Source organism: Archangium sp., assembly GCF_057119385.1.
Genome location: NZ_DBNGVP010000104.1, coordinates 1 through 87,374, shown reverse-complemented (window position 1 = coordinate 87,374; position 87,374 = coordinate 1). Strand labels below are relative to the sequence as shown.

Sequence of the window (87,374 nt, the reverse complement as noted above, 5' to 3'; positions counted from 1 at the left end):
AGGACTTCCCCGGGCGACGTACAGGTGAGGAAGGGCGCCAGCAGTTCGTCACGGCTGGAGGAGAAGTCGGGCCAGCCCGGGGGCACGGCCTGCCCTCCGCACGAGGGCGGCTCCTGCGGGGAAGGCCCCGCGCTGGCCACCTCGGACGCGGGCGCCTCGCCCACGCTCACCAGGGCCGCGTCCGGGCCCAGTCCACGGGCGCTGCGGCGGCGGTGCAGCCGCTCCTGCGCGCCCGGCTCGGCGGAGAGGGCGTGCTTGCCCAGCTCGGTAGACGCAAGAGGGGAGGGGGCCTCGAGCGGGGACGCAGTCGCCGCCGTCTCTCGCAACGCGGAGAAGGCGCGGGAGCCCTCCGAGGTGCTGCCGCCCTGTCTCGGCGCCAGCGTGACGCAGCCGGTGGAGAGCAGCACAGCCCCCAGCAGCGCCGCCCACCTGGACGCCCACGCCTCAGCGCGCATGGTCCACCCCCAGGCCCAGCGAGGCGAAGGCACCCGGGCCCGATGCCCCATCAGTTACCTGGGCGTAGCGCTCCACTCCCCCCACATCGCCGCCTGGCAGCAGCGCCAGCCCGGTGGCCTCCAGGCGCGCCAGGTAGCGCCACGTGGCGTAGGCAGCTGGCAGGGGAGACTCGCTGTCGGGCGAGGGAGAATCCATTGCCCCGTCCAGCGCTGGACAGAGGCACAGCGGCAGCACGGCCCACGGGTGAGTCCTCATCGTGCGCGCCCTCCGGAAACACCCCAAGCGGCGGCGTCCAAGCAAGCAATACCCGCTCACTCCGGCAGGACGACTATCACACACGGCAATCACCTGCCTTCTTTCCGGGCAGGCCAGGCACGCGCCATCTTCTTGGGCGGTTGTGCTTCCAAGGGGCCCCGGGAGGGACTGAGGCCACGCGCTCGTCATACGAGAGGCGCTTGTCACGAAGTGAGGCGCCACGCCCGGGAGTGAGTCCCGGCCCTCCTGCCCGGCTGCTGGGGGGCTGGGAGGCGAGGCGCATGCCTCTCGGCCGTCCGGTTGCGGCCCTGGACTTTCCCGGGGGGCGACGGGGGTTGGGAGTGCGCGATTTCGTAACCGGAGGATGTACGGAGTGCCCAAGGCAATCGTCTTCGAGGTGGATGGGACGCTGGTGGACACCCACGTGCTGCGCGCGCGGGCCTGGCAGGAGGCCCTGGCGCGCTACGGCCGTCAGGTGCGCCTGCCCCGGGTGCTCGCGCAGATGGCGCGCATGGGGGACCGGTTCCTCTCCGTATTCCTCCCCGAGGACGAGTACCTGCGCTACGCCGACGAGCTGGCGAGCTTCTACCGGGCGCTCTTCCACGAGGAGTACCTGCACAAGGTGCGGCCCTTCCTCGGGGCTCCCGAGCTGCTGAGGCACCTGCGCGAGGACGGCTGGCGCATCGCCCTGGCCTCCACCGCGGACCCGGACGAGCTGGAGCACTACATCGAGCTGCTCGGGGTGGAGGCGCTCATCGACGCGCGCACCACGGACGCGGAGGTGGACCGCAACCGGTTGCACGAGGAGATTCCCGCGGAGGCCGTCCGGCTGCTGGGGCTCGATGGGACCGACGACGTGCTGGCCATCGCGGCGCTGCCCTGCGATGTCGAGGGCGCCGTGCGGCTGGGGATGCGGTGCGTGGGGCTGGTGTGCGGCGGCTTCACGGACGAGGAGCTCCGGTCCGCGGGGGCCATTGGCGTGTTCGGCACGCCGAGGGATCTGCTCACGCGCTACGCCGAGTCGCCCCTGGCGGCGGTGGGTTGAGCCGGGCCCCTCGCGGGCACCCGGCTCCCGTTCTGCTCAGGCGGCCTTGGCGGAGTCCTCGGCCTGCACCGTGCCGTCTCCCGAGCCGCCCGTGCGCGTCATTCGGCTGTAGAGCGACAGGGAGGGGTCGAAGAGGAACTTGAGCCACAGCGCCGTCCACGACGTGTGGTAGTGCAGCGAGTCGTAGAACTCGGGGGCGAGCTTGCGCACCTGGGGCAGCCGCGTCCAGGGCACGCGCATCACGTCGTGGTGCTCGTTGTGGTAGCCCACGTTGAAGGCCACCCAGTTGAGCGGCCCGTAGTACGAGTACGTCTCCTGGGGCGCCTTGACGAGGAAGTGCTCCTGGATCCACCGCGCGCCCAGTGGATGCAGGCCGATGGCGAAGATGGACGCCAGGAACATGTAGACGAGCGCGCGAGGCCCCAGCAGCGCCCAGACGCCCGCGATGAAGGCGATCTGGATGGCGAAGTTGGCGATGTACCAGCCATCGACGAGCGGGATGCGCTTGAGCCGCGACACGCGCATGGCCTGGAAGGCCCAGAAGTTGAGCTCCCAGAAGGCCTTGCCCCAGAACGAGTTGCCGATCAGCTTCGCCTCGAAGGGCGTGGCCAGGTCCGCGTCCAGCTCCGGGTCCCCCTGGAAGCGGTGGTGGATGAGGTGGTACTTGCGGAAGGACGCCGCCGCCGGGAAGAGGATGGGCAGGTTGGTGAAGAGCTGCAGCACGGCGTTGAGGCGCGGGCTGCGGAACACGAGGTTGTGGGTGCACTCGTGGATGAGCACCCACAGGCCGTGGTCGATGAAGGCGCCCACCAGCCACGCCGTGGCCAGCAGCGCCCACCACGGCGAGTCACGCAGGGCCCAGGCGATGGCCACCTGTCCCCCCACCAGCAGCAGCACGAAGAGGGCCGTGATGGGCGTGGGGCCGCACAGGTCCTTGATCTCGGGATGGGCACGCAGGATGGCGCGGGCCCGCTCCAGGTGGGGCTCCTTCTCCGTGCTACGGGCAAACTCCAGGGGGCGCGACGGACTCAAGACGCTTCCTTTCGGTCGTACGAGCGGGGGGCGGCGCAGCTTGGCACAGCCCTCCCGCTCGACGCCACGCGTCATATCACCGGCCCTCACTCCAGTGTGAAGCTCTGGGCCTTGGCCTGGGTCTGCACCGAGTCGAGGATGGCCTTGTCGAGCGTGTTCTTCCCCTCGGCGGCCAGCTCCTTCTGCTTGCCGGCCAGGTACTGCTGCCGCTCCTGGCTCAGCTTCTGGATGCGGGCCTGCAGCTCCGCGCGCTCCTTCTCCTTGGCCTCGAGCACGGCCTTGCGCTCCTCGGCGCTCTTGCCGCGCAGCTCCTCGGTCAGCTCCTCGTCCTTGAGCGCCTCCAGCTTCACCTTGCCCTGCTTGGTGCCGTCCACCAGGTCCCAGCTCGAGTTGTCGTAGAGCCGCGAGGCCTTGGACATGGCGCGCGTGGTGGCGCTGACGGCGTTGCCGCTGGCGTTGACGTCCTGGGCTTCCTGGCGCTTCTTGGACTCCGCGCCCGCGCGCCCGTAGCTCAGGTACGTCTTGTTCAGCTCCACGCCCAGCTTCGCGATCTCCTCGTCCTGGGGCGCGGCGATCATCGCGACGGCCTGGTTCTGGTCGATGTTGAAGGGCTGCCCGCCCGCGAAGCGCGCCGCCTCGGCCCAGCCGCTGTTCGCGCCGACCTCCGGGGGGCCGCAGTGGATGGTGTTCACCATGATGCCGTGCTCCTTCGCCGCGGAGATGGCCGTGCGGAACGCCACCGGCCCCTGGCTGAAGGGCTCGTTGCCCGCGATGTAGATGAGCTTCAGGTCCTTCTTGGACTTGCTCCACTCGAGCTGCTGCGTGGCCTTCTGGATGGCCTGGCCGCAGAACTCGCTGCCGCCGTTCGTCTTCAGGGCGAAGAGGTGCTCGGACACCCGGTCCAGGTCCGTGGTGAGCGGGACCACCTGGCGGATGTAGCCGCTCTCGGCGGAGAGCGTGTCGTTGCCGTACTCGTAGAGGGCGATCTCCAGCCGGGCCTGCTGGCCGTCCCGCTGGGCCTTCGCGAAGGCATTCACCACCGTCCACAGCTGGCGCTTGGTCTGCTCGATGAGGCCGTCCATGCTGCTGCTGGTGTCCAGGAGCAGGGCGATCTGCACCCTGGGCGCGGAGCTGGCCGCCTCGAGCGCCCCGGGCGTCACGGCGGGGCGGTTCTGCTGAGGGGCGGATTTGGTGGCGGGGGGAGACTCCGCGAAAGCGGAACCGGGCAGTGCCATCAGGCCGAGACACAGGAGCGAGTGCTTGATCATGGACGCTTCCACGAACGGCCCCGGAAAAGGTTTTATACCACCTGGACCTGGAGTTCGGCCCGGGGGAGGGGCTGGTGCTCCATCCCCATTTCTACCCGTACGTGGGTGACGGTGGCCGTGCGCTGACGGAGTCCACGCATCCCCTTCCGGGATGTGAGTGATGTCTCCTCTCCGTCCTATACTTTTCAGCATCCAAGACCTAGCGTCAAAGGTTTACAATGGAGGGAATGGATGCGAAATCGACGAAGTATTTCCGCCTGGGGCGCTGTCGCGCTGGGCCTGTTGCTCGTCAGCTCCGCGTCGGCGGCTCCCGCGTGGAACTACGGTGTCTTCGATGACGCCTGGCACTACGCCTGCGTCACGGGGAACTACGAAGTCCTGACCAAGGCCCAGGCCGGCTACTACGGCGACTCCTCGACTCCCAAGGTGGGCGACGTCTACTACGTCACCGCACGCCTGGCGGTGATTGGGAACGCCTGTTCCGGAGGTGCCCAGGTCTCTCCCGAGTTGCTTCTGCCGCCTCAGACGGTGCTCGCGATCAGCACGCAGAATCCCGTGCGCTGCGTCTACACCGAGATCTCGACTGGTGCGCAGTCCGAGCTCCCTCGCTCCGAGTGCCCGCAGACGCCGTACCTCGGGCCGAATGGGGGCCACGTCTTCTACCAGCCCCAGAACACGACCTTCCCCGTTCCCTACGGGAAGATGTTCGAGCTCTGGGTCCCCTTGCTGTCGAAGAAGACGCTGAGTGGCTCTTCCACCAACGAGTACTTCCGGGCCGCGATCAAGGTCATCACCGACTCGACGTATACCCAGTTCCCCCGGATCGGGGTGTTCGTCTTCCCGAACCCGCCGGCGATCTCCTACCCGAGCCCCTCCACCCTCACCCTCGGTGACACGACGGCCAGGACGGCTGGGAGACTTTGGAACCACTATACCCAGGGCAACGCCTACGCCGACCTGGGCACGAGCACCTCCTACGGACTCCCCGGGAAGGGCCCGTTCGCGATCGGTGACCATGACTGGGCCGATATCAACATCGACTGGTCCGGCCTCTCGCCCGGCACGACCTACCAATGGCGCCTGCGCTTCGTCTCCTCGACCGGGGTGACCACCTTCGGGGCGAACCAGACGTTCACCACCACTGGGAGCGCGACCGCCAGCTACCCGCTCGCGATCTCCGTCACCTCCGGCGGCTCGGTCAACGTGTCACCCAACCTCGCCAGCTACCCGGCCGGGAGCACGATCACCCTCACCGCGATCCCAGACACCGGCTCTCGCTTCAGCGCCTGGACGGTCGATGGAGTCCCCGCGGGTTCAGGCAACCCGCTCGTTCACACGGTCACCCAAGCCCACTTGATCAAGGCGACGTTCTCGACCGTTCCCCCAGGGACGGATGGAGGAACCGGCCCCGCTCCGGATGGAGGAACCGGCCCCGCTCCAGATGGAGGAACCGGCCCCGCTCCGGATGGAGGCTCGGGCTCGCCGCGTGATGGTGGCACGGGTGGCGGAGGCGGAGTTGCTCCCGACGAGGGCACGGGCGGCTGCGGCTGTGGCAGCTCGCCGGGCTCGGGCGCTGTCCTCGCGCTCATTCTCCTTGGAGGGCTGTTCCGCGGTAGCCGCCGCGAGACGTGAGCACGTCCCTCCCACCCGAGAGGTGGGTGGATCCTCCACCCAGCCTCCCGGTTCCCCGGTCAGGGACTCCCCCTCACCCGTCAACCGCTACTGACAGGCGATTCCCGGCAGGCCCCGGTACGCGCCCTGCGAGGTCCACCGCGTGTAGGGCGTGCCGCACGAGCCCGCCTACGGGTCATCGATGCCGTAGTTGGGCACCCAGTTCTCGAAGTGCGCGTGCTGGTCCCCGTGGGCGTGATGCGCCCGAGCGTGCAGGAATGAGTGCCCCGATGAGTGCCCCGGCCTCCGCGCTCCGCCTCAGGAGAGCCCCAGGTGCTTCATCCGCGCGTAGAGCAGCGCCCGCCGGATGCCGAGCAGCCGCGCCGCCTGCGCACGGTTGCCCTTGGCGCTCTCCAGCGCCCGCTCGAGCAGCCGCCGCTCCAGGCGCTCGAGGTTGCGCGTGAGATCCAGGTCGGAATCCTCGGGCAGCGGCTCCTGCGACGCCGCGCCCCTCGGTTCGAAGTCCGCCACGTCGAGCACCTCGGCGGTGGACATGACGCAGGCGTTCTCCACCGCGTGGAGCAACTGGCGGACATTGCCGGGCCAGTCGTAGCTCACCAGGTGCCGCATCGCCGCCTCGGACACCGCGCGCCGCTGGGCGCTCGCCCGGCGCAGGAAGGCGTCCACCAGCAGCGGAATGTCCTGCCGCCGCTTGCGCAAGGGCGGCACCTCGATACGCACCACGCCCATGCGGTAGTAGAGGTCATCGCGCAGCGAGGCCTGGGGCGCCCCCGGCGTCACCGGACGCGAGGTCGCCGCCAGGATGCGCGCCTGGGAGACGAGCGGCTCGGTACCTCCCACGCGCTCGAAGCGCCCATCCTCGAGCACGCGCAGCAGCTTGCTCTGCAGCGCCAGGTCCATCTCCCCCATCTCGTCCAGGAAGAGGGTGCCCCTGGCGGCCAGCTCGAAGCGGCCCTCGCGCCGGAGCGTGGCCCCGGTGAAGGCGCCCTTCTCGTGTCCGAACAGCTCGCTCTCGATGAGGGAGGGGGACAGCGCGGCGATGTTGACCGCCACGAACGGCTCCGCCCGCCTCGCCGAGTGCGCGTGAATGGCCTGGGCGACGAGCTCCTTGCCCACGCCGCTCTCGCCCGTGATGAGGACCGGCACGTCGCTCGCCGCCGCCCGGCCAATGGCCTTCCAGACCTCCAGCATCGCGGGGCTCGAGCCGATGAAGGTCCCCTCCGAGTGCCGCTCCACCCGGGCCACCGGAGGCGTGCGCACGGCGCGGGCCACGCTCGCCAGCAACACCTCGAGGTTGAACGGCTTGGTCACGTAGTCGAAGGCCCCCTCCTTCATGGCGCGGATGGTGCGCTCGCTGTCTCCGTACGCGGTGGCCATGATGACGGGGACCCCGGGCTTCATCCGCCGCAGCTCCGCGAGCAGCGCCAGCCCGTCTCCGTCCTTGAGGCGGATGTCCAGCAGCACCGCGTCCGTTCTTCCCTCCTGCAACAGGCGCAGCCCCGCCTTCACCCCGTCCGTCGCGCGCACGGCATACCCCGCCTCCTCGAGTGTCGAGGCGAGCGCCTCCCGAATGGTCCGGTCATCGTCGATGACGAGGATGCAGGGCACGTCAGGCATCTGAACCTTCCATGGGGAGGGTGACGACGAAGCGCGTCTCACCCGGCTCCCGGTGATAGGCGAGGCTCCCCCCGTGGGCCTCCACCAGGCTGCGAGACAGGAAGAGGCCCAGTCCGGTCCCCTCCGGCTTGAGGGTGAAGAAGGGCTCGAAGAGCTCGCCCTCGCGCTGGAGGGGAACGCCTTCGCCCCGGTCGACGACGATGAGGCGCACCTGCTGCTCCGAGCGCTCGAGGTGGATGCGCACCTCGGCTTCCCGCGGGCTGGCTTCAATGGCGTTGCGAACGAGGTTGTCGAGCACCCGGATCATCTGCTCGCGGTTGGCCATGCAGAGGGCGGAACCCTGGCGCACCAGCCTCACGCGCCGCTCCCGCGCCAGGGATTCGGCCGCACGCAGCCGCTCGTCGGCCAGCGCCCCGAGGTCCACCAGCGCCTTGGTGGGCGCCACCTTGCGCGCCACGAGCAGCAGCGAGCCGACCACCTGATCCAACCGCTCTATCTCCTGGAGGCAGGTGGCGATGTCTCCCTTCGAGCGCTCATCGAGCCGGCGGCGGAGCATGGTGTCCAGCAGCAGCTTCATCCCCGTGAGGGGGTTGCGCACCTCGTGGGCCACGCCCGCGATGACCCGTCCGAGCGACACCAGGCGCTGCTCCTGTCCGAGACGGCGCTCCAGCAACCGCTCCCGCTCCTGCGCCGCGATGAGTCTGTGCGCCATCGTCCGCAGCCCCTCCGCCAGGCGCGCGAACTCCTCCGCCCGAGGCCGTGGCACCTCGGTGTGGAGATTCTGGGCGAGCCGCTCCTGGGCCTGCAGCAACTGCGCGGCCCCCCGCCGCAGCAGCCACAGCGCCTCCGCGGTGAGTCCGACGAGCGCCAGGGTGAGGACACCGATGAGGCCGACGTGGACCGCCCACCCGGCCCCCGTGCCCTCCCGAGCACGGTTGGGCAGCCGCACGAGCGCCCAGGCCGCCACCGGGCGCGCGGTCCCCAGGACGGAGATGAAGAGGACGTCCTTGGGGGCGGTGAAGCGCCCGTGTTCCAGGTGCCCGGCTCGCTGGGCGCGGCACGCCTCCTCCACGGCATGCTGGTCCAGAGGGAGCAACCGGTGGGGGCGGTTGAAGACATGCGCATGCGGCCCATTCGCGAGCCTGGGGTCCGGCTCGGAGATGGGCGGCGCCACGGTCTCGGTGAGCAGCAGCGTGCCATCACTCGCGCAGTAACCCGCGCTCGCATCCACGAGCGGGGCCAGGAGCGAGGCGACGAAGCTCCGCAACCGCGCCTGCTCCGCCGGAGCGCTGGCCGCCAGCTCGAGCGACGGGTTGGCCTCGAGCTGACCCGACAGGGCCTCCACCACGGTATCGGCCTGGGCGAACGCGGCCTTCGCCCTCTCCGTGGCGCTCTGCGCACGCAGTTGCAGCACCGCGAGCGCCGCCGCGCCGAGCGCGATGACGGCGAGTCCGAGCACCAGAATGAAGCGACGGCGAAGCGACATCTGACCTGGAGCACCATAGCCCGCGGGCCCCCGTGTCCAAAAGCGTACGCTCCGGGTACACCTGCACGGCCTGGGTACAACGGCGGATGCCCTAAAGGGTTGAAACCATTGGAAGTCCAGGTGGCATGGAACCTGCGAAGGGCTGGCTCGCGCCCCCAGGAGGCGCCCCCTCCCTCAGGAGTCCCAAGTGAGCCGTCCCTTCGCATCCAGGTTGCTGCTATCGGCGTCGGTTGCCGCGTTGTACGCGTGTGGTGGGTCCACCCCCTCGACGCCCATCTCCGTCCCCGCGCCGCCCGAGGGAGACAACACCTACAAGTGCGTCACCGCCGCCCAGAAGTTCCTGGAGAGCCTGGACGGCACCCAGAAGAGCGAGGTCCGCTTCGACTACGACGACTCGGCCCAGCGCACCCGCTGGTCGAACCTGCCGACCGGCGGCTTCCAGCGCAAGGGCGTGAAGCTGGGCAGCATGACGCAAACGCAGCAGCAGGCCACCTTCGAGCTGCTCGCCACCCTCCTCAGCGCCAAGGGCTACCAGCAGGTGGTGGACGCCGTGAACGCCGACGAGGTGCTCAAGAGCACCACCACCGGGGGGCCGTTCACCTTCGGCAGGGCGGAGTACTACATCTCCATCCTCGGGACTCCATCGGCCACCAGTCCGTGGAGGGTGCAGTTCGGCGGGCATCACATGGCGCTCAACGCCACCATCGTGGGCGCCGACATCACGCTCGCCCCCAGCCTCACCGGGGCGCAGCCGGCCATCTACACGGCCAACGGCGTGACGATCCGCCCGCAGGGGGGCGAGGTGGACAAGTCCTTCGAGCTGATCAACGCCCTCGGCCCGGAGCAGCAGCAGAAGGCCATTCTCGGTGCCAGCCCCATCGACCTGGTGCTCGGGCCCGGCAAGGACGGCAAGACGCTCACCTCCGAGGGCATCAACGCGAGCGAGCTCACGGCCGGGCAGCAGGCGCTGCTGCTCGCGCTCATCCAGGAGCGGGTTGGCCTCCTCAATGACGAGGACACCGCGGTGCGGATGGCGGACATCCAGTCGCACCTGGCCGAGACATACCTCGCCTGGTACGGCCCGGTCACCCCGGGCAGCGCGGCCTACTTCCGGGTGACGGGACCGACCCTGTTCATCGAATACTCGCCCCAGCAGATGGGCGGCTCGGCGGTCAATCACACGCACGCGATGTACCGCGACTTCGCCAACGACTACGGCGCCGGGTACCTCGAGTGAGCGCCCGGCTCGCCATGAGGTGGGAGGACCGGCTGCCGGGGAGCCTGCTGTTCGCCCTGGTGCTGCTCCTGACCGCGCCGGCCGCCGCGCACCCACAGCACCATGGGCAATCCGCCTACCTCACCCTGGGCCGCGACCAGGTGAAGCTGGAGCTCGACATGAGCCCCGGCACCCTCGTGGCCGGCCAGGTCGCGCGGTTCATCGACGCGGACGGAGATCAACACCTCTCCGAGGTGGAGCAGCGCGCCTATATCGATGCGCTGCTCGAGGACCTCTCCCTCTCCGTGGATGGCCAGGCCTTGACCCTCGTCCTGGCGGATGCCCGGTTCCCATCCGCCAGCGTCCTGGCGGCGGGCGAGGCCCAGATGAACTTCACCTTCACCGCGCGGCTGCCTGCCCTGGAGACCGGCCAGCACCGCATGGTTTTCCGCAACGATCACCAGTTCGTCGAGAGCTCGTACCTCGCGCACGTCTTCTCCAACGAGGAGGCACTCGTCATCCACGAGCAGACGCGCGACGCGCTCTACCAGCAGCTCTCCCTCGAGTATGAGCTCGAGCCCCCCGTGCCCGGCACCTTGCCGGCAGCGCCCTACGCACGGGCGGGTGCCATCCTGCTCGGCCTGGTCCTGCTCGCCGCGCTGGGCGGTCTCGTGGAACGGATGAGTGCGAGGGCCCGGCGCTCGAGCTCCAGCGCCTGAGATGGCCGCTCCCGGACGTCCATTTCAATGTTTTCCCACCCCCCTGGTCCCGCCTCCGCGTGACCATTTCCCAAGAAGAGAGAACACGAACATGCTCACCTCCTCCCTGAAAACCCTGTCGGGCGCTCCGGCCATGCTGTGCGCCTTCGTCCTGGCTTCCTCCACCCCGGCGCTCGCGCAGGATTGGTCCTATACCTATGCCCCGACGACCCAGGCGCAGGTCACCAATCCCTACTGGGGCCCGCAGGCGATGAACAGCGGCATCAACTTCTACCCCAATATCTGGGGTCCCAAGAACACCGCGCGTTCCACGAGCGATCTCGGCACACCGCTGCGGATGTCCTTCCAGATCCAGAGCCGGGCCACGGCTTCCTGGAGCGTCGATTTCCAGGCCAACGGCCGGCTGTCGTCCTCGAGCCCGGCGGCCTTCTTCGATGCCAACGGCAATTACATCAACCCCAGCTACATCAAGGCCTATCCGCACAACAAGTCCACGCATGGCATCTACGTCTGGGAGGGTGGAACCAAGAATTTCCGCTCCACCTGGGATCACGGCATGAGCTCGACCAACTGGTCCGCCGCCTCCTACAACGTGATGTGGGAGCTGCGGCTGAGCGACATGAACAACGCCAACCCCTACATCGTGCAGATCGAGATCCTGCGTTCCAACCATGGCAATGACGGCACGCCGGATACGCTGATCGATGGCCGCTATTGGAAGAAGGGCTCCTTCACCACCTACGGCTCCACTCCGGTGTATACCTTCACCATGCAGAACTCGGAGATCTCCGCCAACACGCGGCGCACCGTGGCGGTGAACTTCATGCCCTTCCTGCAACACCTCACGAACATCGGGACGCCGCGCACGACCTGGAATCACAAGGTGGACGATGTGAACGCCGGTATCGAGGTGATCCGCGGCGAGCCCGGTACGAAGTTCACCACCTACAGCTACGGCATCGGCATCTGGGACAAGTAGTCCCGCTACATCCGCGGAAGCAGCGCGGGCGGGGCCGTCGCGGATTGCGCACCCCCGCCCGCCGTGAGCGCACCCGGCTCCAGCGCTTCCCTCGGAGCGGAGACGCTCATTCGAGCAACAGCTGCAGCGGCCACGCTGCCCCCATCTCTGGCCGCGTCTGGCTCAGGGCACGGCCCTGGGCAGGGGATTGGCTGCCTTGAACGTGCTGTAGCTGGTGATCAGGTTGCGGTAGTCGGGGATGTGGTTCGAGAACAGCGCGCCCAGACCCTCGACGTCACGGCGCCAGTCGCGGTGCAGCTCGCAGGCAACGGCGAACCACGTCATCAGCTGCGCGCCCGCCGCGGACATCCGGTCCCAGGAGGAGTGGCGGGTGATCTCGTTGAACGTGCCCGAGGCATCCGTCACGACGAACACCTCGAAGTCCTCGGCGAGGGCCGACAGCGCCGGGAAGGCCACGCAGACCTCCGTCACGACGCCCGCGATGATGAGCTGCGTGCGCCCGGTGGCCTTCACCGCCTTGACGAAGTCCTCGTTGTCCCAGGCGTTGATCTGCCCGGGGCGGGGGATGAACGGCGCATCCGGGAACTTCTCCTTCAGCTCCGGAATGAGCGGGCCGTTGGGGCCCTGCTCGAAGCTGGTCGTCAGGATGGTCGGGAGCTTGAAGTAGGCCGCGAGGTCCGCCAGGGCGAGCACGTTGTTCTTGAACTGGTCCGGGTTGAAATCGCGGACCAGTGACAGCAGACCGGCCTGGTGGTCCACCAGCAACACCACTGCGTTGTCCCTGTCCAGACGGCTGTAGGGCTTGCTCATTTTTTCTCTCCTCGGGGTTGTGGGTTCGCCGCCGTGGCGGCGTGTCGTGATGAGAGGAGTATGCGGCGGCGCCGGTCAGCCCGTTAGCCACTGAAGGCGGTAAGGACTGTTCCACCCATTGGACAGTGTGGTTGTTTCCTGGCCGCTGCCTCGAGCGCCATGCTTGCCTGCTCCTCTCCTGCTGGGAGGACCAGGAGTGGGGGACGGGACGCTTCGTCGCCGAGCGCTTCGCGCAGTCCCGCTCCGTCATGCTGGGCGTGCGCTGATGCCGGCAACCCGCCTCCTTGACCCCTCTGTACGAGGCGCCTTTACTGGGGGCCCTCACAGCGCGGGCGGATCCTCCATGAAGAAGCTCCGCATCATCCATTTCGATGTCTCCCAGGGCGAGTCCACGCTCATCAGCCTCCTCGCTCCGGGCAGCGACACCCACGTGCTCATCGACGGGGGCAGGAAGTGCCGGGGCCAATATGTCGTCCGGTGCCTCGAGCGGCTCGGCGTGACGAGACTGCACTTCGCGGTATGCACCCACCTCGACAATGACCATCACGAGGGGCTCGTTCCGGTCATCAGGTCCGGCACCATCACCGTGAGCAAGCTCCTGGTCCCCAAGTTTGGCTACAACAAGGAGAAGTTCGCCGGACTGAATCAGGCCTGCGAGGATTCCGGTGTCGATTGGGAGGTGGCCACAACGGATGAGCTGCTGATCGATGATGATGAGTGCGAGCTGAAAATCATCCACGTCGGCACTCCCGAGCTCAAGGACGACAATGTCGCCAGCATCGCCTGCCTGCTGCGGATGAACTCATTCGTCTACTACACCGCGGGAGACCTCACCTCCGGGATTGAAGACAAGCTGGATGACCTCTCCAAGCACGTCTGTGCCTTCAAGTGTGGCCACCATGGAGCGGAGACGAGCACCTCCGAGGACCTCGTCGACAACATCAAACCGACGGCGGCCTTCATCTCCGCGGGGCGCCACGTCCATGGCCACCCCCGCCAGGAGATCATCAAGAACCTCTGTGACTCGAATTCGCTCCAGCGCTTCTACTCGACCAATTGCGTGAATCCCCGGAAGGGCTTCATCGGTGGAGCCACTGGCTCGTTCGAGTCAAAGGGAATGGTGTGCAGCAACCGCAACCAGGGCGTCCTGGGCCACATGGTCCTCTACACGGATGACAAGCTCAGCAAGAACCACGACGGCGCCAAGGTGAACTTCTTCGTCCTCCGCCCACCGTCCAGCGAGATCGGAACCACCTGGCTCGCCTACAAGCATGTCTGCGGTAACGCGAAGCACCGGCCCAAGGAGGTGCTGCCCGGCGGAATCGTTCACCTCGGCGCCTCACAGCTTCCGGAGTTCCGCCTTTCGGCGTTGTCTCCGAGCCTCAACACCAAGAAGCTGAAGCTGGGGACCGCCTTTGATTTCAACACCTTCTACGACGACTATGCGGTGAACAAGGATCCGGAGCTGGCCCCGTCGAGCCCCATTCACAACTTCGTCGAGGACCCGGTCAACTTCAGTGTGACCGAGAACAAGAAGAACAAAGGCTCGAATCCGACAGTGACGGGCACCACCGTCAGCAAGAAGAGGAAGCTGCACGAGATGCAGCATGCGAGCAAGCTGAAGCGCACGTCCGAGTGCATTGGCTGTGCGCAGAGCCCGAAGCAGGTGGATGGCGATTTGATCAAGTGCGAGCACGGAGAGGAGTGGTTCCTCTGCGAGGACTGCGAGGACATGTTCTCTCCGGGCTTTGACTGTACGCGGCTCTGAATCGCTTGCATCGAGGCCGAGGCCCGGTCTCTGAAACCACCCCTTCTAGAACCGCCAGCCCGCGCCGAGCAGCAGTCCCAGCGCCTCGAACTTCTGGGGGGCGTCGGGGCTGGTGGTGGTGGGGACATACAGCGGCGAGCTCGCACGGCCTCCGTCCAGATAGAGCCTCGGACGCAGGCTGATCTCCAGGTGCTCGGCGGCCACCACCATCACCGAGCCCTCCAGGGCGAAGCGCACCGCCACCCATTTGCTCGTGTCTGGAATGTAGGAGGCCTCGGTGAGCAGGCCCAGGCCCGCCTCGAACCGGATGGGCGGCGGGCCGAAGCCGAACGCTCCACTGACGTAGGCCGCCGTGTCGAAGTCCGGAGGGCTCACGCCGCCGGAGAACCGCACCGACTCTCCGTAGGACACCCGCACGCCCGAGCGCAGCCGCAGCTCCTTCTCCTTCCAGTGCATCAGCGACGGAGACACCGCGAGCTCCAGGCCCCCCGAGGTGATGCCCACCAGCGAGTAGAACGGAACCGGCTGGTAGGCGATGGCACTGTCCAGGGCGAGCTTGGTGGCCATCCCGAAGCCCAACTGCTGCGAGCGCGGCTGCTGGTGCGTCAGCTCGGTCACCGCGTCCCCGAAGACCTGACGGAACTTGCCCTGGAGCGCCGAGGCCGTCTGCCCCTTCAGCAACCCCGAGCGGAACACATACCCGCGCGTCGCGAGCGCCTCCGTGAAGCGCTCGAAGTTGTTGCTCAGCGACAGCGTCGGGTCCTTCCGCATCTTCCGCGAGACGGCCATGAGCGAGAGGACATTCTGGCTCTCCTCCGTCTGGAGCTGGCTGCACGCGGGCAGCGTGGCCGGCTCGTCGGCGACGGACTGCTCGAAGGCGAGGAAGCACGCGAAGAGGGGCGAGTCCACCCCCACCGTCGTGGGCGGCGCCTCGGGGTTCGCGTGGGCCAGCTCCTGGAAGAGGATGCGGGTGTCCGACTCCTTCGACACGAAGTGCCACGCATCCACCATGCCCCGGTGGAAGTCGAAGGTGCGGAAGTCCTCGTCCAGGAAGGCGCTCATGGCCAGCAGGTACTCACCCGCCAGCGGCGCATGGCGCACCGGCACGTCGATGCGCTCGCGGATGTCCGGCTCCGTCTCCAGCGTGTCCATCAGCTGCGCGCTCATCGCCGTCCCGGCGAAGCCCGCCAGCAGGTCCTCGTAGGTGGCCAGCAACCCGGGGCCCTCGAAGGGCTGCGTCTGCTCGGGCGCCCACTTCCAATCCACGGCGTTGGGATCGAAGTAGAGGATGCGGTGGCTTCCCCGGAGCGCGGGCGTCTCCCACTGCGACATCCGCAGCGCCAGATCCAGCGGGTTGTTGTTGTAGATGCCGCCATCCGCGAACCGGGCCGTGTTGTCCTCCACCCACTTGCCCGTGCGGGTGTCGAAGTAGCGGTGGGCGATGACGCGCGGCTCGAAGGCGGTGGGGAACGCGCCCGAGGCCGCCACCATGTTGAAGACGTTGTCCACGGGAATGGGCCCCCCCTCCGGCTGGGCCAGCCGGGGATAGAACGTGGAGTAGGGCGCCTGGGCGTCACACCCCGGGAAGGGGCAGAACTCGGGGGCCCGCTGGGCGTCTCCCTGCGCGGTGAGCAGGAACTTCTCCGTGAACCGCGCCAGCCGGAGCTGCTCTCCCGAACGGCTGCGGATGGTGCCGGACTGGGCGAGGTCGATCTCCCGGCCCTGGAGGCGCGTGGTCGTCGCGCCCAGGGAGAACCGGCACTTCCGCCAGCCGTCAGGGTCCAACGTCTTGAGCCGCTCGATGGCGTCCATGACGGGCTTGGACGAGAAGGTGTGGTCGGTGCCCACGCTCCCCGGCTGCAGCAGCGTCTCCAGCGCGAGCGTGTTCCACGTCTGGAAGAAGAGGCTCTTGCTGGGAATCCGCTCCGGCGCGCGGCAGCCCGCGTACGCCGAGAGCAGGGCATTCACCGAGCCCGCCGACGCGCCCGTGACGATGGTGAAGCCGCCCGGCGGATCATCCGGCAGCTCGACGCCGAGCGAGCGCAGCGAGTCCCGGTTCTCGGAGGGAATCGCGCGCAGCACCCCGGCGCGGTCATGGAGGAACAGCGTGTAGTAATAGAGGAAGCCGGCCTGGTACGAGCCCAGGCTCACGCCGCCGGAGACGACGAGGGCGGGAGGCGCGCCGACCCGCTGGCCGAACCGGTGGATTCCCTGGAGCAGCTGCTCGTTCAGGAGCTTGGAGAGTCCCGGTCCCTGCTTCGGGAGCGCACCTGGCGACGGCTGCTCGAGCGTCCGAAGCGTTCCGAGGAGCTCCTCGAAGAGGTGCGGGTTGTCGCGGATGAGGTCCGGGAGCTCGGCCTGGAGCGCCCGGGCTTCCGTGGCGAGCGCGTCTCCTCGGAGCGAGGGGCCCACGAGGCCCTCCATCCGGGCCCCGTGTTTCTCGACGGCCTGGTGGGCGGCCTTCAGCTCCGCCTCCAGGTGGGTGGCGATCCGCGAAGGATCCAGAGGTGCCGGCGGTGCGGCGGGCGCCGCGAACGCTGGGAAGATGGCGAGCAACGCCACGGCGCAGCCCACCCGAGAGAAGATGGAATTCATGAGCCCTCGCAGCCTAGCAGCGAGTGCCCACGGGAGGCGGCCTGGCCGGAGGGCGTGCAGGCGCCTCGCCCTTGACGCGATGCGGCTCTCCAGCGGCGCCAGCGCGGCGGGTCCGGTCGATGATAGTTTCACGGGCGCAGCCGGTTCTTCTCGGGGACTCGTGAGGCGGCGGTGAACGGGGCCGCGCCCGTGCGGCGGCCAGGGGGAGGGTATGACACAGCAGCCGCCACCTTCCGGGAACCTGCCCACGGCAAGGGACCTGGAGCTGTACGCCGCGGGGGCGCCCCCCGTGCCGAGGTTGTTGCTGCCCGCCGGCAGCGAGGCCCTGGCCATGCTCGTGCGCCGGGGCTTCCAGCCCTCCGTGGCCCCGTTGGATCTGCCCTTTCCGGCGGACCTCGAGGGCGAGGCGGCCGAGAAGCTGGCGGAACAGCTCGGCCACTACTCCTTCCGCCTCTTCCTCCGGGGCGCCATCCTGCGGCGCGGCAGCTTCCTGCCCACCGAGGCCACGCGCTACGTGGGGGCCGCGCAGGCGGCGAAGACGGCCGAGACGCTGGTGGAGCTCGGGCTCGCCGAGCGCGAGGAGGGCGGGCGCTACCGCCTGCGCCACCCGGCCCACAACTTCGGCGGCACGCTGGAGTGGTACGTGGCGCGAGAGCTGCGCGGGCGGCTCGGCTTCGACGTGGCCGTGGGGGTGAAGTTCCACGCGCCCGAGGTGGGGGGCGATCTGGACGTGGTGGCCGCGGCGGAGGGCCGGCTGCTCTACCTGGAGATGAAGTCCTCGCCGCCCAAGCACCTGGCGTCCGACGAGGTGGGCGCCTTCTTCCGGCGCGTGCGCGCGCTGCGCCCCCACCTGGCCATCTTCGTCATGGACACCGCGCTGCGCCTGTCCGACAAGGTGCTGCCCCTGCTCCAGGCCGAGCTGAGCACCCAGCCGCCCCCACCGCCCCGGCGCGTGGTGCGCGAGGTGTGGGCGCTGACTCCGCATCTCTACGTCGTCAACGCTCGGCAGGATTTGATGGGCAACATCGCCACCGCCATCGCCGAGGGGCTGCGGGCGCTTTCGCCACCCGCTCCCTGAGACCCTCACCCCGACCCTCTGCCAGAGGGAGAGGGAGTCAGCGCTCCGCCGCGGCCTGCTGCTGGTGGCTCACCACGCGCTCGGCCTGCTTGCCCACCAGCTCCGAGTAGTGGTCATGCCGCGTGACGAAGCTGCCCAGGCCGGAGGAGGCCGAGCGCAGCTCCACGATGAAGCCCTGCATCTCCGCCTGCGGCACGTAGGCGGTGAGCACCTCCCAGCCCGGTATCTCCGGGTGCGTGTCGAAGCCGAGAATCTGTCCCCGGCGGCTGGTGACGAGCCGCTGCGCCCGGGGAATGGCCTCGTTGGGCACGTGGATCTCCACCTGGAGGATGGGCTCGAGCAGCACCGGCTCCAGCTTGGGGAGGACCTCCACCATGGCCAGGCGCCCGGTGGTGCGGAAGGCCTGATCCGAGCTGTCCACCGAGTGGTAGGTGCCGCCGGTGAGGGTGACCTCCACGTCCACCACGGGGAAGCCGAGCGGCCCGCGTCTCAGGCCGTCCTTCACGCCTTCCTCCACCGCGGGGATGTACTGCTTGGGCACGGCGCCCCCCACCACGGCCGAGGTGAAGCGGAAGCCCTCTCCGTGTGGCAGCGGCTTCACGTCCACCACGACGTCGCCGAACTGCCCGTGTCCACCGGACTGCCGCTTGAAGCGCGCATGGTGCGAGCCCGTCTTGCGGATCGTCTCCCGGTAGGGGATGGGCAGCGGCTTCGTCACCACGGGGACGCGCATGCGCGCGCGCAGGTGCTCGAGGGCCTGACGCAGGTGCAGCTCGCCCTGTCCGCCGAGCAGCAGCATCTGCGTGTCCGCTTCCTGGTCCACCGACAGGGAAGGGTCCTCCTCCACCAGCCGGGACAGGGCGCTCGTCAGCTTCACGTCATCCGTGCGCTTCTCGGCGACGATGGCGAGCTGGTGCACCGGCGGCGCGGCCAGGGGCCAGCCCTTCGGCGTGAGCGTGCCCTGGGCATCGGCGAGGTCTCCCGTGCGCAAGGCATCCACGCGGGACACCGTCACCACCTCGCCCTCGCGGGCCGTCCCGGCGGCCGTCTGCTTCGTCCCGTGCACCCGCTGCACGCCGCCCACCCGGCTGTTGGCCAGCGTGTCTCCCTCCTGCAGCCCGCCCCGCCAGACGCGCACCATGGTCAGCTTGCCCACGTGCGGCTGGTGCTGGGTCTTGAAGGACTGCACCAGCATGGGCATCTCGCTGGGAATGCCCAGGCGCTCGCGCGTTTCCTGCACCGTGGGGGCCTCGTGCCGCAGGCCCTTGAGCAGCCGCTCCAGGCCCAGGCCCCGCTCCGCCGAGCCCAGGAAGACGGGCACCAGCCGGTCCTCGCGCAGCGCCCGCTCCAGCTGCCCGTAGAGGGCTTGCGGCGGGGGAATCACGTCCTCGAGGAGCTGGGCGAGCAGGGCGTCATCCAGGTCCGCCAGCCGTTCAATGAGCTCGCGCCGTGCCGTCTCCTCGCGCGGCTTGTCCGAGTCCGGAAGGGAGACGAGCGCGGGCTTGCCTTCCTGGCCCTGGCCCCAGGCGCGCTCGCTCACCAGGTCCACCACGCCCACCAGGTGCCCGCCCTCGCGCAGCGGTATCTCCCGCATCACCAGCGGCCGGGAGGAGACGGCCTGGAGGGCCTCGAGCACCTCGCGCACCGGCGAGCCACCCTCCTCGAGCACGTTGAGGAAGAGCAGGTGGGGGATGCGCCGTGCATCCAGGAAGGTGAAGAGGGGCGCGAGGGCCGCGGCGCGCTCGGGCGAGGCGTCGCACACCACCACGGCCGCGTCGCTCACCATGAGGGCGTGGCGCGCCTCCTGGGTGAACTCGGGCGCGCCCGGGGTGTCGATGAAGGTCCACTCCTCTCCGAGGAAGCGCGTGTGGGCCACGGACAGCTCGAGCGTCATGCTCCGTCCGGTGGCCGCACCGCCGCTTCCCGGTGTGCGTATTTCCTCCGCCCCCGTGGACCTCAACAGCGACTCGAACAGGGTCGTCTTTCCCACGCCCTGGGGTCCTACGAGGGTGACGACTCTCGGCGACGCGGGATGTTTCATCACCTGGCCCTCCTGCAGGCACGTCTGCTCCGCGGGACAAGGTGGGTCCCGTCCCCATGCACGGGAAGCACCGTCCCCAGCGTGGGCGAGGGCCTTCCTCCATGCTCGCTCGTGACGTCCGGTGGGCGACGCCGGTCTCGTCCTCGCGGGAGTGACGGGCGGGCACGTCCGCCGGGCCCGGGCCCGGGCTAACGGGTGAGGCGCGGATCCACGCTGGCTCCCTCATCCGTGCGCATCGGAATCCACCAGCGCTCGCCACCGGAGAGCCCCTCGCGCGAGCTGTAGAGCACCGCCATCACGCGGCCCAGCAGGTTCTCGCGCGGCAGCAGTCCCCAGACGCGGCTGTCCGCCGAGTTGCCCCGGTGGTCCCCCAGCACCAGGTAGTGCCGCGGCGGAATCACCACCTCGTCCATCCCCGGCCCCTGGTACGGCTCGGGGTGCAGCGCGTGCTTCGCGCCCGGAAGCAGCTCGAGCCGCGCGCCGTCCCCGGTCTGCTCCTGGGCCACCGGCTGGCCGTTGAGCACGAGCGCCTCACCATCGAAGGCGATGCGGTCCCCCGGCAGCCCCACCAGCCGCTTCACCATCACCTTGCCGTCAATGGGCGAGTCGAAGACGACGACGTCCCCCCGTTGGGGCTCCGACTCGGTGAGCCACGTGTGGGTGAGGGGGATGCGCAGCCCGTAGGCCCGCTTGTCCACCGCCAGGTGGTCCTTGATGGCGAGCGTCGGCTCCATGGAGCCGGAGGGCACGTGGTAGTGGTCCGCGAAGCTGGCACGCCCCACGAACAGCACGCCCAGCGCGACGACATCCAACAGGTACAGCTTCCATCTGGGGCGGCTCGGCTTCGTCTCCTCGGGGGAGCCCATGGCGTTCTCCTCTGCGGGGCTTTCATTGTACGCCCGGCGGGACCGGTCATTGCTTCGATGGGGCAGCGGGCCCCCTACTGCAGCCCCAACTCCTGGTCCCAATCATAGAGCTTCTCGAGCAGCTCCGACGTGCACGCACCGGACACGCGCTCGAAGGAGGCCGTGTCGAGCCTGGTCAGGCGCTCACGCTGGAAGACGGGGTCGGCCAACACCTGCCGGTGCTTCAGGTCACGCCCGGCGGCAAGGGCCCGGGGCATCTGCCGGAGAATGGCCTCCAGGCAGTCTTCCCGCGTTGCCCGCGCCATGCGCTCCGCCGCACCTTCCAGACGTGCACGTACCGGGCCTTCCCGCTCCGGGCACCACGCGTCCATGGCCCAGCCACAGGCGTCCACCATCAGCTCCTCCAGGGTCTGGGCCGCACCCGGTTTCTTGAAAAGATAGCGCGCGCAATCGAGGGGGTCCCAGAAGCGCAACACCGCCTCCAGGCGCCGCGCCGTGCGCTCCGCGCTCACCGGGCCCATCCGCGCGAGTGTGAAGAACAGCGCACCCCAGGCGGTCTCCAGAAAGGATGCTTCATAGGCATCTCTCACGGCCGATGAGTCCTCCCACTGCAGCGCTTCCCACACCTCTCGCAAGACATCGGACACCCTGTACAGGCGCCAGGCCGGGTGTTCATGCTGGAAGTCCACCACCCCCTGCGCCACCACCACTTCACCCAGGGGCACTTCCAGCAGCTGCCGGGGCGCGGGGAAGGCTCCTTCCTTCCGATACTGCTCGGCGCACCGTAGCCCCTCCCGCTTCACCTTCTGCTGGACCGAGCGGGAGGTGCCATGCAGGAAGGCGGGGAGTTGCAATGAAGCGGTTTCTCCGGGCGACATGGGACCGTCCTAACAAACCGGATCCTCAGTGAGAAAGGGGCATGTTCGCGGCCGCGGGCACCTGGGCCGGCGGTGCGGCGGGGGCGGGTCGTGCTGGAAAGGGGATGACCTGACCACCCCCCTGGGCGGGCGGTTGCCGCGCTCCGGTAGTCGAGCCCATCCGGCCCATGATTGCCCCCCAGAGCACCACCCTCGCGGCCTCGCCGACGAGGTCGATGACAAGGCCTACGGCCCCGCTGACGGTGGCGAGCTTCTCGCGCCGGCTGATCATGTCCTCCACTGCTTTTTCCACCCATCCGCCATACTGTCGCAACTCCTCCACCGAGAGGTCCGTCCACTGCCCGGCCTCGTACGCCGCCGCCTCGGATTCGAAGCGTTGCTGGCTACGCGTCCATCGGTAGAGGACGACTCCCGGTTCGGACGTCCGCCACTCCAGCCGCCAGATGTATTGGCCCCGCGCGAAGCGAACCAGGATTTCGCCGTGGAAGTCCGTGCCACCCGTGAAGTGCCTGCCGACCAGGATGGTCCGGTTCAGTGCTGTCAGGTAGGTGCGCGCCTCCTCGCGGCCTTCCAGGAGACCTTGCTCGTGCCAGGGTTTGATCTCGAAGAGAACCCGGCGTGTGATGTCCGTGATGTCCGGACACAATTTGCGCTCGTCTGATCGCAGGAGGGATGCCCTTCCACTGCCTGTGTCGCCAATGATGGCGGCGATGGGCTCCTTGTTGTAGTAGGCCCGCGTATCCGGGTGATTGACGCCGTACATATGTGCAATCAACCGGTGGGACGCACCGCCGAGGAAGAGTTGCCAGGGCATGCGCGAGTCCGGATTGCGTCCGGGGACATTGTAGCCCTGAACCGTCGACCCGCAGGCCTGCCCACCCGCTGCGGACCCGGTGGTTTCTTCCACCACCGCCGGCCCCCCGCTCATCGCCGCGAAGGTTCGCGGTGAGGACGCGGGAATCAAGGGCGAGCGAAAGCGTGATACCTCCGGCTTCCACATGGGCGGCGGTCCACCGGAGGTGGTGGTGCACCCGGTCAGCAGCGTGACGAACACCAGGAGGGCCCCATGCCTCGTGGCCTGGGACATGGACCGACACCAGACAGCGGCATTCATGGGCAACACTCCCCGTGCTCCACCTCGCGGAGCCAGGGAGAAGGAGAACCCGGAAAACGGAGCATGACCATGGCCGCTCCGGTGTGGTTCTCCGAGCCCTCCCGCCCGCTGCGGTCGGTCTCATGACAGCAGCGATAGCGCTGTGCTCTTGGTACGGTGCTTCGCGTGGAGCGGTGGTGTAGCCCGCTCCCGCTGCCTGGCCATACCTCCCGAGGTGTAGTGAGGGAGGGCGGGTGGACGGCCTACCTTCCGGGGCGTTGCAGTCCGGAGAAAGGCCACTGCCATGTCCAGGGAGTCCCGAAGTCCAGGGGAGGGGGTCGGTACGCCAGGTGAAACGCAACGCATGTGCTCATGGGAGGTGCCGCAGTGGGGGGCCGCCGGGATGCTGGCGGTGCTGGTGCTCCTGATGCAGGCCGGGTGTGCGACGGGCTACCCGTTGGGTGGAGGCCTGGCGGGGAGTCATCGCTACCGGCCGTTGAAGCCCTCGGAGAGCCCGGAGGCCAGGGAGCGAATGGACCCTGCCCGCTCCAAGGCCGAGACCCTCACGGGTTTGCTCGTGCGAGCCGGAGTGCCCTCCACCTCGCTGCCCGGGGACGGACGCACCCTGTCTCCCGCGCAAGCGCTGGAGGTGCTCCCCTCCCTGCTGTCCACGCCGGTGACGCCGGGCCACTTCGCTCCCAGGCGCATGGCGGCACACCTCCTGCTGGAGGTGGCGGCGGGCTCATCCCCGGTGTCGCTCGACGAGCTGCATGCGCGCATGCGCCGCTTCGGCCAACTGCTGGTGCTCCGTCCGGATGGCTACCTGGTGAAGCCCGACACGGGGGGGGCCGTGCAGAAGGCGGGCGAGGTGGCCCTGGCGGACGACGGCACGCTGCGCGCGGGCCCCTTCGAGGTGGGCCCCTTCTACGCGATCGAAAGCGGGCGGCTCTTCCCGGTGGATGGACGCCTCGAGGTGCCGCATGGGGTCCGCCCCGCCGGTCTCTACGTGCCGGATGACGGAGTCACTCCTCGAGGCGCGGACAGCACGCGGAAGCAGGCCGGTCAGCAGGCGGGCAGGGTGGGCTGGTTTCGTGTCCGCTGGCACGTGGCGGACTCCCGGAGGGTGGCCATCCTCGAAAAACTGTTCCAGGAGAACCACATCGAGGACATCGAGATCGTCTACACGCCGCCGCGGCCTTGAGCCTGGGCCTTCTCGAGAGCCAGGCTGCGCGGATCCGGGGCCTGTGGCATACAGGGGGGGCCATGTCCGACCCCCTCCACGTCCGGCTCGAACAGCTCAAGGCCCTCGGACCTACCGCCGAGGCCCTCGCCACCGGTGAGGCCCTGGCCACCGAGCTGGCCATGCAGGGCCAGCCGCTGCGCTCCATCGCCGTGTGCCGGGTCCTCCTCCAGCTCGAGCCGGCCCACACGCGCACCCCCCAGCTGCTCGCGGACCTCTACGCGAAGCCCTCCGCCTCGCGCCCCGCCGCTCCCACCCCGGGGGCCAGTGCCCTGCCGCGCGTGCCCCTCTTCTCGGAGCTCGCCCGCGAGCCCTTCATGTCCCTCATCAGCGTACTGGAGCTCCGCTCCTTCGCTCCCGGACAGCACCTCATCACCGAGGGCGAGATGGGCCGCTCCTCCTTCGTCCTCGTCGAGGGCAAGGTGGACGTGGTGCGCAAGATGGACGCGGGCGAGCTGCGCACCCTGTCCTCGCTGAAAGAGGGCGAGTTCTTCGGGGAGATCGCCCTCGTCTCCGAGAGCCCCCGGCTCGCCAGCGTGGTGGCCGCCCAGCACGTCCTGGCGCTCGAGCTCCACCGCACGCGCATGGATCGCATCGCCTTCAAGTACGCCGCCGTCGGCAACATCGTGCAGGCCTTCTACCGGGAGCGGCTGCTGGCCAACGTCCTGCGCAGCCATCCCGTCTTCTCCGCGCTGGCCCCCGCGCAGCGCGAGTCACTGGCCCACATCTTCGAGCTGCAGACGGTGGAGGCCGGGCGCGTCCTCATCGAGCAGGGACAGCGGGGCGATGCCCTCTACCTCCTGCTCAGTGGCCAGTGCACGCCGCTGTTCCGCCGCCCCGATGGGCAGGAGACCGCCTTCCCCCCGCTGCGCGAGGGCGATGTCTTCGGTGAAATCTCCCTGCTGCTCGGCCAGCCCGCCACCGCCACGGTGCGCGCGCAGACGCCCTGCCACGTGCTCCGGCTGGGGCGCGAGCCCTTCGAGCGGTACCTCTCCAGCCAGCCCGGCATCCGCGCCGCCCTCATGCGCCTGGGCACGGAGCGGCTCCTGCACATCTCCAAGCTGCTCGCGGGCGGCCGGGCCGTGCACGAGGGCGACTCGCGCGTCTGATTCTCAGCTCCCGCCGCGCGCTTCCAGCCACTGCCGCACCAGCGCGGGCACTCCCTCGCGGATGGTGGGGTAGCGGAACTGGAAGCCCGTGCCGTGCAGGCGCGCGTTGGACAGCCGCGCCTCGCTCGTCAGCGAGTCCGTCACCACCGGCCCCAGCAACAGCCGGCACACCCACCGGGGCAGGAACACCTTGCGGTACGAGACGCCCAGCGTCTCGGCCGCCACCCGCGTCAGGTCCCCGAAGGTCACCGGCTGATCATCCACCACGAAGTAGCGCCGGCCCACCTCGCCGTGCTCCAGCAGGTGCAGCAGCGCCCGGGCACAGTCGTCCACGTGGATGGGGGACATCTGGTGCGTGAGCGTCTCCTTCAGCCCGAAGAGCCGCCGGCCCGCCTTCAACGGCACCAGCGCGTACTCCACGAACCAGGAGCCCAGCCCGTACACCGAGCCGGGATAGGCCTCCACCATCGGCAGCCCGCGCTCCAGGTACCGGGGCAGGGACTCGATGGCGGGCGCGATGTACGGGCCCCACCCCGTGGGCCTCGGCGTGGCGTCCTCCGTCACCAGGTGGGGGCCCTGGTCTCCGTAGTAGCTGGTTCCCCCCACGTAGAGCACCCGCTTCAACGTGCCCGGCTTCAGCGAGTCCAGCAGCAGCGAGTCCATGCGCAGCCGCTGCTCCCGGTAGGCCTCGGCCCGCTGGTGCGTCACCCGGGCCCCGAAGGTGAGCGGCTGCGCCAGGTGCACCACCTCGTCGCTCGCCGCCGCCTCCTCCTGCCACGGTCCCGGGGTGAGCAGATCTCCCAACACCACCGAGACTCCCTCGTGCCTCCACCGCTCGGCGGCCCGCGCATTCCGGGTGAGCACCCGCACCCGGTAGCCCGCCTCCAACGCCAGCGAGACGAACCGCGTGCCGATGAACCCCGTGCCACCCGTGACGAACAGACGCTTCACCGTGAGTCCCTCCACTCCCTGTCCCCCTCGGCTCAACGCTTAGCGCACCCGGGCACATGGCGGAAGGCTCACCCGGCCTCTCAGCGGGCGACGGTGCAGACTCCCCCTCCGTTGAGGTGCGCCTGATCCACGACGCTCTGGGTGACGAACTCCTGGAGCGTCCGCACCGTGTAGGCGCCCGGCTCGTAGACGACCGGCTTGCCCGCGCTGTCCTTCAGCTCGCCCCCGTCCAGGCCCCGCAGGTCCAACAGCCGCTGTCCGGCCAATCCCTCGGGGGTGATGACCCGCGCCGCGTCCGCCGTGGCCGCGAAGGCGTCGAAGCGCAGCTCCACCCCCCGGTGTGTCCCGAGCCGGTCATAGAACATGTGCTCGGCGTGGATGGTGACCTCGGCCTCCGCCACCGAGCCCTCCGGCACCACGATTCCCAGCGTCCCGTCCACCCCGTTCACGCAGTCCACCATCCGCGCGTCCACCGGGAAGCCCATGCGGAACGTGTACACGCCCACGCCTCCCTTCACCGCCACCCCCTCCACCCAGTAGCTGTAGCCACGCTCGCGCATCATCGCCAGGTCCTCCGCCGAGACGCCGCCGTCCGGCAGCCGCGTGTCCTCCCTCGGCGGGCTCACCCGGAAGCCCACGCTCCAGCGCCCCGCCGTCAGCCCCTTCAGCTCCGTGAGCGGAATGTCCCCCTTCTGCACGTCCACCAGCACGTGCTCGCCCGTGGCTCGCCTCTCCCCCGCGGCCGAGGTGAGCGTGAAGTCCCCCAGTGACACCAGGTACTTCGTGAACTGCACCGACCAGCCGTCCTGGAAGAGGTGGCTCGGATAGCCCCGCTGGGTTCCGTCTCCTCCGCTCATCGTCACGCGGACGTCGCCTTCGGCCGCTGGTTCGCATGACGCACCCGCCAGCGCAAACCCGACGAGCACCGCGCGCCACGGCATCCTGGACTTTGATTCATGGAAACGCATGTATCTGGGAGTTAAATGTAACCCGGTTGCAAGTCAAGCCGGGGGTGGTGTATCCCTCCGGCCCTCCCCGAACGAGGTCTTCCCCCTTGATGTGGATTTCCAGTCTGGTGCTCCTCCTGCTGAGCGCCACGGCCGAAGCCCCCGTGTCTCCCCCCGTCCCCGTGGAGACCGCTCCCGCCGTCATGCCCGCGGACGCGCCTCCCCTGGACGCCCCCGTCACCGTGCTGCTGCGCCTCACCATCGACGAGGCCGGCGAGGTGTCCCGCGTGGACGTGCGCGAGTCGGCTGGGAGTGTGTTCGATCGGGCGGCGATGGAGGCCGCGCTGCGCTGGAGGTTCCAGCCCGCACGGCGTGGGGATGCGCCCATCGAGGTCCAGGCGGATGTTCCCGTCACGTTCACGCCGGCGGTAGACCCTCACCCCAGCCCTCTCCCAGAGGGAGAGGGGGCGACGACGGGCACGACCCAGGGGACGGATACCCTCACCCCGACCCTCTCCCGGGGGGAGAGGGAGAGGAGTGCCAGCGAGGCGGCCTCGGGGGAGGGGACTTCCAGCGAGAAGTCTCCTGCGAAGGAGCCTCCTTCGTTCGCGACCACCGTTCGGGGTCAGGCGGCTCCGCCTCCTCCCGCCGCCGTCGGGGATTTTCACATCCCCATCGGCCAGCTCGCCGATGTGCCTCGCAACTCCGCTTCGGACCTCATGTTGCTCGCCCCGGGCGTCATGCTCGCCAACCACGGCGGCGAGGGCCACGCCGACACCATCTTCATCCGCGGCTTCGACGCCGGTGAGGGCAAGGACGTCGAGTTCCGCCTCAATGGTGTCCCCCTCAACGAGGTCTCCCATGCCCACGGCCATGGCTACGCCGACACCTACTTCATCATCCCCGAGCTCGTGGACTCGCTGCGCATCACCGAGGGCCCCTATGACCCCGCCCAGGGGGACTTCGGCGTCGCCGGCTCCGTCGAGTACCAGCTCGGCCTGAAGCGCCGGGGCCTCACCGCTTCCGCCAGCTACGGCAGCTTCGCCTCGCGCCGGCTCTCCCTGGTGTGGGGCCCTCCCGAGTCCAGTGAGGCCAACTTCGTGGGCCTCCTGCTGCGCCAGGGCCATGGTTTCGGCCCCAACCGCGCCTACGCCAACGCGGGCGCCATGGCCCAGGTGGAATTCCGCGTCGGCGAGGACACGCGCCTGCGCCTCTTCGGCACCAGCTACGCGGCTCGCTTCTCCTCGGCGGGCGTCGTCCGCGAGACGGATGTGGTGGACGGCCGCATGCCCTGCGCGCCCGGCGCGGACTCCCAGTTCTTCTGCCTCCATGATCCCAACCAGGGTGGGGCAGGGCAGCGCCACATCCTCTCCGCCGAGCTCCAGTCCCGGCTTCGCCGCGGCGGACGCTTCGTCCAGCAGGGCTTCGTCGTGCTGCGCCAGATGCGCATCCGCGACAACTTCACCGGCTTCCTCAACGACGTGCCTCCCGTGGGCGAGCTCCCGCGCGGCGACAACACCGAGCAGTCCTACCGCGGCACCACCGTGGGCCTGCGCGGGCGCTACTCGCCGGGCCTCACCTTTCTCGGCCAGCCGCAGCCCCTGGAGCTGGGCTACCTCGCGCGCTTCGATGATGTGCTCACCCGCGCCCGCCGCCTGCGCGACAACGGCGGCGCCCCCTACGCCACCCTCTTCGACAACCAGGTGCGCACCACCAACCTGGGCGCCTATGCCTCCCTGCGCCTGGCTCCGCTCTCGTGGCTCACCCTGCGCGGCGGCCTGCGCCTGGACACCTTCCTCTTCGGCGTCGAGGACCAGAACCGCCCCGCCTCCGATCGCCAGGGAGAGCGCATCCCCGAGGAGTCCATCGAGGCCTACGGCTTCTTCGCCAGCCCCCGCCTCACCGCCGAGGTGCGGCTGACGCCCCGGCTCACCTGGCTCACCAGCGCGGGCCTGGGCGCGCGCTCCAGTGACGCGGCCGCGCTGTCCGACGCGGAGCTCGCCCCCTATGCCCGGGTCTCCGCGGCCGAGACGGGCCTGGGCTGGCGCCTCGCGGGGGACGGGCACGCGTATGACCTGGAGGTGCGCGGAGCCTTCTTCGCCACCCGCGTCTCCCAGGACCTCGTCTTCGACGAGACGACGGGCCGCAACCAGCCCGTGGGCCCCTCGCAGCGCCTGGGCGCCTTCGCCACCGCGCGCTTCACCCTGGAGCAGCGCGTGGACGTCCAGGCCAGCGCCGCCTGGGCCCACGCCACGCTCCCCATCCCCGGGGCCCCCCAGTGGAAGCTGTGGGAGGGCACCGTCATGCCGTACATCCCCCACCTCCTCGGCCGGTTGGATGCCTCCGTGCGCGGTGACATCACCGTGTCCGGCCAGCCGGTGGGGTGGAACCTCGCCCTGGGGCACAGCGCCATCGGCCCCAAGCCCCTGCCGCTCGACCGCTACAGCGAGCCCATCTTCCTCTTCGACGCCGCGGCCCGCGCCCGGTGGAAGTGGATGGAGCTGGGCCTGTCCGTGGAGAACCTGCTCGACGCGCGCTGGCGCGAGGCCGAGTTCAACTACGTGTCCAACTTCCGCGGCCCCGACGCGCCCGCCTCGCTGCTGGCCACGCGCCACTTCGCCGCGGGAGCCCCCCGCACCTTCCGCGCCACCTTCACCCTCTACCTGGACCTCCAGGACGAGGAGACTCCATGAGCCCTCTCTTCCGCACCACCCGCCGCGCCTTCACCACCCTGCTCGGTACCGCGCTGCTCGGCGGTGGCTCCGCCTGCGGGCTGTCCGGCACGGGCGGCCGCGCCATCGTCTTCCGCATGGGCCTGCGCACCGCCCTCGCCCCCGGCGAAACGCAGCCGGGCCACTTCACCACCGACACCGGCTGGCGCGTGGCCCTCACCTCCGCGCGCATGGTGCTCGGCCCCATCTACCTCTTCGAGAATCCCTCGCCCCTTCAGGCCGGCTCCACAACACGGTGGTGGCGCCGCGTGAGCGACGTCCTCGTGCCCACCGCCCACGCGCATGACTCCTTCTTCGCGGGCGGCCGGGTGCTGGGCGAGTGGGACCGTGAGGTGGTGTTCGATCTGCTGGGCGAGGGGGGCGAGACGCGGGTGCTCGGACGCTCACCGGGCATCGCCGGCATGGCGCGCTCCTTCTCGCTGCTGCTCCAGCCTCCGTCCCGTGCGCTGGGCGCGGAGGCGGCGCCGCTCGAGGGACGCTCGGTGGTGCTGGAGGGTACGGCCTCGCGCGACGGGCGCACCCTGGCCTTCCGCGCCGCCCTGGACTTCCCCCCACCGGTGGAGCTGCAGCGCGTGGAGTTCGTCCCCATCGAGGTGGAGCTGGACGACGAGGGCCTGTTCGTCGTGGAGCTCCAGCCACACCGCTGGTTCGAGGGCACGCTCTTCGAGCGCCTGGAGGTGCCACCCGGAGGCGCGGCGGTGGCGGTGCCCCCGGAGAGCCAGGTGCACCGCGCGCTGCTCGTCAACGTGCGGCGGCACACCGCCTTCACCGCCGCCTGGGAGTGAGCGCTACTTCGCGTAGCGCTCGAGGATGAACTCGAGCGCCGCGCTGGAGGTGGCGCCGAAGCGCAGGTAGTAGAACCGGTCTCCCTGCGTGACGGTGAAGCGGGCCTGGTGGGTGATGCCGGGGCACACCGCGGCGGTGGGGCTCACCTCCACGGGCACGTCCACCGCGTCCAGCTCGTCCCAGACGCCCACCGGGACATCCTGGTTCAGGAACAGCACGATGCGCTCGTCCTGGTCCGGCTTGGAGACGAGCTCCGTGTAGCCCACGTGGGAGCCCGCGTCCGCCTCGGGGAGCGTCAACCGGTAGCGCGTGTGGCCCACGTCCGTCGGCGGCGGGAAGCCGAACGGCGGCATCTTGGCCGCGGCCGCGAGGGACTCCGCGGTGCTCACGAGCGAGTGGGCGCAGGCGTGCTCGAGGTCGCCGTTGCGCTTGCCCGTGGTGAAGTCCAGCTTGCCGTCACCCAGGAAGGTGCTGGCCTCCAGCCGGTTGCCGGCGGCGGCGCTCCGCAGCGCGCTCAGGTCCAGCGCGTACGTGGACTCCTCCTCCAGCGGAGGCCCCCCTTCCTCGGGCGCCGTGAGGGTGAGCGTGAGCGTGAGGCCGTCCGGCGACCACTGGCCCGTCAGCGGGCGCGGCGCGAGCGTGGTGTCGGTGCGGTTCACCAGCGTCACCTGGTTGAAGGCCGGCTCCATGGCCTCGGTGAACGTCACGGAGAGCACCTTGCGGAAGTACGCGCCCGGGCGGCTCGCCTCGGCGTCGTAGTACATCTCCACCGGGTAGACGCCCTGGGCGCCCTCGGCCACGCTGGCCGACGCGACGGCCGCGCGGGGCCGGTCCGAGCCGGTGTGGAAGTCCAGCTTGCCGTCGCCCAGCAGCGCCGTGCCGTCCAGCGCGTTGCCGGCCACGTCCTGGAAGCCCTTCAACTCCAGCGAGTGCGCATCGTCATGGCCGAGCCCGGTGACGGGCACCTTCAGCGTGTTGCCCGTCCAGGTGGGGGCGCCGAGCTTCAGCCCGCTCGAGGGCACCAGCGTCCCGGTGTCCGGCTTCATGGGCTCGCTGAAGGTGATGGACACCTCGGTGGTGGCGCCGGGGAGCACGGCCTCCGCGCGCTCGGCGGGGGAGGTGGCCGTCACCGTGGGGGCCCGGGTGTCCGCTCCCGGAGCGGGCGGCGGGGGGGGCTCGTCGTTGCAGGCCGTCAGGGCCAGGGCGCAGGCGGTGAGCAGGGCGGTGCCAGGGATGGGTCGCATCGTTCGGGGTTCCTCTCGCGTGGGGGTGGACATGGCACCGGGGCGGCCCCGGAGAGGGGACCGCCCCGGCTCACGGGCTCACGCCCGCTTCGGTCGGCAGGGGACTAGTTCGTCAGCGAGCCGTTGCAGTTCTCGTCCACGCTGTTGCCGAGGATCTCCGTGGCCGAGGGGTTGATGCTGGCGTTGGCGTCGTTGCAGTCGAAACGCTGGGTGATGTAGCCGGACGGCGGCACGCACGCGGTGAGCACGGAGACGCTGCTGTTGCCCCAGGCGTCGTTGTCCGCGTCCTGGTAGTAGCGGATCCGGTAGTCCTCGACGCGCTCGGCCAGCACGCCCACCAGGTTGCCCGAGGCCGTGCCCAGGTCCACCTGGTAGTCCGTGGTGGTGCTGGCCAGGTCATACACGTCCACCGTCACCAGCCCGCAGCCCGAGACGGACACGCTGTGGGTGAGCGCCGGGCTCAGCGGGGTGGCGCCATTCTTCACGGTGAGGGTGTTGCCCTGCGTCCGGTAGAAGGCCCAGGAGCCCGCGGTGGCCGGACGGAACTTCACCGTGCCCGTGGCGCCGGCCGGCAGCGTCACGTTGTACTGCTTGTGCGCGGTGTTGATGCTGGGGGTGCTCGCGGTGAGGCCGCTCGTCGCCGTCACCGCGATGTGGTCCGCCGCGTTGTTCGAGTGCGTGCAGGAGTGCGAGGTGATGCTGGAGCCCAGCGCCGTGCAGCCGGCCTCCAGCGGGGCCTCCTGCTCCGAGGGGAGCTGCTCCTCCTCGAGCGCCGGGCCACAGGCCGCCAGCGACAGGCCCACGAGCGCACCACAGACGTTCCGCATCGTCATCTTCATGGTTGAACCCTTTCCGTGTGAACCGGGAGCGGCGCGGCGCCATGCGCCAGCACCACGTGCTCCCCGGCACCCGCACTGATGACGTAAACGCAACTATGTTGCAACTGTTGTCGCGGTGTTTTTACGGCAGGTGCTCGATGACGAGGCCCAGCTCGGGCAGGGGCGTGGGGCCGAACGTGACGGTGTACTGGACCTTGTCCGTCAGCTCGTAGCCCACCATGTGCACCAGGCCTCCCTGGCACACGCCGTCGCGCAGCGCCTCGGGGATGGGGGAGGTGGCGGCCACCTCGAGCACCTTCGTGCCCTCGCGCACGGCCAGGGGGACGCTCGCGTCGCTCAGGTAGGCGATGAAGTCACCGGTGGCGTAGGCCTTGAAGGTGAAGGTGCCCACGTACTGCCCGCCCTCGGGGCGCAGCTTCACCGTGTAGTGCGTGTGGAAGGAGTCCACGCGGGGCAGCCGGTCCACCGCCGCCGTCACCGTGGCGAAGGGGCCATTGCCGACGTGCCAGCACGCATGCTCTCCGTTGTCGCCGAAGTCGAAGCCGTCCCTCGGCACGTAGTCGGGGTCCGGCAGGCACGACAGGTCCTGCTCGGACGCCATGTGGCCGCGGTCGCAATGGCACCAGTCCCCCGTGGGCTCCCGGTGGATGTGGCCGTTGGGCGCGCACGGGTCCGTCTGCTCCTGGGGCTGCTCGTCGGGAGTCCCGGGGTCCGGCTCGGGGGGACGGCCGCAGGCGGCGAGCACCGCCGCGCTGGCGGCCAGGGCGAGGAATCGGCGGAGAGGACGCATGCCGATTCCTTGCCGTATCCCGGTGGAAAATGCAACAGGGATACATCAGCACGGACGCGGGGGGTTATTCCGCGTCCTCGTGCGCCGCTTCCTCGATGACGAGGGTGAACTGGGAGTTGCGCTCCGCGCGGGCCTTGAACTCCAGGCGGTACTCCACACCGGCCTCGAGCTCCGCCACGACGGCGGTGCGCAGGCTGCCGCACGCCTCCTCGGGCACCTGGACGCGGCACTCCCGCGCCACCTCGGTGGTGCCGTTGAAGATGCGCAGGCCGCGCTGGCGCGACAGGAGGAAGGCATACTCGCCGGACTCCTCGGGCAGGAAGGTGACCGCGCCGCCCCAGCCACCGGCGGAGGCGTTGGCCGGCAGGGTGATGGTGTAGGCGATGTGCGGCACGCTGACGTCCACGAACGGATAGGTGCCCAGCGGCGCGGCGGACACGGCCTGGAAGGGCCCGAAGTCCCCGTGCACGCACGCGTGCTCGGCGACTTCAATCAGCTCCGTGGCCTCGGGCTCCGGACAGGCCGCGAGCAGCGTGTCCTGCCGCTCCTCCAGCGAGGACGGCTGGGGCTCGGCCTCGGTGGTGTTGCCGCAGCCGGTGAGCAGCAGCGCGAGGCCGGAGGCCAGCAGGCTCTTCTGGAACAGGTTCTTCATGGTGGGACTCCTCTTGGGGGAATGGGGATTGCCGTGGGTAGACAGGCGGCGGCTACTGCACGTGCGCGTCGTGGGCCAGCTCCTCGATGACGAGGGTGCCCTGGGCGTAGTGCGCCTTGTGGGTCGTGAACTCCAGGCGGTACTCCACGCCGGCCTCGAGCGCGGCCACGGCGGCGACGCGCAGGCTGGAGCACACCGTCTGGGGAACCGCCATGGCGCACTCGACCGGCACCTCGGTGGTGCCGTTGAAGATGCGCAGGTGGGGCGCGGTCGACCCCAGGAAGACGAACTCGCCCGTCTCCTCGGGCATGAAGTTGACGGCGCCGCCCCAGCCACCCACGGAGGCGTTGGCCGGCAGGGTGATGTTGTAGGCGATGTGCGGCACGCTCACGTCCACGAACGGGTAGGTGCCCAGCGGAGCGGCCGTCACGGCCTCGAAGGGACCGAAGTCACCGTGCACGCACGCGTGCCCGGCCACCTCGAGGATCTCCTTGGCCTCGGGCTCCGCGCAGACGGCCAGGGACTGCTGGCGCTCCTCCAGGGACGGCTGGGGCTCGGCCTCGGTGGTGCTGCCGCAGCCGGTGAGCAGCAGCGCGACGCCGGAGGCCAGCAGGCTCTTGTGGAACAGGTTCTTCATGGTGTGACTCCTCTTGGGGGTAGGGGACTGCTGGGTTGACACTGGGGGAAGGCGGCTTCAGGGGCGCGCCGGGGAGAGCACCGCCCAGGACACGACGACCTCGCCGGAAGGCAGGTGCTCGGGAGGCAGTTGCAGGTGCCGCCCCACGTCCCCGAGCTTCAGGCCGGGCACCCGCTGCCGCGCCTCCTCATGGGAGGCCGCGTCCGGGAAGGTGACGCGCGCCACGCAGCCGGCGGCGTAGCAGCGTGGCGGCTCGGCCTGTACGGGCAGCACGTTCGCTTCAATGGTGGTGCGCCAGGTGTCCAGCGCCACGCGGGCCCCGCGAGTCCACGGCTCCTGGCTCTCCCCGGACGCGTGGAGCTCGGCGAGCACCGCGTCCCGGCGCGCCAGGGGCGTGGCGTAGCCGGCGCGCAGCGCACGCACGACGCGCAGGTGCTGCTCCGGCAGCGTGCGGTGGGCGCGCGGGGACACGGGCCAGGGCCTCGGAGCCGCGCCGGGCACCACCGGGGCGGACTGGCTGGGCGCGAGTGCGGACACCCCCGTGGGAGGCGCGAGCGGCTCGGCGGCGGCCGCTGGGACGGCCTCGGGCGCCGGCGCGGGGGACGGGGCTCGTGCGCCGAGCGCCTCCGCGCCGGCCAGCGGGGGGCTGGCCCGGGGCAGCTCCACCGGGCGGCTCAGCCAGGCCGCCGCGAGCAGCGCCAGCACCAGCCCTCCGATTCCCATGCTCCACACCGTTCGCGCCACCGCGAGTCTCCCGCATGCGCCATCCGTGAGGCGCCAGTGCTTCCGGGCTTTCCCGTCAAAGCGGTATCAATGTGCATCTGCGGGCAGAAGTAATCAAGTTGCATTTGTACTCCGGACACACGTTTCCCGTCCGGGTCCTCGCCCGGGGTGCGTGCGCGGAGGTGGGGGGGGAAGCCGGCCCGGCTCAGTGCTCGTTGAGCACGAGCTTGCGCGCGGCCTGGACGGTGGGCGCGCGGCTACCGCGCCTAGCGGCCCTGCACGTTCCAGGACTCGCGCAGCGTGCTGGGGATGCGGAAGGGGGGCCGTCCGGCGCCGCGGTTCATCCACACCATGCCTTCCACCAGCTTGCGGCCGAACACCTCCGACAGCCGCGCCACCACCCGCGAGTGGTCTCCCAGCTCGTCCGAGGCCCTGCCCAGCATGGCCAGCGGGCCAATCAGGTAGCGGGTCCAGTCCGCGGGCGGCACCTTCAGCATGTCGGCGACCTCCTCGCCGAGGATGTGGCGGATGAGCGAGGCCGCCATCCCATCGAAGAGGTTGCCCGGCGTGACGTGCTCGGCCATCTGGATGAGCGCGCGCGTCATCTCCTGCCCCTCGGGGCTGGCGCGGAAGTGACGCCGCTGGACGGCCTCGGCGAGCGCCGCGCAGTCCTCGATGTCCTCCGGCAGCGCGACCGTCTCCAACCCCATCAGGTGCCCCACCACCTTCCAGCAGTGGAGGTAGGCGTTCTGCTCCTCCCGGGACAGCGTGCAGCCCAGCTTCTCGAGGCCCACGATGACGGCGTACGAGAAATCGACGAGGGTGCCCGCCATGTCCTCCTGGTTGATGGGGTAGCCCCACGCGGGGTTCCACTGCCCGCTCTCCAGGAGGAGGTGGCGCACCGCCGCGTGCATCAGGCGCACCTTCTGGGCGCTGCGGATGCCGCTGCCGCCCGGGGCCAGCCCGTCCGGCGCCAGCACGTCGATCAGCATCTGCGCCGTCTCCATGATGCGGCGGAAGGGATCCGTCACCAGCCGGGCGGTGAGGTGGATGACCTGGACGCCCTTGGCCGCCGCGTAGCTGGCCGGCAGGGCCCCGCAGAAGAGGGAGACGACGGCCTGCGGCCCGTACCGGCCGAACAGCGCCTCGCCGTGACGCACCAGCGCCGGGTCCGCCCAGTCCGGCAGTTGCTCCGTGCGCAGCAGGTACTCGCGGAGCATCTCCGGGAGCTCGCCGGGGACGAGCTGATCATTGCGGATGAGCTGCTTGAGCAGGGCGTTGGCGGTCTCCACCTGTCCTTGCTGGAACAGGTTCTTCACGGTCTCGTCGGCGAGCGGGTCTCCCCGCGTGCGGAAGCCGTCGAGGAGGTCATCGGTCCATCGATTGGCGCGCATGGGCCCGGGCATTCTATCCGGGTGCTCTCGTTTGGCTCGAAATGTGCCGGGGAGCCGGGCGGGCGGGCGTCTGGCTTCCTTCATGGAGGGGGCGTTGCCGCTCCGGCCAGCGGAGCCCCAGCTTTCCTGGAGGCTCCAGCCGCCAGGGAGGGTTGAACGTGGAAACAGAGAGGCCCATCCGTCCACCCGTCGAGCCCGTGAACGACCGGGAGCCGGTGGTGGTGCCTCGCTCGCAGGTGACGGTGAAGACGGTGCTCACCATCTGCGGCACCGTGGTGGGGGTGCTGGCCGCCCTCTACCTGTTCATCCACGGCATCGTCACCCTCACGCTCACCGTGACGGCCATGCTCCTGGCGGTGGCCTTCAACCATGGGGTGCATGGGTTGCAGCAGTGGGGTCTGAAGCGGCCCCTGGCCATCGCCATGGTGATGCTGCTCGTGCTCGGCACGCTCGTGGGGGTGGGGTTCCTCATCATCCCCGCCACCGTGGCGCAGGTGCGGGAGTTGATAGAGCGCCTGCCGGAGCTCAACGAGCGCATGCACCAGACGCGGGTCTTCCAGTGGCTCGACGCGCGGATGGGGCTGGAGCAGCGGCTGGGGGCGCTCGGCGGAAGCGACTCCGGGCTCGTCCAGCGGGCCGTGGACCCGGCGCTGCGCGTGCTTCGAGGGCTGATGGCCGGCGTGGGCGCCTTCGTCACCGTGCTCTTCCTCGTCGTCTTCATGCTGCTCTACGGCGGCCGGGTGGTGCGCGGCGTGCTCGCCGAGTCCCTCCCGGCCCACCGCCAGCGCTACGAGCGGGTGCTGGACAAGGTGTACCAGGCCGTGGGGGGCTACCTGAGCGGGCTGGCCCTCATCGGCGGGGTGAACGCCGTCTGCGCCACCCTCTTCCTGGCCGTCCTCGGCGTGCCCTTCTTCCTGCCGCTCGGAATCCTCTCCGGCCTGGGCAGCCTCATCCCCCTGCTGGGCGCCACCGCCGCCGGCATCGTGCTCGCGCTGGTGGCGTACGCCTCGGGCGGGTTCTGGGACTTCCTGGCGGTGGGCATCTACGTCGTCCTCTACCAGCAGTTCGAGAACCACGTGCTGGCGCCCGTCATCTACAAGCGCACCGTGGAGCTCAACCCCCTGGTGACGCTGCTCGGCATCATCCTCTTCGCCGAGCTGGCCGGGGTGCTCGGCACCTTCCTGGCGGTCCCCATCGTGGGCACCTGTCAGATCGTCATCCGCGAGCTGCTCCTCCTGCGGCGCGAGCGCCTCGGGCTGCCCCTGAAGGGAGACGTGGCGGAGCAGCTCGAGAAGCGCGCCCCCTGGCGCCCGCCCTTCTGGCGCCGGCCCCGCCACGTGTGAGGCGCCCGGTCAGCGCTCCGGCCGGTACATGGCGGCGGTGCGCTGGGCCAGGAAGCCGCGCGGGAGCAGCCTCGCGGCCAGCGTCAGCGTCTGGTTGAGCAGCCCGGGGACGTAGAGCTCCTTGCGGTGGATGAAGGACCGCACCGCGTGCGCGGCACAGTCCGCGGCGCTCATCATCCCCAGGTCGCCCGACTTGAAGCGGTTGGACAGCCCCGTCCTGTCGAGCATCTCCGTGGAGATGCCGCCGGGAGCGAAGACGGTGACGGACACGCCCTGGGGCCGCAGCTCCTGCGTCAGCGCCTGGCCATAGCTGGTGATGAAGGCCTTGGTGCCGCTGTAGGCCGCCTGGTACGGCACCGGGATGAAGCCCGCCACGCTGGAGACGAACATCATCCCGCCCTGGATTCCCCGCTCGACGAGGTAGCGCGCGAAGAGGGTGGAGAGGCGCACCACGCTGGTGACGTTGGTGTTCAGCATGGACTGGAACTCGCTCCACTCCAGCTTCAGCGCATCTCCCCAGTACGCCACGCCGGCGTTGAGGATGACGCCGTGGATGTCCCGCTCGCGCGTGGCCTCGGTGAAGACGCGCTCCACGTCCTCGGGCCGGCACAGGTCGGCCACGATGAAGGTGGCCTGCACGCCGTAGCGCGAGCGCAGCTCCTCGCACAGCGCCTCCAGCCGCTCGCGCCGCCGCGCCACCACCACCACGTTGCCGCCCTGATCCCTCGCGATGGAACGGGCCATCTCCTCGCCCAGTCCGGAAGAGGCACCGGTGACGAGGGTCCAGCGCGTCCGAAGCTCCAGCATCCGATTCATGCCGCGCACCCTAACCCGTCACCGCCGGGAGCGCATGGTCCACGCGCGGGGCAGGGGAGGCGGGGCCTCCACCCGGCCCCCTCCCGGTGGGGAGAGGGCGGGGAGGCCAGGCGGGGAGGGGACTCCCCGCCCGGGGACTTCCGGGGGACTACGGAGCGGCCGGGTCGATCAGGGACATGAGCCAGCCCGCGCGCTCGTGGCCCGACTTGTTCCACTCGGGGTTCTTGCCGCCCACCACCTGCGCGTCGGTGAACGTCGGGGCGCTCGTGGTCGAGCCCGTGCTCATCGTGCCGCCGTAGAAGGTCGGGTGCGTGTTGTCCGACTGGATGTAGTCGTAGCTGGTGCTCGAGCTCACGAAGTGCGTGTTGGCGTCGCGCAGCGTGCCGGCCAGCGTGCCGGTGATGCGGGCCACGTAGGCGGCCTCGCTCTCGCCCTGGACGTAGCGCAGGGCGTCGCGGTCGATCTGCCCGTCACCGTTGGAGTCGTAGTCCGCGCCCATGTAATCGGCGAACGCGTCCGCGCACTGGAAGCCGTACTGGGCCGCCAGGTTGCAGGTGCGCCAGTTGCTCTTGGCCAGGTAGGGCAGGAACTTGGCGCGCTTGTTGATGCGGGTGCCGGTGGCGGAGTCCGTGCAGTTGGTGAGCACGTTGTCCGCGTCGTAGCCCGGATAGTAGATGTTCATGACAATCTTGGCCTTGGCCGCCGTCGCGTACGTGTTGATGGCCTGCATGGCCCTCTCCGTGTACGTGGTGCAGTTGGCCAGCGCCGTGTCCAGGCCGGCGTAGCTGCAGGTGCCCGTCTGGTCCGTGAAGGCAGAGCGCGCCTGCAGGTAGTCGTTGCCGCACATCTCGAACATCACCACGCGGGTGTTGCTCGTCTGCATGTACGAGCGCTCGGCGACGATCTTGTTGTTGTAGATGTCGTCGGCCCTGGCGCCGGACTTGGTGCGGCGGACCACCTCGATGTTGGAGCCGAAGCTCTGCGCCAGGTACTCGCCCTCGACGGCGGGCGCCGCGCGCTTGGCCACGCTGAAGAGGCCACCGTTGTAGCCGGCGAAGATGGAGTCACCGTAGGCCACGACGCGGTACGTCGAGGCAGCGCCACGGTTGATGGTCCACGACGTGTTCTGGTTGATGGTGCTGGCGAGCGCGTCGCCGCCCAGCACGAGGCTGGCCGTGAGCGTCACGGCGAGGGACACACCCTGCCCGTTGAGACGAGAGAACATGCAGACTCCAGGAATCGTGAATTGGGGGTGAAACAGGAGCACGGCTTATTGGCCGGCATCACGGATATAACAGAAAGTGTGTCTGATTCGAACTGCTGGAGACGAATTCGCGCGGGGGCGCTGTATTGCCTGAGGCGTCAATCAATGACAGCCCGCGTCATCCTCTGCGTGACGCGTTGTGCCGCGGCCAGACTGTCATCCATTCACCACTGGACGCCGCGTCCACCCCGCTACTGCCAGGAGATGGCGTACACCACGCGGCCCTGCTTCAGGTCGAGGTGGAGGATGTCCACCTGGCCCTGTTTGGAGACGCGCCGCAGGTACATGTCGAACGTCCCCAGGAGCGCCTGCACGAAGGTGCCCGATTGCAGCAGCGCGGGGGGAAAGCCCTCCAGCACCATCTCGGCGCTGCCGTCGTTCACCGCCTCGCGGCGCGGCTGGTACACGAGCCTCCCGCAGTCACGGAAGGCCTGCTCCCAGGCATAGGCGGTCCACTTCAGCATCGACTGGGGCGTCATCCCGAAGAGCCGCACCGCCCCGTCGAAGAAGGACTGCAGCAGCGGGTAGGTCATCATGCGGTCCGCGAGGCCCGCGAAGAAATGACGGTAGCCCGGGTCTCCCAGCACCTGGTGGAGGGCATCCGACAACCGCATGTTCTGCTCGAGGGGAACCCAGCCCAGCCGCGGGGTGGACTCGATGAGGGGGAGCAACGCCTCCGGGACGAGCGACAACACCTTGCGTTGCTTCTCGGCCGGCAGGTCCCTGGTTACGTCGAGGATCATCCTGGCCATGAAGCCGCGAATGGCGGGCTGAGCGGTCATGACCCGTCCATTCTGGCACACGAGGCGGGGTGCTAGCGCACGAGCCGCAGCGTGCGGTAGCCCGGGATTTCCGCCGCGCGGGCGCGGACCTCGAACCAGTTGTCGCGGTACGGGTGGCCGCCACGCGCGAGCTGCCAGAGCGAGGCGAGCCCGTAGAGGGGCAGGAACAGCGGACCGAGGACGAGGGTCTGCATGACGTGCGCGCGCTCGTGGCGCACCAGGCGGATCTGCCGGGGGCCGTCCGCGCCGGAATAGGTGACCACGGCGCCGAGGGTGAAGGCGGCGATGTGGAAGCGGCGCATGGACCAGTCGAGCGGCCCGCCCGGTTGGACGACGAAGTGGAGGATGCCCTCCTCGTCCACCGACTCGAGGCGGGTGAAGAGCATGGCGAGCATCAGGCCCAGTATCGTCACTGGGAGTGCCCAGACGTAACCGGCGAACCAGAGCACCTTCCTCATGTGTCTCATGATGCCAGCACGCCGGGGGAAACAGGCTGTCCACCAGAGGTGAGCTGGCGGCTTCCGGACAAGCTGGCCCCGGAAGTGACTCGAATCAGGAAGGAGCCCGTGAGAAAGACGGCCTCCCATGGCCGCTAGCGAACAGACTCCCTTCTCGCAGCCTGCCGTACCTCGTCCGGCCGCCGGAGCACGGGGTGCTGGAGGAGGAGCCGGAGGAGCCGGAGGTGGCCCGGACGCCCGCTCCCCCGGCGGTGGTCCGGCGAGCGCGAGGAAGGGGCGTTATAGATTCACCCCGAATGACCGCCCCCCTGGAACAACCGTCTCCCGCCACCGGGGACCTGGACGCCCTGGCCACGCTGCTGCGGGGCCGCCGGCTCGTGGTGCTCACCGGTGCCGGGTGCAGCACCGAGTCGGGCATCCCGGACTACCGGGGGCCCGGCACACGCGCCCGGGCCCGCAACCCCATCCAACATCGCGAGTTCCTCACCAAACCCGAGGTGCGCACGCGCTACTGGGCCCGGAGCCTGCTCGGCTGGCCGCGCTTCTCGTCGGCCCGGCCCAACGCGGCGCACCAGGCACTCGCCGCCCTGGAGCGGGACGGCCATGTGCTGGGCCTCATCACCCAGAACGTGGACCGGCTGCACCATGTGGCGGGCAGCCAGCGCGTCATCGAGCTCCACGGGGCGCTCGCGCGGGTGCGGTGTCTGGACTGTGAGGCCCTCGAGCCCCGGGTGGAGTTGCAGGAGCGTCTGCTGGCCCTCAACCCCGGCTTCGCGGAGCGGACCGCCGAGCTGCGGCCGGACGGAGACGCCGAGCTGCCCGTCGAGGCGGTGCGGGACTTCCAGGTGGCCGTGTGCACCCGGTGCGGCGGGACGCTGAAGCCGGACGTGGTCTTCTTCGGGGACAACGTCCCTCCGCCCACCGTGGAGTCGGCGTTCGCGCTGCTCGAGGAGGGGGACGCGCTGTTGGTGGTGGGCTCCTCCCTGGCCATCTACTCGGGTTTCCGCTTCCTCCAGCGCGCCGCGGATCGCCACATGCCCATGGGCCTCATCAACATGGGCGAGTGCCGCGGGGGGGAGTTGGTGGACGTGCGGGTGGAGGCCCGGGCGGGCGAGGTGCTCCCCTGGCTCGCGGCGGCGCTCGCCACCGGTTGAGCCCGAGTCCTGTTGTGTGACACGGCGCTCCGGTCCAATCTCCCGGGGCCCCGCAACCCGAGAGGACCCGATGCCCGCAGTCATCCGCCCCGCGACTCCAGAGGACCTTCCGGCACTGGCCGCCGCGCTGGCGCCGCTTCCCCTCTTCAAGGCCTATGGCCTGGAGGCGCCGGCCCTGGCGGCCCGCTTCCGGGGCGCGCTGGAGCGGGGCGAGGGCCTGCTCATGGCCACCGACGAGAGCGGCCCGGTGGGGGTCTGCTGGTTCCTCACCCGGGGCACCTTCGGGACGGGGGCCTACCTGCGGACGCTCGCCATCCGGGAGGATCGGCATGGCTCGGGCCTCGGCGCGCAACTGCTCGCCGCGTACGAGGCCGGGTGTGGAGAGCCGTCCGGGGGCTACTTCCTGCTCACCTCGGACTTCAACGAGGGCGCGCAGCGCTTCTACCAGCGGCACGGGTACCGTCAGGTGGGCCAGCTCCCGGGCTTCGCCGTCCCGGGCGTCACCGAGCTCGTCTTCTGGAAGCCACGCGTCAGGGGATGACTTCCGCCACCGCGGGAGGCAGCTCGGGCTGCTCGGTGGGCTGGCACGTGGGCCACGTGTGGTCCTCGAGCAGCGTGCCCACGGTGACGAGCTCGAAGCCCCGCTTGCGCAGCCCCTTGATGATGTCCGGCAGCGCCGTGGCGGTGGCGAAGCGCTTGTGGTTCATGTGCAGCACCACGATGCCGCCAGGGCTCGCCTTGCGCACCACCCAGTCCGTCAGCCGCTTCGCGGTGATGGTGGTGTCCGGATCTCCCGAGGGCAGATCGTAGTTGAGGGTGACGAGCGACGCCTGGGACGCGAGCCAGGCGACCCGCCGGTCCACCTCGCCGAAGGGCGGACGGAAGTACTTGGGGATGCGGCCCGTCAGGTCATAGACGACCTGCTGCGTGCGCTGCAGCTCCTCCAGCACCTTCTGGTCCTCCTTCACCTCGGGCATGTGCGGATGGGAGAAGGTGTGGTTGCCGAACTCGAAGCCCGGGTACTGCGCGAGCTCCTCGAGGCGCCGCGGGTTGGCCAGGGCCCACCCGCCGCCGATGAAGAGGGTGGCCGGCGTTCCCGTCTCCAACAGGGTGCGGATGACGCGCTCGTCATACTCGTTGTGGCGCGTGGAGCAGGCGTCGAAGGTGAGCGCCACCCGCATCCGGTTGCGGCTCCCGTTCGTCACGATGGGCGCCGTCATGCAGGCCGTGGGCTCCGGCGGGGCGGGCACCTTCTTCTGCTGAGGAGGCGCCTCGGGCTCCTCGGGAGGAGTCCAGACACAGGCACTGGTGGCGAGCACCACCAGCGTCAGCAGGGACTGCACGGAAGACCAACGGGCCATGAGTTGCGACGCGCTCCTGTCACCCGCCCGCGGGCGGAGGGAACGGCGCAGGTATAGCGCGGATGGCTCCCGGCTTGCTGGGTATGCAACGAGCAGTGCACCCATGTGACGGGCCGTGTGGCACCCGGAACGGAGGTTTACGGAGTCCTCGAATTCGGGTGCCTCCAGCGGACCTGTGGGCCCCCTTGACTCGCGGGCCGGAGCACGCTCGACGGGGGCTCAGGGCCGCCCGTTGGCGAACAGCGTCAGGCTGAGCGACAAGTCCTGGTGCACGTTGCCCAGGCCCGGGATGTAGCCCTGCTCGCCGAAGGTGCACAGGCCCAGCAGGGGAACGCCCGGCAGCAGCCGCGAGAACGTCCGCAGGCCTTCGTCCACGCGCGGCCCCAGGGCACCCGCGCACCCGGCGCAGAAGATGAGCGCCGCGCCCTTCACGTCCCGCGTCGTCAGGCCGCCTTGGGCCAGCGCCTGGTCGATGAGGTGGGCCACCTCGTTCACCAGGCCCTCGGCGGTCCCGGTCATCAGACACACCTCGTCCCGGGGCTCGATGCGGGCGAAGACGTCCACCGTGCCCCGGTCCGCGTGGACGTGGGCCGGGTGCACCGTCACGTAGTGGTCCCGCTGGCTCACTTGGCGGCGGACGGCGATGGGCCGCAGCGCCGTCTGGGCCAGGATGTTGCCGCCCGAGCGCACCTGGTCATCGATGGCGCCTTCCATCCAGCGCCCCAGCACCTGGGCGGCGGGCTGGCCATCCAGCGTCAGCAGGGTGCGGCCCTCGGCTCCCGTGGCCCGGGCCACGGCGCCCGTGGGGGTATAGGGCGTGCACAGCGCCGTCCCCACCCGCACCTCGCCGAAGAGGCCCAGCAGCGACACCCCCGTGGGGACCGGGCCCGCGTGCGTGAAGACGCTCCACTGTCCGGCGATGGCATGATCCGCGGCGCTGCCTCCCTGGCACGGCACGTCCGGGCACACGCTCGCGATGCCCTCCAGCATCGCCTCCTCCCCACCGGGCGAGGCGTTGAAGAGGATCATCCTCGGTATCCTGCCTCCCGCCTTGCGCACCAGCTCCCGCGCCGCGGCCTCTCCGGCCCGCCGCCCGTCCGCCTCCGTGGAGGAAGCCACGAAGGCCGTTCCCGGTTCGCCGCCCACCAGCATCACCGCCACCGCGCCGTGGCCCTCGTTGCGGACACCGGTGGGCGTGAGCACGCCCAGCGACGTGGTCACCCCATGCAGCGGGACTCCGGACAGCGCCTCCCGGAAGGCGGTGTGGACGCGTGCGGCCTCGTAGTCCACCGTCGCGGTGATGTAGGCCGCCTGGGCGGTGGCGCCTCCGAGCTGGGCGCGCGCCTGCTCCACCGCGGCCTGGACGGCCTTCTCCGCATCCACGGCATCTCCGATTCCGACTCCGATTGAGACCGTCATCTTCATGCCTCCGAGAGGAGCTGCTGGAGCTCGCTCAGCTCCTGGGCCGACAGCAATTGGGGCAGTGCCTGCTCCAGCCGCCGCAGGGCGTCCGGTGGGTCCGGATCATTCGGACCGATGCTGCGGACGTTTACCCCGCTCATCATGATGAGGCGCGCGACGCCGAAGCCGAGCTTGCGCTTTTCAACGTAGGAGGTGATCCGGCTGATCCTGTTGGCCATGGGCTTCGCGGGCGCTCACCGGGAGCGGACGGCAATCTCCGTGAGCTCCTCGTCCGTGAGGGGCAGGGGGTTGGCCTTCATGCTGCTGGCGGCCTTGGCCCGGGTGACGAGCCGTGGCACGTCGGCCTCCGTGAGACCATAGCGCCCGAGGCCCGGCACGCCCAGGGCCTGGCACAGCTCCTTCACCCAGGAGATGCCCTCCTCGGCCCGGGCCTCCGCACGCCCGGTGAGGAGCACCGCGACCTCCTGGAAACGCGGAAGCGCCGGGTGTGACGGAGCGCGGGAGCGCAGTGCGCGCAGGTTCACCTCCAGCGTGGCGGGGAGCAGCGCCGCGCACACCGCGCCATGGGGCGCCTCGTACATTCCCCCCACGGGGGCGGCGAAGCCATGCACCGCGCCCAGGCCCGCGTTGGCCAGGCACAGGCCGCCGAAGAGGCTCGCGAGCGCCAGGTCCTCCCGTGCCGCCGCGTCGGGGCCCTCCAACACCGCGCGGCGCAGCGAGCGCGCCGAGCGGACCATGCCCTCGCGTGCCAGGGCGTCGGTGAGCGGGTTGGACCGGGCCGAGAGGAAGGGCTCGAGGAGCTGGGAGAGCGCGTCCAGGCCGCTGGAGGCGAGGACGGCGGGAGGCGCGCCCGTCAGCAGCTCCGGATCCACGAGCGCCAGGCGGGGCAGCATGAGGGGACTGCGGAGGCTCGCCTTCACCTGGGCGTCCTTCACACCCAGCACCGCGTTGCGCGTCACCTCGGAGCCGGTGCCCGCGGTGGTGGGAATGGCCACCAGGGGTAGGGAGGGCTTCGTCAGCGCCTGTCCCCGGCCCACCACTTCCAGATAGTCGAGCGGGTCTCCCCCGTTGGCGGCCAGCGCGGCGATGGCCTTGCCCGCGTCCAGGGCGCTGCCTCCGCCAAAAGCCACCACCGCGTCGCACCGCGCGGCGAGCGCGGTGGCGGTTCCCTCGCGTACCCGCTCCACGGTGGGCTCGCCCTCCACCGTGAATGTCTCACTGGAGAGGCCGAGCCGGCTCAGCCCCTCGCGCAGCGGCCCGGCGCGCGCGGGATTCCTGCCCGTGACGAGCAGCACCTTGTGCCCGCCCAGGGCCTTCACCGCCTCGGGAAGCTCGGCCAGGCGGCCCGCTCCGAAGACGATGCGCGTGGCGGTGGCGAACTCGAAGCCCGTCATCGCCATCTCACCACCCCGCGTCCTCGGGGAAGCAGTTGACGTACTTCCGGGAGGTGCGCGGCTCGGCCATCATGGGCGCCACGGTGTCCCGCCACTTCAGGTAGTGGGCCGTCTCCTTGTGGGCGGCGGGCGCCTGGGGCGTCTTGTAGGCCTCGACCAGGACGAACCGCGTCGGGTCCTCGGTGTCCTGGACGACGTCGAAGCGGGCGATGCCGGGCTCCTTCACGCTCTCCCGCGCATTGGCCAGCGTGGCCGCGCGGAAGGCGTCGACCGACTCGGGCTTGACGTGGACGTGCACATGGACGACCAGCAGGCTGTTGGGCATGGGCCAAGGATAACCGGGAGACTCCCTCGTGAGTGGGATTCCCCCGGCGAGGTGTCGAACCTTAGGCGTTCGATTCGCCCACCGTCGTACATGGGGCGGCCGTGCCGCTCAGCCCACCGCGCGCACGGGCGGCATGAGGCCATCCAGGAGCGCTTCCATGAGCCGCTCCACCTCCTCCAGCGGCACGCCCTGGATGGTGAGGAAGGTCTTGCCCCCCTTGACGTTCGTCTTGAACTGCACGCGGGCGCTCTGGGCGAAATGCCGCGAGAGGCTCTCGCGCATGAACTCGACGCGGGCCGCGTCCGTGGCGGGCATGGTGGCCCGGGACGGCTGGCGCTTGCCCTTCACGGCCAGCTTCAGGTCCTCCATGGTGCAGTCCGAGAAAGGCTTCCGCACCACGCGCCCGTCTTCCCGCGGGACGTCGATGGGCGTGGCCCCCGGGTCGCCACTCGTGGGCTGGATGTTGGCCACCTTCGCGTAGGTGAGCAGGGTGGTCAGGTTCATCACGCCGTACTTCTTGCACGCCTCCTCGGTGAACTCGCGCGCGATGGCGCCATACCGGCTCAGCGTGGCCTGCGAGAGCGCCTTGATGTGCTGGCTGAAGAAGCTCTGGGCGTTCTCGTACTTGTTCTTCTCCGCGAGCTTGTTGTCCACGGTGTAGTTGTAGAGCTGGCCGATATTGTAGTGACCGGCGTTCCCCTGCTCCAGATAGCTGAGGATGGAGTCCCGCACCTGATCGAGCGTCAGCTCGGGCAGGGTATTGCTTCCGTTCGTCTGTGCCATGATTGCTCCCCCCAATGAGGTGGAACCGCGAGAGTGCGGCTGCGCGGTATCAAGCAACCAGAGGGCCAAGGAGCCGTGCCTGTGTATTCGCGCGCTTACGTGCCAGGGGAGTCCCGGCTCCCGGAGGGCGCGTCCGAGATAGGAGACCCTCGAGATTCCACTTCTCGTCGGCGAGAAGTGAAACGAGGCGGATGCATTCCGCTTCTCGTCGGCGAGAAGTGGAATGGGGCAGGGTAGAGCCAGCGCTTCAGTCCTGCCCGGGATCGATAGCGCGGATCGGCGTCTCCTCGTCAGCGGGTGGCTGAGCGCCGGGGTGGCCGGTGAAGACGAGCGGCGCGGTGAGCGCCTCCTGGTACTCCGTCTCCGTGAGGTCGCCTCCCTCGTACAGCACCGCCAGCAACTCGTTCACGTGCTTCGTCCAGATGTCGGAGAGGGTGCCTCGGCTGCAATACACGTGGTAGCGCACCGGGTTGGGGATGATGGTGGCCAGGAAGGCCGCCTCGCGAATGCTCAGCTCTCGCGCGTCCTTGCCGAAGTAGTGCCGTGCCGCTTCACCAATGCCGTAGAGACCGGGCCCCCACTCGATGATGTTGAGATACACCTCGAGCAGCCGCTCCTTGGGCACCGAGGCCTCCAGTCCCAGCGTGAGGAACGCTTCCTTCACCTTGCGCGCGTAGGTCTTCTCCCGGGACAGGAAGAGGTTCTTGGCGAGTTGCTGGGTGAGGGTGGAGCCGCCGCGCACCTTGTCATCCGCGGGGGCCAGCAGGATGTCGCGCAGCGAGTCGAAGTCGAATCCCCGGTGTGTCCAGAAGGCCGCGTCCTCGCTGCGCAACACCGCGCGCACCAGGACACGAGGAATCTCGGCCCATGGCAGGTAGTCGGGGTTGCTCGGGCCGATGTGCAGCGCCCGCCCGCGGCCCTCGGCCGTCAGGGGCTGGTAGTCGAAGGGCTCGCGCAGCCAGCTGAGGGGCCCCTTTCGGGCCGACTGCTTCAGCTCCGACAGATCCAGCTTCGCCTTCACCTCCCAGTCCCGGCGCTGGAGAATGGGCCCCGAGAGCGCCAGGGAGGCCTGGAACTGGCCCTCCAACCGCGCCAGCTCGGTGCCGGGTACCAGGGCCGCGGGCAGGGCGGCCATGGCCTGTTCGAAGGTGACGGGTTGCAGCTCCGCTTGCACCGAGAAATGGGGCTCTCCGCTCCAGGTGGCCTCACCCCGCACCTCGGCACGTGCTTCGCGCCGCTCGCCCACGGCCAGCCGCAGGGACTCGAGCTCCACGTGCTTCTTTCGCGGCTCCCAGCGCACGCGGCCCTCGGTCGAAAAGGAGAGGGGCCCCACCGGCTCGGGAGCGAGCTGGGGACTGCTCACGGTGAGTCCCGTCATCGCCCCGGAGAAGGTGGTGCCTTGGGTGTCCACCCTCACTTCTCCTTCCAGCGTGCCCCCCTCCATGCGCCAGGGAAGTTCCGCGAGCGACAGCAACGGGCCCGCCGGAATACTCCGTGCCCGCAGCGTCCCCGACACGCCGGACTCCCCGTTCTGGACGGACACCACCGCGGTGCCACCGCCGGGCAGCTCGGCCGTTGCCTCCCATCGGGATGCCTCCGCCTCGCCCGTCCTCCTCACCCGGGCCGAGAGCGGACCCCATTCCACGCGGCCATGGCGCTCGAAGGCCAGGCGCACGTCCTTCATCTCCAGCTCGGGCAGCTCACGGGGAGCGCTCTCCTCCGAGGCAGGGGATGGACGCCGGCTCTGACGCAGCTCGCGCACCCGCTCGACGAGGGCCCGCACCTCCTGCCCCTGTGGCCCGGCCTCCACCTGGACGCCCGCGAGCACCACGCGGCTCGCCTCGACGTGGCCCGACAGCAGGGCCCACCGTCGAAGGTGCACGGTGACACGCGAGACGCGTACCACGGGAGGGCCTTCCGGCCGCGTGCCTGGAATCTCCACCGGCCCCATCGTCACCGTGCCGGTCCACCCGATGTGGAAGTCCTCACCGATGCGCACCGGGCCCAGCCGGGACTCCAACGCGGGCTTCACCCGGGCCAGCACCCGGCTGCGTGCCGCCTCTCCGCGCAACCATGCCCGGCCCATCCCCACGCCCGTGGCGAGCAGGAGGGCGATCAACATCAGGAGGACACGGCCTCGCTTCAAGGGGCGGCGCGGGAGGGACATGAGGCTCGCGCCTCCCTATCGGCAGGAGGCGCGAGGTTCAAGCGCTGGCTCTACCGGGTCGCGCAATAGCCGAAGCTGGTGCTCTCCCCGGGGGCCAGCTCGTCGTTCCAATCCAGACCGCTGAAGGTGGTCTGGGAGCCCGAGTGGGTGTAGAGGGCGCTCCAGGCGTGGTTGAACCTGCCCGCGATCTCGATCGTCACTCGCCAGACGAGCGGGGCCGACCCGGAGTTCGTCACCCTGACGTTGTGGCAGTAACCGCTCCCCCAGTCGTCCTGGACGGACACGGAGACCTGGGCATTGCCAGAAGTGGAGGGCGTGCCGCCACCGCTACCGCCACCCCCGCCACTCCCGCCGCCCGTCCCCGGGGTGGCCGGGCCCGTGGACTCGCCCACGCGCTGGGTGAAGCGCGGCAGCTGCGTCAGGGAGATGAGCAGCTCCGGGATGCTCAGCTGCTGCTTGCGGAAGCTCTCCGTGAGCTGGCCGGCGGCGCAGGAGTCGTTCTCCCCCGAGACGCCATAGCCGAAGCGCAGCCACTGCAGCGAGAAGCAGGCGTGCACGTCCGGGCTGTCCGCCAGCTTCTGCTGGAGCCCGTCCACGCCGGTGAAGGTGCCGTTGGTGGCCGTCGAGGAGAGCACCTCACCGCTCGCATCCACCGGCTGCCCGCTCGGCAGCTGGGGCGCGAAACGGCCGACGCTGTCGAACTGCTCGAAGCCGAAGCCGATGGGGTCCATCAGCTGGTGGCAGGACGAGCAGGCCGCGCTGGTGGAGTGCTCCTGGAAGCGCTGCCGGTTGGGAAGCCCGTCGCTCACCGGAGACAGCTGCACGCTGAGGCCCGGGGGCGGGGGAGGCAGTGGCTGGCACAGCAGGCGCTCGCGGACGAGCTTGCCGCGGCGGATGGGCGAGGAGGTCTGCGGCGTGGCCTGGCTGGCCAGGATGCTGCCGTGGGTGAGGATGCCGCTGCGGCCCGAGCTCTTCAGCTCCCACATGCGCAGGCCGCTGGCGGGCGCCGACGAGGTGGTCACCGGGCCCGACGGCAGGCGGTAGAAGGAGGCGAGCGCGTCCGTGGCGAACGTGTAGTCCGAGGTGAAGAGCTCGGGGAGCCGGCCGCTGCTGTCGTGGACGACATAGTCGAACAGCTCCGTCGTCTCGGCCTTCATGGCGGCGCGGATGGTCGGGCTGAAGTCCGTGAAGGTGGTGTCCTTCTGCACCTGGTGGATGTGTCCCAGGTCCAGCCACTGGCTCACGAAGTGATCGAGCATGGGCCGGCTCCGCGCGGACGCCAGCATCCGGCGTGCCTCGGAGGGGAGCAGCTCCGGCTTGCTGCTCAGGATGCCTGCCTTCGCCTTGGCGAACAGCTCCGCATCCGGCATGGAGCCCCAGAAGAGGTAGGACAGCTCCGAGGCCACCTCGTAGTCGTTCAGCTTGTACTTCCCGTCGCCGATGTGCTCGCCCAGCTCCGTGCGGTAGAGGAAGTGGGGGGACTGGAGCATGGCGGTGATGATGGCCTTGATGCCCTCGGTGTACCCGTTCGTCCCTTCCTCCGCCGCCACGGCCGTGTAGAGCGACTGGTAGCGGAGCTTCTCCGCGTCCGTCAGCGGGCGGCGGAAGGCCCGCAGGCCGAAGTCCTGGATGAACTGCTTCGCGCACGCCTCTCCCGGAGCGCACGAGACGTGGCGGGACAGATTCGTCATGGCCTGCGCGGCGGCCTCCTCGGCGGCGGCGAGCAGCTTGTCCGTCAGCAGCTGGCCCACCGTGCGCTCGTCCGCGCTGTTGTCGAAGCCGTGCACCACCTCTTCCGCGGGCAGGGACTGGCCCCACTGCGAGTCGAGGTAGAGCAGGTCGCGCAGCGTGTTGTCGTACTCGAAGCGGGTGAGCATGCGCAGCCGGCGCCGGGCGTTGGGGTCCGCCTTGCCCGGCTCACACGCCATCACCGCGGAGGCCTCGCAGGCCCCGGCAACGCCATTGACGCGGTCCGCGAGCTGCTGGAGGTTCTCGTAGCGCGTGGTGCCCTGCTCCACGACGGTGCCGCCCCCGTGCCCATTCGGGTGCATGCCCGAGGGCTTGAGCAGGAGCAGGGATTGGCCGTTGACCTTCTCGCGCGCCAGCCCGCGCACCGTCATGAAGTTGGCCTCCACCGCCCCCGGCGCTCCCGGAGGCAGCAGCACCAGGCGGGTGCCCGCCGCCATGCCATCGGACTTGTGGCAGGCCACGCACTGCACGGACATCACCGGCTCCCACACGCGGGTGCGGAAGAACTCCAGGTCATCCGGGCAGCCGGAGTCGGTCGTGCAGGCGGAGAGAAGGGTCGCGGAGAAAAAGAGGGCGCCAAGGGCAGAAAGCTGCCGGGAGGGAAGCACGGGTCTGCCTCCTGATTGCGGGGGGGACTGTCAGAGGGGGAGGGACGCTGTCAGACGAGCCCGTCGAGCGGGCCGTTGGAGCGGTTGGCATCACCGAAGGTGTCGAGCGGAGCGCCCATGGCGTGACAGACCGAGGTGAGCAGCTTCTGGTGCGGGACGCCGCTGAAGCGCAGGTAGCGTCCGAAGCGGAAGGGGCTCTGCGAACCTCCAGCGACGAGGAAGGGCACCGAGCGGCAGTCGTGCATGCGGCTGTCGCCGAGCTCCTTGGCCCACACCACCAGGGTGGAGTCGAGCATGCTGCCCCCGCCCTCCAGGTCCGGGCGGTCCTTGAGGGACTGCAGGAGGTAGGCGAACTGCTCGGCGAACCAGCGCTCGCACTTCACGAGCGCCGCCAGCCCCGCGGTGTTGGAGTCGTCCTTGTGCGACAGCTCGTGGTGGGCCTCGCCCACGCCCAACCAGGTGAACACCTGGGGCGCGACGGTGTGGGACCACTGGAGCGAGGCCACGCGCGTCATGCCGCAGGTGAGCGCGCTCACCATCAGGTCCATCTGCGCCTTGCCCACCGCGGGGAAGTTGGCGTTGGCCATGGCGTCCATGGAGAGGGGGGCGGTGGCGGAGGGGCACCCGGGCAGGGCCACGGGCTCGGTCAGCCCCTTCTCCGTCTGGCGCAGCGCCTCCAGGTGCTGCTCCAGCTTGCGCTTCTCCTCCGCGCCCACGCGCTGCGACAGGTCATTCAGCTCGCCGCGCACCAGGTCCAGCATGCTCTTGCGGCGCCGCAACAGCTTGTCGGCGGTGCCCGTGTCACCTCCGAGCGCGCCAAAGAGGCGCTGGAAGGCGCTGCGCGGGTTGTCCTCGGGGGAGACGAAGACGCCGGGGGCCGAGTAGGACATGCGCGTGGAGCGCGCCGCGCCCCACAGGCTCGTCTGCACCCCGAACTCCAGGGAGCGGAAGCGCGAGCCCTCGCCAATCCTGCTCGCCACGTACTGGTCCACGGACAGGCCCCCGGAGGTGCTCTGCGCCGTGCCTCCACCGGTGAGCATGTTGGCCATGCCCGCCTCGTGGTTGTCCACGTCCACGAAGTTGAGGCCCTCGCACACCAGCAGGTTGGCCAGGTGCGCGTTGAGCGGCTCCAGCATGCTGCCCGCGGGGAAGGAGAAGGCCGTCTCCGTCCCGCTCGGCCGCCAGAAGCGGTGCACCGTGCCATTGGGGGTGAAGAAGACGATGAGCCTCTTGGCCGTCGGCGTCGCCGCGTGGGCCTTCCCACTGAGGAGATTCAGCAGGGGGGACGCCAGCAGCGAGGCACCCAACCCGGCTGTGAACTGCCTTCGCCCGATCCGAATCATGCTCGTCGACTCCGTTCCCGTGGTCCGACTCGGTGGTCCGCGCGAGGCGGGCCGGTGGCAATGACTGTCTGTGACTTCGCGCTGAGACTGTGCGTGTTGTTGCTTGGCCCGGCAATGACAAATCGACCCGCGCTCCCCGGCTTCGGTCACTATCTGAATTCTGTCTGATTCGAGGGGCGTGGGGTAAACACTTACGCGACCGCGTCTACGCGGCAATCCTCAATTACCTGGAGGGCACCGGAAAAGTCGAGGCTTTGTCGGAGGGGGCCCCGTACTTTTCACGGAAAGGCTTGCAAGATTTCATTGAGCGGCGAAATGCGTTTCGCGTGGATGCCAAATTCCTGTCTGGATTCAAAGCGAGTCCCCGCGCGGAGCACACTGTGGGGGAGCCGGGCGTGTGTAAGGCTTTGGCTCTCCACACGCGCAGGTGTGCCGGGGGGTGTGCTCGGGTGCGGCTTCCGCCGCCGGCCTGCTCCCCTCCTTGCCCGGGGGGCCGGCGCCGTCCCGGAAGCCGTGGGACGCGCTTGGTCCTCGCCTTGACATACGCTGAAGGTGCATGATTTGCGTGGAGTCCGAACCCGAAGGGGGAGTCATGCCCAGGCAGGGGTCTCGCTGCTTCCTCGTCGTGAGGGCGCAGGAGTGGATGTGCGCGCTGCCGCTCGAGGACGTCGAGGAGACGATGAGGCCGCTGCCGGTAGCCCCGGTGTCCGCGGCCCCGGCCTTCGTGCGGGGTGTGTCCCTGGTGCGTGGCGCGCCGGCTCCCGTGGTGAGCCTGGCGGCGTTGCTGGGCGGGGCCCTGTCCGAGGGCGGCGAGGGCCGCCGGTTCGTCTCGCTGCGGGTGCCCGAGGGGCGCATGGCGCTCGAGGTGGATGAGGTGCGGGGCCTGCGCTGGATGGAGGAGGAGGGCCTGGACTCGGTGCCTCCGCTGCTGCGCGCCACCGCCAGTGGCCACCTCCAACACCTGGGCTCGTTCGACGGGCGCCTGCTGGCGCTGCTGGGGACGTCCCGCCTGCTGCCCGAGGAGTTCTGGCGCCGCCTGGAGACCGCCTCCGGCCAGGGGGGCGCGTGATCGCCGCGCCCTCCCGCCCGCCGCTCGTCCGCTTCGTCGCGCTGGTGGAGCAGCGCCTGGGCCTTCACTATGAGGAGGGCCAGTGGGGCGAGCTGGTGCCGCTGCTCGCGGAGCGCTCCGCCGCGTGTGGCGTGGAGCGTTACCTGGAGCAGCTGGCCTCTTCGTCCTCACAGGCGGAGTGGAAGGCGCTGGCCGAGCGGCTCACCGTGGGGGAGACGTACTTCCTGCGCCATCCCACCCAGCTGGAGACGCTGGTGGAGCAGGTGCTGCCCTCCTTCCTGCGCCAGACGTCCACCGTCCGCGTGCTGTGCGCCGGCTGCTCCACCGGGGAGGAGCCCTACTCGGTGGCCCTGCTCGCCCGCGAGCGCGGCCGCGTGGACTCCTCCCGGCTGCGGATTCTCGGCATCGACGTCAACCCGCGTGCCATCGCGCACGCCCGCCGCGCCTGCTACTCCCCCTGGTCGCTGCGCGCCGTGCCCAGCACCATGCGCCAGCAGTGGTTCCAGCGCACCCCCGAGGGTTTCGCCCTCCAGCCCCAGGTGCGTGACCAGGTCATCTTCGAGGAGCGCAACCTCCTGGAGGAGGCCTCCGCCTTCTGGGCGCCCAACTCCTTCCACGCCATCCTCTGCCGCAACGTCGTCCTCTATTTCCCCCAGGACGTCATCCGCAAAATCATCGCCCGCATGGCCCAGGCCCTGGTTCCCGGTGGCTACCTCTTCATGGGGCCCAGCGAGACGTTGCGAGGCATCTCCGAGGAGTTCGAGCTGCTGCGCGGCGGCGACGCCTTCTATTACCGCCTGAAGCCTCCCGCGCCGCCTGGTGTCTCCGTGCCCCAGGGCGTGCCCGCGGCCACGCCCCCGGCCATGGTGGCCCAGCGGGTGGTTTCACCAGCGCCAGCGCCCACGCCGCCGCCAGCGCCGGACGGACTGGAGGGGGTGCTGCAGCTGCTCGAGGCGGAGCGCTACACCGAGGCCTGGGCGCTGCTGGAGTCCATGCCCGAGAACTCGAGCCCCAGGGCGCTGCTGCTGCGCGCGGTGCTGCACCTGCACGCCGGACGCCTGTCCCAGGCCGAGCAGCTGGGCCGGCAGCTCGTCGCGTCGAGCTCCACCGAGGCCCCGGCGTACTACCTGCTGGGGCTGTGTCTGGAGCAGGGCGGGGACGAGGCCGGTGCCCGCGGCCGCTACGCCGCGTCCGTGCGCGCGGAGCCCACCTTCGCGCTGGCCCACCTGCGCGCGGGCTCGCTGGCGCGCCGGGCTGGTGACATGGTGGAGGCCCGCGTGGCCCTGCGCATGGCCGTGTCGTTGTTGCCGCAGGAGAAGCCCCTGCACCTGTCGCTCTTCGGCGGAGGCTTTGGCCGCCACGGATTGATGCAAGTGGGTCTGCAGGAGCTGCAGGCCTGTACGGAGATCTCATGAGTCTGCCTCGCTCCCGGACGGCACTGCGGCTGGACGAGCTGCGCGAAGGCTTCGATGCCTCCTTCTCCCGTCCGCCCCCTCCCCGGCAGGAGCCCGGTGAGGCGCTGCTGCGGCTGCGCGTGGGGGGTGCTTCCCTGGCCGTGCGGCTGGGCCACCTCTCCGGCCTCCACCTCATGCCCCGGCTGGTGCGCCTGCCGGGTGCTCCGGCGTCCCTGTTGGGGCTGGCGGGGCTCCGGGGCCAGCTCATCGCCGTGCATGACCTGTCGGCGCTGTTGGGCCTGCAGTCCGGGGAGCCTCCTCGCTGGTTGTTGCTGGCCGGTGGGAGCCGGCGCGTGGGGCTGGCCGCGGCCGGCTTCGAGGGGCAGCTGCGCGCCACCCCGGAGCAGCTGCGCTCCGGTGGGGGCGCCTCCGCCACCCATCCCCTGCTCAACAGCAACGTCGTCCTGCCGGACGCCCCGCCGCTGCCCGTGCTCGACGTGGACTCGCTCGTGAGAAAGTTGCTGGAGGACGCCTCCGGTCCTCAGCAGGGACGATGATGAAGATGGTCACCCAATGGACGTTGCGCCTGCAGTTCACCGCCGCCGTCGTCATGGTGTCGGTGCTCATCTGTCTCTTCGTCTTCCAGGCCATCCGGAGCACCCGGCAGTTCACGGGAACCGCTGTCGCCGTGGAGCACTCGCACGAGGTCATCAACGGCCTGGAGCGCGTCCTCTCCAGCGCCAAGGACGCGGAGACGGGGCAGCGCGGCTACGTGCTCACCGGTGACGACTCCTACCTCGAGCCCTACCGCGACGCGCAGGGCCGCATCGACGCGGAGCTCTCGCGCGTGCGCGGCCTGCTCGCCGACAACCCCGCGCAGCTCCGGCAGCTGGAGGCCTTGAAGTTCCTCCTCACGCAGAAGCTGGCCAGCCTGCGCAACAACATCGAGCTGCGCCGCACCCGGGGCTTCGAGGCCGCCCTGGCCGTCATCAACACCGGTGAGGGCAAGGCGCTGATGGACGACCTCCGCCGTGTGGTGGCGGAGATGCACGAGCACGAGCTGCGGCTGCTCCAGGAGCGGGATGAGCTGCTGCGGCGGGACTCGGCGTCCTTCGAGCGGCTGTTCATGTGGGGCGGCGGCGTCGCCGTCCTCCTGGTGATGGCGGCGGCCACCCTGGTGGGCCTCAGCTTGCAGCAGAAGATCGGCTCGGCCATCTCGCAGGTGCGGGACTCCTCGGCCGAGCTCCAGTCGGCGGCCTCGCAGCAGGCCTCGGGCGCGCGGGAGCAGGCCTCGTCCACCACGGAAATTTCCACCACCGTCAAGGAGCTGTTGGCCACCTCGCGGCAGATCGCCCTCAGCGCGCAGCAGGTGTCCCGTGTGGCGGACGAGACGGCCGGGGCCGCGCGTCACGGAAATGACACGGTGTTGCACGCCCAGGAGGCCATCGACGTGGTGCGCCGCCAGGTGGACGCCATCGTCAATCACATGCTGGAGCTGGGCAAGCGCTCGCAGGAGATTGGCGGTATCGTGGACATCATCAACGACCTGGCCGAGCAGACGAACATCCTCGCCATCAACGCCACCATCGAGAGCGCCGGAGCGGGCGAGCACGGCAAGCGCTTCGCCGTGGTGGCCGATGAGATCCGCAAGCTGGCGGACCGGGTGGGTGGAGCCACCAAGGACATCCGCGTGCTCATCGATGAGATTCGCGCCGCCTCCAACACCACCATCATGGCCACCGAGGACGGCTCCAAGGCGGTGCAGAGCAGCACGAAGCAGTTCACCGACGTGGCCGGCAACTTCCGGCGCATCGCCGACCTGGTGCGCGCCAACCTGGACGTGGCGCGGGAGATCGAGCTGAGCACCCAGCAGCAGACGACGGCGGTGGAGCAGGTGAACACCGCCATCCTCGAGGTGGCGCAGACGGCCCGTCAGGCGGAGTCCACCTCCGCGCAGACGCTGCAGACGGCCACCCGGCTCATCCAGCTTTCCAAGCAGCTCCATGCCATCATCGACTCGCGCGCCTCCGCATGAGCCTGGACAACGACCCCTACCGCTATTTCCGTATCGAGGCCCGGGAGCTCATCGAGCAGCTCACCCAGGGTCTGTTCACCCTGGCCGACGGTGAGGGCGGTGCCCAGATCATGCCGGAGCTGTTCCGCTATGCGCACACCCTGAAGGGGGCGGCGCGCGTGGTGGGGCAGGTGCCGCTGGCGGAGATGGCGCACGCGGTGGAGGACGCGCTGTCGCCCTACCGCAACAGCGGCCAGGCGCTGCCCGTGGACAGCGTGCACGAGTTCCTGCGCCTGGTGGGGCAGATGGCCGAGGCGCTGGACGCGCTGGATGCACCGCCGCCGCCGGCGCCCGCCGCGGAGATGACCGCGTCCGAGGCGGCGGTGGCGGCCGTGGCCGCGGCGGTGGCGGCCCCCGAGGCCCCCACGTCCGAGGTGGTGCGCGTGGAGCTGGCGCGGCTGGACACGCTGCTGGAGGGCCTGTCCGAGGCCGTGGTGCAGCTGGGCGGCCTGCGCGGGGTGGTGGAGGCGCTGGCGCAGGCGCAGCACGGGGCCGACACCCTCGTCGAGCAGCTCACCGCGCCGGTGGCCTCCAACGGCTCGCCCGCGGAGCGCGCCCGGTGGATGTCGCGCGTGCTGTCCGTGACGGAGGGCCTGCGCTCCTCGCTGGTGAAGGCGGGGCGGCAGCTGGGCGGCGGCCTGGGGCAGGTGGAGTCGGAGCTGGGGCGGCTGCGGGACGGGGCCAACACCCTGCGGCTCGTCCCGACGCAGACGCTCTTTGGCCCCTTGGAGCTGGCCGCGCGCGACGCGGCCGCCTCGCTGGGGCGCCAGGTGGAGGTGCGCACCGCGGGCGGTGACATCCAGATTGACGGGCACGTGCTGGCGGCGGTGCGCCAGGCGCTGGTGCACGTGGTGCGCAACGCGGTGGACCACGGGCTGGAGACGCCCGACGAGCGGCGGGCGGTGGGCAAGCCCCCCACGGGCGTCTTCTCGCTGAAGGTGCAGCGGCGCGGTGGGCGCGTCTCCTTCGTGTGCGAGGACGACGGGCGTGGCGTGGACCTGGGGCGGGTGCGTCAGGTGGCGCTGGAGCGCGGCGTGGTCACCCCCGCCGAGGCGGATGCCCTGGACGAGCAGGGGCTGCTGGACTTGCTCTTCCAGTCCGGTTTCAGCACGGCGCGCACCGTCACCGAGGTGTCCGGCCGCGGCGTGGGGTTGGACGTGGTGCGCGACATGGTGCGCCGCTTCAAGGGCGACGTGAGCATCACCTCGCGGCCGGGATTGGGCACCTGCATCACGCTCGAGGTGCCCCTCACGCTGGCCTCGCTGGAGGTGCTGGGGGTGGAGGCGGGTGGACAGCGCATGCTCGTCCCCCTGGAGTCGCTCAGCGGCGCCCTCCACCTGCCCGCGGAGGCCGTCACCTGGACGGGCTCGCGTGCCTCCATCTCCTTCGGGGGCGAGGTGCTGCCCTTCCTCCCGCTGCTGGACGCGATGGGGAACCCGGGCGCGCAGCGTCCCCGCGCCTGGTCCGTGCTGGTGCTCAACGCGGGCTCGGCGGGCCGGGCCGCGGTGGGCGTGGAGCGGCTGCTGGGCATCTCCCGCCGGGTGAGCCGCCCGCTGCCCTCCAGTGTGCCCCCCCTGCCGCTGGTGGCCGGAGCGAGCTTCGACGAGCAGGGCGTGCCCCTGCTGCTGCTGGACGCGGCCGGCCTGGTGCGCCTGGTGCACGCGGGCTCCTCGGGCGGCGTCCCCAAGGCGCGCACCACGCAGAAGCACCTCATCCTCGTGGTGGACGACTCCGTCACCACCCGAATGCTGGAGAAGAGCATCCTCGAGGCCGCCGGCTACCAGGTGGAGCTGGCCGCCTCCGGTGAGGAGGGCATCGAGAAGATTCAACGCGGCGGCCACGCCCTGCTCATCGTCGACGTGGAGATGCCGGGCATGACGGGCCTGGACGTCACCCGGCGCATCCGCTCCATGCCCGCCCTGCAGGGGCTGCCCATCCTCATGGTGTCCTCGCTGGCCACGGACGAGGACAAGCGGCGCGGCCGCGACGCGGGGGTGTCCGCCTACATCGTCAAGGGCGAGTTCCAGCAGCACAGCTACCTGGACACCGTGGCCCGGTTGATTGCCTCCGGACGGAGGCCGGCATGAGCCGCCTGCGGGTGCTCGTCGTCGACGACTCGCTCACGGTGCGCCGCCGGCTGGCGGATGGCTTCGCGCTCGACACCTCGTGCGAGGTGGTGGGCGAGGCGGCCGACGGCCAGCAGGCCTTCGAGCAGTGCCAGCGCCTGCGCCCGGACGTGGTGACCATGGACCTGGTGATGCCCAGGGTGGACGGGCTGCGGGCCACCGAGCTCATCATGGCCCACTGTCCCACCCCCATCGTCGTTCTCTCGGCGGCTGAGAATCGCACCGAGGGCCTGCGCACCATGGATGCGCTGGCGGCGGGGGCGGTGGACGCGGTGGACAAGCCCTCGGGCCTTTTGGACTCCAAGTGGATGGAGATGCTGCTGTCGCGGGTGCGGGTGGCCTCGCGCGTGCGCGTCATCACCCATGTCCGGGCCCGGCTGGAGACGCCCCATGCACCGCCCCGGGTGACGGCGCCCGCCGTGCCGCCGCGCCTGCTGGTGATGGGTGCCTCGACGGGAGGACCGGCGGCCGTGCGCCACATCCTCCGCTCGCTGTCGGCGGGTTTCCCCCTCCCGGTGCTGCTGGTGTTGCATATTACAGAACACTTCGACACCGCGATGGCCGAGTGGCTGGAGGCGCAGAGTGGCCTGGTGGTGCGCAATGCGGTGGATGGGGAGGCACTGCCGATGCCGGGACGGGTGACGGTACGGATGGCGCCGGGCAACCGGCACCTGGTGGTGCGCAGCGGCCGGCTGCGGCTGGTGGACGGGCCGGAGCGGCACTCGTGCCGGCCCTCGGTGGACGAGCTTTTCGAGTCCGTGGCCCGGGAGTTGGGGGCGGCCGCCATCGGCTGCCTGCTGACGGGCATGGGACGGGACGGGGCGGAGGGGTTGGCGGCGCTCAAACGCGCGGGGGCCGCCACGGTGGTGGAGGATGAATCCTCGTGCGTGGTATTCGGCATGCCGCGCGAGGCCATTCGCTTGGGGGCCGCTCAGCATGTGACGGCGCTGACGGAGATTCCCCCCCTGCTGACGGCGCTCGCCCGAGCAGGAGCCAGGGAAGGAACGGCATGAAGGCACGTGTGCTCATCGTGGATGACAGCGCGACGGTCCGGGCGGACATGCGCGGAGTGTTGAGCGCCGCTGGCTTTGGCACCACGCTGTGCGAGAGCCTCGCGGCGGCCCGCAAGGCGTTGAGCGAGGGTGAGTTCGATCTGCTCATCCTGGACATGGTGCTGCCGGATGGCGAGGGCGTGGAGCTGCTGGAGGAACTGCGCCGCGCGCCCCGCACCTCGCACCTGCCCGTGTTGATGCTGTCCACCGAGGCCGCGGTGGTGCAGCGGCTCAAGGGCCTGTCTCACGGCGCCAATGACTACGTGGGCAAGCCGTATGATCCGGCGTACGTGGTGCGTCGGGCCCACGAGCTGACGCAGGTGCCCGAGCAGGATGGCACGCCGCGGCTGGTGTCGGCCGGCAGGCGCCGGCGGGTGATGGTGGTGGATGGCCGCATCGACTTCCGCCACCGCGCCTCGGATGCGCTGCGCAAGGACGGCCACGACGTCATCATCGCCGAGTCCGGTGAGGACGCCATGCGGCTGCTGGAGGCCCAGCCGGTGGACTGCATCCTGTTGGATCTGGAGATGCCGGGGCTGGAGGGGCCGGAGTGGGTGCGCGCCGTGAGGACGCTGCCAGGCACGGCCCAGGTGGCCGTGGTGGGACTGACGGCCGGCTTCGACGCCAAGCTCATCTCCGAGGCCCTGGCGGTGAAGGTGGATGCCTTCTGCTCCAAGACGGAGGACATCGAGGTGCTGCGCGCGCAGGTGCGCACCGAGCTGCGGCGCCGGGCCGAGTCCGAGCAGCAGGCCCAGCCTCCCATGCCGCGCACTCCGTCCGGCTCGTTCCCCGCGCTGCCCCGGACCCCGTCGGGTGCCCATCATCCCGCGATTCCGGCCTCGCACGCGGCTCCGGCGTCGGTGCCGGCCGCCGCTCCCTCGCCGTCCACCGGGGCCATGCCGGGTGCCCTCTTCGAGGCGCTGGTGGCGCGCTGTGGCCTCTCTCCCGTCATCGCCGCGTCCACCATGACGCGCGCGTGCCGCAAGGCCGGAGTGGATCCGCAGCTGCTCACCGCCGCGTCGCTGACGCGGGCGCTGCCGACCATCCGGGACATGCTGCACATCTTCCTGGATGCCCAGGAGGCGGAGCGGCGCATCCAGTCCATCCAGGCGCTGACCAAATCAGACGCGGGCGCCCAGGCGCGCTCGCGCTCCTGAAGTCCGAAGTCTCTGCCCGTCCGCGCGCAGCCGGGCGCGGGCGTGGCTCAGTCCCACCGCGTAGAGCACGGCGAGCGCCGCCAGGCAGGCCAGTCCCAGCCAGGTGTAGCGCCGGATGAGCTCGGACTCGCTCCAGCCATGGACGTCCACGAGCTTGGAGGCGTCGCTCAGCCCCACGCCCTCGATGTGGCCGAAGGGAATCCGTTCAGGGTCGCTCCGGGCGGCCCACCACTGCGAGAAGGCATCCATGAAGGCCGCCGCGCCGATGGCCAGGTAGCCCCAGTGCAGCGAGCCCTGGCGCAGCTTGGAGTGCCGGTGGGCGTAGAGGGTCGTCATGAGGAGGCTGCCGAGCACGAGGCACCCGGCATCGCCTCCAAACGAGATGAGCATCCGGGCCTTGCCGGGCGATAGCACCCCGGTGCCCACGAATTGGAGGACGAGCGCCGTGGCGCCCGCGATCATCAGCAGCCGGCTGCGCGTGAGGTAGCCGCGGAGGCCCGTCGCCGCGAACAGGGTGGCCAGCAGCAGGAAGAGGAAGGTGGAGCGCTCTTCGTCGGTGTGGGTGACCCAGGGGCCGGGGAAGGAGGGAAAGCCGCAGAACCAGGCGGTGACGGCGTGGCCCAGCTCGTGGATCCACATGGAGAGGAAGATGCGCATCAGCCTGCCCCACAGGGGGGATTGCACGAGCAGCCAGGCCACGGCCAGCGCCACGGGGAGGGCGAACAGGCGCAGCCGCAGCTCGCTCCGCGCTTCCTCCTCCTCGCCATGCCAGGACATGCCCGCGGGAGTGAGCGGCACCTGGGGCTCGGCTGGAGCCGGGGGCGCGGGCCGCGAGGCGAGCTGCGCGGCACGGGCCTCCGCCCTGGCATAGAGGACGCCGCACCTCGGGCACTCCGGCGCGAGGATGCGGGGCTCACCACAGCGGGGGCAGACCCTGGGCAGCGGGTTCTCCATCCGCGGGAGTGTACATGGCCCACGCCCGGTGCTCACCGGGCGGGTGGGGGCGTGGGCGGCGCTGTCCCGTCCACGCCATCCCTCCCTCAGTGCAGGGTCTTCTTGAGGCGGCTCAGCCGCTCGTGGGTGCGCTTCTGCGAGGGCAGCAGCTCCATGCGGACGAAGCGGCGGGCCTCGCCGTGCGTCTTGTCCATGTCGCGCTGGTAGTCCGCGAGGCCGTGGTCCTCACCCTCCTCGAGCGCCTGGATGGCGCTCTTCTCACCGAGGAGATCCGCGCCTCCCTGCACCAGCTTCGCGAAGGTTCCCCAGATGCCGGAGCCCTCCACCGGCTTGCCTCCGAGCTTCTCGACGCGCTCGCGGAGGGCTTCCACGCGGTGCTCGTGGTCGTGCATGCAGTCCTCGAGCTGGCTGCGGAGCCGCTCGTCCGACACGTGGCCGATGGCCTGCCGGTAGGTCTCCACCGCCGAGATTTCACCGCGAAGGAATGAGTTGAGCGTCTCCACATCGGTGGTGTTCGCCATGCGCTTGCCTCCTGCAGGAGATGACTCGCGCAAAGGTGATGCTCCCTCGCGGAGCGGCAACGAGCGCTCCCCGGCATTGCCCCGCTCCAGGAGGGCGGAGCAGGGGTTGCCTGCCCGGCAGGGGGCGACGAGGGGATGACACCGCCGTGCACGGGCGCACGGTACGGGGAGGCAGACGCCCCTCCCCGTGGACTCCGTGTCCTCAGCCGCCCTGCGTGGCCGTGGCCGGTGCGCCGCCCTGCTGGGCCTTGGCCCAGAGCGAGAGCAGCTCCGCCTCGCGCTCCGGAGGCAGCCCTCCGCGCAGCTTGCTGCGGCGCTCCTCGGGCTGGCTGTTGAACCACTCGAGCGTGTCCCGGGTGGTGACGACCGGCGAGCGGAACTTCAGCCCGGCCTGCACGGCCCGCGCGTTGCTGCGCCGGTGCATGCCCGCGTAGGACCCGAAGGCCGGCGCCCAGATGGGGAGCGCGCCCTCTCCGTCCTCGCCGTTCTTCTGGAGGAACTCCCCGGACACCCAGGTGAGCTTCGTGTCCTTGCCGGTGATCTCCTTACAGGCCGCGAACATCTCCCCCACGCTCCAGGGCTTCTCCGGCCCCACGGCGTTGAAGACGCCCGTGGTGTTGCGCTCCACCAGCAGCACGAGCCACTCGGCCAGGTCGCGCACGTCGATGATCTGCAGCGGATCCGACGGGCTGCCCGGGGCGAGCATCTCCCCACCCTGCGCGTAGCGCACGGGGAAGTACGTGAAGCGATCCGTGCGATCCTCCGGGCCCACGATGTAACCGGGGCGGACGAGGGTGGTGCGGCCCGGAAGGGCCTTCTCCACGGCCTCCTCGCACGCGCGCTTCAGCCCGCCATAGTTCTCGAAATTCTTGCCCATCGTCTCGACGGTCGGGTCGGCGAGCGTGGCGGTCGCGGCGGTCTCGTCCGCTCCCGGCGTGTCGTTCTTCGCGTAGGCCGAGCCGCTGGAGATGAAGATGTACTGACTGACGTTGGGCGCCAGCAGCGCCGCCGAGGCTCCGACGATGCGCGGGTAGTAGCCCGAGGTGTCGATGACGGCGTCGAACGAGCGGCCCTCGAGCGCCTTGAGGCCCTCGCCCTTGTTCGGGTCTCTATCACCCTGCAGCTTCTCCACGTCCGGGAAGAGCTCCGGCCGGGTCTTGCCGCGGTTGAAGAGCGTCAGCGTGTGTCCGCGCGCCTGGGCCGCGTTGACGATGGCCGGGCCGAGGAAGCCCGTGCCACCGAGGATGAGGATCTTCTTCTTGGTCGCGGCGCGGCCATCTCCGGACGCGGCGCGCATGCCCGGGGCGCAGGCCGTCATCGCGGCCGCGGCCAGGGTGAACTGGAGGAACTGCCTTCGGGACGTGGTCATGGTTGGGTATCGGGGAAGCTGGCCCGGGAAGAGCGGCCGGGCACATCATGGCCCGGTTCCCTGGCGGCTGCCCACGACACCCGGCCGTTTTTTCTATTCCCGGCCGGCCCTCACCCCAGGGGGGAGGGGAACCTGGGAATCGCCGCGTCCACCAGCTCGCCCGCGACGAGGGCCGCGCCCTGGCCCTCGCAGGACTCCCACATGCGCAGGAAGGCCTCGGCCGAGGAGAAGAGGGGATCCATCTGCGCGTCCGTCATGCCCACGTGGACGAGGTCCCGGATGAAGTCCGGCAGCAGGCCGACATGGGCCAGTCCATCCGTGTTGAAGTCGAACTCGCGCGAGCCGGCGCGCGCTTTCGCGAAAGGTACATCCGTGCGGTACAGGGTGCCCGAGTAGGGCAGGGGCGGCTTGTTGCGCTGCAGCATCTGCTGCACGGGCCGCCGCTTCTCGCGCAGCGTGTCGTCCTTCAGCCCGGCGGCGGCGTGGGGCCCGTAGCGGGGCCCCGGCTGCTGGTTGAGGCCGTTGAAGTCGGTGCCCATCGCCACGCCGCCGGAGCCCACCTCGCGCAGCAGCGAGAGGGCGTACTGGTAGGACTGGGCCCACGTCTTGGACGAGCGCGCGCAGTCGTTGTCCACCGTGCCGCCGGGGAAGTCCTTCAGCTCGTGCTGGTTGGTGATGGGGCCCAGCAGCCCGCCCAGCTGGAGGATGCGCCGCGCCTGGTCGCGCGTCTTCATGTACTCGCTGGCGCGCTTGGCCTTGCGGCTCGTCTCGTGGGGCTCGAGGCCCTGCTCGCGGAAGGCGCAGTGCGAGGCGACGACGGGGTAGCGCGACTGCTCGGCCAGGGAGAGCACGTCGTTGGTGCAGCGCTCGGACATGTGCTCCACGTCGAGGATGAAGCCCTGGCGCATGGCCTCGCGCAGGAAGGCCTGTCCCGTGGAGGTGAGCCCGAGCTGGTTGACGTGGCCCTGGCCGGGGGCGTTGAGGGCGTAGCCCTTCGGGTAGTGCGCCCGGCGTGTCAGCTCGTAGAGCATGACGGCCGCCTTCGTCTGCGTCTCCATGTCCTGCCCGAGCCGGAAGCCCACGTCGGAGGCGCCCTGCACGTCGAAGAAGTGCCCGCGCAGGAAGTGGTTGAGCAGGTTGAACTTGTCGTCGTAGACGGCCGCGCCGCCGAAGCTGTTGTTGGCCAGGTGCAGCGGGGTGATCATCCGGAAGCCCAGCTCCTTGAGCCAGCGCAGGATGCGGGGCAGCTGCTCCAGGGACAGGGGCTGCTCGTTGAGGGCCTCGCGGTCCCCCAGGAGGCTGTCCAGCGAGTCCACCTCCACGCCGGCCACCACGGCGAGCTTGCCGGCGGTGATGAGCTGGCGGGCCTGCGAGGCGCTCAGGGCCAGCCCCATCCAGTCCGCGTGCCGCTCGGTGAAGCGGCGCAGCTCGCGCATCTGCTTCTCGATGGAGGACTCGTCCTTGTCGGGGTGGTGGCACTCCTCGGCCAGCAGCTCGTTGTTGACGGCCACGCTGCACAGCAGCCGCAGCCCCCCGTCATGGGCCCGCCGCAGCCAGTCCACGAACATCTGCTGGTGGATGAGGGTGTTGAAGGTGGGCCAGTCCGCATAGGTGCCGTGGCCACAGGGACCATGGCCCAGGCCGCCCTCGATGAAGGCCTGCACCAGCGGCCAGTCCTTGCCGAAGTTGCCGATGCCCCATTTGCCGTGGAGGTGGATGTCACAGCGGGCGAGCGCCTGCTCGATGTCGCCATCCGGGCGCCCGGCGAGCAGGTGCCCGCCAAAGCCCAGGTGCGCCATCAGGTGGCAGTGCAGATCGGCGAATCCGAACACGGGGGACGCCATGGTGAGCCTCCGGGAGTCAGTGCGTTGCGGGGCCGATCAGCCAGCGGGCGCGGGCCCGGGCCACCACCTCGCCGGCCTCGTCGGTGAGGTCGGCCTGGACGTCGTACTCGTGCCGCTCGCCCGCGGCGGCGACGGGGGCGCGGCACTCGGCGGTGATGGGGCCCCGGGCCTTGCGCAGGTAGTCCATCTCCAGGTGGGTGATGATGCCGCGCATGCCCTCGGGGAGGGCGGACATCATCGCCACCCCGGTGGCCACCTCACCCAGGTTCATCAGCGCGATGGCGTGCACCGAGCGCAGGTGGTTGCGCACGGCGCGCCGGTCCCGCATCCGCACCCGGGCATAGCCCTCCTCCAGGGTGAGCACCTCCGGGCGGATGGTGCCCGTATAGGGCGCGAGGTTGCCGAGGAGCTGCCCCATGACGATGCCCCCGCCGGGGGCATGGCGCAGCAGGCTCCATGCGCGGCGCAGGGTCTCGGACGAGGCGAGGTTGCTGAGGGACCGGGTCAGGCTGGAGAGAGGGGACATGGGGCGAGGACATAGCATCCCCGTGCCCTTCGGGAAGGCGCTTCGGTGGCCATCCGTCCTAGAGGATGTAATTGGCGGTACCGCCGTCCACGCGCAGCGCGGAGCCGGTGGTGGCCGAGGCGCGGGGGCTGCAGAGGTAGACGGCCAGGTGGGCCACCTCCTCGGGCGTGGCGAAGCGGCGCAGCAGCGAGGTGGGGCGCTCGTTCTTGAAGAAGTCCGCCTCCGTCTGCTGGAGCGTCCGGCCGCTGCCGGTGGCGAGGTTCTGCACGAAGTCCTGCACGCCCTCCGTCCTGGTGGGGCCGGGCAGCACGGAATTCACCGTCACCCCGGTGCCCGCCAGCTCGATGGCCAGTCCGCGCGACACGCTGAGCTGGGCCGTCTTCGTCATCCCGTAGTGGATCATCTCCTTGGGGATGTTGAGGGCGGACTCGCTGGAGATGAAGAGGATGCGGCCCCAGAGGCGCTCGCGCATGCCGGGCGCGTAGTGGCGCGAGAAGCGCACCCCGCTGAGCACGTTCACCTCGAAGAAGCGCGTCCAGTCGGAGTCCGGAATCTCGAAGAAGGGCTTGGGCTCGAAGATGCCCAGGTTGTTCACCAGGATGTCCACGCTGGGGACGCGGGAGAACACCCGCTGGGCGCCCTCGGCGGTGCCGGCATCGGCGACCACGCCCTCCACGTGGGCGCTGGGAACCTCGTGGCGGATGCGGGCGAGGGCGTTCTCGACCGACTCGGCCTTGCGGCCGTTGATCACCACGCTGGCGCCCTCGGCGGCCAGGCCCCGCGCGATGGCGAAGCCGATGCCGAAGGTGGAGCCGGTGACGAGGGCACGGCGGTCGCGAAGTTCGAAGTCCATGGGGCCTCCTCGGAGGGTAGGGAAGCGAGGAGATTAGGGGGGTGGGGGTGCACGCCCAAGCACCATGTTCGAATGGAAAGCAGTAGGCTGCCGGGTATGCCCACGCGTTCGCTGACCGAGGTCGCGTCTATGCCGCGGCCTACGAGGCGGCCACCGAGGGAACGGGCTCCGGGGAGGCCCTTCCTTCCTCTCCACGCTGAGGCGCTCGCGGCGGTCCGGGTGCCTGCTGGCCGGACGGCCGTGAGGGGCCGAGAGGCACCCCTGGCCATGCCTTCCACGGTGCCTACTTTCGAGAGAACGACCTGAACGCGTTTTCAGATGACGCGGTCCGGACGGCTTCCACGAGAGGACTTCAGCGATGGCACGTGCACGCAAGCAGACCCGGAGCAGCAGCGGACGCGAGGCGCTCCGGAAGAACGGGATGATGGCGCACCTGCTGGACTCGCTCGACGCGGGTCAGGACATCGGCCACTACGGCCGGCTCGTCTTCGCCATGGTGGCGCGGCACTTCATGGACGACGCGGAGCTGCGGGACACGCTCCTGCAGGACCCCGCCTTCGACGAGCGGCAGGCGCTCGCGCTCATCGAGCAGGTGAAGGCGCGGGACTACAGCCCGCCCCGGCGCGAGAAGGTGCTCCAGTTCCAGGCGCAGCAGGAGTTCCCCATCTGCCCCAACGCGGAGGATCCGGACGCCTGCAACGTCTACAAGGACCTGCAGTTCCCGGAGAGTGTCTACGAGCACATCACCGAGTACCGGGAGCAGAAGGCGCACACGCACGAGGAGGACTCCGCGGCGGCCAGGGGTCCCTGAGGACAACCCGGACCAGGGGCTCAGGACCTGGCTGCCAGCCGCTTCTTCACCCGCTCACGGCTCAGCAGCCGGGTCATGTTGCCGCCGTAGATGTCCTGCCGCTCGGCTTCGGTGAGCTTCAGCGCCGCGACCGTTCGATCCGTCTCCGGCGTGAAGATCTCCCCGGAGCGCGAGTCCATGGGCGAGTCGCTGCCGAACAGGACCCGCTCCACGCCGAAGAAGTCACAGGCGAGCTGGATGGTCGCGGGCTCGAAGCCGAGCGAGGCCGTGTCGCAGTAGAACTTCTTGAAGTGCTCGATGTACGGCTGCTCGATGGGCGTCTGGAGATCCACGCCACTGCACTGCTCGAAGGACTCGTAGCAGGCCTGCATGCGCTTGGCGAAGGTGGGGATGAGCGCGCCGTGGTGGTGGGTGATGAGCTTGAGGTCGGGGTAGCGTTGGAAGACGCCGCTGAACACCAGCCGCGCCATGGCCACGCTGCTGTCGGAGACCCAGCCCAGCGTCTGCCAGATGAGGTACTTGGAGAACTTCTCCTCCGGGTAGTCCGCGTGCGACCCGGGCCGGCAGGGATGCAGCCAGAGGGGAACGTCGAGCTGCTCGGCCTTCTGGTAGAGCGGCTCGTAGTCGGGGTGATCCGGAGGCTTGACGGTGGGGCCGACGAAGAGCACCCCTCCCAGCAGTCCCAGCTCCTCCACGGCGCGCTCCAGCTCGGAGACCAGCTCCCGGGGTCCCGCCGCCGAGGGCAGCAGCGCCACCCCATGCAAGCGCCCGGGATGGGCCCGGGCCACGGCGTGCAGTCCGTCGTTGCACAGCCGGGCGGCCTTCACCGACAGCGAGGGATCGTCCTGTACCCCCCGGAGCCCCTCGAGCCAGGGCAGCGGCACCACCACGTTCGACTCGATGCCGTACCTGTCCATCTGCCGCAGGCGCCGGTCCGTGTCCACCAGCGTGGGCGTGTTGGAGAAGAGCTTGCGGAAGACGTGCGGTCCGCCGCTCACGCCCTCCAGGAAGTCGAGGAACCCCGGGGGGCTCAGGTGGGTATAGGCGTCGATCTTCCGGCTCATCGCGAGGTGCTCTCCCGGTGGCGGGTGGGGCGGTGTCTGGCGATGAGCCGCGCCGCCGCGCCGCCGCTGTAGCGCTCGCTGTGGACCAGCTCCGCGCCACACCGGGACATCAGCTCCGAGAACTCGGGGATGCTCAGTTGATGGATGATGCTCTCGGCCAGGTAGCGGTAGGGGGCGGTGTCCTCGACGAAGGGGCTGACGACGTGGGGCATCACCCGCCGCATCCAGGCCGTGTACACGGCGCGCCACACCTCGGAGTCGCGAGGGTAGAAGTGATCGAGGATGATCAGCCGTCCGCCTGGAGCCAGCACCCGCAGCATCTCGCGCATGGCGAGCTCGGCGTCCGGGAAGTTGCGGTACGTGAACGCCGTGAGCACCACGTCATACGTGGCGTCGGGCCGGTCGATGGCGCACACGTCGCCCTCGAAATACGTGCCCTGGGAGTCATGCTTCCGGGCGACGCTCAGCATGCCGGGGGACAGATCCATCCCCTCGATGCGAACGCCCGGGTACTGGCGGCGCAGGAAGCGGGTCGACTCGCCGGTACCACAGCCCACGTCCAGCACGCGCTCTCCCGCGCGCAGGCCCAGGTCCCGGAGTGCCCGCCGGTACCACAGGCTGGTATGGCCGGCGAACACCAGCAGCCGCAGGAAGTCGTAGCGGGGAGAGATGGTGTCGAAGAGCGCGCGGACGTACTCGCGCCGCGGCTCTCCCTGGAGCCGTGCGGCCTGAGCCTCCAACGTCCTGGTCTGTCCTCGCATCGAATGACTCCTCAGCTCGAATGCCGTCCTTCCTCATGAGGCCCAAGTCGACGCACGAATGCAACCGGGCATCATCCGGCGTTGGCTCGTGGGGCCGCTTCGCCGCTCAGGCTCGGGAGAGCGGAGGCAGGTGCTCCAGCAGGCGGCCCAGGTCCGGCTGGAGCTCGTCCGGTGCGGCGGTGGAGAGCGTCCCGGCGTCATGGTTGCCCCAGGTGACGGCGTAGGTGCGCAGTCCCGCCGCCTTCCCGGCCTGGATGTCATGGGTGGTATCGCCCACCATCCACAGACCCTCGGCCGTGCCCAGCGCGGCCAGGGCCCGGTGGATGACGTCCGGGGCGGGCTTGTGCGGGAAGCCGTCGGTGCCCTGCACGTAGTCCAGGGCGGGCGTCAGCCCGAGCGCCTCGACGAAGCGCCGGGCCATGTCCGTGCGCTTGGTGGTGGCGATGGCCAGCCGGTAGCCCCGCGCGCGGAGCGTCCGCAGCAGCTCGACGACGCCGGGGTAGGGGCGCGAGCGGTTGACGAAGTTGCGGGCGTAGTGCTCGCGGTAGACGGTGCACAGCGTGGCCGCGTGCGCGGGCGCGAAGTGCGCGTACATGGCCTCCAGCGGATGGCCGATGAGCGGGCGTACCTCCGCGTCGGTGGGCGCGGGCAGCCCCATGCTCGTGAAGCCGTACTGGAAGCTGGAGATGATGTCCGGCAGCGAGTCCACCAGCGTGCCGTCGAGGTCGAAGACGATCGTCTTGTGCGGGTGCGTCATGGGGGCCAGTGCCATTCTGTGCTATTCGCGGCGGCGATGGCGCGCAAACGCATCCTGGCCCTCGTCACCCTGCTCCTCGCCCTGCTGGCCGCCACCTGGCAGCGCGCCCGGGCCATCGAGCTGCTGCCCCCGGACTTCGACGAGGGCATCTACCTCCCCCTGGCGTACCGCTACGCGGAGATGGTGGCCGGAGGCCGCTGGGGCGAGCTCGTGGCGTACCAGGAGAACTTCGAGCACCCACCCCTGGTGAAGCTCCTGTACGCCTCGGAGTTGATGGTGTCCGGGACGCCCGAGCCGGAGTGGAAGATGGTGCGCGTGGGCCGCCCCATTCCCGAGCCCGCCGTGCCCGTCTTCCGGCAGACGCGCTGGCTGTCCGGGGTGACGGGCATCCTCCAGGTGGCCCTCACCGGCCTGGTCCACCCGGTGGGCGCGCTCCTGCTCGCGTTCGACTCCTACCACGTGAAGTACACCTCGCAGGCCTATCTGGAGGCCGTCCCCGGCCTCTTCGCCATCCTCGCCGTGCTCGCCTTCGAGCGCGCCCGCCGGAGTGCCCGTGAGGCGGGGCAGGGGGCTCCCTTCCAGCTCGTGCCGCTGGCGCTCTCCGGGGCGCTGTTGGGCTTCACGGCCGCGGGCAAGTACCCGTACGCGATGGTGGTCGGGCTGGCCTTCCTGCCGTTCCTGGTGGGTCATGCCCGGGCCCGGTGGCGTGTGTGGGCCGCCTTCGTCCTCCCGGCGATGGCCGTGTTCGTGCTCGCGGATCCGGCGCTGTGGCCGGATCCCCTGGGGCGCCTGTGGGCGTCCATCACGTTCCACTGGAACTACTCGCACAGCGAGCACGTGGTGCGCTCGGCGTTGCCCTGGTACCAGCCGCTCTACCACCTGACACACGCGACCCCCACCCAGTGGCACAAGGGCGTCTTCGCCACCGGCGCCACCGTCTGGGTGCTGCTGCCCCTGGCCGCCATCGGGTTGCCGGCCACGTGGCGCCAGCGCCCCGTGTGGGCCGCCTGGGCCGTGGTGGGCCTCGTGTTCCTGGTGCTCTGGTCCACCAAGTGGGCCCAGTACCTGCTGCTCGTCCTGCCGCCGCTCTCCGTCTGCGCCGGCATGGGGGCGAGCACGCTTTACGGGCTCGCGGCCTCCGTGTGGCAGCGGCGCGCGGCGGGCGGCGAGCAGCCGAGCCGGGGCTGAGGGCCGTTCCCGGGGACGACGCCGGCCGGGCATCCGGGCGGGCACCCGTACCCCTCTTCGGAGAGCATTCGTTTGCATCCAGGCGTTCTCAGGGGTTAGGGGAGGGATGGGTACCCCCATGGCCACACAGACTCGCTACGTGCATCCCTTCCTCCCCGTCTCCCGTGCCGACATGCAGGCCCGGGGTTGGGAGCAGCTCGACATCATCATCGTCTCCGGCGACGCGTACGTGGACCATCCCGCGTTCGGCCCCGTCCTCATCGCGCGCTTCCTCGAGGGCCGTGGCTTCAAGGTGGGCATCATCGCCCAGCCGGACTGGCACTCGGCCGAGCCCTTCAAGGCCCTGGGCAAGCCCCGGCTCTTCTTCGGGGTGGCCGCCGGCAACCTCGACTCGATGCTCAACCGGCTCACCGCGCAGAAGAAGAACCGCTCCGAGGACCAGTACAGCCCGGGCGGGCGCACCAACTGCCGGCCGGATCGCGCCACCATCGTCTACGCCCAGCGCTGCCGCGAGGCCTTCCCGGACGTGCCCATCGTCCTCGGTGGCATCGAGGCCTCGCTGCGCCGCATCGCCCACTACGACTACTGGAGCGACAAGGTGCGCCGCTCCATCCTCATGGACGCCAAGGCGGACCTGCTCATCTTCGGCATGGGCGAGCGCCCCGTCTGGGAGGTGGCCGATCGCATGCGCCGGGGCGAGAAGATGGAAGACATCCGCGACGTGCGCGGCACCGCGTACATCATCAACGACGCGGAGATGAAGGCCCACGAGGCGGACCCGGCCAGGCGCGCCGCGGACCAGAAGGTGGTGGTGCTGCCCTCCTACGAGGAGGCGGTGGCGGACAAGCTGGCCTTCGCCCGCATGTCGCGCGACTTCCAGCTGGAGACCAACCCCGGCAACGGGCGGGCCCTGGCGCAGCGGCACGGCAACCGCGCCGTCTACTTCAACCCTCCGGCGCGGCCGCTGGAGGACGGGGAGGGCAAGGGCGACAGCGCGTCGGTGGCCATGGACGAGCTGTATGACCTGAGCTTCAACCGCGTCCCGCACCCCATGTACAAGGAGCGCATCCCCGCCTACGAGACGGTGAAGCACTCCATCGTGCTGATGCGCGGTTGCTTCGGCGGGTGCACCTTCTGCTCCATCACCGAGCACGAGGGCCGTGTCATCCAGAGCCGCAGCGCCGAGAGCGTGCTGCGCGAGGTGCGGGCCCTGCGGCGCATGGGGGACTTCCGCGGCACCATCACGGACCTGGGTGGCCCCACGGCCAACATGTACAAGCTCAAGTGCAAGAGCGAGGACATCGAGCGGCGCTGCCGCAAGCTGTCCTGCGTGCACCCCGGCGTCTGCGAGAACCTCCAGACGGACCACGGCCCGCTCATCGACGTGATGAAGCAGGTGCGCGCGGAGCCGGGCGTCAAGCACGTCTTCATCGCCAGCGGCGTGCGCTACGACCTGGCCGAGCGCTCCCCCGAGTACGTGAAGGAGCTCGCCGCGCACCACGTGGGCGGCCAGCTCTCGGTGGCGCCCGAGCACGTGTCGCCCCGCGTGCTGGAGAAGATGAAGAAGCCCGGCATCGAGAGCTTCGAGCGCTTCCAGCACATGTTCGCCTGCGCCAGCGAGGAGGCCGGCAAGGAGCAGTACGACATCCCCTACTTCATCAGCGGCCACCCGGGCTCGGCGCTGGAGGACATGGTGGAGCTGGCGCTGTGGCTGAAGCAGAACGGCAAGCGCCCCCGCCAGGTGCAGGACTTCATCCCCACGCCCATGTCCGTGGCCACGGCCATGTACTACACGGGGATGGATCCGTTGAAGATGGAGCCCGTCTACACGGCGAAGGGACTGCGGGAGAAGCGGCTGCAGAAGGCGCTGCTGCTCTTCTGGAACCCCGAGCACTGGCCCCTGGCCCGCGAGGCGCTGCAGCAGGCCGGCCGGGAGGATCTCATCGGCCGGGGGCCGCACGCGCTGGTGCCTCCGGAGACCGCCGCCGAGGCCTCGCGCCGCAAGCAGGCCGAGGCCCGTGAGCGGCAGGAGCGGCGGGCTCGCTGAGCAGCGCCTGGTTGCCCGCCCCCCTGGACTTCAGTCGGGGGGGCCGTGGGCCCAGGGCACCTGCCCGGGGCCGTTGCCACCTTTGGCGGCATGACGGACCTGTTCCAGCTCTTCGCCGTATCCGCGGTGGTGATGGGCATTGCCCAGACCCTCACCAAGGAGCGCATCTTCGCGCCCCTGCGCGAGAGGCTCGGTGGCAAGGAGACCTGGTGCGGCTACCTGGTGTCCTGCCCCTATTGTGCCTCGCACTACGTGGCCTTCGCGCTGGTGCCGCTCACGGGCACCTATCCCATCCAGGTGGTGGTGGGCGGCTGGCCAGGCACGGTGCTGAGCTGGTTCCTCTCCTCCATCCTCGTCACCGTCATCGCCGCCTTCTACCGGGTGCTCTTCTGGTTCGTGGATGAGGCACAGGGCCTGGTGCGCCGGCGCCAGCGGACCGAGGAGGAGGAGATCGCCACCAAGCGGGTGGTGCGCAAGAAGGTGGAGCAGGAGCTCTCCCCCGAGGAGCCTGACGAGCCGCTGCCCCCCGCCCCCCACTGACGGCTCAGGCGCGGCGGCGGTAGAGGCGCTCCTGCACATCCACCTCGTCGTACTCGTTCTCGATGACGGTGTGGCGCAGCGTCTCGCCGCGTCCCAGCGCGAGCACGCCGAAGCGCCGCAGCGACTGGTTGAGCAGCCGGTACACCCGCGACTGCAGCTCCGTGCCGAAGTAGATGAGCACGTTGCGGCAGAGGATGACGTTGAACTCGTTGAAGGTGCCGTCGCTCACCAGGTTGTGCTGGGCGAAGACGATGTTCTTGCGCAGCGAGGCCTTGAAGATGGCGTGGTCGTAGTTGGCCGTGTAGTAGTCGCTGAAGGCGGAGGTACCTCCGGCGCGCAGGTAGTTGGCCGTGTACTCCCGCATGTGCTCCATGGGGAAGATGCCGGACTTGGCCCGCTCCACCACGGCCGCGTTCATGTCCGTGGCGTAGATGCGGCTGCGCTCGTACAGGCCCGCCTCCGTGAGGAGGATGGCCAGCGAGTACACCTCCTCCCCCGTGGAGCACCCCGCGTGCCAGATGCGCACGAAGGGGGCGGAGAAGAGGTGGGGCACCACCTTCTCCCGGAACGCCGAGAAGAAGCTCGGGTCCCGGAACATGGTGGTGGTGTTGACGGACAGGTGCTGCAGCAGCTCCTCCATGGCGGAGGGGTCGTGCAGCACCCGGGCCTGGAGCGCGGAGAGCGTCCCCAGCTTCTGGGCGTGGACCATGTTCCACACCCGCCGCCGCAGCGACATACGGGCGTAGCCCCGGAAGTCCAGGCCGTAGCGCCGCATGATGCCCTCGAGGAGCAGGTCCAGCTCGATGTCCTCGAGGGCATCCTCGCCCTCGACCGCTTCACGCACCAGCGCTTCCTTCATCACCCTGTACCCGCTGCCCGCTCAATCGAGACGGAGGTTACCCGTTGTTGTTGCCGCCACCAGGGTGTGCACGCTCGGCGTTCTTGAACAGCCACACACGCAACAAACTGAGCAGCTGATCCGTCTCCACCGGCTTGGTGATGTAGTCGCTGGCGCCCGCGTCGATGCACTTCTCGCGGTCTCCCTTCATGGCCTTGGCGGTGAGCGCGATGATGGGGAGCGTCTTCAGCTCGTTGACCTGGCGGATGGCGCGCATGGTCTCGTAGCCGTCCATCTCCGGCATCATCACGTCCATGAGGACGACGTTGAGGTCCGGCGTGGCGCGGATGATGTCGATGCCCTTGCGGCCGTTCTCCGCGTAGAGCACCTGCATCTTGTGCTTCTCCAGCACGCTGGTGAGGGCGAAGATGTTGCGCACATCGTCGTCCACCACGAGCACCTTCTTGCCGGCCAGCACCGGATCGCTCTGGTGCACCTGCTTGATCATCGCCCGCTTGTTCTCGGGCAGGTTGGCCTCCACGCGGTGCAGGAAGAGCGCCGTCTCGTCCAGGAGCTGCTCGGGGGACTTGACGCTCTTGATGATGATGGCGTCGGTGACGCGCTTGAGGACCGTCTCCTCCTCCTCGGACAGCTCCTTGCCGGTGTAGACGATGATGGGCGGGGTGTGGCCCTTCATCTTCATGGCCTCGATGAGCTGCAGGCCCGTCATGTCCGGCAGGCCCAGGTCCAGCACCACGCAGTCGAAGTAGCGCTCCTGCATGGCGTTGAGGGCTTCCTGGCCGCTGCCCACCGCGGTCGTCTTCACGTCGCCGTTGCCAATGAGGGTGACGATGCTGTCGCGCTGGCGCTGATCGTCCTCCACCACCAGCAGGTTCTTCACCGGCCGCTCGATGAAGCCCTTGACGCGGGCCAGGGCATCGCCCAGGGCCTCGCGGTTGGCCGGCTTCTGGAGCACCGCCAGCGCGCCCAGCCGCAGGCCGCGGCTGCGCTGCTCCTCGCTCGCGGAGATGATGTGCACCGGGATGTGGCGGGTGCGGCTGTCGTGCTTGAGCCGGTCCAACAGGTTCCACCCGTCGATGACGGGCAGGCCGATGTCCAGGGTGATGGCATCCGGCCGGTACTGGCGCGCCATGGCCAGGCCCGTGTCTCCGCGCAGCGCCACCAGGCCCTTGAAGCCCTTCTCGCGGGCCAGGGTCAGCACGATGCGGGCGAAGACGATGTCATCCTCGATGATGAGCAGCGTGCGGTCTCCCGGCTGGATGTTGCGCCGGTCGTCCTCGACCTCCTCCTCACGGGCCAGCTCCGCGTCCTGCACCGCGGTCTCCACCTCCGCGCGCAGCGCGTTGAGCCGCGCCTCGGTGGTGGCCCGCTCGGACGGCGTGGGGGTGCCGTTGCCGTTGCTCAGCTGCTGCGAGCGGAGCGCGCTGGTGACGGGCACGTACGTCTGCGGCACGAAGAGGGTGAAGGTGCTGCCCTTGCCCGGGGCGCTGGACACCTTGATTTCTCCACCCAGCAGCTTGGCGATCTCGCGGCTGATGGACAGACCCAGGCCGGTGCCGCCGTACTTGCGGCTGGTGGTGCCATCCGCCTGCTGGAAGGCCTCGAAGATGATGCGCTGCTTGTTCTCCGGGATGCCGATGCCCGTGTCGATGACGGAGAAGGCGAGCACCGCGCCGCCCTGGTTGAGCACGGGGTGATCGATGCTCCAGCCGCTGCGGGCCGGACGCACGTCCAGGGTGACCTGGCCTTCCTCGGTGAACTTGAAGGCGTTGGCCAGCAGGTTCTTGAGCACCTGCTGCAGCCGGCGCCCGTCGGTGAGGATGTGCGAGGGCAGGGCCTGGGCGAACTCCAGCTTGAAGCCCAGCTTCCGGTCCACGGCCACCTGGCGGAAGGTGCGCTCCACGAAGTCCTTCAGGCTGTTGAGCGACACCTCGTCCACATCCACGCTCATCGTTCCGGACTCGATCTTCGACAGGTCCAGGATGTCGTTGATGAGGCTGAGCAGATCGCTGCCGGCGCCGTGGATGGTTTGAGCGAACTCCACCTGACGGCCGCTGAGGTTGCCCTCGGAGTTCTCCGCCAGCAGCTTGGAGAGGATGAGGAGGCTGTTGAGCGGCGTGCGCAGCTCGTGGCTCATGTTGGCCAGGAACTCGCTCTTGTACTTCGAGGAGAGGGCGAGCTGCTGGGCGCGCTCCTCGAGGGCCACCTTGGCCTGCTCGATTTCGCGGTTCTTGCGCTCGACCTCCATGTTCTGGACCTGGAGGAGGCGGCTGCGCTCCTCGAGCTCCTCGTTGGTCTGCTGCAGCTCCTCCTGCTGCTGCTTGAGGCGCTCCTCGGAGGCCTGGAGGCTCTTGGCCTGCTGCTCCAGGCGGCGGTTGGTCTCGGTGAGCTCCTGTTGCTGGCTGCGCAGCTCGTCGGCGAGGCTCTGGGACTGCTTGAGCAGCTCCTCCGTCCGCATGCCGGCGGCGATCGTGTTGAGCACGATGCCGATGGACTCGGTGAGCTGATCCAGGAAGGACAGGTGCGTCTCGCTGAACCGGTAGAAGCTGGCCAGCTCGATGACGGCCTTGACCTGGCCCTCGAAGATGACGGGGAGGACGACGATGTTGAGGGGCTTGGCCTCACCCAGTCCGCTGTTGATGCGGATGTAGTCGTCCGGCACGTCCGTGAGGAGGATGCGGTCCTTCTCCAGGGCGCACTGGCCCACCAGGCCCTCGCCCAGCTTGAAGGAGTTGGCGAGGCTCTTGCGCTCCTTGTAGGCGTAGGCGGACAGCAGACGCAGCGCCTGCTGCTTGTCGTTGCCATCCATCAGGTAGAAGACGCCGTGCTGCGCCTGCACCAGCGGCGCCAGCTCCTTGAGGATGAGCTTGGAGACGGTCTCCAGCTCGCGCTGGCCCTGCAGCAGGCGGGTGAAGCGCGCGAGGTTCGTCTTCAGCCAGTCCTGCTCGGTGTTCTTCTGCGTGGTGTCACGCAGGTTGGCGATCATCTGGTTGATGTTGTCCTTCAGGGCGGCCATCTCGCCCTGGGCCTCCACCGAGATGCTCCGGGTCAGGTCGCCCTTGGCCACCGCGGTGGCGACCTCGGCGAGCGAGCGCACCTGGGTGGTGAGCGAGCCGGCCATGGAGTTCACGTTGTCCGTGAGGTCCTTCCACGTACCGGCGGCGCCGGGCACCTTGGCCTGGCCACCCAGCTTGCCCTCGATACCCACCTCGCGGGCCACCGTGGTCACCTGGTCGGCGAACGTGGCCAGCGTGTCGATCATGCCGTTGATGGTGTCGGCGAGGGCGGCGATCTCGCCCTTGGCGACGAGGGCCAGCTTGCGCTTCAGGTCACCGGCGGCCACCGCGGTCACGACCGTGGCGATGCCGCGCACCTGGGCGGTCAGGTTGCTGGCCATGCTGTTCACGTTGTCCGTGAGGTCCTTCCAGATGCCGGCGACGCCCTGCACCTGCGCCTGGCCACCCAGCTTGCCCTCGGTACCCACCTCGCGAGCGACGCGGGTCACTTCGGAGGCGAAGGACGAGAGCTGATCCACCATCGTGTTGATGGTCTGCTTCAGCTCCAGAATCTCGCCCTTCACGTCCACGGTGATCTTCTTGGAGAGATCACCCATGGCGACGGCGGTGGTCACCTTGGCGATGTCGCGCACCTGAGCGGTCAGGTTGCTCGCCATGCTGTTCACGTTGTCGGTCAGGTCCTTCCAGGTGCCGCTGACGCCCTTCACCTGGGCCTGGCCGCCCAGCTTTCCTTCCGTACCCACTTCCTTCGCGACGCGGGTCACTTCGGAGGCGAACGAGGAGAGCTGATCCACCATCGTGTTGATGGTGTTCTTGAGCTCGAGGATTTCCCCCTTCACGTCCACGGTGATCTTCTTGGACAGGTCACCGCGGGCCACGGCGGTGGTCACCTCGGCGATGTTGCGCACCTGGTCGGTCAGGTTGCTCGCCATGGAGTTCACGTTGTCCGTGAGGTCCTTCCACGTGCCGGACACGCCCTTCACCTGGGCCTGGCCGCCGAGCTTTCCTTCCGTACCCACCTCGCGGGCAACGCGGGTCACCTCGCCAGAGAAGGTGTTGAGGTTGTCCACCATCGTGTTGATGGTGTTCTTCAGCTCGAGAATCTCACCGCGCACATCCACGGTGATCTTCTGGCCGAGGTCACCGTTGGCAACGGCGGTGGCGACCTTGGCGATGTCACGCACCTGGGCGGTGAGGCCGCTGGCCATGCTGTTCACGCTGTCGGTGAGGTCCTTCCACGTACCGGCGACCCCACGCACGACGGCCTGTCCCCCCAGCTTTCCTTCCGTACCCACCTCGCGGGCGACGCGGGTCACTTCCGAGGCGAACGACGAGAGCTGGTCGACCATCGTGTTGATGGTGTTCTTCAGCTCCAGGATTTCGCCCTTCACGTCCACGGTGACCTTCTTGGAGAGGTCGCCGTTGGCCACGGCCGCCGTCACCTTGGCGATGTCGCGCACCTGGGCGGTGAGGTTGCCGGCCATGGAGTTCACGTTGTCCGTGAGGTCCTTCCACGTGCCGCTGACGCCTTCCACCTGTGCCTGGCCGCCCAGCTTGCCCTCGGTGCCCACTTCCTTGGCGACGCGGGTCACTTCCGAGGCGAAGGACGAGAGCTGATCCACCATCGTGTTGATGGTGTTCTTCAGGGCCAGAATCTCGCCCTTCACGTCCACGGTGATCTTCTTGGAGAGATCGCCGCGGGCCACGGCGGTGGTCACCTCGGCGATGTTGCGGACCTGGCCCGTGAGGTTCGAGGCCATCTGGTTCACGTTGTCCGTGAGGTCCTTCCACGTGCCGGCGACGTCCTTCACCTGCGCCTGGCCGCCGAGCTTGCCCTCCGTACCCACCTCGCGGGCGACGCGCGTCACCTCGACGGAGAAGGTGTTGAGGTTGTCCACCATCTTGTTGATGGTGTTCTTCAGCTCGAGGATTTCCCCGCGCACGTCCACGGTGATCTTCTGGCCGAGGTCGCCGTTGGCCACCGCGGTGGCGACCTTCGCGATGTCGCGCACCTGGGCGGTGAGGCCGCTGGCCATGCTGTTCACGCTGTCCGTCAGGTCCTTCCAGGTGCCGCTGACGCCCTGCACCTGCGCCTGACCGCCCAGCTTTCCTTCGGTACCCACCTCGCGGGCCACGCGGGTCACTTCGGAAGCGAAGGAGGAGAGCTGATCCACCATCGTGTTGATGGTGTTCTTGAGGGCGAGGATTTCGCCCTTCACGTCCACGGTGACCTTCTTGGACAGGTCGCCGCGGGCCACCGCCGTGGTGACATCCGCGATGTCACGCACCTGGGCGGTGAGGTTGGAGGCCATCTGGTTCACGCTGTCCGTGAGGTCCTTCCAGGTACCGGACACGCCCTCGACCTTGGCCTGGCCGCCGAGCTTTCCTTCGGTACCCACCTCGCGGGCAACGCGGGTCACCTCGCCCGAGAAGGTGTTGAGGTTGTCCACCATCTTGTTGATGGTGTTCTTGAGCTCGAGGATTTCGCCCTTCACGTCCACGGTGACCTTCTGGCCGAGGTCACCGTTGGCGACGGCGGTGGCGACCTTGGCGATGTCACGCACCTGGGCGGTGAGGCCGCTGGCCATGGAGTTCACGTTGTCCGTGAGGTCCTTCCACGTACCGGACACGCCCTTCACCTGCGCCTGGCCACCCAGCTTACCCTCGGTACCCACTTCGCGGGCCACGCGGGTCACTTCGCCGGAGAAGGTGTTGAGGTTGTCCACCATCGTGTTGATGGTCTGCTTCAGCTCGGCGATCTCACCGCGCACGTCCACGGTGATCTTCTTGGACAGGTCGCCGTTGGCCACGGCGGTCGTCACGTCGGCGATGTTACGCACCTGGGCGGTGAGGTTGCTCGCCATCAGGTTCACGCTGTCGGTGAGCTCCTTCCAGGTGCCGGACACGCCGCGCAGCACGGCCTGGCCGCCCAGCTTTCCTTCGGTCCCCACCTCGCGGGCCACGCGGGTCACTTCCGAGGCGAAGGAGGACAGCTGGGCCACGGTGCTGTTGACGACCTGGGCGGTGCGGAGGAACTCGCCCTTGAGGGGCCGGTCCTCGAACTCCAGGGCCATGGTCTGGGTGAGGTCACCCTTGGCCACGGCGCCGATGACGCGGGCCACCTCGGTGGTGGGCTGTGCCAGGTCGGCGATGAGCGAGTTCACCGCCTCCACGGCCGCCTGGTAGCTGCCCACGGCGCCATTGAGCGTGGCGCGCTGGGTGATGCGGCCCTCGCGGCCCACCACGGTGCTGACGCGCTCCAGCTCGTGCACGAGCGCCTGGTTGAGGGTGATGACCTCGTTGAAGGTGTCGTAGATCTTCCCCGTGGTGCCTGTGCGGTCCTCGGGCATGCGGGCGCTGAAGTCACCCTTGCGGAGCGACTGGAGCGTCTTGAGGAGGAGCTTCGGATCGAGCGCGTTGTCGGCGGGCGCCTTATCGGACTGCGTTGCCATGGTGTGGGGCTTCTCCTGTGCTGCTTGTCCGGCGAAGCGGCACCCGTGGGGCGCGCCGTCCACCGTTCACCTGGGGGAAGGGGAGGGGCGGTTTCAGGCCGCCGTACAGAGCTTCTTCAAGACTTGAGACAGGTCGTCGGAGGACACGGGCTTGACGAGGTGGGCGTCGAAGCCCGCCTCGAGCGCGCGCTTGCGGTCCTCGGGGTGGCCGTAGCCGGTGAGGGCCACGAGCCGCGTGTCGGCGCCACCGGCGGAGGCGCGGACGAGCTCCGCCACCTTGTAGCCGTCCAGCTCGGGAAGGCCGATGTCCACCAGGGCCACCTGGGGCCGCTCGGAGAGCACCAGGTCCACGGCGGAGCGGCCGTCGCTGGCCTCCTGGACGCGGTGGCCGTGGAGCTCCAGCAGATCCTTCAGCGTCTCGCGGATGTCCGGGTTGTCCTCCACGAGGAGGATGTGGAGGGGCTGGAGCTTCTGGGAGGCGGAGGCGGCGGCCTTCAACATGCCGGGCAGCGAGAGCGCCGCGGGGGCCTCGGCGGGCAGGGGGAGGCGGACGGTGAACTCGCTGCCCTGGGAGATGCCGTCGCTGCGCGCGGACACGCTGCCGCCGTGCATCTCCACCAGGCTGCGCACCAGGGTGAGGCCCAGGCCGAGCCCGCCCTGCGCGCGGTCGCTGCCGGGGTCCACCTGCACGAAGAGATCGAAGACGCGGTGGAGCATCTCCGGCCGCAGGCCGATGCCGTTGTCGCGCACGCTCAGCACCAGCTCGTCGCCCTGGCGCCCGGCCTCGAGGTGGATGCGGCCGCCGGAGGGCGTGTACTTGGCCGCGTTGTGCAGCAGGTTGGCCACCACCTGCGTCATGCGGGTGGGGTCCACGTTGAGCATCACCACCTCGGAGGGCAGCGACACGGTCAGCTCGTGGCGGCGCTGGGAGACGATGGGCTCGCAGGCCTGCACCGCGCCCTCCACCACGTCCGAGAGCGCGACGAGGACGGGCTTGAGCTCCACCTTGCCGCGGGTGATGCGGCTGACGTCCAGCAGGTCATCCACCAGCCGCGTCATGTGGGCCACCTGGCGGTCCGCGCTGGCGATGGTGCGCTGGATGATGTCGTCCTGCCACATGCGCATGCGGAAGACCTCGAGCGCGTGGCGGACGGGGGCCAGGGGGTTGCGCAGCTCGTGGGCGAGCATGGCGAGGAACTCGTCCTTGCGCCGGTCCGCCTCGCGCAGGGCGCCGATGAGGCGCTCGCGCTCGAGGGCCACGGCGACCTGATCGCACACGCCCTGCATGAGGGACAGCTCGTCGGCGGAGAAGGCGCGCAGGGTGCGCGTGCCGAAGGCCAGTGTACCCAGGACGCGGCCCTGGCTAAGGAGCGGGTAGCAGGCGAGGGCGGCCAGTCCCAGCTCCGGCGCGGCATCCGGGACGGGCCCGTTGGCGGCGGCACCGGCGTCGAGCACCCAGCGCTTGTTCTCGGCGGCCACGCGTCCCGCGACTCCCTGTCCGGGCGTCAGCAGCTCCAGCCGGGGCACCAGGGCCTCGGGGATGCCGGCGTGGGCCGCGAGCTGCAGGGCGCCATGGCCCTCCTGGAAGAGGTAGCCCAGGCAGACCTCGAGGCCCAGGTGCTCGATGATCTGATGGTGGACGCTGTTGAGGAGGGTGCGCCCATCGGGGCCCTTGAGCAGGCGGCTGGCCACGTCCGCGAGCAGCCGCAGCCGGGCGTTGCTCTCGTGGAGGGCGGACTGGGCCTGCTCCTTCTCGTTGACGAGCCGCACCAGCTCCTGGGCGCGCTGCTCGCGGGCCTCGGACACCTTGCGCTCGCGCTCCATCTCCTGCTCCAGCAGGGAGCGCTCGTAGTGGGCGCGGGCCTCGGCCAGCTTGCGCTCGTGCTCGCGGCTCTCCGCCTGCCGCAGCAGCTCCGCCTGCCGGCGCACCTCCTCCGTCTTGCGGTGCAGGTCCAGGAAGACCGTCACCTTCGTGCGGAAGATCTCCGGGACGATGGGCTTGAAGAGGTAGTCCACCGCGCCCAGCTCGTAGCCGCGCGTGACGTTCACCTCGCTGCGGTTGTAGGCGGTGATGAAGATGATGGGGATGTGGCGCGTGCGCTCGCGCATGCGGATGAGGCTCGCCGTCTCGTAGCCATCCATCCCCGGCATCTGCACGTCCAGGAGGATGAGCGCGAAGTCGCGGTCCAGCAGCAGGCGCAGTGCCTCGTCACCCGAGGAGGCGGTGACGATGTTGGCCCCCATGTCGGCCATGAGCACCTCCAGGGAACGGAGGTTGGCCGGGGTGTCATCAACGGTCAGGACGTCTACACGCGAGAGCGCGGGGGGCGAGGACATGGTGGGCGAAGCGGGGTGCGCGCGGGCCGTCCGGGGATCAGACACCCTGCTTCTTTACCGTCTCTCTTCACTGCAACCCAGATCCAACGTGGAGCGCGCTGTCGGCTGACTGACGCCCAGGCAGACAAGCGAGCCGAAAACTGTCTGCCGGAGAACATCTGGAGAGGGGAGACCTGGAGCAGTGACCGGTGGCGGACGGTTGGATGCTCCCCGCCGGGAGGTGGGTGTCCGGGACAACACGGTGGCTGGGTTGGCGGACGATGAAGCCGCCCTTCTTCATAAGGTGAGCATCCGGAAGAACTCGCCCGCCATGCGCCGGCCGTGCCGCGCGAGGTTCGATGCCGTCCCGGAGAGCACGTGGTCGTGTCAGTAGACGATGCAGTCGAACTGCTCGATGACGGCCCTGAGTTTTTCCGGGGTGGTTTCGAGCTTCTTCGCGACGGCGGGAGCGTACTTCGTCAGCGCCACCGTGGACGGCGGCTGGTCGTGGAGTTCGTCCACGACGACACTGCCAAACATACCGGGCCACTTGCCGCGACGTAGCTCTGGAGCCCGTCCGATGGGGTCCAGGAAGGTGAAACAAGGCCATTTGGGAAACCGCAGGGTCTGGGGGTCACACCCCATGAAGCGGCAGCCGTCCAGACGCGCCTCGGAGAAGTCGCAGTCCTCAATGGAGCCCAACTGGTACTCCGGCTCCTTGCCGTACTCGGGCCAGTGCCCGAAGTCACACCCGGACAGCCGCCCCTTGAACCGGCACCCCTTGAGTGAGGCGCGTATCCACTGCTGATGGTTCTTCAGTTCCTGCTTCACCTCGAAGATGCAGTCGGTGAAGCGCACGTCACGAATGAACAGGTTGCTGGCAGCCACCTTCAGCACCAGCGTGCAGTTCTTCAGCGTCAAATTGCGGCCCAGGAAGTAGAGGGTACCTTTGTCCGTCAGCTCCAGCCGCTCGTGTTCCAACTGCTTGTTCTCGTAGAAAACCTTCTTGGCAATCATCCGCCGCCCTTTCAGAAGGTGAGCATCCGGAAGAACTCGCCCGCCATGCGCCGGCCATGGTGCGCGAGGTTCGACGCCGTTGCGGAGAGAATCTCGTCTGCCTCAATACACAATGCAGTCGAACTTCTCGACAACGGCCCTGAGCGCTTCGGGGGTGGTCTCGAACCGCCTGGCAATGGAGGGGGCGTGATAGGTGATGGCCCTGGTGGACGGAGGTCGCGTGTGCAGATCTTCTATGACGACAAGGCCGAAGCGGCCCGGCCACTCGATGCTATTCAACTGACGGCTGTGGCCAATCGGGTCCAGGATGGTGAAGCAAGGCCACTTGGGAAAACGGAGGGTGCGGGGGTCACTTCCCATGATGCGGCAGCCGTCCAGGCGGGCCTCGGAGAAGTCGCAGTCCTCGATGGAGCCCAACTGGTACTCCGGCCCCTTGCCGTACTCGGGCCAGTGCCCGAAGTCACACCCCGACAGCCGCCCCTTGAACCGGCAGCCCTTGAGGGAGGCACATATCCAGTCCTGGTGGTTCGTCAGTTCCTGCTTCACCTCGAAGGTGCAGTTGATGAACCGTGCGCCGAGGATGCGCAGGCGTCTGGCGGGCACTTTCAGGACAACAGTACAGTTGCGCAGCATCAGGTTGGGTCCAAGGAAGTAGAGCGAATCCTTGTCTGTTAATTCCAACCGCTCATTTTCAAACGTCTTGTTTTCGATGAGAACGTTGGTGAGCCACCCCATGGCCGCCCCTTCAGAAGGTGAGCA

The 87,374-nt window shown here is 69.6% G+C and carries 73 protein-coding genes and 1 pseudogene; 26 read left to right on the top strand and 48 right to left on the bottom strand.

What is annotated here, in order from left to right:
* Positions 1–455, bottom strand: a pseudogene (locus AC16DP_RS25780) (hypothetical protein); the annotation flags it as partial.
* Positions 445–651, bottom strand: a complete 207-nt coding sequence (locus AC16DP_RS25775; protein WP_329730341.1) for a hypothetical protein — start codon at positions 649–651, stop codon at positions 445–447. The pseudogene AC16DP_RS25780 and the gene AC16DP_RS25775, both read right to left, overlap by 11 nt.
* 433 nt (positions 652–1,084) lie before the next feature.
* Here AC16DP_RS25775 and AC16DP_RS25770 point away from each other — a divergent pair, with 433 nt between their 5' ends.
* On the top strand, positions 1,085–1,756 hold the full coding sequence (locus AC16DP_RS25770) for an HAD family hydrolase (protein WP_329730340.1): 672 nt from the start codon (positions 1,085–1,087) through the stop codon (positions 1,754–1,756).
* A 36-nt stretch (positions 1,757–1,792) separates the two neighbouring features.
* On the opposite strand, the gene AC16DP_RS25765 is transcribed toward AC16DP_RS25770, so the two are convergent.
* Both AC16DP_RS25765 and AC16DP_RS25760 read right to left on the bottom strand, forming a co-directional pair.
* Positions 1,793–2,788 carry a fatty acid desaturase gene (locus tag AC16DP_RS25765; RefSeq protein WP_329730339.1) on the bottom strand — a complete coding sequence of 332 codons (996 nt, stop codon included), beginning with the start codon at positions 2,786–2,788 and terminating at the stop codon, positions 1,793–1,795.
* 86 nt (positions 2,789–2,874) lie between these two features.
* Positions 2,875–4,056, bottom strand: coding sequence for a vWA domain-containing protein (locus AC16DP_RS25760; protein ID WP_329730338.1), 1,182 nt, complete (start codon positions 4,054–4,056; stop codon positions 2,875–2,877).
* A gap of 231 nt (positions 4,057–4,287) precedes the next feature.
* Between AC16DP_RS25760 and AC16DP_RS25755 the strand changes: the two genes are divergently transcribed.
* Positions 4,288–5,688: an InlB B-repeat-containing protein gene (locus tag AC16DP_RS25755; protein WP_329730337.1), complete on the top strand. Its 1,401-nt coding sequence runs from the start codon at positions 4,288–4,290 to the stop codon at positions 5,686–5,688.
* A gap of 297 nt (positions 5,689–5,985) precedes the next feature.
* Here the strand turns inward: AC16DP_RS25755 and AC16DP_RS25750 are convergent, their stop codons facing one another.
* Together AC16DP_RS25750 and AC16DP_RS25745 are read right to left on the bottom strand one after the other, a co-directional pair.
* Positions 5,986–7,305: a sigma-54-dependent transcriptional regulator gene (locus AC16DP_RS25750; RefSeq protein WP_329730336.1), complete on the bottom strand. Its 1,320-nt coding sequence runs from the start codon at positions 7,303–7,305 to the stop codon at positions 5,986–5,988.
* Complete coding sequence (locus tag AC16DP_RS25745; protein WP_329730335.1) at positions 7,298–8,791, bottom strand: HAMP domain-containing sensor histidine kinase; 1,494 nt, start codon at positions 8,789–8,791, stop codon at positions 7,298–7,300. Before AC16DP_RS25745 ends, AC16DP_RS25750 begins: the two co-directional genes overlap by 8 nt.
* Before the next feature lie 187 nt (positions 8,792–8,978).
* On the opposite strand from AC16DP_RS25745, the gene AC16DP_RS25740 reads away from it, so the two are divergent.
* The 3 genes from AC16DP_RS25740 (at position 8,979) to AC16DP_RS25730 (ending at position 11,705) form a co-directional block, all read left to right on the top strand.
* On the top strand, positions 8,979–10,028 hold the full coding sequence (locus tag AC16DP_RS25740; RefSeq protein WP_329730334.1) for a DUF3500 domain-containing protein: 1,050 nt from the start codon (positions 8,979–8,981) through the stop codon (positions 10,026–10,028).
* A 14-nt stretch (positions 10,029–10,042) separates the two neighbouring features.
* A complete protein-coding gene (locus AC16DP_RS25735; RefSeq protein ID WP_329730333.1) occupies positions 10,043–10,726 on the top strand; it encodes a hypothetical protein in 684 nt (227 codons plus the stop codon).
* A 91-nt stretch (positions 10,727–10,817) separates the two neighbouring features.
* Positions 10,818–11,705, top strand: a complete 888-nt coding sequence (locus tag AC16DP_RS25730; protein ID WP_329730332.1) for a hypothetical protein — start codon at positions 10,818–10,820, stop codon at positions 11,703–11,705.
* A gap of 162 nt (positions 11,706–11,867) precedes the next feature.
* Here the strand turns inward: AC16DP_RS25730 and ycaC are convergent, their stop codons facing one another.
* The gene (gene ycaC, locus AC16DP_RS25725) at positions 11,868–12,515 is read right to left on the bottom strand and encodes an isochorismate family cysteine hydrolase YcaC (protein ID WP_329730331.1); all 648 of its coding nucleotides are present in this window, start codon (positions 12,513–12,515) and stop codon (positions 11,868–11,870) included.
* A gap of 131 nt (positions 12,516–12,646) precedes the next feature.
* On the opposite strand from ycaC, the gene AC16DP_RS25720 reads away from it, so the two are divergent.
* Together AC16DP_RS25720 and AC16DP_RS25715 are read left to right on the top strand one after the other, a co-directional pair.
* On the top strand, positions 12,647–12,781 hold the full coding sequence (locus AC16DP_RS25720) for a hypothetical protein (protein ID WP_329730330.1): 135 nt from the start codon (positions 12,647–12,649) through the stop codon (positions 12,779–12,781).
* Positions 12,782–12,858: 77 nt separating this feature from the next.
* Positions 12,859–14,283, top strand: a complete 1,425-nt coding sequence (locus AC16DP_RS25715) for a ComEC/Rec2 family competence protein (protein ID WP_329730329.1) — start codon at positions 12,859–12,861, stop codon at positions 14,281–14,283.
* 45 nt (positions 14,284–14,328) lie between these two features.
* On the opposite strand, the gene AC16DP_RS25710 is transcribed toward AC16DP_RS25715, so the two are convergent.
* Entirely contained in the window at positions 14,329–16,878 is a 2,550-nt protein-coding gene (locus tag AC16DP_RS25710; RefSeq protein ID WP_329730328.1) for a patatin-like phospholipase family protein, read from the bottom strand.
* A 211-nt stretch (positions 16,879–17,089) separates the two neighbouring features.
* Here AC16DP_RS25710 and AC16DP_RS25705 point away from each other — a divergent pair, with 211 nt between their 5' ends.
* Positions 17,090–17,956, top strand: coding sequence for a hypothetical protein (locus tag AC16DP_RS25705; RefSeq protein ID WP_329730327.1), 867 nt, complete (start codon positions 17,090–17,092; stop codon positions 17,954–17,956).
* Positions 17,957–17,993: 37 nt separating this feature from the next.
* Here AC16DP_RS25705 and AC16DP_RS25700 read toward each other — a convergent pair whose 3' ends face one another.
* The 4 genes from AC16DP_RS25700 to AC16DP_RS25685 form a co-directional block, all read right to left on the bottom strand.
* Entirely contained in the window at positions 17,994–19,997 is a 2,004-nt protein-coding gene (locus AC16DP_RS25700) for an elongation factor G (protein WP_329730326.1), read from the bottom strand.
* A 188-nt stretch (positions 19,998–20,185) separates the two neighbouring features.
* Positions 20,186–20,863: a signal peptidase I gene (lepB, locus tag AC16DP_RS25695; RefSeq protein ID WP_329730325.1), complete on the bottom strand. Its 678-nt coding sequence runs from the start codon at positions 20,861–20,863 to the stop codon at positions 20,186–20,188.
* Positions 20,864–20,937: 74 nt separating this feature from the next.
* The gene (locus AC16DP_RS25690) at positions 20,938–21,741 is read right to left on the bottom strand and encodes a hypothetical protein (protein ID WP_329730324.1); all 804 of its coding nucleotides are present in this window, start codon (positions 21,739–21,741) and stop codon (positions 20,938–20,940) included.
* Between the two features lie 25 nt (positions 21,742–21,766).
* On the bottom strand, positions 21,767–22,795 hold the full coding sequence (locus AC16DP_RS25685) for a hypothetical protein (protein WP_329730323.1): 1,029 nt from the start codon (positions 22,793–22,795) through the stop codon (positions 21,767–21,769).
* A 403-nt stretch (positions 22,796–23,198) separates the two neighbouring features.
* Between AC16DP_RS25685 and AC16DP_RS25680 the strand changes: the two genes are divergently transcribed.
* Entirely contained in the window at positions 23,199–24,035 is an 837-nt protein-coding gene (locus tag AC16DP_RS25680; RefSeq protein ID WP_329730322.1) for a hypothetical protein, read from the top strand.
* A gap of 62 nt (positions 24,036–24,097) precedes the next feature.
* Positions 24,098–25,183 carry a cyclic nucleotide-binding domain-containing protein gene (locus AC16DP_RS25675; protein ID WP_329730321.1) on the top strand — a complete coding sequence of 362 codons (1,086 nt, stop codon included), beginning with the start codon at positions 24,098–24,100 and terminating at the stop codon, positions 25,181–25,183.
* Positions 25,184–25,186: 3 nt separating this feature from the next.
* On the opposite strand, the gene AC16DP_RS25670 is transcribed toward AC16DP_RS25675, so the two are convergent.
* A complete protein-coding gene (locus AC16DP_RS25670; RefSeq protein WP_329730320.1) occupies positions 25,187–26,134 on the bottom strand; it encodes an NAD-dependent epimerase/dehydratase family protein in 948 nt (315 codons plus the stop codon).
* A gap of 80 nt (positions 26,135–26,214) precedes the next feature.
* Positions 26,215–27,102, bottom strand: a complete 888-nt coding sequence (locus AC16DP_RS25665) for a hypothetical protein (RefSeq protein ID WP_414640743.1) — start codon at positions 27,100–27,102, stop codon at positions 26,215–26,217.
* Positions 27,103–27,191: 89 nt separating this feature from the next.
* Between AC16DP_RS25665 and AC16DP_RS25660 the strand changes: the two genes are divergently transcribed.
* Positions 27,192–29,774, top strand: a complete 2,583-nt coding sequence (locus tag AC16DP_RS25660) for a TonB family protein (RefSeq protein WP_329730344.1) — start codon at positions 27,192–27,194, stop codon at positions 29,772–29,774.
* Positions 29,771–30,598 (top strand): hypothetical protein, encoded by an 828-nt coding sequence (locus AC16DP_RS25655; RefSeq protein ID WP_329730319.1) that lies wholly within the window; start codon positions 29,771–29,773, stop codon positions 30,596–30,598. Before AC16DP_RS25660 ends, AC16DP_RS25655 begins: the two co-directional genes overlap by 4 nt.
* A 3-nt stretch (positions 30,599–30,601) precedes the next feature.
* Here the strand turns inward: AC16DP_RS25655 and AC16DP_RS25650 are convergent, their stop codons facing one another.
* The 7 genes from AC16DP_RS25650 to AC16DP_RS25620 form a co-directional block, all read right to left on the bottom strand.
* Positions 30,602–31,843: an Ig-like domain-containing domain gene (locus tag AC16DP_RS25650; RefSeq protein WP_329730318.1), complete on the bottom strand. Its 1,242-nt coding sequence runs from the start codon at positions 31,841–31,843 to the stop codon at positions 30,602–30,604.
* 104 nt (positions 31,844–31,947) lie between these two features.
* Positions 31,948–32,682, bottom strand: coding sequence for a MopE-related protein (locus AC16DP_RS25645; protein ID WP_329730317.1), 735 nt, complete (start codon positions 32,680–32,682; stop codon positions 31,948–31,950).
* Positions 32,683–32,803: 121 nt separating this feature from the next.
* The gene (locus tag AC16DP_RS25640) at positions 32,804–33,472 is read right to left on the bottom strand and encodes a hypothetical protein (protein ID WP_329730316.1); all 669 of its coding nucleotides are present in this window, start codon (positions 33,470–33,472) and stop codon (positions 32,804–32,806) included.
* A gap of 64 nt (positions 33,473–33,536) precedes the next feature.
* On the bottom strand, positions 33,537–34,124 hold the full coding sequence (locus AC16DP_RS25635) for a hypothetical protein (protein WP_329730315.1): 588 nt from the start codon (positions 34,122–34,124) through the stop codon (positions 33,537–33,539).
* Between the two features lie 52 nt (positions 34,125–34,176).
* Positions 34,177–34,761, bottom strand: coding sequence for a hypothetical protein (locus tag AC16DP_RS25630; protein WP_329730314.1), 585 nt, complete (start codon positions 34,759–34,761; stop codon positions 34,177–34,179).
* 57 nt (positions 34,762–34,818) lie between these two features.
* The gene (locus AC16DP_RS25625) at positions 34,819–35,484 is read right to left on the bottom strand and encodes a hypothetical protein (protein ID WP_329730313.1); all 666 of its coding nucleotides are present in this window, start codon (positions 35,482–35,484) and stop codon (positions 34,819–34,821) included.
* A gap of 266 nt (positions 35,485–35,750) precedes the next feature.
* A complete protein-coding gene (locus AC16DP_RS25620; protein ID WP_329730312.1) occupies positions 35,751–36,878 on the bottom strand; it encodes an oxygenase MpaB family protein in 1,128 nt (375 codons plus the stop codon).
* Positions 36,879–37,036: 158 nt separating this feature from the next.
* Between AC16DP_RS25620 and AC16DP_RS25615 the strand changes: the two genes are divergently transcribed.
* Entirely contained in the window at positions 37,037–38,221 is a 1,185-nt protein-coding gene (locus AC16DP_RS25615) for an AI-2E family transporter (protein ID WP_329730311.1), read from the top strand.
* Positions 38,222–38,230: 9 nt separating this feature from the next.
* Here AC16DP_RS25615 and AC16DP_RS25610 read toward each other — a convergent pair whose 3' ends face one another.
* The 4 genes from AC16DP_RS25610 to AC16DP_RS25595 all read right to left on the bottom strand — a co-directional run bounded on the left by AC16DP_RS25610 (position 38,231) and on the right by AC16DP_RS25595 (position 41,541).
* The gene (locus AC16DP_RS25610) at positions 38,231–39,037 is read right to left on the bottom strand and encodes an SDR family NAD(P)-dependent oxidoreductase (protein WP_329730310.1); all 807 of its coding nucleotides are present in this window, start codon (positions 39,035–39,037) and stop codon (positions 38,231–38,233) included.
* Between the two features lie 148 nt (positions 39,038–39,185).
* Positions 39,186–40,262, bottom strand: coding sequence for an SGNH/GDSL hydrolase family protein (locus AC16DP_RS25605; protein WP_329730309.1), 1,077 nt, complete (start codon positions 40,260–40,262; stop codon positions 39,186–39,188).
* A gap of 230 nt (positions 40,263–40,492) precedes the next feature.
* The gene (locus tag AC16DP_RS25600; protein WP_329730308.1) at positions 40,493–41,083 is read right to left on the bottom strand and encodes a hypothetical protein; all 591 of its coding nucleotides are present in this window, start codon (positions 41,081–41,083) and stop codon (positions 40,493–40,495) included.
* 32 nt (positions 41,084–41,115) lie between these two features.
* Positions 41,116–41,541, bottom strand: a complete 426-nt coding sequence (locus AC16DP_RS25595; RefSeq protein WP_329730307.1) for a hypothetical protein — start codon at positions 41,539–41,541, stop codon at positions 41,116–41,118.
* Positions 41,542–41,837: 296 nt separating this feature from the next.
* On the opposite strand from AC16DP_RS25595, the gene AC16DP_RS25590 reads away from it, so the two are divergent.
* Both AC16DP_RS25590 and AC16DP_RS25585 read left to right on the top strand, forming a co-directional pair.
* Complete coding sequence (locus AC16DP_RS25590) at positions 41,838–42,695, top strand: NAD-dependent protein deacetylase (RefSeq protein WP_329730306.1); 858 nt, start codon at positions 41,838–41,840, stop codon at positions 42,693–42,695.
* A gap of 70 nt (positions 42,696–42,765) precedes the next feature.
* Complete coding sequence (locus tag AC16DP_RS25585) at positions 42,766–43,236, top strand: GNAT family N-acetyltransferase (protein WP_329730305.1); 471 nt, start codon at positions 42,766–42,768, stop codon at positions 43,234–43,236.
* Here the strand turns inward: AC16DP_RS25585 and AC16DP_RS25580 are convergent.
* From AC16DP_RS25580 to AC16DP_RS25540, 9 genes are all read right to left on the bottom strand, one after another.
* Positions 43,226–44,056 carry a polysaccharide deacetylase family protein gene (locus AC16DP_RS25580; RefSeq protein WP_329730304.1) on the bottom strand — a complete coding sequence of 277 codons (831 nt, stop codon included), beginning with the start codon at positions 44,054–44,056 and terminating at the stop codon, positions 43,226–43,228. The two genes, AC16DP_RS25585 and AC16DP_RS25580, sit on opposite strands and share 11 nt — an antisense overlap.
* 219 nt (positions 44,057–44,275) lie before the next feature.
* On the bottom strand, positions 44,276–45,475 hold the full coding sequence (locus AC16DP_RS25575; RefSeq protein ID WP_329730303.1) for an FIST signal transduction protein: 1,200 nt from the start codon (positions 45,473–45,475) through the stop codon (positions 44,276–44,278).
* 2 nt (positions 45,476–45,477) lie between these two features.
* Complete coding sequence (locus AC16DP_RS25570) at positions 45,478–45,696, bottom strand: hypothetical protein (protein WP_329730302.1); 219 nt, start codon at positions 45,694–45,696, stop codon at positions 45,478–45,480.
* 15 nt (positions 45,697–45,711) lie between these two features.
* On the bottom strand, positions 45,712–46,878 hold the full coding sequence (locus AC16DP_RS25565) for an iron-containing alcohol dehydrogenase (RefSeq protein WP_329730301.1): 1,167 nt from the start codon (positions 46,876–46,878) through the stop codon (positions 45,712–45,714).
* A 1-nt stretch (position 46,879) separates the two neighbouring features.
* A complete protein-coding gene (locus AC16DP_RS25560; RefSeq protein WP_329730300.1) occupies positions 46,880–47,197 on the bottom strand; it encodes an antibiotic biosynthesis monooxygenase in 318 nt (105 codons plus the stop codon).
* Positions 47,198–47,305: 108 nt separating this feature from the next.
* Positions 47,306–47,980, bottom strand: a complete 675-nt coding sequence (locus AC16DP_RS25555; RefSeq protein ID WP_329730299.1) for a hypothetical protein — start codon at positions 47,978–47,980, stop codon at positions 47,306–47,308.
* Between the two features lie 247 nt (positions 47,981–48,227).
* Positions 48,228–50,147 (bottom strand): biosynthetic peptidoglycan transglycosylase, encoded by a 1,920-nt coding sequence (locus tag AC16DP_RS25550; RefSeq protein ID WP_329730298.1) that lies wholly within the window; start codon positions 50,145–50,147, stop codon positions 48,228–48,230.
* Between the two features lie 50 nt (positions 50,148–50,197).
* Positions 50,198–52,504, bottom strand: a complete 2,307-nt coding sequence (locus AC16DP_RS25545) for a DUF1592 domain-containing protein (protein ID WP_329730297.1) — start codon at positions 52,502–52,504, stop codon at positions 50,198–50,200.
* A gap of 50 nt (positions 52,505–52,554) precedes the next feature.
* A complete protein-coding gene (locus AC16DP_RS25540; protein ID WP_329730296.1) occupies positions 52,555–53,847 on the bottom strand; it encodes a DUF1552 domain-containing protein in 1,293 nt (430 codons plus the stop codon).
* Between the two features lie 592 nt (positions 53,848–54,439).
* Between AC16DP_RS25540 and AC16DP_RS25535 the strand changes: the two genes are divergently transcribed.
* Genes AC16DP_RS25535 through AC16DP_RS25505 form a run of 7 tightly spaced genes read left to right on the top strand, consistent with a single transcriptional unit; the run spans position 54,440 to position 62,719 of the window.
* On the top strand, positions 54,440–54,916 hold the full coding sequence (locus AC16DP_RS25535; RefSeq protein WP_329730295.1) for a chemotaxis protein CheW: 477 nt from the start codon (positions 54,440–54,442) through the stop codon (positions 54,914–54,916).
* Positions 54,913–56,331 carry a CheR family methyltransferase gene (locus AC16DP_RS25530; RefSeq protein ID WP_329730294.1) on the top strand — a complete coding sequence of 473 codons (1,419 nt, stop codon included), beginning with the start codon at positions 54,913–54,915 and terminating at the stop codon, positions 56,329–56,331. The genes AC16DP_RS25535 and AC16DP_RS25530 overlap by 4 nt, the downstream gene beginning before the upstream one ends.
* Positions 56,328–56,867 (top strand): chemotaxis protein CheW, encoded by a 540-nt coding sequence (locus tag AC16DP_RS25525; RefSeq protein WP_329730293.1) that lies wholly within the window; start codon positions 56,328–56,330, stop codon positions 56,865–56,867. The genes AC16DP_RS25530 and AC16DP_RS25525 overlap by 4 nt, the downstream gene beginning before the upstream one ends.
* Entirely contained in the window at positions 56,864–58,345 is a 1,482-nt protein-coding gene (locus tag AC16DP_RS25520) for a CHASE3 domain-containing protein (protein ID WP_329730292.1), read from the top strand. Before AC16DP_RS25525 ends, AC16DP_RS25520 begins: the two co-directional genes overlap by 4 nt.
* On the top strand, positions 58,342–60,471 hold the full coding sequence (locus AC16DP_RS25515; RefSeq protein ID WP_329730291.1) for a hybrid sensor histidine kinase/response regulator: 2,130 nt from the start codon (positions 58,342–58,344) through the stop codon (positions 60,469–60,471). Before AC16DP_RS25520 ends, AC16DP_RS25515 begins: the two co-directional genes overlap by 4 nt.
* Positions 60,468–61,523 carry a chemotaxis-specific protein-glutamate methyltransferase CheB gene (cheB, locus tag AC16DP_RS25510; protein WP_329730290.1) on the top strand — a complete coding sequence of 352 codons (1,056 nt, stop codon included), beginning with the start codon at positions 60,468–60,470 and terminating at the stop codon, positions 61,521–61,523. The genes AC16DP_RS25515 and cheB overlap by 4 nt, the downstream gene beginning before the upstream one ends.
* Entirely contained in the window at positions 61,520–62,719 is a 1,200-nt protein-coding gene (locus tag AC16DP_RS25505; protein WP_329730289.1) for a response regulator, read from the top strand. The genes cheB and AC16DP_RS25505 overlap by 4 nt, the downstream gene beginning before the upstream one ends.
* Here the strand turns inward: AC16DP_RS25505 and AC16DP_RS25500 are convergent.
* The 6 genes from AC16DP_RS25500 to AC16DP_RS25475 all read right to left on the bottom strand — a co-directional run bounded on the left by AC16DP_RS25500 (position 62,684) and on the right by AC16DP_RS25475 (position 68,786).
* Positions 62,684–63,673 carry a hypothetical protein gene (locus AC16DP_RS25500; protein ID WP_329730288.1) on the bottom strand — a complete coding sequence of 330 codons (990 nt, stop codon included), beginning with the start codon at positions 63,671–63,673 and terminating at the stop codon, positions 62,684–62,686. The genes AC16DP_RS25505 and AC16DP_RS25500 overlap by 36 nt on opposite strands.
* Positions 63,674–63,759: 86 nt before the next feature.
* Positions 63,760–64,194 (bottom strand): DUF2383 domain-containing protein, encoded by a 435-nt coding sequence (locus tag AC16DP_RS25495; RefSeq protein ID WP_329730287.1) that lies wholly within the window; start codon positions 64,192–64,194, stop codon positions 63,760–63,762.
* 202 nt (positions 64,195–64,396) lie between these two features.
* On the bottom strand, positions 64,397–65,563 hold the full coding sequence (locus AC16DP_RS25490) for an NAD-dependent epimerase/dehydratase family protein (protein ID WP_329730286.1): 1,167 nt from the start codon (positions 65,561–65,563) through the stop codon (positions 64,397–64,399).
* Between the two features lie 110 nt (positions 65,564–65,673).
* A complete protein-coding gene (locus AC16DP_RS25485; RefSeq protein WP_329730285.1) occupies positions 65,674–67,407 on the bottom strand; it encodes a membrane dipeptidase in 1,734 nt (577 codons plus the stop codon).
* 16 nt (positions 67,408–67,423) lie between these two features.
* Positions 67,424–67,933, bottom strand: coding sequence for a hotdog fold domain-containing protein (locus AC16DP_RS25480; RefSeq protein ID WP_329730284.1), 510 nt, complete (start codon positions 67,931–67,933; stop codon positions 67,424–67,426).
* Positions 67,934–67,991: 58 nt separating this feature from the next.
* A complete protein-coding gene (locus AC16DP_RS25475; RefSeq protein WP_329730283.1) occupies positions 67,992–68,786 on the bottom strand; it encodes an SDR family NAD(P)-dependent oxidoreductase in 795 nt (264 codons plus the stop codon).
* Positions 68,787–69,144: 358 nt separating this feature from the next.
* Between AC16DP_RS25475 and AC16DP_RS25470 the strand changes: the two genes are divergently transcribed.
* Positions 69,145–69,597: a hypothetical protein gene (locus AC16DP_RS25470; protein WP_329730282.1), complete on the top strand. Its 453-nt coding sequence runs from the start codon at positions 69,145–69,147 to the stop codon at positions 69,595–69,597.
* Positions 69,598–69,617: 20 nt separating this feature from the next.
* On the opposite strand, the gene AC16DP_RS25465 is transcribed toward AC16DP_RS25470, so the two are convergent.
* The 3 genes from AC16DP_RS25465 to AC16DP_RS25455 form a co-directional block, all read right to left on the bottom strand.
* On the bottom strand, positions 69,618–70,661 hold the full coding sequence (locus tag AC16DP_RS25465) for an amidohydrolase family protein (protein ID WP_329730281.1): 1,044 nt from the start codon (positions 70,659–70,661) through the stop codon (positions 69,618–69,620).
* Positions 70,658–71,422: a class I SAM-dependent methyltransferase gene (locus tag AC16DP_RS25460; RefSeq protein ID WP_329730280.1), complete on the bottom strand. Its 765-nt coding sequence runs from the start codon at positions 71,420–71,422 to the stop codon at positions 70,658–70,660. The genes AC16DP_RS25465 and AC16DP_RS25460 overlap by 4 nt, the downstream gene beginning before the upstream one ends.
* A gap of 106 nt (positions 71,423–71,528) precedes the next feature.
* Positions 71,529–72,194: an HAD family hydrolase gene (locus AC16DP_RS25455; RefSeq protein ID WP_329730279.1), complete on the bottom strand. Its 666-nt coding sequence runs from the start codon at positions 72,192–72,194 to the stop codon at positions 71,529–71,531.
* 21 nt (positions 72,195–72,215) lie between these two features.
* On the opposite strand from AC16DP_RS25455, the gene AC16DP_RS25450 reads away from it, so the two are divergent.
* The 3 genes from AC16DP_RS25450 (at position 72,216) to AC16DP_RS25440 (ending at position 75,954) form a co-directional block, all read left to right on the top strand.
* Positions 72,216–73,367, top strand: a complete 1,152-nt coding sequence (locus AC16DP_RS25450; RefSeq protein WP_329730278.1) for a hypothetical protein — start codon at positions 72,216–72,218, stop codon at positions 73,365–73,367.
* 118 nt (positions 73,368–73,485) lie between these two features.
* Entirely contained in the window at positions 73,486–75,414 is a 1,929-nt protein-coding gene (locus AC16DP_RS25445; RefSeq protein ID WP_329730277.1) for a YgiQ family radical SAM protein, read from the top strand.
* A 90-nt stretch (positions 75,415–75,504) separates the two neighbouring features.
* A complete protein-coding gene (locus tag AC16DP_RS25440; RefSeq protein ID WP_329730276.1) occupies positions 75,505–75,954 on the top strand; it encodes a hypothetical protein in 450 nt (149 codons plus the stop codon).
* Positions 75,955–75,958: 4 nt separating this feature from the next.
* Here the strand turns inward: AC16DP_RS25440 and AC16DP_RS25435 are convergent, their stop codons facing one another.
* The 5 genes from AC16DP_RS25435 to AC16DP_RS25415 form a co-directional block, all read right to left on the bottom strand.
* The gene (locus AC16DP_RS25435; protein WP_329730275.1) at positions 75,959–76,798 is read right to left on the bottom strand and encodes a CheR family methyltransferase; all 840 of its coding nucleotides are present in this window, start codon (positions 76,796–76,798) and stop codon (positions 75,959–75,961) included.
* A gap of 52 nt (positions 76,799–76,850) precedes the next feature.
* Entirely contained in the window at positions 76,851–83,282 is a 6,432-nt protein-coding gene (locus AC16DP_RS25430) for a hybrid sensor histidine kinase/response regulator (RefSeq protein ID WP_329730274.1), read from the bottom strand.
* A gap of 93 nt (positions 83,283–83,375) precedes the next feature.
* Positions 83,376–85,619, bottom strand: coding sequence for a response regulator (locus tag AC16DP_RS25425; protein ID WP_329730343.1), 2,244 nt, complete (start codon positions 85,617–85,619; stop codon positions 83,376–83,378).
* Positions 85,620–85,985: 366 nt separating this feature from the next.
* Positions 85,986–86,615: a pentapeptide repeat-containing protein gene (locus AC16DP_RS25420; protein ID WP_329730273.1), complete on the bottom strand. Its 630-nt coding sequence runs from the start codon at positions 86,613–86,615 to the stop codon at positions 85,986–85,988.
* Positions 86,616–86,717: 102 nt separating this feature from the next.
* Complete coding sequence (locus tag AC16DP_RS25415; protein WP_329730342.1) at positions 86,718–87,350, bottom strand: hypothetical protein; 633 nt, start codon at positions 87,348–87,350, stop codon at positions 86,718–86,720.
* Between the last annotated feature and the right edge of the window lie 24 nt (positions 87,351–87,374).

Excerpts from the sequence above, each read along its gene's own strand:
- AC16DP_RS25775 (WP_329730341.1), bottom strand. The coding sequence starts at position 651 with ATGGATTCTCCCTCGCCCGACAGCGAGTCTCCCCTGCCAGCTGCCTAC.
- AC16DP_RS25760 (WP_329730338.1), bottom strand. The coding sequence starts at position 4,056 with ATGATCAAGCACTCGCTCCTGTGTCTCGGCCTGATGGCACTGCCCGGT.
- AC16DP_RS25755 (WP_329730337.1), top strand. The coding sequence starts at position 4,288 with ATGCGAAATCGACGAAGTATTTCCGCCTGGGGCGCTGTCGCGCTGGGC.
- AC16DP_RS25750 (WP_329730336.1), bottom strand. The coding sequence starts at position 7,305 with ATGCCTGACGTGCCCTGCATCCTCGTCATCGACGATGACCGGACCATT.
- AC16DP_RS25745 (WP_329730335.1), bottom strand. The coding sequence starts at position 8,791 with ATGTCGCTTCGCCGTCGCTTCATTCTGGTGCTCGGACTCGCCGTCATC.
- AC16DP_RS25735 (WP_329730333.1), top strand. The coding sequence starts at position 10,043 with ATGAGGTGGGAGGACCGGCTGCCGGGGAGCCTGCTGTTCGCCCTGGTG.
- AC16DP_RS25730 (WP_329730332.1), top strand. The coding sequence starts at position 10,818 with ATGCTCACCTCCTCCCTGAAAACCCTGTCGGGCGCTCCGGCCATGCTG.
- ycaC (WP_329730331.1), bottom strand. The coding sequence starts at position 12,515 with ATGAGCAAGCCCTACAGCCGTCTGGACAGGGACAACGCAGTGGTGTTG.
- AC16DP_RS25715 (WP_329730329.1), top strand. The coding sequence starts at position 12,859 with ATGAAGAAGCTCCGCATCATCCATTTCGATGTCTCCCAGGGCGAGTCC.
- AC16DP_RS25710 (WP_329730328.1), bottom strand. The coding sequence starts at position 16,878 with ATGAATTCCATCTTCTCTCGGGTGGGCTGCGCCGTGGCGTTGCTCGCC.
- AC16DP_RS25705 (WP_329730327.1), top strand. The coding sequence starts at position 17,090 with ATGACACAGCAGCCGCCACCTTCCGGGAACCTGCCCACGGCAAGGGAC.
- AC16DP_RS25700 (WP_329730326.1), bottom strand. The coding sequence starts at position 19,997 with ATGAAACATCCCGCGTCGCCGAGAGTCGTCACCCTCGTAGGACCCCAG.
- lepB (WP_329730325.1), bottom strand. The coding sequence starts at position 20,863 with ATGGGCTCCCCCGAGGAGACGAAGCCGAGCCGCCCCAGATGGAAGCTG.
- AC16DP_RS25690 (WP_329730324.1), bottom strand. The coding sequence starts at position 21,741 with ATGTCGCCCGGAGAAACCGCTTCATTGCAACTCCCCGCCTTCCTGCAT.
- AC16DP_RS25680 (WP_329730322.1), top strand. The coding sequence starts at position 23,199 with ATGTGCTCATGGGAGGTGCCGCAGTGGGGGGCCGCCGGGATGCTGGCG.
- AC16DP_RS25675 (WP_329730321.1), top strand. The coding sequence starts at position 24,098 with ATGTCCGACCCCCTCCACGTCCGGCTCGAACAGCTCAAGGCCCTCGGA.
- AC16DP_RS25665 (WP_414640743.1), bottom strand. The coding sequence starts at position 27,102 with ATGCGTTTCCATGAATCAAAGTCCAGGATGCCGTGGCGCGCGGTGCTC.
- AC16DP_RS25660 (WP_329730344.1), top strand. The coding sequence starts at position 27,192 with ATGTGGATTTCCAGTCTGGTGCTCCTCCTGCTGAGCGCCACGGCCGAA.
- AC16DP_RS25655 (WP_329730319.1), top strand. The coding sequence starts at position 29,771 with ATGAGCCCTCTCTTCCGCACCACCCGCCGCGCCTTCACCACCCTGCTC.
- AC16DP_RS25650 (WP_329730318.1), bottom strand. The coding sequence starts at position 31,843 with ATGCGACCCATCCCTGGCACCGCCCTGCTCACCGCCTGCGCCCTGGCC.
- AC16DP_RS25645 (WP_329730317.1), bottom strand. The coding sequence starts at position 32,682 with ATGAAGATGACGATGCGGAACGTCTGTGGTGCGCTCGTGGGCCTGTCG.
- AC16DP_RS25640 (WP_329730316.1), bottom strand. The coding sequence starts at position 33,472 with ATGCGTCCTCTCCGCCGATTCCTCGCCCTGGCCGCCAGCGCGGCGGTG.
- AC16DP_RS25635 (WP_329730315.1), bottom strand. The coding sequence starts at position 34,124 with ATGAAGAACCTGTTCCAGAAGAGCCTGCTGGCCTCCGGCCTCGCGCTG.
- AC16DP_RS25630 (WP_329730314.1), bottom strand. The coding sequence starts at position 34,761 with ATGAAGAACCTGTTCCACAAGAGCCTGCTGGCCTCCGGCGTCGCGCTG.
- AC16DP_RS25625 (WP_329730313.1), bottom strand. The coding sequence starts at position 35,484 with ATGGGAATCGGAGGGCTGGTGCTGGCGCTGCTCGCGGCGGCCTGGCTG.
- AC16DP_RS25620 (WP_329730312.1), bottom strand. The coding sequence starts at position 36,878 with ATGCGCGCCAATCGATGGACCGATGACCTCCTCGACGGCTTCCGCACG.
- AC16DP_RS25610 (WP_329730310.1), bottom strand. The coding sequence starts at position 39,037 with ATGAATCGGATGCTGGAGCTTCGGACGCGCTGGACCCTCGTCACCGGT.
- AC16DP_RS25605 (WP_329730309.1), bottom strand. The coding sequence starts at position 40,262 with ATGTTCTCTCGTCTCAACGGGCAGGGTGTGTCCCTCGCCGTGACGCTC.
- AC16DP_RS25600 (WP_329730308.1), bottom strand. The coding sequence starts at position 41,083 with ATGACCGCTCAGCCCGCCATTCGCGGCTTCATGGCCAGGATGATCCTC.
- AC16DP_RS25595 (WP_329730307.1), bottom strand. The coding sequence starts at position 41,541 with ATGAGGAAGGTGCTCTGGTTCGCCGGTTACGTCTGGGCACTCCCAGTG.
- AC16DP_RS25590 (WP_329730306.1), top strand. The coding sequence starts at position 41,838 with ATGACCGCCCCCCTGGAACAACCGTCTCCCGCCACCGGGGACCTGGAC.
- AC16DP_RS25585 (WP_329730305.1), top strand. The coding sequence starts at position 42,766 with ATGCCCGCAGTCATCCGCCCCGCGACTCCAGAGGACCTTCCGGCACTG.
- AC16DP_RS25580 (WP_329730304.1), bottom strand. The coding sequence starts at position 44,056 with ATGGCCCGTTGGTCTTCCGTGCAGTCCCTGCTGACGCTGGTGGTGCTC.
- AC16DP_RS25575 (WP_329730303.1), bottom strand. The coding sequence starts at position 45,475 with ATGACGGTCTCAATCGGAGTCGGAATCGGAGATGCCGTGGATGCGGAG.
- AC16DP_RS25570 (WP_329730302.1), bottom strand. The coding sequence starts at position 45,696 with ATGGCCAACAGGATCAGCCGGATCACCTCCTACGTTGAAAAGCGCAAG.
- AC16DP_RS25565 (WP_329730301.1), bottom strand. The coding sequence starts at position 46,878 with ATGGCGATGACGGGCTTCGAGTTCGCCACCGCCACGCGCATCGTCTTC.
- AC16DP_RS25560 (WP_329730300.1), bottom strand. The coding sequence starts at position 47,197 with ATGCCCAACAGCCTGCTGGTCGTCCATGTGCACGTCCACGTCAAGCCC.
- AC16DP_RS25555 (WP_329730299.1), bottom strand. The coding sequence starts at position 47,980 with ATGGCACAGACGAACGGAAGCAATACCCTGCCCGAGCTGACGCTCGAT.
- AC16DP_RS25550 (WP_329730298.1), bottom strand. The coding sequence starts at position 50,147 with ATGTCCCTCCCGCGCCGCCCCTTGAAGCGAGGCCGTGTCCTCCTGATG.
- AC16DP_RS25540 (WP_329730296.1), bottom strand. The coding sequence starts at position 53,847 with ATGATTCGGATCGGGCGAAGGCAGTTCACAGCCGGGTTGGGTGCCTCG.
- AC16DP_RS25535 (WP_329730295.1), top strand. The coding sequence starts at position 54,440 with ATGCCCAGGCAGGGGTCTCGCTGCTTCCTCGTCGTGAGGGCGCAGGAG.
- AC16DP_RS25525 (WP_329730293.1), top strand. The coding sequence starts at position 56,328 with ATGAGTCTGCCTCGCTCCCGGACGGCACTGCGGCTGGACGAGCTGCGC.
- AC16DP_RS25520 (WP_329730292.1), top strand. The coding sequence starts at position 56,864 with ATGATGAAGATGGTCACCCAATGGACGTTGCGCCTGCAGTTCACCGCC.
- AC16DP_RS25515 (WP_329730291.1), top strand. The coding sequence starts at position 58,342 with ATGAGCCTGGACAACGACCCCTACCGCTATTTCCGTATCGAGGCCCGG.
- cheB (WP_329730290.1), top strand. The coding sequence starts at position 60,468 with ATGAGCCGCCTGCGGGTGCTCGTCGTCGACGACTCGCTCACGGTGCGC.
- AC16DP_RS25505 (WP_329730289.1), top strand. The coding sequence starts at position 61,520 with ATGAAGGCACGTGTGCTCATCGTGGATGACAGCGCGACGGTCCGGGCG.
- AC16DP_RS25500 (WP_329730288.1), bottom strand. The coding sequence starts at position 63,673 with ATGGAGAACCCGCTGCCCAGGGTCTGCCCCCGCTGTGGTGAGCCCCGC.
- AC16DP_RS25495 (WP_329730287.1), bottom strand. The coding sequence starts at position 64,194 with ATGGCGAACACCACCGATGTGGAGACGCTCAACTCATTCCTTCGCGGT.
- AC16DP_RS25490 (WP_329730286.1), bottom strand. The coding sequence starts at position 65,563 with ATGACCACGTCCCGAAGGCAGTTCCTCCAGTTCACCCTGGCCGCGGCC.
- AC16DP_RS25485 (WP_329730285.1), bottom strand. The coding sequence starts at position 67,407 with ATGGCGTCCCCCGTGTTCGGATTCGCCGATCTGCACTGCCACCTGATG.
- AC16DP_RS25480 (WP_329730284.1), bottom strand. The coding sequence starts at position 67,933 with ATGTCCCCTCTCTCCAGCCTGACCCGGTCCCTCAGCAACCTCGCCTCG.
- AC16DP_RS25475 (WP_329730283.1), bottom strand. The coding sequence starts at position 68,786 with ATGGACTTCGAACTTCGCGACCGCCGTGCCCTCGTCACCGGCTCCACC.
- AC16DP_RS25470 (WP_329730282.1), top strand. The coding sequence starts at position 69,145 with ATGGCACGTGCACGCAAGCAGACCCGGAGCAGCAGCGGACGCGAGGCG.
- AC16DP_RS25465 (WP_329730281.1), bottom strand. The coding sequence starts at position 70,661 with ATGAGCCGGAAGATCGACGCCTATACCCACCTGAGCCCCCCGGGGTTC.
- AC16DP_RS25460 (WP_329730280.1), bottom strand. The coding sequence starts at position 71,422 with ATGCGAGGACAGACCAGGACGTTGGAGGCTCAGGCCGCACGGCTCCAG.
- AC16DP_RS25455 (WP_329730279.1), bottom strand. The coding sequence starts at position 72,194 with ATGGCACTGGCCCCCATGACGCACCCGCACAAGACGATCGTCTTCGAC.
- AC16DP_RS25450 (WP_329730278.1), top strand. The coding sequence starts at position 72,216 with ATGGCGCGCAAACGCATCCTGGCCCTCGTCACCCTGCTCCTCGCCCTG.
- AC16DP_RS25445 (WP_329730277.1), top strand. The coding sequence starts at position 73,486 with ATGGCCACACAGACTCGCTACGTGCATCCCTTCCTCCCCGTCTCCCGT.
- AC16DP_RS25440 (WP_329730276.1), top strand. The coding sequence starts at position 75,505 with ATGACGGACCTGTTCCAGCTCTTCGCCGTATCCGCGGTGGTGATGGGC.
- AC16DP_RS25430 (WP_329730274.1), bottom strand. The coding sequence starts at position 83,282 with ATGGCAACGCAGTCCGATAAGGCGCCCGCCGACAACGCGCTCGATCCG.
- AC16DP_RS25425 (WP_329730343.1), bottom strand. The coding sequence starts at position 85,619 with ATGTCCTCGCCCCCCGCGCTCTCGCGTGTAGACGTCCTGACCGTTGAT.
- AC16DP_RS25420 (WP_329730273.1), bottom strand. The coding sequence starts at position 86,615 with ATGATTGCCAAGAAGGTTTTCTACGAGAACAAGCAGTTGGAACACGAG.
- AC16DP_RS25415 (WP_329730342.1), bottom strand. The coding sequence starts at position 87,350 with ATGGGGTGGCTCACCAACGTTCTCATCGAAAACAAGACGTTTGAAAAT.